This is a genomic window from Streptomyces stoeckheimensis (assembly GCF_045822005.1).
Classification (GTDB): Bacteria; Actinomycetota; Actinomycetes; order Streptomycetales; family Streptomycetaceae; genus Streptomyces; species Streptomyces stoeckheimensis.
On the sequence record NZ_CP169550.1, the window covers coordinates 8,991,931 to 9,101,542 of the forward strand.

The 109,612-nt window shown below is 69.0% G+C and carries 123 protein-coding genes and 5 pseudogenes (1 of these 128 cut by a window edge); 70 read left to right on the forward strand and 58 right to left on the reverse strand.

Annotated features, from left to right (window positions below; genetic code table 11):
- From ACE1OC_RS40785 to ACE1OC_RS40800, 4 genes and pseudogenes are all read left to right on the forward strand, one after another.
- Positions 1-826 carry the 3' portion of an NAD(P)/FAD-dependent oxidoreductase gene (locus ACE1OC_RS40785; RefSeq protein WP_407841320.1) on the forward strand. 170 nt of this gene lie to the left of the window's left edge, so only the last 826 of its 996 coding nucleotides appear in the window; its start codon lies beyond the left edge, outside the window; the stop codon is at positions 824-826.
- Between the two features lie 478 nt (positions 827-1,304).
- Positions 1,305-1,615: pseudogene (locus ACE1OC_RS40790) on the forward strand (cobalt ABC transporter ATP-binding protein); the annotation flags it as partial.
- Between the two features lie 144 nt (positions 1,616-1,759).
- Positions 1,760-2,260 (forward strand): allene oxide cyclase barrel-like domain-containing protein, encoded by a 501-nt coding sequence (locus ACE1OC_RS40795; RefSeq protein WP_407841321.1) that lies wholly within the window; start codon positions 1,760-1,762, stop codon positions 2,258-2,260.
- A 308-nt stretch (positions 2,261-2,568) separates the two neighbouring features.
- The gene (locus ACE1OC_RS40800) at positions 2,569-2,766 is read left to right on the forward strand and encodes a hypothetical protein (protein WP_407841322.1); all 198 of its coding nucleotides are present in this window, start codon (positions 2,569-2,571) and stop codon (positions 2,764-2,766) included.
- A 427-nt stretch (positions 2,767-3,193) separates the two neighbouring features.
- On the opposite strand, the gene ACE1OC_RS40805 is transcribed toward ACE1OC_RS40800, so the two are convergent.
- Positions 3,194-3,412 carry a hypothetical protein gene (locus ACE1OC_RS40805; RefSeq protein WP_407841323.1) on the reverse strand — a complete coding sequence of 73 codons (219 nt, stop codon included), beginning with the start codon at positions 3,410-3,412 and terminating at the stop codon, positions 3,194-3,196.
- 689 nt (positions 3,413-4,101) lie between these two features.
- On the opposite strand from ACE1OC_RS40805, the gene ACE1OC_RS40810 reads away from it, so the two are divergent.
- Positions 4,102-4,968 (forward strand): GNAT family N-acetyltransferase, encoded by an 867-nt coding sequence (locus ACE1OC_RS40810; protein WP_407841324.1) that lies wholly within the window; start codon positions 4,102-4,104, stop codon positions 4,966-4,968.
- Between the two features lie 131 nt (positions 4,969-5,099).
- Here ACE1OC_RS40810 and ACE1OC_RS40815 read toward each other — a convergent pair.
- The 3 genes and pseudogenes from ACE1OC_RS40815 to ACE1OC_RS40825 form a co-directional block, all read right to left on the reverse strand.
- A pseudogene (locus tag ACE1OC_RS40815) lies at positions 5,100-5,792 on the reverse strand (IS701 family transposase); the annotation flags it as partial.
- A gap of 293 nt (positions 5,793-6,085) precedes the next feature.
- Positions 6,086-6,388: an isoamylase early set domain-containing protein gene (locus tag ACE1OC_RS40820; protein WP_407841325.1), complete on the reverse strand. Its 303-nt coding sequence runs from the start codon at positions 6,386-6,388 to the stop codon at positions 6,086-6,088.
- A gap of 166 nt (positions 6,389-6,554) precedes the next feature.
- A complete protein-coding gene (locus tag ACE1OC_RS40825) occupies positions 6,555-6,911 on the reverse strand; it encodes an STAS domain-containing protein (RefSeq protein ID WP_407841326.1) in 357 nt (118 codons plus the stop codon).
- A 921-nt stretch (positions 6,912-7,832) separates the two neighbouring features.
- Between ACE1OC_RS40825 and ACE1OC_RS40830 the strand changes: the two genes are divergently transcribed.
- The 5 genes from ACE1OC_RS40830 to ACE1OC_RS40850 all read left to right on the forward strand — a co-directional run bounded on the left by ACE1OC_RS40830 (position 7,833) and on the right by ACE1OC_RS40850 (position 10,433).
- Complete coding sequence (locus ACE1OC_RS40830; protein WP_351369895.1) at positions 7,833-8,171, forward strand: MerR family transcriptional regulator; 339 nt, start codon at positions 7,833-7,835, stop codon at positions 8,169-8,171.
- A gap of 491 nt (positions 8,172-8,662) precedes the next feature.
- A complete protein-coding gene (locus ACE1OC_RS40835; RefSeq protein ID WP_407841327.1) occupies positions 8,663-9,046 on the forward strand; it encodes a hypothetical protein in 384 nt (127 codons plus the stop codon).
- A 34-nt stretch (positions 9,047-9,080) separates the two neighbouring features.
- A complete protein-coding gene (locus tag ACE1OC_RS40840; RefSeq protein WP_407841843.1) occupies positions 9,081-9,266 on the forward strand; it encodes a hydrophobic protein in 186 nt (61 codons plus the stop codon).
- Between the two features lie 373 nt (positions 9,267-9,639).
- Positions 9,640-9,993, forward strand: coding sequence for a PRC-barrel domain-containing protein (locus ACE1OC_RS40845; protein WP_407841328.1), 354 nt, complete (start codon positions 9,640-9,642; stop codon positions 9,991-9,993).
- A 308-nt stretch (positions 9,994-10,301) separates the two neighbouring features.
- Positions 10,302-10,433, forward strand: coding sequence for a hypothetical protein (locus tag ACE1OC_RS40850; RefSeq protein ID WP_407841329.1), 132 nt, complete (start codon positions 10,302-10,304; stop codon positions 10,431-10,433).
- A 129-nt stretch (positions 10,434-10,562) separates the two neighbouring features.
- Here the strand turns inward: ACE1OC_RS40850 and ACE1OC_RS40855 are convergent, their stop codons facing one another.
- A complete protein-coding gene (locus ACE1OC_RS40855) occupies positions 10,563-10,760 on the reverse strand; it encodes a hypothetical protein (RefSeq protein ID WP_407841330.1) in 198 nt (65 codons plus the stop codon).
- A 199-nt stretch (positions 10,761-10,959) separates the two neighbouring features.
- Here ACE1OC_RS40855 and ACE1OC_RS40860 point away from each other — a divergent pair, with 199 nt between their 5' ends.
- Positions 10,960-11,235 (forward strand): isoamylase early set domain-containing protein, encoded by a 276-nt coding sequence (locus ACE1OC_RS40860; protein ID WP_407841331.1) that lies wholly within the window; start codon positions 10,960-10,962, stop codon positions 11,233-11,235.
- A 674-nt stretch (positions 11,236-11,909) separates the two neighbouring features.
- On the opposite strand, the gene ACE1OC_RS40865 is transcribed toward ACE1OC_RS40860, so the two are convergent.
- From ACE1OC_RS40865 to ACE1OC_RS40875, 3 genes are all read right to left on the reverse strand, one after another.
- Positions 11,910-12,947 carry a hypothetical protein gene (locus tag ACE1OC_RS40865; protein WP_407841332.1) on the reverse strand — a complete coding sequence of 346 codons (1,038 nt, stop codon included), beginning with the start codon at positions 12,945-12,947 and terminating at the stop codon, positions 11,910-11,912.
- Between the two features lie 206 nt (positions 12,948-13,153).
- On the reverse strand, positions 13,154-13,324 hold the full coding sequence (locus tag ACE1OC_RS40870) for a hypothetical protein (protein WP_407841333.1): 171 nt from the start codon (positions 13,322-13,324) through the stop codon (positions 13,154-13,156).
- A gap of 728 nt (positions 13,325-14,052) precedes the next feature.
- Positions 14,053-14,574: a hypothetical protein gene (locus ACE1OC_RS40875; RefSeq protein WP_407841334.1), complete on the reverse strand. Its 522-nt coding sequence runs from the start codon at positions 14,572-14,574 to the stop codon at positions 14,053-14,055.
- A gap of 722 nt (positions 14,575-15,296) precedes the next feature.
- Here ACE1OC_RS40875 and ACE1OC_RS40880 point away from each other — a divergent pair.
- From ACE1OC_RS40880 to ACE1OC_RS40890, 3 genes are all read left to right on the forward strand, one after another.
- Positions 15,297-16,037 carry a nucleotidyltransferase domain-containing protein gene (locus ACE1OC_RS40880; protein WP_407841335.1) on the forward strand — a complete coding sequence of 247 codons (741 nt, stop codon included), beginning with the start codon at positions 15,297-15,299 and terminating at the stop codon, positions 16,035-16,037.
- A 694-nt stretch (positions 16,038-16,731) separates the two neighbouring features.
- The gene (locus tag ACE1OC_RS40885) at positions 16,732-17,631 is read left to right on the forward strand and encodes a GNAT family N-acetyltransferase (protein WP_407841336.1); all 900 of its coding nucleotides are present in this window, start codon (positions 16,732-16,734) and stop codon (positions 17,629-17,631) included.
- Positions 17,632-17,900: 269 nt separating this feature from the next.
- Positions 17,901-18,843 (forward strand): IS5 family transposase gene (locus ACE1OC_RS40890; protein WP_407841337.1). Its coding sequence is split into 2 segments (ribosomal slippage): positions 17,901-18,296 and positions 18,298-18,843, totalling 942 coding nucleotides; the frame shifts between segments, so codons are not numbered across the junction.
- 15 nt (positions 18,844-18,858) lie between these two features.
- Here ACE1OC_RS40890 and ACE1OC_RS40895 read toward each other — a convergent pair.
- Complete coding sequence (locus tag ACE1OC_RS40895; RefSeq protein ID WP_407841338.1) at positions 18,859-19,275, reverse strand: hypothetical protein; 417 nt, start codon at positions 19,273-19,275, stop codon at positions 18,859-18,861.
- A gap of 112 nt (positions 19,276-19,387) precedes the next feature.
- The gene (locus ACE1OC_RS40900; protein WP_407841339.1) at positions 19,388-20,146 is read right to left on the reverse strand and encodes a MerR family transcriptional regulator; all 759 of its coding nucleotides are present in this window, start codon (positions 20,144-20,146) and stop codon (positions 19,388-19,390) included.
- A 320-nt stretch (positions 20,147-20,466) separates the two neighbouring features.
- Between ACE1OC_RS40900 and ACE1OC_RS40905 the strand changes: the two genes are divergently transcribed.
- The gene (locus tag ACE1OC_RS40905; protein ID WP_407841340.1) at positions 20,467-20,769 is read left to right on the forward strand and encodes a hypothetical protein; all 303 of its coding nucleotides are present in this window, start codon (positions 20,467-20,469) and stop codon (positions 20,767-20,769) included.
- Between the two features lie 31 nt (positions 20,770-20,800).
- On the opposite strand, the gene ACE1OC_RS40910 is transcribed toward ACE1OC_RS40905, so the two are convergent.
- Together ACE1OC_RS40910 and ACE1OC_RS40915 are read right to left on the reverse strand one after the other, a co-directional pair.
- Positions 20,801-21,559 carry a nuclear transport factor 2 family protein gene (locus ACE1OC_RS40910; RefSeq protein WP_407841341.1) on the reverse strand — a complete coding sequence of 253 codons (759 nt, stop codon included), beginning with the start codon at positions 21,557-21,559 and terminating at the stop codon, positions 20,801-20,803.
- A gap of 214 nt (positions 21,560-21,773) precedes the next feature.
- A pseudogene (locus tag ACE1OC_RS40915) lies at positions 21,774-22,519 on the reverse strand (SAM-dependent methyltransferase).
- A 417-nt stretch (positions 22,520-22,936) separates the two neighbouring features.
- On the opposite strand from ACE1OC_RS40915, the gene ACE1OC_RS40920 reads away from it, so the two are divergent.
- Positions 22,937-23,287 (forward strand): hypothetical protein, encoded by a 351-nt coding sequence (locus ACE1OC_RS40920; protein ID WP_407841342.1) that lies wholly within the window; start codon positions 22,937-22,939, stop codon positions 23,285-23,287.
- A 306-nt stretch (positions 23,288-23,593) separates the two neighbouring features.
- On the opposite strand, the gene ACE1OC_RS40925 is transcribed toward ACE1OC_RS40920, so the two are convergent.
- The 4 genes from ACE1OC_RS40925 to ACE1OC_RS40940 all read right to left on the reverse strand — a co-directional run bounded on the left by ACE1OC_RS40925 (position 23,594) and on the right by ACE1OC_RS40940 (position 27,254).
- Positions 23,594-24,247, reverse strand: coding sequence for a hypothetical protein (locus tag ACE1OC_RS40925; RefSeq protein WP_407841343.1), 654 nt, complete (start codon positions 24,245-24,247; stop codon positions 23,594-23,596).
- A gap of 91 nt (positions 24,248-24,338) precedes the next feature.
- On the reverse strand, positions 24,339-24,725 hold the full coding sequence (locus tag ACE1OC_RS40930; protein ID WP_250753252.1) for an SH3 domain-containing protein: 387 nt from the start codon (positions 24,723-24,725) through the stop codon (positions 24,339-24,341).
- Between the two features lie 980 nt (positions 24,726-25,705).
- Entirely contained in the window at positions 25,706-26,440 is a 735-nt protein-coding gene (locus ACE1OC_RS40935; protein ID WP_407841344.1) for a formylglycine-generating enzyme family protein, read from the reverse strand.
- 394 nt (positions 26,441-26,834) lie between these two features.
- Positions 26,835-27,254, reverse strand: coding sequence for an ester cyclase (locus ACE1OC_RS40940; RefSeq protein ID WP_407841345.1), 420 nt, complete (start codon positions 27,252-27,254; stop codon positions 26,835-26,837).
- Between the two features lie 99 nt (positions 27,255-27,353).
- Between ACE1OC_RS40940 and ACE1OC_RS40945 the strand changes: the two genes are divergently transcribed.
- Together ACE1OC_RS40945 and ACE1OC_RS40950 are read left to right on the forward strand one after the other, a co-directional pair.
- Positions 27,354-27,932: a PadR family transcriptional regulator gene (locus ACE1OC_RS40945; protein ID WP_407841346.1), complete on the forward strand. Its 579-nt coding sequence runs from the start codon at positions 27,354-27,356 to the stop codon at positions 27,930-27,932.
- A 20-nt stretch (positions 27,933-27,952) separates the two neighbouring features.
- Complete coding sequence (locus ACE1OC_RS40950) at positions 27,953-28,933, forward strand: NADPH:quinone reductase (RefSeq protein WP_407841347.1); 981 nt, start codon at positions 27,953-27,955, stop codon at positions 28,931-28,933.
- A 159-nt stretch (positions 28,934-29,092) separates the two neighbouring features.
- Here the strand turns inward: ACE1OC_RS40950 and ACE1OC_RS40955 are convergent, their stop codons facing one another.
- Positions 29,093-29,443, reverse strand: a complete 351-nt coding sequence (locus ACE1OC_RS40955) for a transcriptional regulator (protein ID WP_407841348.1) — start codon at positions 29,441-29,443, stop codon at positions 29,093-29,095.
- A gap of 124 nt (positions 29,444-29,567) precedes the next feature.
- Positions 29,568-30,146: a TetR family transcriptional regulator gene (locus tag ACE1OC_RS40960; RefSeq protein ID WP_407841349.1), complete on the reverse strand. Its 579-nt coding sequence runs from the start codon at positions 30,144-30,146 to the stop codon at positions 29,568-29,570.
- Between the two features lie 111 nt (positions 30,147-30,257).
- On the opposite strand from ACE1OC_RS40960, the gene ACE1OC_RS40965 reads away from it, so the two are divergent.
- Complete coding sequence (locus ACE1OC_RS40965; protein WP_407841350.1) at positions 30,258-31,241, forward strand: aldo/keto reductase; 984 nt, start codon at positions 30,258-30,260, stop codon at positions 31,239-31,241.
- 438 nt (positions 31,242-31,679) lie between these two features.
- Here ACE1OC_RS40965 and ACE1OC_RS40970 read toward each other — a convergent pair whose 3' ends face one another.
- The 4 genes from ACE1OC_RS40970 to ACE1OC_RS40985 form a co-directional block, all read right to left on the reverse strand.
- The gene (locus ACE1OC_RS40970) at positions 31,680-32,414 is read right to left on the reverse strand and encodes a hypothetical protein (protein ID WP_407841351.1); all 735 of its coding nucleotides are present in this window, start codon (positions 32,412-32,414) and stop codon (positions 31,680-31,682) included.
- A gap of 217 nt (positions 32,415-32,631) precedes the next feature.
- Positions 32,632-33,624, reverse strand: a complete 993-nt coding sequence (locus ACE1OC_RS40975) for a hypothetical protein (protein WP_407841352.1) — start codon at positions 33,622-33,624, stop codon at positions 32,632-32,634.
- Positions 33,625-33,846: 222 nt separating this feature from the next.
- Positions 33,847-34,092 carry a hypothetical protein gene (locus ACE1OC_RS40980; protein WP_407841353.1) on the reverse strand — a complete coding sequence of 82 codons (246 nt, stop codon included), beginning with the start codon at positions 34,090-34,092 and terminating at the stop codon, positions 33,847-33,849.
- Between the two features lie 51 nt (positions 34,093-34,143).
- Entirely contained in the window at positions 34,144-34,692 is a 549-nt protein-coding gene (locus tag ACE1OC_RS40985) for a hypothetical protein (RefSeq protein WP_407841354.1), read from the reverse strand.
- Between the two features lie 553 nt (positions 34,693-35,245).
- On the opposite strand from ACE1OC_RS40985, the gene ACE1OC_RS40990 reads away from it, so the two are divergent.
- Entirely contained in the window at positions 35,246-35,443 is a 198-nt protein-coding gene (locus ACE1OC_RS40990) for a hypothetical protein (protein ID WP_407841355.1), read from the forward strand.
- A 64-nt stretch (positions 35,444-35,507) separates the two neighbouring features.
- On the opposite strand, the gene ACE1OC_RS40995 is transcribed toward ACE1OC_RS40990, so the two are convergent.
- From ACE1OC_RS40995 to ACE1OC_RS41010, 4 genes and pseudogenes are all read right to left on the reverse strand, one after another.
- On the reverse strand, positions 35,508-35,684 hold the full coding sequence (locus tag ACE1OC_RS40995) for a hypothetical protein (protein ID WP_407841356.1): 177 nt from the start codon (positions 35,682-35,684) through the stop codon (positions 35,508-35,510).
- Complete coding sequence (locus ACE1OC_RS41000; RefSeq protein WP_407841357.1) at positions 35,681-35,926, reverse strand: sigma factor-like helix-turn-helix DNA-binding protein; 246 nt, start codon at positions 35,924-35,926, stop codon at positions 35,681-35,683. The genes ACE1OC_RS40995 and ACE1OC_RS41000 overlap by 4 nt, the downstream gene beginning before the upstream one ends.
- A gap of 213 nt (positions 35,927-36,139) precedes the next feature.
- Complete coding sequence (locus tag ACE1OC_RS41005) at positions 36,140-36,541, reverse strand: WD40 repeat domain-containing protein (protein ID WP_407841358.1); 402 nt, start codon at positions 36,539-36,541, stop codon at positions 36,140-36,142.
- Positions 36,542-36,575: 34 nt separating this feature from the next.
- A pseudogene (locus tag ACE1OC_RS41010) lies at positions 36,576-37,697 on the reverse strand (WD40 repeat domain-containing serine/threonine protein kinase); the annotation flags it as partial.
- On the opposite strand from ACE1OC_RS41010, the gene ACE1OC_RS41015 reads away from it, so the two are divergent.
- From ACE1OC_RS41015 to ACE1OC_RS41025, 3 genes are all read left to right on the forward strand, one after another.
- Entirely contained in the window at positions 37,596-38,588 is a 993-nt protein-coding gene (locus tag ACE1OC_RS41015; protein WP_407841844.1) for an integrase, read from the forward strand. The pseudogene ACE1OC_RS41010 and the gene ACE1OC_RS41015 sit on opposite strands and share 102 nt — an antisense overlap.
- A 103-nt stretch (positions 38,589-38,691) precedes the next feature.
- On the forward strand, positions 38,692-38,847 hold the full coding sequence (locus ACE1OC_RS41020; RefSeq protein ID WP_407841359.1) for a hypothetical protein: 156 nt from the start codon (positions 38,692-38,694) through the stop codon (positions 38,845-38,847).
- Between the two features lie 157 nt (positions 38,848-39,004).
- A complete protein-coding gene (locus ACE1OC_RS41025) occupies positions 39,005-39,205 on the forward strand; it encodes a hypothetical protein (protein WP_407841360.1) in 201 nt (66 codons plus the stop codon).
- Positions 39,206-39,365: 160 nt separating this feature from the next.
- On the opposite strand, the gene ACE1OC_RS41030 is transcribed toward ACE1OC_RS41025, so the two are convergent.
- The 7 genes from ACE1OC_RS41030 to ACE1OC_RS41060 form a co-directional block, all read right to left on the reverse strand.
- On the reverse strand, positions 39,366-39,644 hold the full coding sequence (locus ACE1OC_RS41030; protein ID WP_407841361.1) for a hypothetical protein: 279 nt from the start codon (positions 39,642-39,644) through the stop codon (positions 39,366-39,368).
- Between the two features lie 25 nt (positions 39,645-39,669).
- On the reverse strand, positions 39,670-40,236 hold the full coding sequence (locus ACE1OC_RS41035; RefSeq protein WP_407841362.1) for a hypothetical protein: 567 nt from the start codon (positions 40,234-40,236) through the stop codon (positions 39,670-39,672).
- Positions 40,237-40,398: 162 nt separating this feature from the next.
- Positions 40,399-40,641, reverse strand: coding sequence for a hypothetical protein (locus ACE1OC_RS41040; protein ID WP_407841363.1), 243 nt, complete (start codon positions 40,639-40,641; stop codon positions 40,399-40,401).
- The gene (locus tag ACE1OC_RS41045) at positions 40,638-40,808 is read right to left on the reverse strand and encodes a hypothetical protein (RefSeq protein ID WP_407841364.1); all 171 of its coding nucleotides are present in this window, start codon (positions 40,806-40,808) and stop codon (positions 40,638-40,640) included. The genes ACE1OC_RS41040 and ACE1OC_RS41045 overlap by 4 nt, the downstream gene beginning before the upstream one ends.
- A gap of 100 nt (positions 40,809-40,908) precedes the next feature.
- Complete coding sequence (locus ACE1OC_RS41050; RefSeq protein ID WP_407841365.1) at positions 40,909-41,757, reverse strand: Scr1 family TA system antitoxin-like transcriptional regulator; 849 nt, start codon at positions 41,755-41,757, stop codon at positions 40,909-40,911.
- Between the two features lie 14 nt (positions 41,758-41,771).
- Entirely contained in the window at positions 41,772-42,302 is a 531-nt protein-coding gene (locus tag ACE1OC_RS41055; protein ID WP_407841366.1) for a DUF6879 family protein, read from the reverse strand.
- Entirely contained in the window at positions 42,271-42,516 is a 246-nt protein-coding gene (locus tag ACE1OC_RS41060; protein WP_250752891.1) for a hypothetical protein, read from the reverse strand. Before ACE1OC_RS41060 ends, ACE1OC_RS41055 begins: the two co-directional genes overlap by 32 nt.
- Positions 42,517-42,875: 359 nt before the next feature.
- Here ACE1OC_RS41060 and ACE1OC_RS41065 point away from each other — a divergent pair, with 359 nt between their 5' ends.
- Positions 42,876-43,244 (forward strand): hypothetical protein, encoded by a 369-nt coding sequence (locus ACE1OC_RS41065; protein WP_407841367.1) that lies wholly within the window; start codon positions 42,876-42,878, stop codon positions 43,242-43,244.
- A gap of 67 nt (positions 43,245-43,311) precedes the next feature.
- Positions 43,312-43,620 carry a DUF6087 family protein gene (locus ACE1OC_RS41070; protein ID WP_407841368.1) on the forward strand — a complete coding sequence of 103 codons (309 nt, stop codon included), beginning with the start codon at positions 43,312-43,314 and terminating at the stop codon, positions 43,618-43,620.
- Between the two features lie 105 nt (positions 43,621-43,725).
- On the opposite strand, the gene ACE1OC_RS41075 is transcribed toward ACE1OC_RS41070, so the two are convergent.
- Positions 43,726-44,481, reverse strand: coding sequence for a helix-turn-helix domain-containing protein (locus ACE1OC_RS41075; protein ID WP_407841369.1), 756 nt, complete (start codon positions 44,479-44,481; stop codon positions 43,726-43,728).
- Positions 44,482-44,491: 10 nt separating this feature from the next.
- A complete protein-coding gene (locus ACE1OC_RS41080) occupies positions 44,492-44,782 on the reverse strand; it encodes a hypothetical protein (protein WP_407841370.1) in 291 nt (96 codons plus the stop codon).
- Between the two features lie 1,053 nt (positions 44,783-45,835).
- Between ACE1OC_RS41080 and ACE1OC_RS41085 the strand changes: the two genes are divergently transcribed.
- The 4 genes from ACE1OC_RS41085 to ACE1OC_RS41100 all read left to right on the forward strand — a co-directional run bounded on the left by ACE1OC_RS41085 (position 45,836) and on the right by ACE1OC_RS41100 (position 49,543).
- A complete protein-coding gene (locus ACE1OC_RS41085) occupies positions 45,836-47,029 on the forward strand; it encodes a barstar family protein (protein ID WP_407841371.1) in 1,194 nt (397 codons plus the stop codon).
- A 529-nt stretch (positions 47,030-47,558) separates the two neighbouring features.
- Positions 47,559-47,807, forward strand: a complete 249-nt coding sequence (locus tag ACE1OC_RS41090; protein ID WP_407841372.1) for a hypothetical protein — start codon at positions 47,559-47,561, stop codon at positions 47,805-47,807.
- Positions 47,808-48,147: 340 nt separating this feature from the next.
- The gene (locus ACE1OC_RS41095; protein ID WP_407841373.1) at positions 48,148-48,534 is read left to right on the forward strand and encodes a hypothetical protein; all 387 of its coding nucleotides are present in this window, start codon (positions 48,148-48,150) and stop codon (positions 48,532-48,534) included.
- 211 nt (positions 48,535-48,745) lie between these two features.
- Positions 48,746-49,543 (forward strand): SAM-dependent methyltransferase, encoded by a 798-nt coding sequence (locus ACE1OC_RS41100; RefSeq protein WP_407841374.1) that lies wholly within the window; start codon positions 48,746-48,748, stop codon positions 49,541-49,543.
- A gap of 90 nt (positions 49,544-49,633) precedes the next feature.
- Here the strand turns inward: ACE1OC_RS41100 and ACE1OC_RS41105 are convergent.
- Both ACE1OC_RS41105 and ACE1OC_RS41110 read right to left on the reverse strand, forming a co-directional pair.
- A pseudogene (locus tag ACE1OC_RS41105) lies at positions 49,634-50,443 on the reverse strand (DUF5753 domain-containing protein); the annotation flags it as partial.
- Positions 50,444-50,665: 222 nt separating this feature from the next.
- The gene (locus ACE1OC_RS41110; protein ID WP_407841375.1) at positions 50,666-50,869 is read right to left on the reverse strand and encodes a DUF397 domain-containing protein; all 204 of its coding nucleotides are present in this window, start codon (positions 50,867-50,869) and stop codon (positions 50,666-50,668) included.
- 409 nt (positions 50,870-51,278) lie between these two features.
- Between ACE1OC_RS41110 and ACE1OC_RS41115 the strand changes: the two genes are divergently transcribed.
- Genes ACE1OC_RS41115 through ACE1OC_RS41125 form a run of 3 tightly spaced genes read left to right on the forward strand, consistent with a single transcriptional unit; the run spans position 51,279 to position 52,078 of the window.
- On the forward strand, positions 51,279-51,455 hold the full coding sequence (locus ACE1OC_RS41115) for a hypothetical protein (protein ID WP_407841376.1): 177 nt from the start codon (positions 51,279-51,281) through the stop codon (positions 51,453-51,455).
- Between the two features lie 40 nt (positions 51,456-51,495).
- Positions 51,496-51,684 carry a hypothetical protein gene (locus ACE1OC_RS41120; RefSeq protein WP_407841845.1) on the forward strand — a complete coding sequence of 63 codons (189 nt, stop codon included), beginning with the start codon at positions 51,496-51,498 and terminating at the stop codon, positions 51,682-51,684.
- Positions 51,685-51,694: 10 nt separating this feature from the next.
- On the forward strand, positions 51,695-52,078 hold the full coding sequence (locus ACE1OC_RS41125; RefSeq protein WP_407841377.1) for a barstar family protein: 384 nt from the start codon (positions 51,695-51,697) through the stop codon (positions 52,076-52,078).
- A 13-nt stretch (positions 52,079-52,091) separates the two neighbouring features.
- Here the strand turns inward: ACE1OC_RS41125 and ACE1OC_RS41130 are convergent, their stop codons facing one another.
- From ACE1OC_RS41130 to ACE1OC_RS41140, 3 genes are all read right to left on the reverse strand, one after another.
- Positions 52,092-53,063: a tyrosine-type recombinase/integrase gene (locus ACE1OC_RS41130; protein ID WP_407841378.1), complete on the reverse strand. Its 972-nt coding sequence runs from the start codon at positions 53,061-53,063 to the stop codon at positions 52,092-52,094.
- A gap of 663 nt (positions 53,064-53,726) precedes the next feature.
- Complete coding sequence (locus ACE1OC_RS41135; RefSeq protein WP_112437628.1) at positions 53,727-54,041, reverse strand: helix-turn-helix domain-containing protein; 315 nt, start codon at positions 54,039-54,041, stop codon at positions 53,727-53,729.
- Entirely contained in the window at positions 54,038-55,102 is a 1,065-nt protein-coding gene (locus ACE1OC_RS41140; protein ID WP_407841379.1) for a tyrosine-type recombinase/integrase, read from the reverse strand. Before ACE1OC_RS41140 ends, ACE1OC_RS41135 begins: the two co-directional genes overlap by 4 nt.
- A 130-nt stretch (positions 55,103-55,232) precedes the next feature.
- On the opposite strand from ACE1OC_RS41140, the gene ACE1OC_RS41145 reads away from it, so the two are divergent.
- Positions 55,233-55,406, forward strand: a complete 174-nt coding sequence (locus ACE1OC_RS41145; protein WP_407841380.1) for a hypothetical protein — start codon at positions 55,233-55,235, stop codon at positions 55,404-55,406.
- Here the strand turns inward: ACE1OC_RS41145 and ACE1OC_RS41150 are convergent.
- The 3 genes from ACE1OC_RS41150 to ACE1OC_RS41160 all read right to left on the reverse strand — a co-directional run bounded on the left by ACE1OC_RS41150 (position 55,403) and on the right by ACE1OC_RS41160 (position 57,271).
- Positions 55,403-55,924 carry a hypothetical protein gene (locus ACE1OC_RS41150; protein ID WP_407841381.1) on the reverse strand — a complete coding sequence of 174 codons (522 nt, stop codon included), beginning with the start codon at positions 55,922-55,924 and terminating at the stop codon, positions 55,403-55,405. The genes ACE1OC_RS41145 and ACE1OC_RS41150 overlap by 4 nt on opposite strands.
- Before the next feature lie 271 nt (positions 55,925-56,195).
- Positions 56,196-56,411 carry a DUF397 domain-containing protein gene (locus tag ACE1OC_RS41155; RefSeq protein WP_407841382.1) on the reverse strand — a complete coding sequence of 72 codons (216 nt, stop codon included), beginning with the start codon at positions 56,409-56,411 and terminating at the stop codon, positions 56,196-56,198.
- Entirely contained in the window at positions 56,408-57,271 is an 864-nt protein-coding gene (locus ACE1OC_RS41160; RefSeq protein WP_407841383.1) for a helix-turn-helix domain-containing protein, read from the reverse strand. The genes ACE1OC_RS41155 and ACE1OC_RS41160 overlap by 4 nt, the downstream gene beginning before the upstream one ends.
- 435 nt (positions 57,272-57,706) lie before the next feature.
- On the opposite strand from ACE1OC_RS41160, the gene ACE1OC_RS41165 reads away from it, so the two are divergent.
- The 3 genes from ACE1OC_RS41165 (at position 57,707) to ACE1OC_RS41175 (ending at position 59,866) form a co-directional block, all read left to right on the forward strand.
- Positions 57,707-58,168, forward strand: a complete 462-nt coding sequence (locus tag ACE1OC_RS41165) for a hypothetical protein (protein ID WP_407841384.1) — start codon at positions 57,707-57,709, stop codon at positions 58,166-58,168.
- Positions 58,165-58,659: a hypothetical protein gene (locus ACE1OC_RS41170; RefSeq protein ID WP_407841385.1), complete on the forward strand. Its 495-nt coding sequence runs from the start codon at positions 58,165-58,167 to the stop codon at positions 58,657-58,659. The genes ACE1OC_RS41165 and ACE1OC_RS41170 overlap by 4 nt, the downstream gene beginning before the upstream one ends.
- A gap of 307 nt (positions 58,660-58,966) precedes the next feature.
- A complete protein-coding gene (locus ACE1OC_RS41175) occupies positions 58,967-59,866 on the forward strand; it encodes a TauD/TfdA family dioxygenase (RefSeq protein ID WP_407841386.1) in 900 nt (299 codons plus the stop codon).
- Positions 59,867-60,002: 136 nt separating this feature from the next.
- On the opposite strand, the gene ACE1OC_RS41180 is transcribed toward ACE1OC_RS41175, so the two are convergent.
- Positions 60,003-60,776, reverse strand: a complete 774-nt coding sequence (locus ACE1OC_RS41180; RefSeq protein ID WP_407841387.1) for a glycosyltransferase family 2 protein — start codon at positions 60,774-60,776, stop codon at positions 60,003-60,005.
- Between the two features lie 67 nt (positions 60,777-60,843).
- On the opposite strand from ACE1OC_RS41180, the gene ACE1OC_RS41185 reads away from it, so the two are divergent.
- From ACE1OC_RS41185 to ACE1OC_RS41205, 5 genes are all read left to right on the forward strand, one after another.
- Complete coding sequence (locus ACE1OC_RS41185; RefSeq protein WP_407841388.1) at positions 60,844-62,100, forward strand: nucleotide sugar dehydrogenase; 1,257 nt, start codon at positions 60,844-60,846, stop codon at positions 62,098-62,100.
- A 192-nt stretch (positions 62,101-62,292) separates the two neighbouring features.
- Positions 62,293-63,534, forward strand: coding sequence for a hypothetical protein (locus ACE1OC_RS41190; RefSeq protein WP_407841389.1), 1,242 nt, complete (start codon positions 62,293-62,295; stop codon positions 63,532-63,534).
- Positions 63,531-64,658 (forward strand): glycosyltransferase family 4 protein, encoded by a 1,128-nt coding sequence (locus tag ACE1OC_RS41195; protein WP_407841390.1) that lies wholly within the window; start codon positions 63,531-63,533, stop codon positions 64,656-64,658. Before ACE1OC_RS41190 ends, ACE1OC_RS41195 begins: the two co-directional genes overlap by 4 nt.
- A gap of 91 nt (positions 64,659-64,749) precedes the next feature.
- Positions 64,750-65,007: a hypothetical protein gene (locus ACE1OC_RS41200; protein WP_407841391.1), complete on the forward strand. Its 258-nt coding sequence runs from the start codon at positions 64,750-64,752 to the stop codon at positions 65,005-65,007.
- 86 nt (positions 65,008-65,093) lie between these two features.
- On the forward strand, positions 65,094-66,683 hold the full coding sequence (locus tag ACE1OC_RS41205) for an ISL3 family transposase (RefSeq protein ID WP_407841846.1): 1,590 nt from the start codon (positions 65,094-65,096) through the stop codon (positions 66,681-66,683).
- Here the strand turns inward: ACE1OC_RS41205 and ACE1OC_RS41210 are convergent.
- From ACE1OC_RS41210 to ACE1OC_RS41230, 5 genes are all read right to left on the reverse strand, one after another.
- Positions 66,650-67,141, reverse strand: coding sequence for a hypothetical protein (locus tag ACE1OC_RS41210; RefSeq protein WP_407841392.1), 492 nt, complete (start codon positions 67,139-67,141; stop codon positions 66,650-66,652). The two genes, ACE1OC_RS41205 and ACE1OC_RS41210, sit on opposite strands and share 34 nt — an antisense overlap.
- 44 nt (positions 67,142-67,185) lie before the next feature.
- Complete coding sequence (locus ACE1OC_RS41215; protein ID WP_407841393.1) at positions 67,186-69,012, reverse strand: site-specific integrase; 1,827 nt, start codon at positions 69,010-69,012, stop codon at positions 67,186-67,188.
- On the reverse strand, positions 69,009-70,091 hold the full coding sequence (locus ACE1OC_RS41220; RefSeq protein ID WP_407841394.1) for a tyrosine-type recombinase/integrase: 1,083 nt from the start codon (positions 70,089-70,091) through the stop codon (positions 69,009-69,011). The genes ACE1OC_RS41215 and ACE1OC_RS41220 overlap by 4 nt, the downstream gene beginning before the upstream one ends.
- A 278-nt stretch (positions 70,092-70,369) precedes the next feature.
- Entirely contained in the window at positions 70,370-70,927 is a 558-nt protein-coding gene (locus ACE1OC_RS41225) for a hypothetical protein (RefSeq protein ID WP_407841395.1), read from the reverse strand.
- Positions 70,928-71,617: 690 nt separating this feature from the next.
- The gene (locus ACE1OC_RS41230) at positions 71,618-71,944 is read right to left on the reverse strand and encodes a hypothetical protein (RefSeq protein ID WP_407841396.1); all 327 of its coding nucleotides are present in this window, start codon (positions 71,942-71,944) and stop codon (positions 71,618-71,620) included.
- A 120-nt stretch (positions 71,945-72,064) separates the two neighbouring features.
- Between ACE1OC_RS41230 and ACE1OC_RS41235 the strand changes: the two genes are divergently transcribed.
- The 12 genes from ACE1OC_RS41235 (at position 72,065) to ACE1OC_RS41290 (ending at position 86,293) form a co-directional block, all read left to right on the forward strand.
- Positions 72,065-73,000 (forward strand): hypothetical protein, encoded by a 936-nt coding sequence (locus tag ACE1OC_RS41235; RefSeq protein ID WP_407841397.1) that lies wholly within the window; start codon positions 72,065-72,067, stop codon positions 72,998-73,000.
- An 882-nt stretch (positions 73,001-73,882) separates the two neighbouring features.
- Complete coding sequence (locus tag ACE1OC_RS41240) at positions 73,883-75,943, forward strand: hypothetical protein (RefSeq protein ID WP_407841398.1); 2,061 nt, start codon at positions 73,883-73,885, stop codon at positions 75,941-75,943.
- Positions 75,944-76,250: 307 nt separating this feature from the next.
- Entirely contained in the window at positions 76,251-77,051 is an 801-nt protein-coding gene (locus ACE1OC_RS41245) for a hypothetical protein (RefSeq protein ID WP_407841399.1), read from the forward strand.
- A 16-nt stretch (positions 77,052-77,067) separates the two neighbouring features.
- Positions 77,068-77,313, forward strand: coding sequence for a hypothetical protein (locus ACE1OC_RS41250; RefSeq protein WP_407841400.1), 246 nt, complete (start codon positions 77,068-77,070; stop codon positions 77,311-77,313).
- Complete coding sequence (locus ACE1OC_RS41255; RefSeq protein ID WP_407841401.1) at positions 77,313-77,879, forward strand: hypothetical protein; 567 nt, start codon at positions 77,313-77,315, stop codon at positions 77,877-77,879. The genes ACE1OC_RS41250 and ACE1OC_RS41255 overlap by 1 nt, the downstream gene beginning before the upstream one ends.
- On the forward strand, positions 77,876-80,401 hold the full coding sequence (locus tag ACE1OC_RS41260; RefSeq protein ID WP_407841402.1) for an ATP-binding protein: 2,526 nt from the start codon (positions 77,876-77,878) through the stop codon (positions 80,399-80,401). Before ACE1OC_RS41255 ends, ACE1OC_RS41260 begins: the two co-directional genes overlap by 4 nt.
- Complete coding sequence (locus ACE1OC_RS41265; protein WP_407841403.1) at positions 80,398-80,919, forward strand: hypothetical protein; 522 nt, start codon at positions 80,398-80,400, stop codon at positions 80,917-80,919. Before ACE1OC_RS41260 ends, ACE1OC_RS41265 begins: the two co-directional genes overlap by 4 nt.
- 41 nt (positions 80,920-80,960) lie before the next feature.
- A complete protein-coding gene (locus tag ACE1OC_RS41270) occupies positions 80,961-82,889 on the forward strand; it encodes a hypothetical protein (protein ID WP_407841404.1) in 1,929 nt (642 codons plus the stop codon).
- 16 nt (positions 82,890-82,905) lie between these two features.
- A complete protein-coding gene (locus ACE1OC_RS41275; RefSeq protein ID WP_407841405.1) occupies positions 82,906-83,643 on the forward strand; it encodes a hypothetical protein in 738 nt (245 codons plus the stop codon).
- A complete protein-coding gene (locus tag ACE1OC_RS41280) occupies positions 83,644-84,819 on the forward strand; it encodes a peptidase M23 (protein WP_407841406.1) in 1,176 nt (391 codons plus the stop codon).
- Positions 84,820-84,861: 42 nt separating this feature from the next.
- Positions 84,862-85,659 carry a hypothetical protein gene (locus tag ACE1OC_RS41285; RefSeq protein ID WP_407841407.1) on the forward strand — a complete coding sequence of 266 codons (798 nt, stop codon included), beginning with the start codon at positions 84,862-84,864 and terminating at the stop codon, positions 85,657-85,659.
- A gap of 100 nt (positions 85,660-85,759) precedes the next feature.
- Positions 85,760-86,293, forward strand: coding sequence for a hypothetical protein (locus tag ACE1OC_RS41290; RefSeq protein WP_407841408.1), 534 nt, complete (start codon positions 85,760-85,762; stop codon positions 86,291-86,293).
- A 49-nt stretch (positions 86,294-86,342) separates the two neighbouring features.
- Here ACE1OC_RS41290 and ACE1OC_RS41295 read toward each other — a convergent pair whose 3' ends face one another.
- Positions 86,343-86,777: a DUF6233 domain-containing protein gene (locus ACE1OC_RS41295; protein ID WP_407841409.1), complete on the reverse strand. Its 435-nt coding sequence runs from the start codon at positions 86,775-86,777 to the stop codon at positions 86,343-86,345.
- 374 nt (positions 86,778-87,151) lie between these two features.
- Here ACE1OC_RS41295 and ACE1OC_RS41300 point away from each other — a divergent pair, with 374 nt between their 5' ends.
- Together ACE1OC_RS41300 and ACE1OC_RS41305 are read left to right on the forward strand one after the other, a co-directional pair.
- Positions 87,152-87,601: a hypothetical protein gene (locus ACE1OC_RS41300; protein WP_407841410.1), complete on the forward strand. Its 450-nt coding sequence runs from the start codon at positions 87,152-87,154 to the stop codon at positions 87,599-87,601.
- Positions 87,598-88,089, forward strand: a complete 492-nt coding sequence (locus ACE1OC_RS41305) for a hypothetical protein (RefSeq protein WP_407841411.1) — start codon at positions 87,598-87,600, stop codon at positions 88,087-88,089. The genes ACE1OC_RS41300 and ACE1OC_RS41305 overlap by 4 nt, the downstream gene beginning before the upstream one ends.
- A gap of 344 nt (positions 88,090-88,433) precedes the next feature.
- On the opposite strand, the gene ACE1OC_RS41310 is transcribed toward ACE1OC_RS41305, so the two are convergent.
- From ACE1OC_RS41310 to ACE1OC_RS41330, 5 genes are all read right to left on the reverse strand, one after another.
- On the reverse strand, positions 88,434-89,165 hold the full coding sequence (locus ACE1OC_RS41310) for a hypothetical protein (RefSeq protein WP_407841412.1): 732 nt from the start codon (positions 89,163-89,165) through the stop codon (positions 88,434-88,436).
- 98 nt (positions 89,166-89,263) lie between these two features.
- Positions 89,264-90,052, reverse strand: a complete 789-nt coding sequence (locus ACE1OC_RS41315; RefSeq protein ID WP_407841413.1) for a hypothetical protein — start codon at positions 90,050-90,052, stop codon at positions 89,264-89,266.
- Positions 90,053-90,460: 408 nt separating this feature from the next.
- Positions 90,461-90,811, reverse strand: a complete 351-nt coding sequence (locus ACE1OC_RS41320) for a hypothetical protein (protein WP_407841414.1) — start codon at positions 90,809-90,811, stop codon at positions 90,461-90,463.
- Between the two features lie 744 nt (positions 90,812-91,555).
- Positions 91,556-91,828: a DUF6881 domain-containing protein gene (locus ACE1OC_RS41325; RefSeq protein WP_407841415.1), complete on the reverse strand. Its 273-nt coding sequence runs from the start codon at positions 91,826-91,828 to the stop codon at positions 91,556-91,558.
- 2 nt (positions 91,829-91,830) lie between these two features.
- Positions 91,831-92,742: an HYD1 signature containing ADP-ribosyltransferase family protein gene (locus ACE1OC_RS41330; RefSeq protein WP_407841416.1), complete on the reverse strand. Its 912-nt coding sequence runs from the start codon at positions 92,740-92,742 to the stop codon at positions 91,831-91,833.
- A 12-nt stretch (positions 92,743-92,754) separates the two neighbouring features.
- Here ACE1OC_RS41330 and ACE1OC_RS41335 point away from each other — a divergent pair, with 12 nt between their 5' ends.
- Together ACE1OC_RS41335 and ACE1OC_RS41340 are read left to right on the forward strand one after the other, a co-directional pair.
- On the forward strand, positions 92,755-94,035 hold the full coding sequence (locus tag ACE1OC_RS41335) for an IS256 family transposase (RefSeq protein WP_371589911.1): 1,281 nt from the start codon (positions 92,755-92,757) through the stop codon (positions 94,033-94,035).
- Between the two features lie 721 nt (positions 94,036-94,756).
- Entirely contained in the window at positions 94,757-95,575 is an 819-nt protein-coding gene (locus tag ACE1OC_RS41340; protein ID WP_407841417.1) for an alpha/beta hydrolase, read from the forward strand.
- On the opposite strand, the gene ACE1OC_RS41345 is transcribed toward ACE1OC_RS41340, so the two are convergent.
- On the reverse strand, positions 95,572-96,870 hold the full coding sequence (locus ACE1OC_RS41345; protein ID WP_407841418.1) for an XRE family transcriptional regulator: 1,299 nt from the start codon (positions 96,868-96,870) through the stop codon (positions 95,572-95,574). The two genes, ACE1OC_RS41340 and ACE1OC_RS41345, sit on opposite strands and share 4 nt — an antisense overlap.
- Before the next feature lie 191 nt (positions 96,871-97,061).
- On the opposite strand from ACE1OC_RS41345, the gene ACE1OC_RS41350 reads away from it, so the two are divergent.
- The 6 genes from ACE1OC_RS41350 (at position 97,062) to ACE1OC_RS41375 (ending at position 101,954) form a co-directional block, all read left to right on the forward strand.
- The gene (locus ACE1OC_RS41350; protein WP_407841419.1) at positions 97,062-97,457 is read left to right on the forward strand and encodes a DUF6415 family natural product biosynthesis protein; all 396 of its coding nucleotides are present in this window, start codon (positions 97,062-97,064) and stop codon (positions 97,455-97,457) included.
- Between the two features lie 177 nt (positions 97,458-97,634).
- A complete protein-coding gene (locus ACE1OC_RS41355; RefSeq protein ID WP_407841420.1) occupies positions 97,635-97,898 on the forward strand; it encodes a hypothetical protein in 264 nt (87 codons plus the stop codon).
- A gap of 475 nt (positions 97,899-98,373) precedes the next feature.
- On the forward strand, positions 98,374-98,601 hold the full coding sequence (locus ACE1OC_RS41360; protein ID WP_266960640.1) for a hypothetical protein: 228 nt from the start codon (positions 98,374-98,376) through the stop codon (positions 98,599-98,601).
- Complete coding sequence (locus ACE1OC_RS41365) at positions 98,586-99,173, forward strand: sigma-70 family RNA polymerase sigma factor (RefSeq protein ID WP_407841421.1); 588 nt, start codon at positions 98,586-98,588, stop codon at positions 99,171-99,173. The genes ACE1OC_RS41360 and ACE1OC_RS41365 overlap by 16 nt, the downstream gene beginning before the upstream one ends.
- Before the next feature lie 845 nt (positions 99,174-100,018).
- On the forward strand, positions 100,019-100,837 hold the full coding sequence (locus ACE1OC_RS41370; protein ID WP_407841847.1) for an IclR family transcriptional regulator: 819 nt from the start codon (positions 100,019-100,021) through the stop codon (positions 100,835-100,837).
- Between the two features lie 838 nt (positions 100,838-101,675).
- Positions 101,676-101,954 (forward strand): hypothetical protein, encoded by a 279-nt coding sequence (locus ACE1OC_RS41375; RefSeq protein ID WP_407841422.1) that lies wholly within the window; start codon positions 101,676-101,678, stop codon positions 101,952-101,954.
- 402 nt (positions 101,955-102,356) lie between these two features.
- Here ACE1OC_RS41375 and ACE1OC_RS41380 read toward each other — a convergent pair whose 3' ends face one another.
- Entirely contained in the window at positions 102,357-102,740 is a 384-nt protein-coding gene (locus ACE1OC_RS41380; protein ID WP_407841423.1) for a hypothetical protein, read from the reverse strand.
- A gap of 22 nt (positions 102,741-102,762) precedes the next feature.
- On the opposite strand from ACE1OC_RS41380, the gene ACE1OC_RS41385 reads away from it, so the two are divergent.
- The 4 genes from ACE1OC_RS41385 (at position 102,763) to ACE1OC_RS41400 (ending at position 105,190) form a co-directional block, all read left to right on the forward strand.
- Complete coding sequence (locus ACE1OC_RS41385) at positions 102,763-103,206, forward strand: hypothetical protein (RefSeq protein ID WP_407841424.1); 444 nt, start codon at positions 102,763-102,765, stop codon at positions 103,204-103,206.
- Positions 103,207-103,474: 268 nt separating this feature from the next.
- Complete coding sequence (locus tag ACE1OC_RS41390; RefSeq protein WP_407841425.1) at positions 103,475-104,173, forward strand: HNH endonuclease family protein; 699 nt, start codon at positions 103,475-103,477, stop codon at positions 104,171-104,173.
- A 101-nt stretch (positions 104,174-104,274) separates the two neighbouring features.
- Positions 104,275-104,502: a hypothetical protein gene (locus ACE1OC_RS41395; RefSeq protein WP_407841848.1), complete on the forward strand. Its 228-nt coding sequence runs from the start codon at positions 104,275-104,277 to the stop codon at positions 104,500-104,502.
- A gap of 94 nt (positions 104,503-104,596) precedes the next feature.
- Entirely contained in the window at positions 104,597-105,190 is a 594-nt protein-coding gene (locus tag ACE1OC_RS41400) for a hypothetical protein (protein WP_407841426.1), read from the forward strand.
- 169 nt (positions 105,191-105,359) lie between these two features.
- On the opposite strand, the gene ACE1OC_RS41405 is transcribed toward ACE1OC_RS41400, so the two are convergent.
- The gene (locus tag ACE1OC_RS41405) at positions 105,360-106,100 is read right to left on the reverse strand and encodes an HNH endonuclease family protein (protein ID WP_407841427.1); all 741 of its coding nucleotides are present in this window, start codon (positions 106,098-106,100) and stop codon (positions 105,360-105,362) included.
- Between the two features lie 480 nt (positions 106,101-106,580).
- Between ACE1OC_RS41405 and ACE1OC_RS41410 the strand changes: the two genes are divergently transcribed.
- The 3 genes from ACE1OC_RS41410 to ACE1OC_RS41420 all read left to right on the forward strand — a co-directional run bounded on the left by ACE1OC_RS41410 (position 106,581) and on the right by ACE1OC_RS41420 (position 109,518).
- On the forward strand, positions 106,581-107,750 hold the full coding sequence (locus tag ACE1OC_RS41410; protein ID WP_407841428.1) for a hypothetical protein: 1,170 nt from the start codon (positions 106,581-106,583) through the stop codon (positions 107,748-107,750).
- Between the two features lie 116 nt (positions 107,751-107,866).
- On the forward strand, positions 107,867-108,970 hold the full coding sequence (locus ACE1OC_RS41415) for a NucA/NucB deoxyribonuclease domain-containing protein (RefSeq protein ID WP_407841429.1): 1,104 nt from the start codon (positions 107,867-107,869) through the stop codon (positions 108,968-108,970).
- Between the two features lie 17 nt (positions 108,971-108,987).
- Complete coding sequence (locus ACE1OC_RS41420) at positions 108,988-109,518, forward strand: hypothetical protein (protein ID WP_407841430.1); 531 nt, start codon at positions 108,988-108,990, stop codon at positions 109,516-109,518.
- The last annotated feature ends 94 nt before the right edge of the window (positions 109,519-109,612 follow it).

Consider the following 109,612-nt stretch of genomic DNA (forward strand, 5'->3'; position numbering starts at 1 on the left):
ACGCAAGTCCTACTTCGACCTGAACGTCGCGGGCATGGCGGCATACCGCGAGCTTGCCGGGACCATCGGGCCAGATTCGTGGTGGTATCCCAGCGGCCACCTGCGCTGGGCAGACGAGCCCGCGGCGGAAGCGAAGCTTCTGAAAACAGCCGAACTGCTGGCCGGCTGGGACTACCGGGTCGAAGTGTCCACGGGGGCCGAGGTGCGCCGCAGCCTCGAACCTGCTCTCACAATGCCCGACGAGGTTCCAGTCGTGTTCTACCCCGACGAAGCCTGGGTGCACGGACGTCATCTCGTCGGCCGCCTGGTCGGCCACGCCGTTGCATCCGGCGCCGAGCTCCGGACTGGCACCGCGGTCTGTGACATCGGCACCGGTGCCGATGGAAGCATCCGGACAGTTGCTCTTTCCGACGGAAGTCGTCTCGACGTCGACATGATCGTGAACGCGGCAGGCCCCAGAGCCTCCCACGTCGCCGAGTTCGTCGCGCGGCACTTGCCGGTGCGCCAGGAACCGGGCGTCATCACCCGGATCGGCTGTACCCAGGTCCCGGTTCACCGAGCCGTGCACGCGCCTCACATCGAAATCCGTCCTGACGGAGACGCTTCGGTGGTCCTCCACAGCCGCGAGATCGACGCGCTTATCGACTTCGGCGAGGATCCGGCGCAACTCGCATGGCTGCCCACCGCTCCATCCCCGCCGGCGGGTTCCCCTCGGTGGGGGCAGTGCCCTCCGTGCCGGGCTACTACGAGGCCGTCTCCCACAGCGGCACCACGCTCGGGCCGGCAATTGGCCGACTGCTTGCTTCGGAGATCCTCAGCGGGATGAGAGAGGAGATGCTTGCGGACTTCCGCCCGGAGCGGTTCCCCCGGTGACAGCCCCAAGCGTCCTTGTGGCGGATAGCAAGCTCACGCAGTGCGATGGCGGCAGCCCCGTCACTGGCTGCACAGACTGAGCATTGAGTGGGGCCTCGGGGGTGCGGACCCACGCGGAAGGGACGTCGCCCGGGGAAGAAAGGCTCCAGATCAGGTCGCGACTCTCGCAAGTACCCGTACCTGTGGCGTTCATGGCATGTGTGATGTACCGAGGTTTCGCCTGGGTTAGCAGCCGTGGTCGTACCGAGAGGTTCGTTTGGTGGTCGAACGAGGGCTCCCGGTCGGGTGGTCTTCCGGTGGCGCGGGCATGAAGACATGGCCTCCTGCGCAGCTTCGCCGGCACCGACTCCGGCGGGTGGTCGGCTTCCGGCTCCGGCCCGGACAGGGCCTCGGTCAGGTCCAAGTGGGCGGATGGCCCGTCGCTCCAGTAGCGCCGCCGGGTCACCGTCGCCACGGTCCTCGCCGTGGAGTCGGAGATCCTTGTCCTCGACGAGCCATCCTCCAACCTGGACCCGGCCTCGTGCCGCGAGCTCGTCAACATCCTGCGCTCCCTGGTGTCACCATCCTGATGGTCACCTACGGCCAGCCGTACGCCCTGGGGCTCTGCCCGCGCCCGGTCATCCTCAGTGAGGGCGTCATCGCCGCCGACGGGCCGACGGGCGGGATCGTCGCCGACGAGGAGCTCATGGCCCGGCATCGTCTGGAGCTGCCGTTCGGCTTCGTGCCGAGCTCCGCGGCCTGACTTTGGTCCGACCGGCTGGATGTGCCGGTGGGTCGTGCCGGGGTGCTCCGTGCGGCGGGGGAGTCGAGGCTATGAAGGGAATCGAACTGAATCGGATGAAAGTTCGCCATCCGGTCATTCCAGAACATCAACCTCAGGAGTCGCATGATGCGCCCCATTCGAGCGGCCTGCCTCGGCACGGCCACGCTGGTCACCCTCCTCGCCTGCACCCCCGTCGCAGCCGCCGCGACGGACACCGGTTCTGCCCAGGCCAGGGACAAGGGCCGGATCATCACGGTCCTGGCCGAGGTGCAGCAGCTGACCCGCTTCCCCGTCACCCCCGGCAGCGTCTCGCAGGGCGATGTGGTCGTCGTCCGCTCGGACCTCTTCGACGAGGCGCACAACAAGGTCGGCGAGACCCACGGCACCTGCACCACCACCCGGGGCGGCGCCGATGAAGCGGAGCAGTGCATCGTGACCTACACCCTCCCGGGCGGCCAGCTCACCGTGCAGGGGATGTACTTCAACTACCTCGACCAGGGTCCCTTCGACAACGCGATCACCGGCGGCACCGGGAAGTACGAGAAGGCTCGCGGCTCGGTCCACTCCGACACGATCGCCACGGACCCCAAGGTCGTGAGGCGCTTCACGATCCACCTCGTCTGACGGACACCGACGTCCACCTGACCCCGGAATCCCGCCTTCTCCCCTCGCGTTGCACGATGGGAGGCGGTCGTACGCTAGGAAATGTGGGTCAAGAGGACGTCCAGGGCGGCTCACCTTTCAGATCGTCAACGCACGGACGACATGAGTGGGTTCGTGGTGCTTCCATGCAGGTGGGTAGTGGAGAGGACGCTGAGCTGGCTGATGCGCGCGGCGCCTCCTCCGTCGGCGCAGTGGGACCCCCTGCTTGCCTGACCGCGCGCAGGACCCGCCGACGGTGACCGCCGGGCTGGGCAGACGTTGTTCCGGGTATGGACGACTACTTGCTGGACGTACTCCTCAACGGAGTCACCGAGCCGCGTCTGAAGCTGACCGGCGGGGACTCACCGAGCAGCCCCGCGATGGTCCTCCCCGGGCTGCTCGCTGACGCCGAGCAGCCCGAGGAGATCCGTCAGGCCGCCGTGGAACTCCGCTTCCACATCGGGTCCCGGCTGGCCGTCCCTCTGTAGGAATGGTCCTCTTCGTGGTGGTCAAGAGGACGGTCTCGTAGGCGACGGCGACTCCCGGCAGCCCCGACAAGCAAGCCGCTCCCATGCAGCACAGCCTGTGCTGGCGTCGCGTGCTTCCCCCACGAGGCTTGGACTCTGTTCTCCCCGTACGGAGTCGCCATCGCGGCGCCCCTGGCCTCGTCCTGGTCCGGCCGGACGTGGTGGCCGAAGTCAGCGCTGATCGGGCTGTAGACCGGGGCGGGGTCTTCCGGCATCCGCTGAGGTTCGGCCGGCTGCGCCTGGATATCGAGGTGGAGGACGTGTCCCGGTTCGAGGTGGGGCAGGCCGCGGCTGTGGGGGCGAGGCGCGGGCCCATGCATCTGGGGGTGGATCACCACGCAGGTGCCGCCCACCCCTTGCCTTCGGCCCAGGGTCGGCCTTCGTGCGGTCAGCGTCGGCGGAGGCAGCCTATGAGGCTGGCGGCGCTGATGGCGACGGCGAGGGGGTCGGCGAAGTGCTCCCTGTAGAAGGCGAGACCCACGGCTGCGGTGACCGTGATGGTCAGGGCGGCGCGGGCCGAGCGTCGCAGGCAGGCGCGCATGGGGATTGAGGCCCGGTCCGGTGTTGCTTCCGGCGTGGAAGGGGCGGGGGTCGCAGCAGTCGGCATGGCGGGCGGTTCCTTTCGTGGGCGGCACGCTGTCCTTACCGGGTTGGCTCCTGTCGCGCGTCATTGCGTGATGTGGGGATGACGAACGCCCGCCACGGGATCGGCACATGGGTTAGCCCCGTGAGTCCGGCACCTGCCCGCCACGGGATCGGCAGTCAATGGCTGCGACCAGCATGTTTACCGGCACGGGGTCCCGCGCGGCCCCCGCAATGCGGTGTGTGGGGGCTGCGCTGACCCCGGTTGCTATCGCGCTGATCACGCCCGGTTGCCTATCGCCCTGATCTCCAGTGGGACGGCTGCTCCGTGCGGCCGCGCACAGCCCACGCAGGGACGAACTCCTTCCTCGCGTACGCGTTGGCGGCTTGGGCGGTGTGCCCCCAACTCGCCCTGAAATTTGAGCTATTAGCAATAGACAGGGTTCTTCGGAATCCTTCCGGCATGGCTCGGCGGCCGGGCCGAGCGATGGGCGATGGGAGTGCGCTTCATGGTGCGTTCGGCGGGTGAGTTGTAAGACGAGTACGCGGCCGGTGCAGCCTTGGAGGTCAACCGCCCGGACGGGCGCCGGCCAGAGGCTCCTCCCCTGCCACGGGCCGGCCCCCCGATCGGCGGCCTAGCGCCTGTCCTGTCGATATGCCTGGCTGTGTAAAACCGGGTGCGGCCGGTCGCCGCGATGCTGTGAGATGCGGGACATGACGATCGTTCTGAACGAGCCCGGCGTCGATGGGCTGACCGAGGTCGTGGACGCCCTCCGCATATGGCAAGACGACCGCATGCCGCTGCAACTCCATCCGGGAGACCTCGGCTGGGCCTGGGCGCTGGGCGCGGAGAGGCTGGCCGCGGCCGTCCGTACCTGGAGCGTGGCGGGACGGATCGTTGCCGTCGGATACCTGGACGACCCTGATGTGCTGCGCCTGGCGACCGCGCCGGATCTGCGACAGGACGGCGCTCTGGCGCGCCGACTGCTGGCGGACCTCGACGATCCGGAGCGCGGGGTCCTGCCGCCCGGTAAGGTCGGCCTCGAAATCCCCAACGGCGCCCTGCTCCGCGAGGTCCTCTTGGAGGCGGGCTGGGTTCTGGACGAGCCGTGGACGCCGCTGCGCCGCGACCTCGCCGAGCCGGTGAAGGACTCCGGTCTACGGATCGAGGTAGCCGGTCCGGAGACGGCGGGGGTGCGGACCGCAGTGCATCGCTCGGCTTTCAGCAGCCCGGCGTTCACCGAGGAGATTTGGCACGTCCTCGCGGCCGGGCCGGTGTATGCCGACGCCCGCTGCCTGATCGGCTACGACGAGCAGGACAACGCGGTGGCCGCGGCGACGGTCTGGTCGGCCGGGCCCGGCAAGCCCGGCCTGCTGGAGCCGGTGGGCGTGCACGCCGACCATCGCGGTCGCGGCCACGGGACGGCGATCAGCGTCGCCGCTGCGGCGGTGCTGCGTGAACTGGGTGCATCAAGCGCACTCGTCAGCACCCCGACCTCGAACGCTGCCGCCGTCGCCGCCTACAGGGCAGCTGGATACGAGCCGTCGTCCGAACGGCTGGACGTCAGTCGAGCTGCCTGAAAATGATCAGACGGCGGTATCGGACAGGCTGAGTCGCGTCGCCGACCCTGGCTGGCCCGAACGCCCTTTGAGGACATCAGGCAGGTCGGCGTTCGATGATGGTCGGATGAATCGTCATGGTGAATTGACCGATGCGGATGGGCACTCACGTCCGCTCGGACGTCCAGGACGTAATTGATTCCGCGGTCGGTGAGCGCGGCCCGGAAGTGTGCGTTGGTGCCGTAGGCGGCGTCCGCCACCACGACCGGAGGCCCCATGTCCCACTCGGCCAGCGTGTCGAGCATGTCCAGGGCCAACCGCCACTTCTCACGATGGGTGACCTCGGACGTGACGCGGGTGGACGTCCAGCGATCGTCGTCCGCTTCCCATGATCGCGGCAGGAACAGCCTCCACTGCAGTGGGCAGGACGCGGTGTCCGTCGCGGCATGAACGCTGACCGCGACCTGGCAATTGGCGCGGTTGCCCAGGGCTCCGCAGTACTGCGGAGCCACCCCGACCGACATCCTTCCGTCCTTGGGCAGCGACACATCGTCGATGACCCACGCCGTCGGAGTGATGAGCTGCAGCATGCGTTCGCAGATCCGGCGCTGCACCGGCACCGGATCCCAGGAGGACTGGTTCACAAACTGCTGCAGGTTTTGCTCGTTGCCGTCCGGCAGCCGAGCGGCCATGGCCTGGATCGACTTTCGGCGGTCGTCCAGCATCAGCCCCCGCAGGTAACAGTCGCTCTTGGCCCGCTGGTCCTTGCGCCTCAGAGGGGCGAACACGTCAGCCACATGCGACGCCAACTCAGCCCGCACACGGTCCACTTCGCGCGAATCCACGCATCCGACATGCCCACCCACGAACAGCCCCAACCGGAGGACCTAACGGAGTCCTACTAGGGTCTGCCGTCAAAGTGATCTCACGTTGTGGATCATGGTTCGGGGGGCGTCGCCATGAACTGTCGGACGCTGAGTGGGAGCTCGTGCAGCCGTTGCTGGCCCGGCCCGGCTGGACAACCGGACGATCTGAACGGGATCGTGTGGACGTTCCGGACCGGGGGCGCGTGGCGGGACGTGCCCGACCGGCACGGGGCGTGGGTCCATGTGGCCTTGCCTCGAACGGGTCGCCTGGTTCAGGTTTGGATGCTGCTGTTGGTGCCGTCGTGGCTGTCCGCAGTGTCGTCGTTGAACCAGTAGTCGCCGGCGGCAAGGTAGCGGAAGGAGTGTGCGCTGTGGCGGGGGAGTATGACGGTCGCGGCACGCGTCCCGTCGCTGCGGGGTTCGAGTGGGTGGGCGGCGGGGTTCCAGTGGTTGAAGTCGCCGACCACGCTGACCGGCCCGTCGGGGGTGTGCTGGGGGAGGATGAAGGTGACCTGGGCACGGTTCTTCAGCTCGGCTGTGCATCCTCGCGGGTCCCGGGCCGGGGGCCGCGGCACGCGGCCGGGCCCAGCCTTGCAGGTCACCCAGCCGGACGGGAGCCGGCCACCGGTCACCTCCCCGGCCACGGGGCAGTGCGGTGGGGCCGGTCCCCGCTCGGCGACCGAGGGGTAGTCGTGCCGGGTCGCCCTGGTGGGACCTCCCCGGCGATCCGGGGGGCCGGGGCTATTCGGGCTGGCTGTGGCCGGGGCGGGTGATGGGGAAGAGCTGGTGGGTGCCGGTGAGTTCGAGGAGCTTGGTGACTTGCCGGTTGGGGGCGTGGAGGCGGATGCGCCGGCCGTGTTCCTCGGCGGTGAGGCGGGCTTGGAGGAGGGCATTGAGGCCGGACGAGTCGCAGAAGGTGAGATCGGTCAGGTCGATGACGACCTCGGTGGGACAGTCGGGCTGTGTGATCAGGGTGCGCAGCGCTTCTTGGAGGAACGGGACCCGGTCGATGTCCATCTCGCCGCCGACATGCACGATCACCTGCTGCTCCTTCTTCTCGACCTCTACCGGCGGAATGCCGTCCTGTGCGTCTCCCATCCGCTCAGGGTAGAAGGCTGACAGGGCGCTGACCAGGTTAAGAGTCCCGCCAGAATCGATTTCCTCCTCGTGGGGCCTTCAGATTCCTCCTCGAGGCGGTCACGGAAATCTATGCTGGCCGGAGTAGACATTGGGCTGTGGGCTGGCTATGGTTTCTCTCGTAGCCAGAAGGAACGAAGGGCCCGGCAGGGACGAACTGCCGGGCAGCAGTACACGAAGTACGGGTACTAGCAGTTCAGCAGGGCGGTGCGGTCGTGGAGTGTCGAAGCCACAGCTTGTGCAGGACGGCGACGGGACTGACGACCGGACCGGGTGGCCCGCAGTCATCAGGGGCCGCCATGAAGCAGTACCGCAGTTGACGCAGGTGGCAGTACCCGCAAGTGCAGTACGCAGTACCAGTAGTGCAGGCAGTACCCAGCAGTGAAGTTCAGTTGGAGTGGTACCTCGGTGAAGGCGTCGGCTGCGGGCGCGCGTACCGGGAAGTTCGGCAGTGGGGTTCCAAGCCAGAGCAGACGCACGATGGGCAACGGGGCTGGCTGCCGGAGCGCGGCGCTAGAACAGGCCGCTGAGCAGTTCGCATCACCAGCAGTACCCGTGTCACCAGCAGTACCAGTAGGTGTAGTACCGCAGTGAGAGCAGTACCCGGCAGTGAAGTGATCCCAGAGGGAAGAACGGAGGAGCCGAGCACCATCAGGATCGCCCGGACGGACAGTGGAGTCCGGGTACCGCAGGACATCGATAGTGAGGTGGTCTCCGGTCAAGCAATCGCGATCCCCGCAGCCCCGACAGCATTCCGGTCGGGCAGGCGGACACAGAAGGCCGGCGCACGATCAGGGCCGGCAGATGGTGTAGTAGTTCCTTCGGGGCCCTGGCGCTTATAGGCGCCAGGGCCCCTCCACGCGTTTCCACAGAGAGGCACACATGACAGCAGAGAATCCGACCGGCCCCCTCGGCGGCCACCTGGACGACGACGACTTCCCTGCCTACACCATGGGCCGGGCCGCCGAGATGCTCGGCACCACCCAGGGCTTCCTCCGCGCCATCGGCGAAGCCCGCCTCATCACCCCGCTCCGCTCCGCAGGCGGCCACCGCCGCTACTCCCGCTACCAACTGCGTGTCGCCGCCCGCGCGCGGGAGCTCGTGGACCAGGGCACCCCGATCGAATCCGCGTGCCGGATCGTGATCCTGGAAGACCAGCTCGAGGAAGCCCAGCGCATCAACGCCGAATACAGGCGTGCCGCAGAAGCGACCGACCGCTGACCGCCTCCACAGGCTGCTGACTCCTGTGCTTGCCCGCTGGCGTCGGCGGGCAGGCGACGGGCAAAGGTCACGGCAGGTCGGATCTGCTTGAGAAGAGAACGCCGAGCCGCCTCCGCCCCGCCAGCCGCACCGCCCCACTGCGCCCGAACGCGAGGCGTTCCCGGGCGCCCGTTGACCCCAGGGCCTGGCCGTGCCCCGCGGGGCCTGGACTCCGGTGACCGGAGCGCACCGTGGCGTAGCCCAAGGGCTGCTGCCCGAGCGCAGGCCCAGGACGGGATGCGTCGGTGAGGGTGCGCGCACCATGACGGTGGCATCACACAACCAGCGGGCGTGGCATCGAGGGCCGCTCGACGATGACCAAACAGCGGCTCAAGAACGCCCGCGGCCACTGACCGCGGACGGGCCGGCCCGTAGTTGCGCGTGACTCGCACGCGCAGCGACGGTGGGTTGTAGGGCCTTCGGAGTCCGTCCCACTCGATGAGGACTGGCCCGTGGTCGGCTCCCGGCTCTGCTACACCGTGCGGCTCGGGCCCTGGTCGGCCCAGGGGGTGACGGCCGTGCGCCATCTGAAGCCCGGTACGGCGGAGCTGGATCTGGAGGCGTCATTCAAGCCGGGCGGAACGGCGCGCATCTTCCTTCAGCTGCGGCCGTGGGGTGAGGAAACCCTGGTCGTCCGCGACGAGTACCCCCTGCGCGGACTGGGCGGAACCCTGCACCACCCGCTGAGCGAAGCCGCCCTCCGGATCCGCCACCGGGAATGCTCGCCCGTCTGGCCGCAGTCGTGGAGGAAACACCAAAACTCGCCACACCGATACGACACTGAACCGAAAACCGGGCTGCGCATCTTCCCGCCTGCGCCAATAAGAAACAGGTAAGTATTGTGCGCATGTTCGGGGGGTGGTCGGGCAGATGGCTGCTCGGAGGTTGATAACTATGGTTCCCCTGCTTCTCGTTCTTCTGCTGGTTCTGATTCTCGCCGGTGCGGGTTTCGCGATCAAAATACTTTGGTGGGTCGCGATCGCGGTCCTCGTGCTGTGGCTGATTGGATTCGTCGCCCGGCCCAAGGGTGGCAGCGGCCGGTGGTATCGCTGGTAGCTTCCTCACGTAATCCCAGTTCAGAGACAGTGTGGCGGTGGCCTGTCCTCCCCCGAGTGGGGGAGGACAGGCCACCGCCATGTGGTCACGTCCGGGCTCCAGCTCTCCGATACCGGGTGAAAACGGATATCGGGGGTAATGGGCAGAGTGCCGGGATGGTCGCCGTGGCGCAGCAGGGGACCTGCTCACCTCCAGCGATCGACGGCCGCCCCGGTCCCGGATGTAAATCTAGGTGTGTACGGGCAAAAATGCGGGGCAGGCGGAAGGTTCGGACGGAATGAGAGTTCCGTCGTGAACGCGGTAAGGGAAAGGGGGAGTTGCCGGGGGATTAATTCCCCTCAGTCTCCCGTTGACCGGAGGAGTTGTTTTCCGCATGACTGAAAATTTTTGGGGTTACCGGGAGACCGCTGGCCGTCTGGGCGGGTCGGATCTGACGGGGTACAAGGTCGAGGCGAGCGACGGTTCCATCGGCAAGGTCGACAAGCACTCGGATGAAGTCGGCTCCTCGTACATCGTGGTCGACACCGGCCCGTGGATCTTCGGCAAGGAAGTCCTGCTGCCCGCGGGCACGATCAGCCGGATCGACGCCAACGACGAGAAGATCTACGTCGACCGGACGAAGGAGCAGATCAAGAACGCTCCCGAGTTCGACAAGGACAAGCACCTCGATGACGCGGACTATCACCGCCAGGTCGGCGGCTACTACGACGGACCGCACCGCCTGTAACACGCCCGGCCTCACTGATCACCACGTTGGCCTGCTGTGTTGTCCTCTTTGGTCCGTTCCGGTGCCGGATCACCCGGGCCGGGCCCGCCTTGGTGCCGGGCGGCACCTGGGATGTCCGGACCGCCGGCGAGGAACGACGGACGCCTGTGGGTGCGCTATCCGGCGCTGCGGGTGCCGGGCGGGTCCTGGGGTTCCACGCGGGTGGAGGCGGAGGTCCTGCTCGGACGACCGGGCGTCCGGAGCTGCTGGGCCATTGCCCAGAGCAAGGCGGAGGGCGATGTCCGAGCCTCCTGCTGACCGCCGCGATCGTGCTGATCATCATCGGCGCGACCGTCGACGGCATGCTGCACCTGATCTCCGTCGGCGTACTGCTCCTCATCGCCGACGTCCTCTACCTCGCCGTGAGATCGGTACTGCGCAGCCGACGCCCGGCCCACTGACCCGCCACCCGCCACCCGCCACCCGCGTCCCCCGGCCCCGGCGTTGCGCAGCGCCTGGGCCGGCGCGTGACAGAGCCCGGCCGTCTGATGGTGGGCCCGGCCGGGCTCTGCGTGTGTGGGGTGGGCTGCTCAGACGTCGTCCTCGCGGGGGCCGCGCTCGTCGCGGAGCAGGTCTTCCTCTCGGCGGCGTTCCATCTCGTCGGGGTTCTTGCCGCGGGAGGGGGTGCCGGGCTCCGGGTGGACGGGGTCCTGGCCGGGGCGCCGCATGCGCTTCTGCTCTTCGCGGCCCTTGCCCGGTTCCTGGCGCTTGTCCTTCATACCGCCCATGACGGTGACTCCTTGATGCGTGGGGTGAGGGGTTCCCCCTTCCCCACATTCACACAGAGCGTCACAACGTGCAATATTTTGATTACCCTGAGTGGTTGAGGTGGTGCGTGGCTCGGTGTGGATGCGTCGGAATGCGGGGCGGGGCCTGAGTGCCGAGGATGGGCGGATCCCCGTCCGCCACCGTCAGGAGCTGATTCCCATGCTGGAGCGCTTGCTGCGCAAGGACCGTACCGAGGTCACCTTCGTCCTTCCCGCCGATGCCCCGCCGGGGCCGGTCAGTGTGGTCGGCGACTTCAACGACTGGCGGCCCGGCGTCCACACCCTGCGCCCTCGCGAGGACGGCAAGCGGGCCGTCACGGTCGAGCTGCCAGCGATGAACACGCACTCCTTCCGGTATTTGGCGGCCGGTGACTACTGGTTCAACGATGAGAGCGCCGTAGGCCAGGACGGCCCCAACAGCCGCCTGCACACCTGATCGGCCCAACCTGCGTACAGCTCAGGCAGGCCATGGTCTGGCGACCGGCCGAGACGCTGGTTGAGGTGTCCGCGACGGTGATGGTGGCCGGGAGGCTCGCCTCCGCGTCGGGTGAGGTCCTCTCCAGGGGCGGACGTTCCCCTACGGCCACCGTGCCCGCAGCCGCGGCCCCCGACAGCCGGCCCGATCCAAAGTCGCCTTGCCCGCGCACTGGCAACAGACCGTACCGGCCAGAGGACCTGGACGCGCCTGGGACCCCTAGGGGTCCGTGACTCCCACCGGTCAAGATCGTTGGCGGGGCAGTAGGCGTCCCCGGGGAGGCGGACCGAACTTCCCTGCGGCGGCCACTTCCTCGCCCTCGAGCAACCTGACCTCCTCGTGGCCGACCTCCGCGAAGCCCTGCACCCCTACCGCTAGAAACCGCGGGGACACCCCACCCTGAACCGCATCGAGGACAGCAGTGGAAGCGTGCAGGCCGCCACCTCTCCGGGGTGCACCTGTGGCTGTGACACCGCGGGGTTCGGTGGTCGCTGTGCTTGCTCGCCGAGTGCCGTCCAGTCCAGACGATGTTCCGGGCCGATCCAGCCGCACGAGCAGACCGCGCGCCTTCTCGGTGGTCACCCGTGGATCCCGCAAGACGTGACCACCACCTGGCCGGCCCGATGCTGCGGCCTCTATTTCGTCAGGGTGCCGGCCTGTACTGACCGCAGCCGCTCAAGCGCCATGCGGGCCTTGTTGACCACTTCGGTCTCGTCCTTCTCCTTCGACGCCGTGGCCGAGTCGTAGATGTCGTAGGCGAAACGTACGAGAGCGTTCCCCGACCTGATCACATAGACCAGAGTCCCCGACGTGGAGGTGCCGTAGATGCGAGCGGCGCTCTCGTCTCCGGCTTTCGGGAGGTCAAGAGCGGCGCTGCTCTCCGGACTCTCCTCCTGACCGAAGCCTGCGACGATCTTGGGCAGGGCAGCTGAAGCCGCTGCCTTGGACGGGCAGGCGTACACACCGAAGTACGCGAGCCTGAGGACGTGGTCAGGCTCGTCATGGCCGCTCACCTCGTACTCGGCTTGGTCTGCGCGGCAGCCGTCTTGCAGGTCCACGACACCGTGGTGGGCAAAATAGGACCAGATCTGGTCCCGAGGCAGGGTGTCCGGAGGCGGCAACGCCAGCGTGGTTTCCGTAGCGGTGAGCTGATGCTCACTGGGCTTGCCACGGCCCGGGACGGGAACCGTCTGGCCGCCAGCAGACCCACCTTGGGGAGAGTCTTTCTGGATCAGCAGCTGGCGGGTGCCGTAGAGGGCCAGGACCACGACCGCGACGACCAAGAGCACGACGACTGCGGCCAGTACGCGGCCGCCGGCCGTGTTGTTGACGGTCAGGGGGCCCAACGAAAAGTTGCCACGGGCACGGCTGTTGGTGATGACCATGCTGCCTTGGTGGGATTCTAAGCGCATAGTGAGCTGGCGGCGCAGCTCCGGATCGGCGGCGATCTCCTCGGTGAGGACGGCCTGCGCCTCGGCTTGCGCGGCGGCATCATCAGCGTCTGCCTCCAGGGCCGTCAGCGCTGCCTGTCCCCGCGGGCTCACGGCCATTCGTGTGCGGACCAGCGTGGAGAGAGCGGCGTTCCCACCGTCCACTGCAGCAGTTGCCGTGCCAGTTGCCAAGGTTGCCAGAAAACTTCTGACGACCATAGCTGCAAGCTCCGAACTCTCCATCTATTCCCCCCTGTTGTGTGCTTCGAGGGACATCATGGAGAGTTCGGCGGCGTTTCTGAACCCTGAATTCAGTCGCACTCCCAGCGTGAGGACGGCAGACTCACTCGGCGAGCCGAGGGCCTCATTCTCAGGTGGGGCTAAGTTGGCACGCCCAGGAACCTGCGGGCCTGCCGTACCCGAACGTACAGCCCGGCCAGGGTGGGGGCTCAGCAGTGCGGGCTCCACCGTCCGAAGCGGGCCAGCAGCTTGCGTGCCGCGTGCTCGTCGAGCCCGAGGTGGCTGGCGGCCTGCGCGGTGTCGAGGTCACTGGCCGTGTTGCGGGCCGCCCAGTACCCGACCCGCTCGGCGACCACCTCGAGGCGGCGGGCCGCCCGCACGCCCGCGTGATCGATCCTTCCCCTATACGGGAAGCGCGCCGGTAGGAAAGGACAGCGGGGCGGTGAGCCTCAGGCGCCTCCGAGCCGGGTACAGCGCGCTCGCCGCCAGGGCACCGACTCCTGAAGGGGCTACGCACTGCGGCCTTCGTGCGCGTGAGCACCGCGACGACGAAGGTGTCCTCGTCGGGTACGAGGTCGCGCTGCCCGGGCCCGCGCTGCCGAGGCGAGCATCCGGTCTGGCTCTCCGGCAGCACCTTCTCCTCCGATTTGTTGCTGCCGTGCCTCCGCAAGCACTTCGACATGCCGCTCGGCGAGGACGGCTGGGCGCGCGCGGAGGTCCGGATCAAGAAGGCGGCTGCCTTGTTGGGCCGTGGCGGGCAGGCGGAAGGAGCCAGGTGCGTGGCCGCGCTCGGCGACCCCCTGATCGCCGCCCCACGCTCCCGCCCTTTTACGCGAGCGGCTCCAGGCGCCGGCGGAGGAGGAGGCGGCGGAGGAGGAGGAGGCCTTCGAACAGGTTGGCCGCGCACCGGGCGACCGCTCGCCGACCGCGCTGCGGGTGAGGGTCTCTCCGGCGGCGGCCCGTGCCCGGTAGCTCCGGTGCCGCCGGGCCTTAGCATGCGGGCCCGGTCCGGGCTTGTAGCGGGCACAGCGCACGCGACACGAAGACGAGGGGACCGACGGGCTCAGGTCACGTAGGAACGGGCTCAGGCCACGCCCATTCCCCGTGCTCAGACCGTCTGGTAGTAGCCGGTCAGGTCGACGATCAGGTCGATGCCCGACCAGCCCTGGTTCCAGAAGTCGACGATGCCGCCCTTGCCGCCGGGCGTCTGCACCAAGTTCGGGACGGTGCCGCCGGACGTCCAGTTCAGGGCCGAGGACACGGGCCGCTTCGGTGCGACGGCCGTGCCGTTCTCGTAGTCGGACCAGAAGTTCGGGTCCGGGGCCACCGACAGGAAGCCGTCGCCGGTCGTGTTCGTGACCGTGGTGTTCACGGCCCAGGCGTCGACCTCGGGGGTGTGCGTGTCGCCTTCGAACTGCATCACCTCGGGCTTTCGGGCCGGCACCTGCCCGGCCGGGCGCAGGCCCCAGCTGTAGTTCACGCGCGTGTCCAGGGTCCGCAAGGGCACCCAGGCGGACACGAAGGCGGAGCGGCTCGCCGGGGTGTAGTACCCGACGACGTCCAGGACCACGTCGGCCGGGTTCCAGCCGCCGTTGCGGATGTTGATCTTCCCGTCGGCGCCGATCGGCACGATGACCGCATTGGCGACGGTCTGGCCGGCGGTGAAGTTCAGGTTGGAGGTGGCCGGGGCCGCCTTCCCGGCCGGGTAGGCGGTCAGGTGCCCGGCCGAGCGCGGGTTGGTGACGGTCAGGTTGAGCGCGACCGCGGTCGCGTCTTACGGATTCGAATACGTGGGCGCTGAGCACACGGAAGCGCGAAGGCTCCGCCCGGTCTGACGATCGGGCGGGACCTTTGGTTGTACGGATACGGCTGCCGCTACTTGGACTCGTAGTACCCGAAGCGGTCGACGAGGAGTTCGACAGCCTGATGGAGTCTGCGGCGCAGGTGCGGGTCATGCCGCTGTGGGAGGGGCCCCGCGCCCGGCCGGGGCGGGGACCGGCCCCGTCGCCAGGGAGTACGTACGGATGGAGGCACACAAGGCACGCGGCATCGCCGCCATCCACGGGGCCGGTGCCACGCCGGCCAAGGGCATCGACACGATTGAGACGGCTCTGCACCGGGCGTAGACCTGCGGGGTGAACCTGCACTGCATGTGCGGCTAGCCGACGAGCGCGACGTGAGGTGAGTCCTCACGTCCACCTCAGGGCGTGAGCGGTACGGAGATCGGCGTCGGTCGGCAGGGTGCCGCTATGCGCTGGTTGGACAGTCCGTCGCTTCGGCATCGAGTCGCTCGGACCACCACCGTGCGGAATCGATTCGCCTCGTATCAAGGATCCTGGCACTCTGCCCCTCATGCATGCAGACCCCATCGACCAGGCGCGACGTCTCGTCCGCAGTCGCTTTCCCGATGCGCTCTCCGTGGTCCTCGCAGGCTCCACCGCTAGCGGACGCGCCACTGCCAGCAGTGACCTGGACATTGCGGTGCTCATCGAGGACGGCGGCGTGACCTGCCGGGAAACGATTCGGTTCGAGGATCGTGTCGTTGAGCTCTTCGTCCACACGCGTACCGGTCTCTTGGAGCTCTTCGCTGCAGACGTCGCCGCACGGCGGGCGGTCCTTCAGAGCATGTATGCCTCCGGTCTCGTTCTGGTCGATGCTCATGGCGAGGCCGGGCGCGCTCGCGACCTGGCCGAAGCGGACCTTCGTCAAGGTCCGCCGGCACTGGAACAGGAGACCGTCGATACAAAACGCTACGGTCTGACGGACGCCCTGGACGACCTCACTGACGCGAGTGATCCCATCGAGCGTCTGGCCGTGGCCGGGTACGTGGTCAATGCTGCCGCCGATCTGCTCTGCGATCACCATCACGCGTGGATCGGCGGCGGGAAGTGGTTGCCCCGCCGCCTGTTGGAAGCCGACCCACAGCGCGGAGCCGCCCTTCTCGAAGCACACCACCGCTTGTGCGGGTCAGGCGACCCCGCAGCACTGATCAGCGCAGCGACGAAGGTACTCGCCCTCGTCGGCGGCCCTCTCCGCGAGGGATACCGCAGGACCTGGCACGGCACCATCGACTCGGTTGCTGCGGCGCGATGATCAGAGCGCCAGCGCCGTAACCGACAACGGACAGCTGACAACCCCGTCCATAATTTCTGTTCCGCCGTGAGGCCGCTCGCCAGGACGCCGGAGGGCCTGGGCGAGGTCGTTCACGACCGTGCAGGCGGCGTCGAACTGGACGAGCAGCGCGAACACCTGTTGGCCCAAGACCCTCTCTAAGAGAGTCGGATGGTGGGCCCATTCGGATCAGAAGATCTCCCGGAGCCGTTCGGTCTCGGCCTCGATTCCACGCTGGCGGCCAGCACGCCGGAGGGCTGCGGCGATCTGGGAACGGGGCAGGCGGGCAGCGTCGCTGGGGCAACGACCTCGGTTCCGACGTGACCCTTGTCGGGGTGACTTCACGAGGATCAACGGCGGCCGCATCTGCTCCCGTACCGGCCCCACCAGCAAGATCGCGATCCACGCAGCGGGAGCACTACAGTCCGCTCACGGCCCCGCGGGCCTTTGAGGGCGCTCGGCGTCGTCCCGCGAACCCCTCCGTCAAGGGGCGTGGAAATCCGTGGACGGACCCGCGGAAGATCACGTACGGTGTGGCTTCACGCCCTGAGATGGATGGAAGGAGGCGAGTGCCCTGCAGTGCACAACTTTCCCGCGCTCCCTTTTCCGCTCTCCCGGCGTAGTTCGTCAGTTCTGACTGGGAGCGCTCCAAGCAGCATGTATCCCGGAGGAATCCATGACCGATCTGGTCATCCGCGCGCTCTCCGCGAGCGACGCTCATCTCTTCGACGCACTCCCTGACCCCCTCGGCGCCCGTGAAGCCCATCGGCGTACCCAGTTCCGCCCCGACTGGAAGCGCGTCGCCCTGCGCGACGGCGAGGTCGTCGCGCGCGGCGCGTGGTGGGGCGGCCCCGACGACTCGGAGCCCGTCAACATCAACTGGTTCGACGTGGCCGAGGGCGAGGAGGAGGCAGGGGCCGAACTTCTGCGCTCCGCTCCCTGGCAGGTCGAACTCGAGATCAACCTGCCCGGCGCCTGGCGGGAAACGACCGACCTGCGCGCCAGCGCCGAGGCGCGCTTCGCCGCCGCACGAGCCGCAGGGTACGCCCTCCTGGTGGAGCGTTTCCAGTACCGCTGGACCCCGGAGCGAGGTCTGCCCGAGCGGCCCGGACGCCTGCGCTTCAGCGCCGAGCCCGACGACGCCGTGTTCTTCGACGCGTTGCGCCGCATCCACTCCGCCACCCTGGACGCCCACACGCTCAAGGCCATCGAGGAGGGCGGCCTCGACCAGGCCGCCCAGGAGGAACTCGACTTCTTCCACTGGTGCCCCTCCCCACGGGAGTGGTGGCAGGTCGCGTACACGCCGGAGGGCAACCTGGCCGGCATCCACATTCCGGCCCACAACCCGTCCGGCCCGACCATCGGCTTCATCGGGGTCGTCCCGGAACAGCGCGGTCGCGGCTACGCCTACGACCTCCTCGCAGAGTGCACCCACCTCCTCGTCGAGCAGGGCGCGGAGTTCGTCAGCGGAGCGACGGACCAGGCCAACTTCCCCATGGCCGCGAACTTCGCCAAGGCTGGCTTCCCCGTCATCCGTGAACGCATCAACTTCCACCCGGCGGGTCAAGCAGCCTAGCGAGGAGTAGCACGCGGTGAGCGGTCCGGTCCGAGGGCGGGTCCGGACCGCCTGCGGTGCCCGGCGGCATGCCGGCCGGCAGTGAACGTGCAGGATCTACGCTGTGGAGTGGCCCCCGTCTCGTCGTCAGTCGACACCGACGATGATCAACGGCGGCCCCGCCCGTTCCCTTGCAGGCCCCACCAGCAAGATCACGATTTACAGCTGGAGTACTAGGAGCTGTCCGGCCGATCATGTGACTGGCTCGCTCCTGACTCGTTGGTCGGGGTATGGGGCGGGATCAGCGTGGTGACTTGTCGGATGCCGAGTGGGAACGGCTCTGGCCGTTCCTGTCGGTGAGCAATGGCCGTTGTGGCCGATGGCGAGACCATCGGCAGGTAATCGACGGGATCCTGCACCGAGTGCGGACCGGTGTGCAGTGGCGCGACCTTCCCGAGCGGTTCGGGCCCTGGAAGACGGTCTACGAGCGCCACCGGCTGTGGTCCGCAGACGGCACCTGGGAACATCTGCTGCAGCAGATCCAAGCCGCAGCCGACGCCGCGGGTGACGTGGACTGGGACGTCTCGGTCGACTCGACGAGCGTGCGCGCTCATCAGCATGCCGCTGGCGCCCGCAACGACCCGCCACCTACCACGGCCGCACAAAGGGGGGCGACGCGGCGGAACACCTGGCCGAGCCTCCGTGGCAGAGCCTGGTCGGCCGACTGGCGGAGGGGGTGCAGCAGGTGAGGGACTGGGTCGCTCGCGAGGCGGCTTCACCAGCAAGATCCACCTGAGCGCCGACGGTCGCTGCCGCCCGCTGTCCCTGCTCATCACTGCTGGCCAGCGGAGTGACAGCCCGCAGTTCCGACCGGTGCTGGAAATAATCCGCGTTCCCCGTCTCGGGCCGGGCAGGCCCCGCAACACGCCGGACAGCATCGCCGCTGACAAGGCCTACAGCAACCGGCCGTGTCGGGAGTACCTGCGACGCCGGGGCATCCCGCACACGATCCCGGAGAAGGCCGACAGCCGGGCCGCCCGCCTGCGAAGAGGCGCACACGGCGGCCGGCCACCGGGATTCGACGAGGACCGCTACAAGAAGCGCAACACCGTCGAACGGGCCATCAACAGACTCAAGAACCACCGAGCAGTGGCCACCCGCTACGACAAGCGTGGCTACGTCTTCCTCGGCACCATCACGGCGGCGAGCCTCGTCATCTGGCTCCGCACATGACCGACCGGAGAGTTCCTAGGAACTCGCCTCAACCGGTGCGTTGTTGTGATCGACCATCAGCTGAGCCATCCGGTGCAACCGATGCCAGACGTGCACGCTGTCATGTTCAGCCAGCTCGGGAAGGACCCTCTCAATCTCGTCAGAGATGAACCTCACGGTCGCCATCCCCCGCTCGTGGAGGGAGCCGCCATTGGTGATCCACGTGTACGTGCAGCCCTCCATCCTGGTGTAAATCGACACTAGATCGACGCCCGCCACCTCAAGGCTGTTCCACCTGCCGTCCCACGGCTCATCCAGCAGGCATGCAACCACGGCTACAGGGTCTTCAGCAGCATCCATACCCACATTGTCGCGGGCCGCGCCGTCGGCGAGAAGCTGCGGCCGATCGCCGCTGCCTGAATCCGCACCCGGCGCAGACAGGAACCCGAGCACGAGGCAGTGCAATGATCGACCGGACAGCTCCTAGGCGCCTGCGGCGGCGATGAACAACCTCCACGGCGCAACCGCCATCGCGGTCCTCCCTCGATGGCGGTTGCGTCGTGCCTCAGTTCAGCCGGGTGGTGGCGTAGGCCTCGATGGCGTCGCGCTGGTATGCGGCCAGACCCGGGGCGATGGCCTCGTATGCGGCGCGCCACGTCTCGTTGTCGACGATGGAGCGTCCGATGGCCCTGTAGTCCTCTGCGGAGACAGTGCGCAGTTCGGTCAGTGCCCGGTACTGGGCGTCGATTTCGGCCTGGACCGGGTCGGCGTCGGCGGGGTGGCCTGCGGCCATGAGTTCGGCCAGCCGGATCATCTGCGCGGTGCGATCACGGTGCGCGGCGTCGGCGTCCGCCTGGCTCATCGCGACGGCGCGTCGTGCGACCGCTTCGGCGAGTTCGGGGAAGTCGTGCATGTTTCCCTCGTACTGGGAGGGGGTCACGCCCTCGAAGAGGTTCTCCGGTCGGTTGATGGTCATGGGGTTGCCGTCCTTCCTGGACTGCTCCAGTTCGGCGATCGTGCGGGAGACGGTGCCGGCCAGGGCGTCGAGCCGGTCCCGTTCTACGAGGAGCCTCTGGTGGTGGCCGCGCAGGGCATCCACCTCGTCGACCTGTTCAGACAGGATCCGGCCGATCTCAGGCAGCCCGACGCCCAGCGCCCGCAACACGAGGATCTGCTGCAGCCGCAGGAGCTGGCGCTCCTCGTAGTAGCGGTAACCGTTGACGCCGATCCGGGCCGGCGGCAGCAGGCCCGTCTCGGCGTAGTGGCGCAGTGTCCGGGCGGTAACGCCCGACATCCGGGCCACCTCCGCAATCGGCCAGTCCATCACGACTCCTGCACGTGTGTGTCGCCGGGCCGGTGTCTCCGGCCCTCGTCACGAAGGTAGGAGCTGCCGCAACGGCAACTTCAACCCCAAGACCCAAGATCCTCCCAATCGAACAGGCGCGGTCTGCACCCCAGGCGGAACGGCCTCCGCCCCCTGCCGAAACGCGAAGGACCAGCTCGAGGAAGCCCAGCGAATCAACGCCGAATACCTGCGTACCGCAGAAGCGACCGACCGCTGACCGCATCCCTCAGCGACCGACTCCTGCAACGGGGTGCGCGACGAGATGGCAGGCCTCGCGCTGTTGATCGACACTGGGCGCGGTGACGGCCGCAGATGCCGCCGCTTCCGCGTCATCGCGCCGGCCTACGACTCGACCGGCAGGCCATCGGCGCCGCTGCTCGACATCCATCTCCTTCCGCGCGGCGACCCGCGCGTTCTTCAGTCAGATCCCCACCTGCGTGCCCTGGAAGGCAGCGTTCATGTTCATGGCGTGGGTGACGGTCATGCCGGACTTCTTCGTCCATCCGACCAGGCAACACCTCGGAGACGATCTCTACGGCGTGCAGGTGTCGTGGGAGACGACGCCGTTGTCCACGGTGAAGCGGAACTTCTTCCCGGCGTAGGCGAGCGTGGTCATGGGGGCCTCCCTGCCATTCAGAAGACTCCGTTGGAGTGCGGCAGCTCGGCCGGGACCGGCGCGATGACGTCCCAGTGTTCGACGATCTTGCCGTTGGCGACGCGGAACAGGTCCCAATACGTCACGGGCACGCCGAACTCGCCCTCGGACTGCAGCAGCACCAGATCGCCCTCGGCGACGACCTTGTGCACCGTCTTGTAGACCAGGTTCTTGCCCTGCTGGCTCCAGGTCGCGGCGGCGGCGCCGAAGCCGTCCAGACCGTCGGCGGCCTGCGGGTTGTGCTGGAGGTAGGTTTCGGTGGAGATGAAGTCGGCCAGCACCGAGTAGTCGGCTCCCTTGAGGACCTTCTCCGCGAACTCTGTGACCAGGGCACGGTTGGCCTCGGTCGCGTCCAGGTCACGCGGCTCGCCCTGCCCGTCGGTCTGCGAGCGGCCGGAAGCGGTCTTGGCCACGACCGGAGTGAGGGCGTCCCAGTGCTCGGCCAGCTTGCCGTCGGCGTCGACGCGGAACAGATCGAAGGCCACCAGCGGGTCCGGCCCGAAGCCGTAGTAGGTGCCGTGCAGGGCCACCAGGTCACCGTCGGCGATCACGCGGGCGCCCTCGTAGCGGAAGCCCTCGGGCAAGGCGGCGATCAGGTCACGCAGGGCCTGCGGCCCGTCCGCGGCCAGGCTGCTGTGCTGCGTGTAATCGGAGGCGACCCAGCGGTCCACAGCCGACGGGTCCTTGTCCCCGAACAGTTCCCCCGCGGCCTTCAGGACGCTTTCCTTGCTGCTCACGGCATTGCTCCGCTCTCGGTGTTCCGGTGCCGCTCCTGCGGACCGGCCTGACATCCACTCTCGGTGAGTAGTGCACCTGCCGCGACTTCGTCGACCACTCCTGCCGTCCGGGCACGCTGCTGTATGTGCGTCCCGGACAGGTGCCGCGCTTCCCCGGCCTGGGGGAAGAGAGAGCCCCGGCAAGGTGGTGCCGGGGCTCACACGGAGTGGTTTGTCAGCGGTCCATCAGGACGAACACGCCCCATCCGAGGTATTCGCGCTGGTACCTGGCGTGCTGGACCGGTGCCGTGGTGAGTTCCGCGCGCATCTCGGCGGCGAGTTCGTCGTGGGTGTTGGCGTCGAGCCAGCGTCGGATGTTGAGCCACTGCGCAGTGACGTACCGGTCCCAGCTGTCCTGGTCGGCGAGGACCATCTCAACGCCGTCACAGCCCAGGTCCCCGAACCGCTGGAGCAGTTCCGGCAGGGTAAGCAGGTCGGCTTTGCGGGCCATGTGGCAGCCCTCGACGACCGTCTGGTACTCGGGCTCGCGGCGCCAGTACGGCTCCCCGACCGGCATCAGGCCGCCGGGAGCGAGACTGCGCCGAAGGAGTTCGACAGTCCCGGCCACGCCTGAGCCCATCCAGGTCGCGCAGACACAGGCGGCTATTCCGACGGGATCGTCGGCGACTTGGCCTGAGGCGTCCGCATGCACGAAGTCGACCCGGTCACCAACGCCCAGTTCCGCAGCTCGCTCACGGGCGGCGTCGGTGAAGACGGAGCTGATGTCGACCCCGGTGCCCGTGACACCGTGGTCCCGGGCCCAAATGCACAGCATCTCGCCCTTGCTGGAGGCGAGATCGAGCATGCGCGTGCCCGGCACCGGGCTGATGGTCCGGCCCAGGAGGGTCAGTTTCCGCTGGTGAACGGGTTGCAGATGCGATGGCTGCTCTCGCGGATGGTGAAGCTACGCGGCAGATCCATGACAGGGGACGGCGGGCGCCTCATGCGATGCGGTCACCGACTGGTGCGCGATCACGTCCTACAGGAGCGAGCGTCGGCACCTCCGGTCAGCAGATCGGCCCCACGGTTCGGAACGGCTCCTGGCACTGGACATGTACGCGTGGCCAGAGGAGCAGCTCACCGCGCTGGGCCCGCAGGCATGCGCGTGCGACATCGATGCTCTGGGGGCGGCCCGATCCTGGGGAGAGCGGCCTGCGAAGTTGAACGCGCGATCCAGCGCGAAGACCGGATCACTGTCTGCCAATACCGTGGCCTGCCCACAGCTCCGCCGGTCACCGCCGTGGTCAACATCAACCACTATGAATCGTGACCGGCTACCCCTGCGGCGGGTTGCTTCCCCGGAGCCCACCTCTGCCGGCTCAGGGACACGGGAGAACCATGGACCTGCACAACCGCCTCCTGCTCGAAGACAACATCCTGATCATCACCATCCACGACCCCGTAGCCACCGAAGAGCGTGCCGCTCTGACCGAGGCCATCGACCTGCTCATCGATGAACACCGCCCCGCCGCCCTGGTCATCACCCTCGAACCCGCGGCCGACACACCCGCCGGCGTTTCCGTCGTTCTGCGCACGCACCGCCACTGCACCGAAAACGGCATCCCCATGGCCGCGGCAGCCGCGCACCCCGCGAACCGCTACCTCATCAAGTCCAACCAGCCCACCCTGCCCGTCCACACGCACACCGACCACGCACTCCTCACCGCCCGAACGCTCCTGCGCCGGTAGCCCGACATTCAGCGCCCTGTCCGCTCCCCGGATTGGTCGAGGAGAGCTTGCGGGCAGGAGCGCGTCCCCGGTGGTGACGTTTGTGGCGGCCGCGGCGAAGAAGGCGACGGATGCTTTCTTGGCCGCATGCCGCCGGGCGTCCAGCTCGGTCCGATCGGCGACCTTGCGTAGCGCGTGAGTGCGCCCCAACCATCGCTGATTGAGGGTGACCCGACGCTGACGTCCTGGCCGTCCGGTTGTGGTGGTCCCATAGGCCCGGCAACTCGTGCGCTCCCGTGGCGGGCGTTGTCGGCTGACCGAAGGGGGTCAGCCGCCACCCGAGTTGGCCGAGGCCGAACCTCCGGAGAACCAGGTCGAGTGGGACCGCGGCTCATCGCGCGTGCTGCGCTCGGTGCGCAGCTCCACCACGACCGCAGCCGGACCGAGTAGGGCCTCCAGTGCGTCGGCGAGCCGCTGCGGGTCGCCGACGAACGGGAGCGGGGCGAGCCGCTCCCGGCCGCCCCGCAGGCCGAGTTCCAGTGCGAGCGTGGAGACGGCCGGCTTGCGATCCCCCTGGTACGGCTCCACCACCTTGTGCGTCAGCCGCACCTCGCGCAGGGTGTCGACGGGCAGCCAGTCGTCCGGCCCGGCACCCCGGACCAACCGCAGAGACGCGGGCACCCCGGCCGGCGCGAACTCCACCCGCAGGATGTCCCGGGCCCGAGAAGAGGCCAGCGCCAGCCAGCCGAGCAGGTACTCCAGGCCGGCGATCACCCCCACCACCACGAACACGGTCGACGCCCGCGCCCCGGCCAGCGCCATCCAGAAGGCGACGAGCAGGGTCGGCGCGCCCAGGACGAGCGGAGTCAACAGCGCCTGCCCCGCCGAGGTCAGCGCGTTCCACACCGGCCCGGCCGGGCCGGCGCTCAGGAGCAGATCCGTCGAGTCGGGGCCTTGTCTCAGCAAGGGATCGGTGGCCATGCCTCCAGCGTAGGACCGGTCCGCCGGCCGCCGGAGGGATTTTCGGCGGCCGTTGAAGGGCTGGGAACGGTGTCCTCGGCGCGGGTCCCTGTCAGGACTCGCAGGGAAGGTTGACGATGCGGACGGTGTACGCCGAGGAGACCCAGCGGTTGGTGCCCACCTTGCGGAAGCCGTTGGTGGTGGACGACGACGCGAGGATCGTGGAGCCGTTGGCGTAGGACCCGACGACCGAGTAGCTGGTGCCGGGTCCGCTGCGGATCAGCAGACCGCCGCTGGCGTTGACCTTGTAGTAGCACTGGGTGGCGAGCGCCCCGGCCGGCGCGAGCTCCACGGCCGCGCCCGTCGTGCGGGCGGGTGCGGCGGCCTGGGCCGTGAGACCGCCGCCGAGGAGCGCGGCGGCGGCCAGGGCCGCCACGGCCGCCGTGCGGGCGGCGGAGCGACGCGGTGACATGGTGCGGCGTGCTGCTGTGACGGTCATGGAATCGGTTCCCCTTGCGTCGTCGGTTCTGGGTGCGGAACACGTACGTAGGAGCAGGCCCGGCAGGCCGAGCGGTGTCACCGCTCAAAGACACCGGAGCCGCGCACGACGTTAGCGGCATCGGGGCGATCAGCCTCCTGTCACACGAGAACTCCCCAACCGGAACGGGGGAAGTGACCCGTTCCGGTTGGGAACAGCAACGGTTCCAGGAGGGCCGGGAGGTTCCCGCTCCGCCAGGATCCGGCGGGCAGGCGACAGGCCGGCATCGATCACGCGATCGAGATCTGTTCCATCGCGGCTGGCCGGGCCTCTGCTCGGTTGGCCTGCGGCGATCCCGTGGCCAGTGCGGCCCACCGCACTGCGCACGGGCCGCACGGCAGGGGTCGTTCTAAGGGCGGTGGACGGGGCGGGGGCGCGTTGGGGTCGAGGGGGATGGGTTTGCCGCCCGGGCCGAACTTGTATTTCCGCCCCTTCGTCTGTGGGCTGCCGCTGTGGCTGGCCCGCGCGGACAGACTGTGCCCGGCCCGTGCAGCGCGCACGCCGGGCTCACCCGAACGCGGGATCGCGGTGCCGTCGTACACGGCAGCGGGGCCGCACTGCATCGGGGGGTGCGCCGCGGCCCCGCTGCCCGGTTCCCCCGGGGCAGTACCACCGGGCTGGTCCTGCGCCGCGCCATTCGCTGAGGCCTTCGCCGTAGGGTGCGGCGTCGTCGAGGTCGGCCGGCACGGTCGAGAAGCTCGAGGACGTCGTCCTGGCCGAAGGCGCGGCCGAGGATCTCTCCGTCGCAGCGCACCCGGCGCCCGGGGCAGGCCCGCCAGATCGCCGCGTACGTGACCGGTTTTGTTCACGAGAGTTCTCGTGAACAAGGCCAACGTGATCGCCCTCGTGTCGGCGTACACCGGAATCAGGTCGGTACAGCTGTAAATGCACAGCCTTGAGGGGATGTCACCCGTCATGAGATGTCGGCACGGTGCCCGGATCTACGCGGCCGGTGCCGCCAGGCGGAAGCCCACACCGATCGCTTCAAGGTCCGATTCATAGGCACCGTGGCGGCGGGCGCACCGGGCCAGGTCCCGGTCGTGGCGGAAGGCGCCGCCACGGGTGATGTGCCGGTCGAAGGCCCAATCCTCGGTGCTCGGCACCTCTGCGGGCGCGCCAGGGTAGGGAGCGTAGAGCGTGGAGGTCCACTCGTCGGCGTTACCCACCATGTCCAGCACGCCGAAGGGGCTGGCTCCGTCGGGAAACGAGCCGACCGGCGTCGTGGTGCCGATGCCGAGGTCCACCAGATTGGCCAGGCCGGTGCGGTACTCCTCACCCCACGGGAACTCCCGGCCGTCGTCGCCCCGCGCGGCGCGCTCCCACTCGTCCTCCGTGGGCAGCCGCACATCGAGGCCGAGCCGTTCCCCAATCCACCGGCAGTAGGCCGTTGCCGCCTCCCAGGCGACCCCGATGACCGGGTGGTCCGCCGACGTCTGCGAGACCGGTCGACCGGTGGCCGCCGCGAAGAGTGCCCACTGGCCGACCGTGACCGGGGTGCGGGCGATCCTGAACGCCGGGATGTGGATCTCCGCGCGCGGGGCTTCTTTCGCGTACCACTCCACCGGCACCCTGGTGTCCGCGTAGCGGCGGGCCACTGCCGCCACCTCGTCGACCGGCGTACCTCGACACAGCAACCCGGCGGGAATCTCTACCCAGTTCACTTGCTCTACTCGCATGGCTCCTCCTCGGCTCGAGCGGACAATCCTCATGATCACCTTGGTGGTCGGGGCGGGCATCGGCCGATGGGCCCATCTCGACAGCGACCTTAGAACCAGGACTTCGGGACACGGACCAGCTGTGCTCCGGCATAAGGAGGGGTGCACGACCCGGGGCACCCGTGGTTGATATGTCAGCGGTTCTTCGGGGGATTGCCGCTTCTTCAACCCTGGGGCCCCGGAGGCGTATGGATTTTCTCTGTCAATGCGGTCGCGGGACGCTGCCTTCGGCCCGAACCCTGTGGTTTGCGGCCGCCCGCGCCCTGGTGTGTGCCTTCGCCCTTCGCCACGGCGACGTACGGGGCCCTGGGAGCGGTAGCTCCGCGCCAAAGAAGGGCACCCAGCACGACTGGTTTCACGGCGCCGGTAGGGCGCCGATCTGCTGCATCACCCCGAGGAGGTCGGGCTGGCCTCGTTCGCCGACGATCCGGCCGGCGGCCAGGTAGTAGAAGTTCATGGCTTGCACCGAGATCTTGTTGCCGCTCGCCGGGATCCCGAAGAATTCACCGTCGTGGGTTCCCCGCATGGTGAACCGCGCGGCCACGGTGTCGCCTTCGGTGACCGTCTCCTCCAGCGTCCACTGGACGTCGGGGAAGGCGCTGCGCATCATCCCGATGACTTCCATGTACCCATCGGGCCCCCGCAGTGGTTCCGGGTGGCTTGGCGCGTGGAACACCGCGTCCGGAGAAATGACCTCGCGAGCGAGACCCTCGTCGCCCGTGTTGATGAATTCGACGAAACGGTTCATCACTGACTCGGTGGACTGCGATGGCATCTTGCTGTGCCTCTCCAGAGACGTTTGGGCGGATGCCTGCGAGCGTAACATCGAATCGATGTGCACATCGTTTCGATGTCCGCGTGCGAAGATGGAGGCATGCTGGAACTCGCGATACTCGGCTTCCTCGCCGAGGGACCCCTGGCTGGACACGAGCTGCGCCGCCGCGTCTCACAGCTGACCGGCTATACGCGGCCGGTCAGTGACGGCAGCCTGTATCCGGCGATCAATCGCCTGACCAGGGCAGGCTTGATCGAGCGGCGCGCCGACCCGGCCTCAGGGGCGGCCCGGTACGTGCTCAGCCTGACCGCGGCCGGACGGGCCGACATGCTGCAGCGTCTGCGCCAGCCCGCCGACCACGAGATCACCGACTTCACACGGTTCTACATCGTGCTGGCATTCCTCTCCCACCTGCCCGACGTAGCCGAGCAGCACGCGGTGCTGCGCAGACGGCTGGAGTTCCTGGAAGAATCGGCGAGCTTCTTCTACGACCACGAGCGGCCCCTGCGTGCCGAGGAAGTCGCCGACCCCTACCGGCGGGGCATGCTGCTCACCGCCCGCGCCACCAGTCGCGCGGAGCGGACCTGGCTGCGCGAAGCCCTCGGGGAGGAACCGCCCGTATTCGACACCGCATGCACTGACAGCGATCCGTATGCGCCCGCCGCTCCCGCGAGCTGACTGTCCACGGAGGTACCCCCATGCTTGCTTCCTGGTACGACGACCAGGGACCCGCCACCGATGTCCTGCACGTCGGTGAACTCCCTGATCCCGTCCCCGGCCCCGGCGAGGTCCGCGTCCGTGTCACCGTCTCGGGAGTCAACCCCGGCGACACCAAGAAGCGGCGCGGCTGGCTCGGCTCGTCCATGCCCTTCCCGCGGGTGATCCCGCACAGCGACGCCGCCGGAGTCATCGACGCCGTCGGCACCGGAGGCGACGCCCGCCGCGTCGGACAGCGGGTCTGGGTATACGGCGGCCAGTCCTACCGCCCCTTCGGCACGGCCGCTCAGTACACCGTCGTACCCGAGAACCAAGCCGTACCTCTGCCCGACCACCTCGGCGACGAGCTGGGGGCGAGCCTCGGCATCCCCGGCATCACCGCCCACCGCACCGTCTTCGCCGACGGCCCGGTCGACGGCCGAATGGTCCTGGTCCACGGAGTCCTCGGCGGCGTCGGCTCCCTGGCCGCCCAGCTCGCCCACTGGGCCGGCGCCACCGTAATCGCCACCGTCCGCCGCACCGCGGACCTCGACCACGTCGACCCGGCCGTCGTCGCCCACGCCGTCGCTCTGGATACCGGCGACCCTGCAGCGGCCATCCGCTCGTACGCGCCGCGGGGCGTCGACCGGATCATCGAGGTCGCGCTGTCCGACAACGCCGATCTCGACAACGCCGTCGCCGCCAACAACGCAGTCATCGCCGCCTACGCCACCCGCACGGACCGCACCGAGATCCCCTTCTGGCCGCTGCTGTTCAACAACGTCACCCTGCGGCTGCTCGGCAGCGACGACTTCCCCGGCGAGGCCAAGGGCCAGGCCGCCCGCGACCTCACCTCCGCAGCCGCCGTCGGTGCCCTCAGGGTCGATGTCCGCGAGCGCTACGCGCTCGAGGACATCGCCAAGGCCCACGACCACGTCGACGCCGGCAGTGGCCACGGCCGCATCCTGGTCACCATCCCGTAGAAACGACCGGGTTCGCTGTCAACGCGGTTCCGCACTCGGCGTGCGTTGTCGCCGGACAGCGGAGTGCGGTCTATGGGGTGTCGCCGGTCAGGACCAGAGGGTAGGGGGAGCCGAGCGTGGGCACGTCGGCGAGGAGCCGTGCGTGCAGTTCGGGCATCTTCACACGGCGGTCTTCTCCTGGAGCTGGGGGAAGGCTTCCTCCCACACCTCCCGCACGCTCGGCCCGGCCAGGGTCCGCAGCACCGGCCACAGGCTGGCGAGCAGCTCAGCGTTCAGGAAGCGGCACAGGTCCTCTCGGGTGCCCTCGGCCAGGACGGTGCGGTAGAGGCCCATGCGCTGGCGGGGCTGATCAAGGTCGAAAGCGCGCAGCCCGGACCAGGCCACGTGCAGGGGAAGCTCGATGACTCCGTGGACGGGACCGGTCAGCGCGGACAGGCTCGCGGGCAGCCGCCGGGCGAATTTCAGCCTGTACAGCACGGCGTCGTCGAGACCGTGGTCGGAGGCAGTCATGCCGAGAGCATCCACCGGCCCGGCCCCGTACGGGTCGGCACTCGCGGGCCGGGGTCTCTTCGATGTCGAGCAGACCGCAGTCGCTGGTGTTCATGAGAACGGCAGGGCGGAGCGCTCGACCTGGCTACTGTGGCGGCTGGATCAGGCGGCGGACGGACTCGATCACCGTGTCGCGGTGGCGGGCCAGCCGCTCGGGGGGCCAGGCGGCGCCCGGTCCGCCCGCCGTCGTTCCGCCGGCCGCGCCCGTCCATGCCTGCGCCAGGCCCATCGCGAGCGCGAGCAGATCCGCTGGATCGAGTCCGGGGTCGATGAGCCCCGCCCGCTGCGCCTGTTCCACCGCCGTGATCTTGGCCCGGTAGGACTCCGCCTCGGCGTCGGTGCTGCCGGGACGCTCCAGCTGCTTCCACTGCACCAGTCGCATCAGGTCGGGTCGCGCGACGAGATGGTCGAAGACGGCCCCCACGTAACCGGGCAGGTCCTGGGCGTCGAAGGGCACCGATTCCGAGCCCGTCTCCAGCGCACGCTGGAGCACGGCGTCGAAGAGCTGCTCTTTGTTGCCGTAGTAGACGTAGATGAGCCGCTTGTTCGCCTGGGCGGCCTCCGCGATGCGGTCGACGCGCGCCCCGGCGATGCCGTGGGCGGCGAACTCGGAGAAGGCCGCGTCGAGCAGCCGTGCCTTCGTTGCGCTGGAATCCCGTGCCATGTCGGGCAGCCTAGCAAGTAACTATCTAGTTATTGACATCCGCCGCACGCCCGATGCAGACTCGAACTATCCAGTTAGTTACTTGTTTGCCGCGACCCGATGGAGGACACCATGGAGATGCGCGCACTGGGCGGCCAGGGATTGAAGGTCGGAGCCGAGGGCCTCGGTCTGATGGGCATGAGCGCCCACTACGGAGCCACCGACGAGACCGAGTCCCTCGCCACCATCGACCGCGCACTCGAGCTGGGAGTGACCCTGCTCGACACTGCGGAGGGCTACGGCCCGTTCCGCAACGAGCAGCTCCTCGGCAAGGCCCTCGCCGGCCGCCGCGACGCCGCCGTCATCGCCACCAAAACCGGCGTCGAGTTCACCGACGAGGGGGCCTTCCGGGGCCACAACGGCAGCCCCGAGTACATCCGGCGCTCGGCCGACCGCTCCCTGCGCCACCTCGGGACCGACCACATCGACCTCTACTACCTCCACCGCGTCGACCCGAACGTGCCGATCGAGGAGAGCGTCGGAGCCATGGCCGAGCTGGTCGCCGCCGGCAAAGTCGGCCACATAGGGATCTGCGAGGCCGCCGCGTCCACCATCGTGCGCGCCCACGCCGTTCACCCGCTGGCCGCCGTGCAGACCGAGTACAGCCTCTTCGAGCGCGGCATCGAGCACGACGGCGTCCTGGACACCCTGCGCGAGCTCAAGATCGGCCTCGTCGCCTACTCCCCGCTGGGCCGCGGCTTCCTGTCGGGGGCCGTGACCAGCCCGGACGACTTCGCCGCCGACGACTTCCGCCGCACGGACCCCCGCTTCCAGGGCGAGAACTTCGACCGGAACCTGGCCGTCGTCGACCGGGTCCGCGCCCTCGCCGCCGAGAAGGGCGTCACCCCCTCGCAGCTCGCGCTCGCCTGGACCCTGCGCATGGGTGCCGTGCCCATCCCCGGGACCAAGCGCCGCCGCTACCTGGAGGAGAACGTCGCCGCGACCGCGGTCGCGCTCACCGATGCCGACCTGGCCTCCATCGACGCCGTCGCACCGCACGGAGTGGTCGCGGGGGACCGGTACGCGCCCGAGCTCACGGGCTCGCTGAACGGCTGACCCGAAGCCCTGCCGCAGCCGCGGCCAGCACGGGGACCCCCGTACGAGGTCGTCTTCAACGGGCTGGCCCTGCGGTGACTAGGCCGTTTCTTGCCGATATCTGATCGGGTGCATGCCCGTGCACGCCGGGATGCACCCCCTATCCCCGTTCTCCAGGCATGCCTCGGCGTACCCCTTCGTGAAGCGGAGGGACTCGTGGAAGAGCGCGTCTACGACGGGTGTCCCTGCCGCCAGCGCCCCCAAGAAGCTGTGTCAGAACCCCAGTTGGGCAGCCTTCCCGCAGGGTTGCGGCGTAGGCGGCGCGCTGCTGGAACAGGGTCGTGGCGGTGTTGGTGTCCTTGCCCGTTTTGACCGTGACCGTCTTTCCGGCGTTCAGGGTGAACGTGGCGAAGGTGTAGACGTGGCTGGAGGCGTCACGTCATCTGTCATGACGCAAGGCTAGGACGATCTAGGGCCGGGGGACCTCGGGTTCGGAGCATTGCCCGGTGGCTGAAGCAGGACCATGACCTGGGCGGCCTCAACATCGAAGCCGAGCACCGGATGGGTCGAGGTGACGACCGTCCCGTTTCCGGAGGCGGTCACCACGCTGTTGGAGCGGTTGGAGGAGGAGATCGGGCGGCTGGCGAAGACGTCCCCGCTGGCGGCGGTGCGGGCGGCCCGCCAGCTCGAGGTAGTCGCCGAGCGGGTCGGGTACTGGGCGGCCCGCGGCACCGCAAGCGACCTCGACACCGCACAGGCCGCCGCCCACCTCGGGTCAGGGGTCTTGTGGGCGGTGCAGACGTCGCAAGCGCTGGCGATGGGGTCGTTCGTGATCATCCACCGGGCCTCCCCGGTCGTGAGGGTGCCGCCCCTGCTGCCGGTGGTCGCCTCGCATCCGGGCTGGTGGATCCGCAGCGTGAGGCCGCTCCCCGGTCTGGAGCGGGTCTGTATCCGTTCCCCGATCCATAGGCCGACCTCGGCGGGCACCGGCGGTGGGGGTGTGGGTGGTCGGCGGTGCAGCTTGGGGACGTCGTTGTACGAGGTCCCAGGTACAGGGCGGACGCGGTCGGCGGGGACGCCGAGTTCGACCAGGTCCGCGGTGATGTCCTGCCCGGTGCTGGCGGTACGGCTGGACCCGGCGCGCAGGGCGACCGTGTAGACCCACTGGCCGGCGTCGGTCTGCCACCGCCGCACGAGCCGGCCCGCTACCTCACCGTCGGGCAGCTCCGGTCATGGGCGGGAGCAGGGAAGGCTGCTGACGCCGGGCAGCCCCGGTCATGGGCGGGTGCGGGCGAGGCGCTCGTCACGCTCGCCCTGACAGCCCCGGCAGAGGGGGTTCCCACCGTGTCCGTAGCGGCAGGTTTGAGCGTGACTTCTCTGCACTTCACGCGCAGACAAGATCTGCTGCGTGTCAGGTGGTTGCCGCAGGTCCTGTCCAAAGATGCTCACCTGGAGCATGGTTGGCTGCCCGGTTAGCCGCGAGGTGCGCGTCTCGCCGCTGGAGCACGCCTTCGGCGTGAACCGCTCGCAGGGCGGACTCGATTACGAACAGCCGCCCAAACTGGTAGTCATCGGCGTTGAGTGACTTGTCGCCTTCAGTCAGGAAGAACTTGATGCTCCCGTCCGCGAACTGCTCGACGTGGGGTGTCAGCACCTTGAAGCGAGCGTAGCGGGCGTAGTCGATGCCGAGGGCAAGTACCTGCATAGCCTCGCGGAGCTGTTGGGTCACCTCGGTGAGTTTCGCGACCTGCTGGGCTTGCTTGTCGTGGTAGGCCGCCCTGGTCAGCCGGAACCTCGCCAGATTCGGGCCGAAGCGAAAGGGCCGTCGGCCAGGGTATTTCACCTTGGGTAGCTCCGCGTGAAATTGGATCAGGTCCGTGAGTGCCAGCGCCAGTCCAGCCATCGCCGTAGGGTAGTCGGCCAGCACAGCATGGGTGTCGGCATCCTCCAGCAGTTTGACGGTTTCCACCCGACTCACCAGGTCGATCATGTCGATGTCCTCGAAGCGTGCGCCGAAGATCATTGGGCAGGCATCCGTGAAGAAGGACGAGACGTCGCCCCGCGCTTGGTCGATGGCCCGCGCAGAGGGGAAGGCGCCGTAGTGCTTGAGCGCCACCCTCAGCTTGTTGGCCCGGTCCATCGCCAACTTGCCGGGAAGCTGACTGCCGGCTGGGAGTCCCGGCTGGAGCTTTGTCCAATACTCAACGAAACTGATCTGAGTGGGCACGTTGACCTGCAGATGTTCCACTGCGAGGAGCAGGAAATGCTCCACTGCGTCCTGAAACGACAGGATCGCCGTTGATGACATCGGCTCGGGCAGCGCGGACTGGGTTACCCCCTGCTCGTGAAGGTAGCGAATGAATGCAAGTCGCTGAACGGTCTGTGGGGTCGGTGGGCTGGACAACTAGGGCTCCTGCTTCGCTGGATGGGCTTACGCCCGGTCGCGGCGTGCTACCGCCGCACCAGCAGATCCTTCTCTAGTTGACTGAACCGTGCCAGCGATTTGGGCTGCGCGGGTAGGGAACGCTAGTGCAGTTAATACGCCACCGGGCGCGGGGTCCGGTCTGGCTGGGAGCCCAAGTGACCAGCACGGGGCGCGGGTGGGGGGTAGTGGGGGGCTGCTCGCTCATGCAGCGCTCCGTGCCGTGGGGGTATGGGTGCGGGCGGTGCGGCGCAGCTCGGCGGCGCCGGTTCGCCACTGGGCGGGGGAGGCCCAGTAGGGGTGGGTGGCGAGGCGGAGGTCGAGGAGGACCAGGGCGCGGCGCAGCGCGGCCGTGCCGGTCCCGGCGGGGGCGTGCGCGAGGGCGGTGTAGGTCCGCTCCCGTTCCTGCTGGAGGGCGAGGAGGTCGGCGGGGAAGCAGTGCGGTGTCACCCCCCAACTAAAACACGTGTTCGAATTCCACCGCGAGTCTCCGACGGCGGGTCACCGGCCGTAGGTGTCCTGGCAGAGCGCGGTGATGGCCGGGCTGTTCACGCCGTGTGCGGAGCGGCACAGCGCGGCCATGTCCCCGGCCCGCACCCCGGGCGCGGGGCGCCCGGTGCGGCGTGGTGCGGGCGTGCGGCCGCCGGCCTTCGCGGAGCCCGTGGACTCGCGCTTGCTCCGCGCGGTGGGGTGCGCGCCGGTCTTGGGTGTGGTGGCCCTGTGTGGCCGTGGGGGCTGCTGGCGGGCCGGGCGGGGAGTGCTCGGGCTGCGCCGGTCCGCTGCGGCTGCGGGAGCTTCGTGGGCGGGGCCGGGCACACGCTGCGCGGGGTCGGCGCGGAGGCCGGAGGAGTGGGTGCCGGGCAGGGGCGAGAGGGGCAGTGCCGCAGGGGCGGCGGCGCGCTGCTCGGGTAGGCCGGGGCCCGGGTGTTTTTGGTCGGCCACCACCGTGGGAGAGGCCTTCGAGGCCGAGCCAGGGGCGGGGTGGACGGTGACCCATCCGGGGCCCGCGAGCAGCGTGACGAGGAGCAGGGGCAGAGACCAGCGACGCATGCCGCCACCGTGCCGCATGCAGGTCCCAGAGCGGCCCAGGCGGCCCCGCTGCGCCCCTCGGATGGATGACGCGGCGGGCCGCCGCCGGACCGTGTCGCGCCGGGCGGGGCGACCCTGGAAGAGGGACTGCGAGGGAGGCCCAGGAGATGGTGCTCAGACCGCCGGTTGAGCCGATGCTGGCGCAGGCCGCGGAGTCGTTGCCCGGCCCGGCCGCGCTGCGGGCAGGGGTGGCCTACGAGCAGAAGCTGGACGGGCACCGGGCGCTCGTCTTCACCGCGGCCGACCCGGGCGGCGCGGTGATGGTACAGACCCGCCGCGGGTCGCTGGTCCAGGACCGGTTTCCCGACCTGGTGGCGAGGCCGAGTCGGTATGGGAAGCGGCGTTCAGGGATGGCCGCATTACCCGGGAGCAGTTCCAGAACAGGAGGCGAGGTGGAAGCCCTTCCTGATCGGGTACGGCCTGGCGGCGTAGATGGGGCCCGCCGGAACCCGCCGCGCGGCCGGCCCGAAAATCCGGGTGCAGGCGGGGCCCGCTGTAGATGAAAATGGTTGCCATGAGCGATATGCGAGTGACTACCTTCCGCAGCGCCACCGGCATCAGCCTCACGGTGGACATCCCCCGGTCCGTGGCCGCCAAGCTGGCCGACCCGAAGGGGCCGGGCATCTACAAGGACTCCGTCGCAGAGGAGGACACCGGCCCGGACGACATCGACCAGATCACCATCAACGTCATCCCGGACGACAACGAGTAGTACCTGCACGCGCGCACGGCGGCCCCCGGATTCTCCGGTCGGGCCGCCGCGTGCTGTCTGGCCGTCAGGGGGCGGGAGGCCCGCCGCTTCCGCCCGTGCCTATCAGGACGTAAGCCAGCGTCACCACGCCGGCCCCGACCAGGACCGCGACGCCGGCCTGCGGGTGCATGTACGCGATGTATACCGCCACGACGCCGACCAGCAGCAGGACGAGGGCGCGCAGATCCAGCGGACCGTTCACCGGGACACCGCCGAGCTGACCGAAGGGACCACGATGGTGCCCGCCGCGGCGAGCTTCCGGGCGCGGCGCCGGACCCGGTACAGCCGCCGCTCGACCGACTTCCGCGTGGTCCCGAGCTTCTGGGCGATCTCCTCCTGCGTGGCGCCGGTCTCCAGGATCGCCGTGCAGATTGCGCGTTCCTCCATCGAGGCGCCTGCCAGGATGGTGGCCAGCGTCTCCTGCAGCACGGTCTGGTGCTCCAAGCTGGTGCGGCCCTCTGCCGAGGGCCGCTGTCCCGTCTCACGTGACGTTGCCGGCGTCTCAGTGAGGTGCAGTTCCGCAGAGCCCGGGAACTCGTGCCTCAGGCCGAGTTCATCCGTGCTGACGCTACGGCCGTGGACTCGCGCCAGCCTCCTTTGACGGAGTCGTCTCCTTTTACGCACTGATCCACATCCCGCTCGGCGAACAGTCCAAGGTCAGTTGGGCGGGGGCCCGCCGAGCTGCTGTTGTTTGTAAAGCCAGACTGCGCCGTGGCTGCTGCCGCTGGCGAGGAGCGTGCCGTCGGGGGAGAACGCCACCGTCATGACTCCGTCTCGATGTCCGGTGAGGGGGGCACCGACAGGTCGGCTGGTGGCCGGGTCCCACAACCGCAGCGTCCCGCGGTAGCTGCCGCTGGCGAGGAGCGTGCCATCGGGGGAGAACGCCAGCGCGTGGCACGAATAGCTGTCCGTGAAGGGGCGACCGACAGGCTGTCCAGTCGCCGGGTCCCACAGCTGAATCCCGTCGTTGCGACCCCCGTCGGCTAGGAGGGTGCCGTCGGGTGAGAACACGACTGAGTAGAGGGGGGCACCGACAGCCTGTCCGGTGAGGGGGGGCACCGACAGGCTGTCCGGTGGCCGGGTCCCACAACCGCAGCGTCCCGTCGTTGCTGCCGCTGGCGAGGAGCGTGCCGTCGGGGGAGAACGCCACCGTCATGACTCCGCCTCGATGTCCGGTGAGGGGGGCACCGACAGGCTGTCCGGTGGCCGGGTCCCACAACCGCAGCGTCCCGTCGTTGCTGCCGCTGGCGAGGAGCGTGCCGTCGGGGGAGAACGCCACCGTCATGACTCCGCCTCGATGTCCGGTGAGGGGGGCACCGACAGGCTGTCCGGTGGCCGGGTCCCACAACCGCAGCGTCCCGTCGTTGCTGCCGCTGGCGAGGAGCGTGCCATCGGGGGAGAACGCCACAGCCAAAACCATCCCACCGTGCACAAGATGGCTGGGCTCCGCCCGTAGGGCCGGCGGTGGTCCGGGAGGCGGGGACGCGGGTGGGTGGCTGAGGCGGTCACGGACATCGGCTGCGCTGGCGGGCCGGTGGCCTGGGTCCTTGGCGAGGAGTTCGGCGAGCAGTGCGTCGAGGTGGGGCGGCAGGCCGGGGCGGTGGCTGGAGGGTGGTGCGGGCGGGGTGTGTACATGGGCGTACCCCAGAGCTGCTGGGGTGTCGAGATAATCAAAGGGGGTGCGGCCAGTCAGCAGCTCGTACAGCACGCAGCCGAGCGAGTACAGGTCCCCGCGGGCGTCGCCGACCTTGCCCTGAAGCCGCTCGGGCGGCATGTAGGCGACCGTGCCGATGACGCGGCTGGCAACGGTCAGGGTGGAGATGTAGCGGGCGATTCCGAAGTCGAGGATCTTCACGCTGCCCGCCGGGGTGAGCATCAGGTTGGCAGGCTTGAGGTCACGATGCAGTATTCGGGCGGTGTGTGCAGCGTGCAGCGCGTCGGCGACCTGCGCGGTCCACGCCAGGACGTCCGCGACCGGCGGCAGGCCGTCTCGCAGCACAACGCCCAGGTTCCGGCCGGGAACCTCCTCCATCACCAGGTAGAGCGTGCCGTCGCCGTCCCGTCCGAGATTGTGGACGGTGACGATCCCCGGATGACTCAACGCCCCCGCCGTGTGGGCCTCCCGGAAGAACAGCTCCTCCCAGAAGAGCGGGTCCTCATCCTCGGCCGTCCTGAGATGCGGTTGGAGCAGTTTGACCGCGACGGAACGCTTCATCACGCGGTCGCGGGCCGCCCTCTCAGGTTCTGCGCCGAGGCCGACCTCCCGCCGGCCGCCGTCCGCACCGGAACCCTGGTTGCGTTCGTGGAGTGGTGCTGGCATCAGCCCGCCCGGCCGCCGAAGCCCGGCTCCCCGCCCGGGAAGCTCACGGCACCCACCACCATCGACCGCCGTCTGTCCGGCATCGTCGTCACCGCCCGCCGCCGGCTCAAGCTCCAGCTGCAGGAGGATATCGCCGAGGAGGCCCGTGCGCTGCTCAAAGCGAAGAAGAAGGCCATGGCCAAGACCAAGGAGACCCGCGGCCGCGGCCCGGCCCCCGCCCTGCTCGTCCGGCACATGGAGAAGATCGCCGCCGCCCTCCCGGAGAATCGGTCCGGGATCCGCGACCTGTCGATGATGACGATGCACTTCGCGATCGCCGGCCGCGAGCATGAACTCGCCTGGCTCCGAGTCCGCGACATCGTCGAAGACCCCGAAGGCCGTGGCCTGATCGTGGACGTGCGGGTCTCGAAGGTTTCCTCGCGCGTGGTCGAGGTCCTGTACGGATCCCGCGCGCACATCTGCCCGGTCCGCGCCTGGCGCCGCTGGAAGGAGGCGGCCGCCCTCGACGACGCCCCAGACGGATTCGCGTTCCGCCGCCTGCACAACCGGTGGGGAACCGTGCTGCAGGGCGGCCTCGACCCCGAGACCGTTGGCGACGTCCTCACCCGCATCGGCGCCCGCGCCGAACTCGACATCCGGCCCACCGGCCACGAGTCCGCCCGCGCCGGCAACGCCGACGCCGTCATTGAACGCCAGGGCGGATGGGCCCGCGGCTCGAAGGTCATGCGCGGCTACCGCGAGGCCGACGACGGGTTCAAGGAGAACGCCCTGCACGGGGTCCTGTGAATCCGGCAGGGGAGGTCCGGCCCTTCGTTGCGCCGTCCGTGTAGCACGCCCGATCTTGGGCAGGTCTTCGGACTGTCGGACCGGCCGACACAGGGAGGGGATCATGAACACCTACCGCGAGGACACCGCCGAGGACCACGCCCGGAACGCGACGATCGCGAACACGACTACCCAAGCCGTTGGCCTGGGCCTGGCCGCCGTCGCGTTCGCACTGTTGGAGGTCGCGCAGGCAATCCGCGAGGCCAGCAACAAGGACTGACCCGGCTGAGCCCTGATCCGGTGCGGGTGGACCACCTCCTCGACCGCCCCCGGTCGAGGAGGTTCTCGGCACCCCAGGCCGACACAGCGGAAGCTACGCTTCCGAACCAACTTGCTCCCGCCGAGACCGCGATCAGAGCGAGTGCGAGACTGAGAGCGTGAGCACTCCTCGCCGCCGCCCACTGGGCACCGGTCCCGGCCCCGCCGTCGAGGAGCAGCACCGTACGGACGGGCGCCGCACCATCGTTGAGCGCGCCACCACCGCCCCGGACTCCGGCCTCACCCGGACGACCCCGGCCCCGGCGCCGTCCGGCCGACGCTTGCTCGGCAACGGCCCGAGCGCCGCCGAAGACTTCTAATTTCCGGCCCTCATCTGAGGGCCGATTTCTGAAATGGCCCGGCCGAGGTGCCAGCAGGACGCGTTGGGGAGTGCCGCTGGCCGGCGCTTTGATCCTCGTGGGGACATCGAAACGAGGCCCCACCCTTCCCGGGTGGGGCCTCGTTGGCGTGCGTCTTGGATCAGCGTCCCGTCCGCCACCACCGCTGTCGCCGGGCCGGCGCCGGGGCCGAATCGAGCGGCTGCGGGGGCGGGGCGATGCGGTCCGGTGTCAGGCCGACTTTGTCGGGGTGGACGCAGGCGGGGGTGCCATCGGCGGTGTACCGGTGTCCGTCGGCCGGGTTGAACGGGCATTCCCGGCTCGGTCGGTCGTAGACCACGAACCCTTCGCGGGGGAGTCTCGTCGCCGGACAGATCCCGCACGCCGGATGGTCGGGGCCGGTCACGAACGGCGTCGTCATGGCGGGACGGTAGCGTAGCGGGCCGCTAGGCGGCGGCGAAGGAGATGGCGTGCTCGCGGCCGGCCCGGTTCATGCCGATGGACGCGTACCGTGCCGTCAGGATCTCCACCCTGCGGTCCACTTCGTCCTTGACGAGCCAGTACCGGGCGGGCGGCTCGCCCCAGGCCAGTCGGTAGGCGCGGTGGGTGAAGTCGCCGGTGTAGTCGGTGTGCTCCTGGTCGGTCTGGTGGATGAGCTGGAACCCGGCACGTGCCGCGATCCGCGCGACCAGCTGCGACTGGGCGATCATCGCGTGGGTCATCTCGTCCACCGGCACCGCCACCGCGACCTCGGCCAGGCGCTCGTCGCCGGTCAGGTCGAACACCGCCGCCTTGAGAGCCGGCGCCCGCAGGCCCTCAGTGAACAGCGGCCCCCTGTCCGCGTCCAGGCTCCACTGCTCGATCACGGGGAAGCCGGTGAAGCACTGCCAGTCGCTGCTGTACTCCAGCGTCGCGGTCTCGAACGCGCTGAACTCCTCGTCGGCGACGATCGCCGCCAGGACCTCCTGCGCCCGCTCGGCGACGTCTGCGGGGGTGGGCATGCTCGTGCTCATCTTCGGGCCTCCTTCGAAACGATGAAGGTGCCCCGCACGGCCCGGGTCGGGCGAGTGCGGTTCGTGCCCGTACGCCCGGGGGTACGGGCTTCCGCCCCGGACGTACGGGAATTCTGGTCCGCCACGGCAGGTGACGAGAGGGACCTGCGTCGGCGGGAGGGTTCATCTCACGTGCTCGACGTCCCGTATCAGTGCCTTGATCTCCAGGCCGGACTCCAGCCGCACCCACAGATAGGCGATGGCCGCGTCCATGCCGTCCCAGCCGGCGCCGACCTGGGCGATGGTTCCGGTGAACTCGACCGGCCGCTCCCGCCTCCGGTCTTCGGGCTCCACGTACGTGGTGCCGGTGACTGTGTCCCCGACCTTGTAGGGCGTGCGGGCCTGCCGTGTGCGCAGCGGGCTCATGCCGTGGCCGGGGCGTCGGGGAGGGAGACGTCGAACTCGGGGCACTTGGCGAGGAACCGCTCCAGGCCCGCGTCGGCGCGCTCCAGCAGAGAGGGGGAGGGGACGCCGTGGGCGGGCTGCTCGGACGTCCAGGGCGCGGCGGCGGGTGGGGGTGGGGGTGCGCTCATCAGGGTCTCCCAAGGGCTGCGGAGTCGGTCATCCCGGCCCCAACGACGCTAGGGAGGTCCGGCCAGTGCCCTCAACGGTTTTGCGGCTTTTTGCGGACGGCTACCCGCACGCCCCACGGACGCGTTCGATCCGGGCGCGGGCGGCCGGGCCGTAGACGGCGACGGCGGACAGCTGCGCGAAGGCCCGCTCGTACACGGCGATCTCGCCCGGTGCGGTGATGCTCACGCGGGCCGACAGCAGCTCGATGCCAACCTGGGCGGTGTCGTAGACGGTGAAGGACTCCATGGACCACAGCGGACGGGCGGCCCCGGCCGGGACGATGCCCAGCGACACCTGCGGCAGCGCGAACACCTCCAGCAGGCGGTCGAGCTGGGCGACGGTGGTCTCCTTGTCCGCGACTCCCGGCAGCAGCACGGACTCCTCCAGGAGGAACGCGAAGGTGCGACCGCGCTTGTTCAGGATGCGGGAGCGGGCCAGGCGGGCGCGGGCGGCGGAGTCGGCGTCGGTGTCCGGGGCGGCGTGGAAGGCGCCGTAGGCGGCGATGACGGCCGCGGCGTATCCGTGGGTCTGGAGCAGGCCGGGCACGACGTGCGAGCAGTACACGCGGAAGGACCGCGTGCGGTCCATCAGCGGCACGATCTCGTTCTGCAGACGGGTCAGCCCGGCCCGGTTGAGCCGCTTCCACTCCACGTACATCGAGTTCGCGCTCCGGGCGGCCGCGATGAGGTCCGCCTCCTGGTCCTCAGCGCCGCACGCCGTACACCAGGCCCGGATGTCGGCGTCTGACGGGGCGGCCTTGGCGTGCTCGATCCGGGAGGTCTTCGCGCCGTTCCACCCGCACCGGTCGGAGAGGACGCCGCCGGCCAGGCCCGCGTCCAGGCGCAGGTGCCGCAGCCGCAGGGCGAGCGCGGCACGGGCTTCCTGGGCACTGGACAGGGGCGAGGACATCGGTGGGCCGTGGGTCAGGGCTTGTAGTCGGCCAGCGGCACGGCGCGCTCCCACACGGCCGTGAACGCGGACGCGCACAGGGCGGCCGTGGTCGGGTCGTCGGACATTTCGCCGCCGGTCGGGGTGCCGTTGCCGGAGAAGTGGTTCCAGCGGATGAGGCGGCCGTCGATGAGCCAGAAGTCGTTCCCCGGCAGCGCGATGTCGGACGCGAGGCGGCGTGCCAGGTAGCGGATCTCCTCGCCTGCCAAGGCGTTCACGGACGCGCCGGCCAGCCCGTAGCGGGCATAGTCCGACAATGGCTCGGAGACGATCCGAGCCCGCCGGACGATCACGCCCCGGGCGACGGTACGGCGCACCAGCTCGACCCAGAACCGCCAGTACTCCGACGCCGGGTCCATGTCCCGCTCTCCGGTCTCCAGCCACCCGGCGAACCCCGGGGACTCCGCGGGCACCCCGTAGCCGTCCCGCATTTCGAGGTGGAGTGCGGAGACGCGGGCGCCGTCGAGGAGTTCGTCAAAGCCCGGAACGACGTCGGTCTGCGTCATCACACGCCTTCCTCAGGATCTCGGTCATCGCGGCCGGGAGACGAACGACCGCCTCGGAGTCGGGAATGTCCCCGCTCTCCCGGCACTCGGCCGTCTCCGCGTCGGTCGCCTTCCAGCCCTGCACGACGACGTCGCCAGTGTCCTGGTCGACCCACACCGACGGGCACTGCCCGGTGTCGCTGTTGGGGTCCTTGCCCCAGAACCGTAAGGCCATGACTGCCCCCTGCATCACGCTGTTTGCGGGAAATTGCACGCCACCTCCAGCGAAGCAGCACCCGTCACGGGGGTCCAGGCGTCTACCGGACTAATCTCCGTCGACCAAGCCGCCGTGGCAGGTGGCGGGGAGCACCTGCGCAGGCCCCCGCACCGCCTTCGGTATCACGACGGGCCGGGCCGGTACCGGGTAGCGGTTGGCATGCCAACCTGCCCAGGCGGCATGGAGCTACCGCTCCCTACGGCACCCATTACAGCAACCGGGACGCCCTGCTCCGCCTCACCGCGTACGGCGACGGCACCGCCTCCGGCCGCTTCACAGCCGGGCTGGAGTTCATGCGGGCCCGGTCGCATCGGACCGTGTGGCCGACCTACGAGGACCACGTCACCACATGGCCCGGCTCGGCCGGCACGGTCGTCCAGCCGGATCAGCTCGCCGACGCCGACGCCGACACCGACACCGACATCGAAATCGTCATCGGCCTTGCCGTTCCCCACATCACCCACATCACCTTCCGCGAGGAGGACGGCACCGGGGCCGCCTGGTTCTACTCCCGCAACGACCGCTCATGGGCGGGCGTGCGCTGGCCGGAGGAGGGCGGGCCGGGCACCGTCTACCAGTACGGGCCCCAACGCCTGTGGGACGCCGTGGAAGCCGCCTGCTCGTGGTGGGAGGAACAAGGCCGCCCCGGACTCGACTGCTTCGGCCTTACGGTCACCCAGCGGTGAGACACCATGGTTGGACGAACCAGGCAACCTGCTGCCGGGGGCGCAGTGGCGATAAAGGAGGACGGCCGTGGGCGAGCGTGAGGAACCGCTGGAGCAGTGGGCGGACCTCCGCGACCAGCGGCGTGCATCTGACCGGCAGATCACCGGACGCCGCCGCGCCGAACCACTCGACCCCGCCGCCCGAGGCCGCGCCGCGCACCTCGCCCCCGACGCCCCCCCCGCGTCCTTCTGGAGCTCGACGTCGAGTCGGGGGAATGGGTGCCCGTCGGAGTCGCCGACAACGCCGCCGAGGCTGCGCTCTTCCTCACCGGCTGACGCTGCGGTAGCTCTGGACGACACCCGTCCCCAACGGTCCTGGCCGCAGGACGGAGTCTGACCCCTGGCATGCACAGGAGGTGCCCCGCACGCCAGGCGTGCGGGGCACCTCCGCAAACCGTCCTCGGAATGCCGCAGCATTCCGAGGACGAGTTCACCTCGTCGGCTACGCCGGGGGGGCGTACGTCGGGCGGTCCGACACTGGCCCCGGCCGCCCGTCGATGACGATCGAGAGGGACTGAGGGCTGAGGTTCCGCTCCAGGCGCCTAAGTTGGCGTCTCCGCTGCTCCTCGCGGAAAACCGCATGCTGGGAGCCCGGCCGCCAGTAGACCGACTCAAGCTCGGCGAGGGGGGCGGGTGTGGTGGACATGGTCCTGGCCCAGGCGTTCAGCCAGTCCTTCTGAGCCCTTGACGAGCGGATGCCGCAGCCACGGAGGAAGGCCGCCATCTGCTCGCGGGTCCGGGGCAGGGCCTGACGGTTGATGATGCGGTGAGCACTGCTTATGGCGAGCCACTCGGCACCGGCACGTTCCTGCATCAGGCGCAGGGGCGGAGCTCCCGCGCGCTCGTAGAGGTCGACAATCGCCCGACTCAGTTCGCCGCGTGACGCGATCAGACCGGGTGTGGGCACACGGTGATCGGAGAAACCGCGCTCTTCGAGCCTCGCCCGAGCCCAGCCGATGCGGCTGGCCAGGACGTCGGACTTGCTTACGTCGCAGCCGCCGACGAACTTCATGACGACGGTCTCGCTCGGAGTCCTCTTGCCTGCGGCGGCGCGCTTGAGCGTCGCGGAGGACAGGCCCGTACGCGCCGCCAGCTGTTCGTAGGTGAGGCCGGCCGCCTGCCGGTGCTTGCGCAGCAGGGCCGCAAGCTCGCCCCGGGCGCTCACGGTGAAGTCGACCGGGTTCTCGGGTCGTCCCATCCCCGCACCCCTACTGGCTCGCGCGCAGCAGGAGCTGAGCCAGGCCGACGACGATCTTGCGCCCACCGCTGGCCGCGATGACCACCGCCACCCCGATCGCACCGCAGTAGGCGAGGAGGGGGTAGATCTCCGCGGTGGGCATGTCGGTGATGGAGAGGGCCGAGCCGAGCGAGGGGAAGGCGATGACCGCCGTGACGACGGGGAGCGTGAGGCGGTTCTGTTCGGCCGCCTGTGCTGGGAGGATCGGAATCTGTGGGCGTGCGGTGGCGTCGGAGCCCGGCTGGACGTGCTTCTTCGGCATGGAAGTCCCCTGAGTGTGAAGGCGGGGCGAGGCGTCGACGTGGCGCCTCGCCCTGGGCTACTGGCTGCAAAAGGCATGCACCCAGGGGGAATTGGCGTTCCCTCCGCGTGTGTTCGTGCCGTCGTCATCATCTCAGGCCTTGTGGACCCCCTGGAGCTCGTGTCTCACCCCAAGCCCGATTTTGGCTCACGCCTGTTCCAACCTCCCAACGCATCTCTGTCGGGACGACGTGCCGGCGGGAGAGCCCATCTGAGTGTTGACCTGACCTGCGTAAACACCGGTGCGATCACGTCAAGCGAGGGTCCTTCCTGGTGGCGGTTGCCACCTTCGGTTCGAAGCGCTGGTCCCATCGGACGGGACATAGGCTCACCGTCGTACAAACCTGGGTTGCCGTGCCCGATGACTTAAGTCAACAATCCGAAGCATCGGGTAGGCGGAAGCCACCTGGATGGTCCCCCTGACGGCTACTGGCTGCAAACCACGCTGAACGGGACTCCGCCTGGCTTCACGTTGGCGCGTGAATCAGGCACTGAGGCTGTCATCTCCCAGAGGTGGCAGCCTTGTTGTTTTCCCAGGTCGGCGTCGAGCGCCGGTTCGGCCGCGCGTGCGCCTGAGACTGGACACCGGCCCCCGTAGGCCGCGCGTACGGGGGTTTTCTCCTGCCGTCTCATCTCGCTCATCCGGGTGCCCGTACCCGGGAGGTGTGGGGATGTACGGGGAGCTGTGGGCGTGGGCGCAGGCGGAGCCGGGGAAAGCCGCGCTTGCGGCCGTGGTGATCGGGGTCCCGGCGGCCGGGAGCGCTCGCGCAGCCGCGGCAGAAGGAGAGGGCGGCGCGGCCCGCGTCGGCTCCGCCGCCGACGCAGGCGGCAGAGACCGCGATCAGCGTGTCCGGGCCGTTCTGGTCGTTCGCGTACGCCTCCCGCCGCGCCGCCGACCACGGCGCCCGTTCGACTGGCGGGGAGCGTCATTCAAACCACGCGATATTCGGAGGGCTTCGGCGTCAGCGGGCCGTAGGGTTGGCGCGCCAAGACAGCCTGGTAGTAATGGAGAAGCGTGCGGTCTGAGGAACATGTGGGGTGGGAGCGGGACTTCCCGGTCCGGTATCTCCTGGTGCGGGACGACATCAGCGGTGAGGAAGAGGGCGTGCTGTGGGGGCGGTGCGCCGAGGCCGAGGGCCTGTTCATGGACGTGCCTCCGCTGCCGCGAGAGGTCCTGACGCTGCGCGGCTGCCTGCGCGAGAGCCTGCTGGTCCAGGCGGTGGCGGACAGTGCCGAACCGGTGCGGCTGCTGGGGGACGGAATGCTCTCGATCGAGCCTGTGGATACCTCGAACGACGGGCCGGCCCGCTTCTGGGACCTGGAGGACACGGCTGTCCTGGCCCACTGGCCCACGCCGGGCGATCCTGGGCGCGTGGACATCGTCCTGGGCACCGGTGTCAGGGAGGATGACTACTGGGGCTGCAAGCGGCTGCCTTCGAGCCCGCGGTTCGACCTGTGGTTCCCCTCGTTCCAGGGTGACAGCCCATCGGGCGATTGCCGTTCCATTGACGGCCTGTTCACCCCGCGCCCGCAGCGACCCACACAGCCAGTGCACCTGATCGGCTGCGAACCCGCCACACCGCTTCTGACCCTGCTGAGTCGTCCCCTTCCCCAGAAGGGCGACCCGATCACGCTCTGGCCCCTCGACCGCCACGGCCGGACGATGACCAGGTACCGCCTCGACCTGGACACCGTCGAGGCACGCCCGTCCACCCTCGGTGGAGCCCTGATCGACGTCACAATCACGGACCCCGGTGACGACCGTCCAACTCTGGCCGCCCGCGCAGTCTGGGAGATCTGGTCCGACGGTGTTCCCACGCGGCCCAACCAGTGGGCACAGTTCGACGCCAAAGGCCGGTCCGAGTGGCTGGCCCTCACCCGCATCGGCCCGTACTGGCCGGAGGGCCTCTCCGGCGGGACGTACCACCTGGACGGACAGCACGTCACCGACAGGAACGGCTTGCTCCTGGCACTCGGCGAAGCCCTGCTCGGCCCTGGCGCCAACTACGGCAGAGACCTGGACTCAGTGGCGGATTACCTGTGTGGCGGGCCCTCCGTCGTCCCCCCGTTCACCCTCGTCTGGCACCACGCCGACATCGCCCGCCACGCCCTCGCCGGACACGTCCTGTACCACCTCGGCGGCCTGTCCTACTTCGAGGTGACCGTGAACCTCCTGCGCGAGAAAGGCGTCACCGTCGTGCTCCAGTGAGGGATGCGACGGACAATCCGCCCAGCGAGCTGCGGGAAGATCGCGGTGACGTCATACGGTTGAGGAGGCATGGTCGGAGCGCTGTTCATAGCGTTGATCTTGCCAACGGGCACTGACAACAAGGCCGGTAGCCGGCTTGGTGGCCGTGGATGCGGAAAGCCGGTATCCGCGTTCCGGAACGTGTGTGGCGGTCGGGAAATATGTAACCCATACGGGTGAGGGGTGTTCGAGCGGGTCGCCCGTCTTCCACTCGTCGGCGGGCCAGTTTCCGTCCGCAGATGACCGGTCCAGGTGCGGGTGTGACGAATTGCGTCCGAGACTGCCCGAATAGGTGTCATCCGGGGGTGGTTGTGCTGTCCCGGGGGTGCCTGAGGTGGTCATGTTTCCGGTTCGGGAAGGGTTTGGGCGGCCGGACCGGGCGGTGTTTCGCTGAGGCCGGTGACTCCCGAGTGTGAGCGGGGCTCCGGGGCGTGCATGCCCCGAAGCCCCGCGGGGGTTCGACCATTCCGCAACCTGCTGAAGGAACGACATGATCGAACGTGCAGATCGGCCTGACCGGCCGGTGGCCCCAGAAATTAGCATTCCGGCCCCGCACCTGCTCGAAACACGGCTGTACGCAGTCCTTTCGGGTATGGCGCGCTGGTCTTCGGTGTTGACGACGGTCCTCGTCGTCGCGGTCACCGCCGGGTGGGTCGACGAGGCCGGCGTCCTGGCAGCCACACCGCTGGTTTACGGGGACCGGACGGTCCTCTTGTTCAGGGTGCTGCTGCGCCGCTGACCCCCGCCCCGACTTCGCTCGCCCGTGCCTGCGGGCGACGCGGGGCTACAGAGCGGGGCCGGGGCTGCGGATGGCAGCCCCGGCCTCTCCACTGCCGTCCACGGTCCGCCACGCGCAGAGGGCGCAGCGTCCGGACCGACCGGCCACCCGCACGGCCCGCTCTGTTTCGGCCAACTTTGCGCTGATGGCCGAAGTCGCACTTATCCCCGAGCGAGGACTTTCCATGATCACGGAATTTTTCCGGACCGCTCCCGAACCCGGACCGAGGGCTGCCGGGGCAGGGGCGGAGATTCGAACGGCGCCCCGCGGTAAACGCGTTGTCGAGCGGGTGGCCTGTGCGGTGTTCCGGGCGCGGTTCGGGGACACCTACCGGCAGTACGCGGCCGTGCGCCTGGGCGACCCGTGCGCCGGCGAGGTTGTCGCGGTGGCCGTGTGGGAGTCCATCGAGCGGGCCTGGGACGGCCTGCTGCGCGATCCTTCACCGGTACCCGGGGCGTGGGCGCTGCTCACCGGTGCGGTCAGGGCCTGCCCGACGCGCCCCTCCTCGGCCCTGGACCGCCTTCCCTGCCAGGCCGCCGACACCTTCCTGCTGCGGCACTGCGTCGGGCTTGACGCGGACCAAGCGGCCCAGACGATGGGCATCGAGAGCGCCGCGTTCGAATCCCTCTACCGCACCGTCGTACCCCACCCGGGCACCGGAAATCCCACCGGCATATCCATCCGCTAAGTGCACGCCCGGCACATTCGACTGCGCCCCGACCAGCACCAATACCCACCCGCAGCGATCGCGCCTGATTTTCACCAGAACACTTCTCCCCTGTATTCGGACGGGTACTTTCCTAGAGGAACAGCCCCTAGGATTGCTGCTTTTCCACCCGTGAACCCGCCGCCCGCGCGCCACACTCCGCGCCGGCGGCCGCCGTGCTCAGGGGGAGCGCTTGCCGATCGACGTGACCAAGCCCAGCCTGGCCCGCATGTACGACCACCTGATCGGGGGCGCGAGCGGATACACCTCCGACCGGCGCGCCTGTGCGGACCTGCTGGACCTGGCACCGCGGCTGCGTGAGCTCGCCGCCTCCAACAAGGCGTTCATCGGACGGGCGGTGGCATGTCTGGCCGGGCAGTACGAGGTCCGGCGCTTCTTGGACCTCGGTTCAGGCATCCCCCGACGCCCCCACATCCACGAGATCGCCCGTCAAGCCCGCCCCGACACCCACGTCGTCTACGTCGACAAGGACCCCGTCGCCCTCGGGCAGAGCCGTCTCATCCTGGCCGAGGACTCCGCGGCCGCGACCGTGATGTGCGCCGACATCCGCGATACCGACCGCATCCTGCACCATCCCCGGGTCAGACGCCTCCTGCAGGCCGGCCTGCCCGTGGCGGTCCTCTTCGGCTGGGTCCTGGAATGCATCCCAGACGAGGAGGACCCCTGGGCGCTCGTGCGGGGCCTGGTCGCCCACCTGCCGCCCGGCAGCTACCTCGTCGTCTCCCACCTCACCCACGAGGACCCCGAAGTCCGTGCGGAAGTCGGAGGCTTCTTAGGGCAGACGCTGGGAGGGGACTGGGGCAACATTCGCCGGCGCGGCGATGTCGACCGCTTCTTCGCCGGGCTTGCCATGGTCGGCCAGGACACTCCCGGCGACGTGGCCGGCTGGAACCGGGGACATCCGCAGCCCGCGCCCCAATGTCCCCCCAGCGGCTGGGTCCAGTACGGGGGAGTGGCCCGCGTACCGTGACGGCTCCACCTCCGGTTCCGAGGCCGTCCGCCGAGCCCGCAGGCCACCCCGGAGCCGTGCCTCGGACCTGCTGATCTGCTCCTGCAGGAAGGCCAGGCTGTCCTCCGGCCCGAGGGCGAGGTTGGACAGGTCGTTGAGGTTCGCGTCGTACTCCTCGACCACCGCTGGATCCGCGTGGAGCCGGCTGACCTCCGGACTGCTGCCCTCCAGGTAGAGGACCGGAGGAGGTGCCTGGCCCCCCTGCTGGCTCTCTGGCTCCGGGAACCGGAAGAGGGCCATCGTCATCGCCTTCGGATGCTCGAACTGCCACCCCTCACGCAGTAGCACCCGAAGGGCGATCCAGTCCCTGCACCTGGCGAGCTGGTGCAGTTCGAGGAGCTGCTCCAGCATCGCCTTCTCCCCGGGGACCGGCGTGGCCAGGACATGCTCGTCGATGATCATCGAGTAGTGAAGCGAAGTCCCCCACTCCAGACGATCCTGACGCTGCCGACGCTGCAGCAGACGGTCGGGAACCAGCGCCAGCAGCTCAGGACGCGCGCCACAGGCCCGTTCCATCACCACCTTGCTGTACTGCCGGGTCTGGACCAGCCCCGGCACGTACACCCCTGCGAAGTGGATGATCTGCGATGCCGTCTGCTCCAGCCGCCGGACGTGCTCGAAAGCCTCCGAGATGGCGAAGTCGCCGTCCAGCGTGAAGGGCTTCTCGCGGTCGCCGGTCTTCTCGGCCATGATCTTCGTGGCCTGCTCCCGCCACGACACCAACGTCGTCTCATCCACCTGGTACGCCCTCGCCAGCTGGTCCGCAACATCGTGGGCGACTCTCGCCTTGATCTTGCCGCCTTCCAAGCGGCTGAGAGTGGGGACGGAACTTGCTGCGCCCTGCGCGACCGCCTCGGCCATGGTCCACCCCTTGAGGAGGCGGGTCTCCAGCAGTTCACCGCCCCACAGACGGCGCGGCAGGGTCACGTCGGCCCCGGCATCCTGCCCCTCTCCGAGGGCCGGCGGGGTGTGCGGACGGGACGGCCGATCGGCCACGCGAAGCTCCCTTGCAGACGGTGGTGAACCCTCACCACCGTCGCAGTCTGGTTTCCCCGCGTGACCTTCCGCAACCGAATCCTCGTATCAGCTGGTCATCCAGTCGAACTCGCCCCTGTCGACACCCTCCAGGAACACGGCGAGCTCGGCACTGGTGAACTCCACCATCGGCCCGTCAGGTAAAAGCGAATTCCGGAACCCCACGTTCCCGTTCTCCAGGCGGCGCACCTCCACGCAGGCCTCGTACCCGTTGCACGCGGCCGACTTCTGCCACGACATCCCTTCAGACATCTCTACACCATCTCCCTCGTACCGGTCCGAACCCTGGAACTCCCGTTCCCTGAACCCCTCCGACTTCCCGAGTTGAACCGAATCGGAAAACCGTGGAAACCGCGGAAAGCTCCTTGTGGGTGGGGCGTGACAACGAGCGTAGCGACGAATCCGCGGCGCGACCCGTCCCCCTGAGGGAGTAACTTTCCAATCCGATCATCAGGTTAGTGAAAAGTGGAAAGGTGTATTCCAGACACCTGGAAAATGCAATGTGAATACCACCCCGGCAAGGAGATCCCGGTTCCTCGGGACGCCTGGCCAACCGTGCGGATCCCTGCCCGGTGGACACGGACCTTCGCCGCGGCGCAACACGACCGAGTCGTCCGGATCCCCGCACCGCTTCACGCCCGCAGAACCGGAGCGCCTCAGTGTGGCGGCAGTCGCAGAGCCCCTATCGCGCGGGGAGGGGGGACGGCGCGAAGGCTTCGCCCAGGCCCTCGGTCACCTCGCCGTCCGCCAGGGCGCCCACGTCCGGTTCGCCAAGACCAGCCGGATCCTCGCGGACCTCGCCGGCGGCCACGCGGACGTGGGACAAGCGGATCCGTGAACTGGTACGGCCCGACATGCTCATCCTCGACGACTTCGCCATGCGACAGCTCGGAGCGTCCCAGGCCGATGACCTCTATGAACTGGTCAGCGAGCGGCAGGGCCGGTCCCTGATCATCACCAGCAACCGGGCGCCCAGCAAAGCGCACATGTTCCGGCGAACCCGTGCGAGGTGCTGCCTGAACAGCACGGGTTCAAAACGGATAGGCAGGCCGCCAGGTCGGACGTAGTCTGCGGGCTGTGACGGTGAGATATGTGTTGGACGGGAGCCAGGTCAGGACGCTGGAGGATTTCTGGCGGGTCGCCGGCGAGAGCATCGGCTGCGGCGGATACTTCGGCCGGAACCTCGATGCCTTCGCTGACTGCCTCCGCGGAGGCTTCGGGACACCGGACGACGGCGACTTCGTGATCGAGTGGCGTGATCACGAAGCCTCTCGCCAGAACCTGGGATACCACGAGACTGCTCGTCAGCTCGAGATGTGGCAGGCCCGCTGTCATCCGACGAACAAGGACCGCATGGCTGCCAGGCTTGCAGAAGCCCGCGCTGAACGTGGCCCGACCGCCTTCGACTGGCTGGTCGAAATCATTGAAGAGGAACTTCCTGGGGGCCTGCGCCTTCGTTAGCCAGGCGGACCGGTCACGGAGCTGGCAGCCGGCCCGCGTCGACGTGATCAGCGAGATAGATCAGAGTGGCCTGCGAGTCCATGCCGAAGGCGGCGGCGACGAGCTTGGGGTCCATGGTGTTCACGAGGTCGACCAGACGGGTGCTGCGGATCATCCGGGGCGGGGAGCCGCAGTCGTCAAGAATGTGGGAGAGATAGGCAGTTGAGGCCGGGCTTCGCCCGGCCTTTGTTCCTTTGGTGACCATTACATGCGGGTTTTCGGTCGGCCAGGCATCGCGGTGCTCCAGGCATCGCTGCAGCACCGTCCAGGAGGCGGGGTCCAGGGGGACGGGGTGGGGTCGTTTGCCGAGCCGGATGCTCTGGGCGAGTTGATCCACTTCGGTGATCTGGAGTAGCCGGACCTCCGAGCTGGAGGCGCCGTGCAGCAGAGCGAGCATGCCCACCAGCGCCTCGTGGGGGTGGACGTGTTCTTCGGTCGTCCAGCGTCGGAACAGCTCGCGCTGCTGGGCAAGGGTGAGGGTCTGGCCTCGGAAGCCGTTCGCCTCCTTCGCGATGAGGCCGCGGGTCGGGTCGACCAGCACCAGCTTCTGGGCCCGCGCGAAGCGGAAGAACTGCCGCAGCACGGTCAGTCGCCGTTTGCGGGCCCGGGGCAGGATGGCCAGGAAGGCCTCGATGTCGTGCACGTCGACGAGGGACCAGTCGGTCTTTTGTCGCTCGTCGATCAGGAAGATGGCCAGGTCCCGCATGGTGGCCAGGGCAGCTTCCAGAGTGTGGTTGCTGCGGGGGCGGGTGCCGGCTCGGCGGGCCCGGTCCTGGGCTCGCATCCGGAAGACGTCGAATGCCGCCACGGCCGGTCGCAGGGGTTCGGGCACGGCCTCGACCCGGCGGTGACGTCGGCCTGCCGCGAGTCGCTCGGCCTGGTCGGTGGGCAGGGCCAGGCCACGGAGGGTGAAGAAGTCCTCGAGGGCGCGGGCGAATGAGCCCATTGACCGTCCGGGCCTGCGGGACCGTTCGAGCAGGGCCCGTGGCGAGTTGGAGTGCTCGTCTTCCAGGAGCCGCCCCAGGTCGGTGATGAAGCCGCAGGCCCTGGCGACGCAGTGGCCGGCAGCGACCTGGGCGACGAAGTCGGCGAGCCATCCGGGTGGGTCGGAGAGTCGTTCCCGAAGGTGTTCACCGCGGATGAAGGGACGGCCGGGGTGCTTTTGCCAGCAGGCCGAGCACAGCCCCAGTCCGGAATGGCGCCGCAGTTGCCCGCATTCGCGGCAGGTCCTCGGCGGGTGCTTCTCCGGTCGGGGCCGTGAACAGTGACCACACCAGCCGGTCTTCTCGCGCAGATGGCCCAGCTTTCCGCAGCGGGGGCATGTCCGCTGGCCAGCCAGCTGGCCGGCCTTGCGCCGGCATTCCCGGCACAGCTGGTTCTTCGGTGACCGGACCGGGTGCCCGCATTCCTTGCAGACGCGCGAACAGGTGATGCACAGGCCGGTGTCGTCCTGCAGCACGCGGTCGAGACCGCAGGATGGGCAGGGAGCCTTGGCGGCTTCCTCCTTCATACGTCGCCAGCACAGGCAGCAGTGCTGGCGGTCGAGATATCCGACGGGTCCGCCGCAGGTGACGCAGTCTCGTTGCTTCTTGCCCGTCCCGACCGGCCGTCACAGGGGCGGCATCGACCGGCCCCGGGCCGAGGCGGCCTGCGGGAGGTCGGCGACTGGGCGAGGGGGTGCGATCGGTCGCTCGACGGGGGTGGTGTCGACCTCGATCAGGTCGTTGGGGGTGCACTCCAGCGCGGTGCACAACGCAGCCAGCGTCGTCATCTTGACCTGCGAGGGTTCCTTGGTGAACAGGGCGGAGACCGATGCCGAGGAAAGCTCCAGGCCGGCTTTCTCGGCCAGCAGTCGCCGCAGTTCGGTGCCGGTCCACACCTCGCGCTGGGCAGCGGCCATCCGCAGTCGCCATTGGATCTTCACGCTGTGGTGTCCTTCCCGCTCAGCTCGGCCAAAGTGCTGGCGACGGCACGCTGATAGGCGTCCTCGATGAAGGTTGCCGACGGCCGGACATATCGCATGGTTGAGCTGACGGTCCAGTGACCGAGCATTTGCTGGATCGCCACCAGGTCGACACCGCGTTCGTAGTTGTGCGTCGCGCACGCTCGTCTCAGGGCATGCGGGCTGAACCGCTCGGATGCTGGGCGTCCTTCGAGTTCCATCAGATAGCGCAGGCGGTTGCGGATGGTTCCGCGATGGAGGCTGCCGCCGGACTCGTCGGCGAAGAGCACCGGCGAGGCGGGGAATTTGGGCCGTACGTCCTCCAGGAACCATCGCAGGACCAGATCGAGGCCATCCAGCATGGGCACCCACCGTGGTCGCGGCCCGGAGGTATGGGCTCCCTTGCCGAAGCGGACATGGAGCTTGCCGAACGGACCGCGGGTGAAGTGCAGGTCCGGCTTCTCCAGCAGCGATGCCTCCTCGGAGCGGAGTCCGGCGTGATACAGCGTCCGGAACATCGCATAGTCCCGGGCGGCGGGTCCGTACTTCCGTGCGGTCGCGATCCGTCGCTTCATGAAGTCGAAGAACTCGCTCACCCGCTCCGGCGTCGGCGGCGGCAGCAGGGCCGGGGAATCGTCGCCGACGTGACGCGAGGCGTTGAACTCGTCGATCGGGCAGACCAGGCGGACGCCGAACGCGGCCTCGATCTCGGCCGCCTTGCGGGCCTGAAGGAACCGGTGGAAGCCCTTGAAGATCTGCACATACTCGCGCCGGGTGGACGTCTTGCGGCCCTGGACCGCCAGGTCGCCGACCACGCGGTCGATGTCCTCGGGTGTCACCTCCCACGCGGGCCGGCCCAGGGCTTTGAGGGTCCGCTCCAGTAGGCCGATGTCGTTGTCGATGGTCACCGGACTGAACCCGCGGGCCCGCCACGAGGCGACGAACGCGTCGACGCACATGGTCTGGAACTGCCACGGGTCCGTGGTCAGCGGCTCCTGCGGGACGGCCCCGCCCGCGATGACCTGCAGTCTCGCCTCGGCCACCGGCACACCTTCCTCGCACCTGAACGGTCAAGGTGGCCCCTTCAAAACTGCGGTGCCACCACGAGAATCAACGAGGACCCCAGGAGGGGGATACGGCCAGGTGGCAGCGGCAACTCTTGTGAGGGAACAAGTGCCAGCCCCAGATGACTGGTATCCCCTCTTCCCGAACCCGGTCGTCGCCGAGTCGCTCCTGGACCGGTTGATCAACACCAGCCATCAGGTCATCATGAACGGCCCGAGCTACCGGCCGAACAAGCGCCCCAAAAACCCCATCGACAAGCCCGACAAGCCCCCGGTCCGCTAACGCCCAGCCCAGTCCACGTTCCATTCCCGCGGCAGGTCCTCGTCACAGAAGACGCAGACGAAGTCCTCCTCCCGAACGATGTTCAGCTGGCTGCAGGCGAGACAACGCCGGAACACCACCTCGTGGGTGAAGCCGGGAGGGTGCTCGATCCCGGCTGCGTCCAGAGCCTTCGCGACGGCTGGCCACGAGCTGATGTCCGGGCAGTATCCGGTCGACTGGTTACTCACCTCGCCGACCACCCACTGCCCGGACTCTTCGTGGAAGCTCATCTCTCCGGCACCAAGCACGGGGCCACCGCCAGCGCACACAACGTGCTCGCTCCGACGCGGGGCGAGCCGCAGCACGCCCGCCGAGTCGATGACGAACGTGAAAGGTTCCGCTAGCTCCACAGCGGTCAGGCCCGACACCCAGTCGTTGAAGTCCGCCACCGAGTGGATGCTGAGGCCGTCAGCCTCCGGCCGGACAAGGGCCCGCAGATCAGGCGGTCCCACATACCGATAGCTCCCCAGCAAGTTCACGCTGGCCAACGTAACTCCCGGCCACGGCCAGGGCCTGATTACGTGAACTTACGCCTGGGGAATATCGAGAACGTTCACACCGGGGGAGTGGTGGCGAGGACCGGGAGGGCAGCGAGTGCGAGGGCGGGCAGGCCGCACGGGCTCCCGGCGACCGAGGGCAAGCGCGGCGACCCGCGCTGGCCGGCCTTCGCCCGCCGCTGCGGCTTCGACATCGAGCACCCGGTCCAGTGCGCAGTGGTGACCACTCCGCACTGGACCAACTTCAGGGTGATCAGAGGGTGCCCGAAGGCGTTCCGATCTTCAGAGCGTCGACGAAGGCTGCGAACACCGAGACAGGAACGGTGAGTCCGGGGCGGTCGGTGTCCTTGGAGTCGCGTACAGCCACCCAGTCGATGGCGTGCGCGACTTCGACGCAGGCGCCCTGGTCACTGCTGGCTGAGGCCTTGCGCCAGGTGAGCCGGGCGGGGTCGAGGGCGGGGTGGTTCATGGGTTCTCCTCTGCGGCGGGTAGCAGGCTGTCGAAGAGCGCCGCGGTCTCTTCGGGGTCGAGCGCGCCCGCCCGCAGGCGGTCCATCGTGTAGACGAGCGAGCGGATTTGCCGGTCCTTCTCCAGGAAGGTGTTTCCGGAGGGGCTGTCGACGTAGCCGATCCGGGGGTCTGAGGGGCCGAACTCCAGCAGGCTGAAGGCGCCGCGAAGGCCGGGGTGCACGTCCTTGCGCGCGGGATACACCTGCAGGGTGATGTTGGGCTGGCGCGCGGCCGCAGCGAGGGCGCGGATCTGGTCGCGCATGACCTCGGGGCCGCCGACCTGGCGGGTGAGCACGGACTCGTCGATGACGGCCCAGAGTTCCAGTGGGTTGGGGCCCGTGAGCCGGCGCTGTCGCTGCATGCGCACATCTACGAGACGGTCCACGCTCTCGGGAGGCAGAGCCGCGTGCACGGCTCGCGCGTACGTGGGGATCTGCAGGAGCCCGGGGATGAGGGCGAGCTCCCACACCTGTGCGGCGCGGGCGTCGGATTCGAGTCCGACGTACACGCCGTGGCCGGAGGCCAGAACTTCCTCGTACTCGGCTTGCTCCCACCAGCCCTTCTCGCTGGCGGAGCGACGGATATCAAGGATCTTGGCGCGCTCGGCCTCGTCGGTGACGCCGTAGTGGTCGAGCAGGCGCGTGACTTCAAGGGCTTTGGGTGCGATGCCCTGCCCAGTCTCCATGCGGCTGATCTTGGAGGTGGAGCACTCCAGGTGTGCGGCGGCCGCGGCCTGGTCGAGCTTGGCGCGCTCCCGGAGCCGGCGCAGCTCGCTGCCCAGCCGACGCTTTCGTACGGTTGGGCCGCCAGGCTCACTCATCCGCTTTCCTCCCCGCCTGCCATGTCCTGGGTTTGCTGGCTGCAAGTCTGCCCTATCGCCGACACCGGCTGTAGCCATGTCCCTTCGCCCCTTCCGTAGCCCCCGGTACGAGTGAAATTCCGTCAGGGGCTTGCTCCATGGGATTGCATGGAGGATTCTAAGGGCAAGTGCACTACGGGATGTAACTGCCCGGTGGCGCATAGTTGATCATCGGGCTTCGGAATCTCGGAGGCACCGCATGCAGCCCCACACCCAGGCCGACATCCGCGCGGCCGTTCTCGACCCGCTGTTGATATCGCCTGAGCAGACCGCCCGCTTGCGCGGGCAGCTGTGCGCCCGGTGCGGGGTGGCAGGGAGCCTGCGTTCCGGCGGCTACGCCTACACCGCATCCGAGGATGGGGGCCGTCTCGGCTGGGCCGTAAAGGTGTGCGGCACATGCCCGAGCTGGGGTGCCCGATGAGGGAGATCGAACCGGCGAACGCCGGGGCCCACTGGGCCGCCCAGGCCCACGAGCGGCCTCCTCAGGTGTGGGAGGAGTGGGCCAGCGACCTCGCCGTTGCCCTGCTGCCTGCCGGCCGTAGGTGGGACGCGGTGGCGATGTCTTCCCTGAGGATGCAGGCCGTCGCCGAAGTCCTCGGCCAAGACCTGGCTCAGGTCCCTGTCCTGACCGACCTGACGGTCGACCGCGCCTACGTCTTCGTCCCGGCAGGCACAGCTGAGACCTGGAGTGAGCCGGATACGACCCCTATCGGTGCCGACTACTGGCTGGTCGCCTCCAAGCCGGGCGGGCGCCAGGTCCCCGCCGGTACCTGGTTGCAGGCACCCGACCTGATCACGCGACTCGCAGACCCGGCCGTGCTGCGTGCGGCCCTGAAACGGACGACGGAGAACTTATGAGGCGCCAACCGGCCGTCCGGGCCGTGCTGATGGGTGGACACCGGCTCTTCCACGTACCTCCGCAGGGGCTCTCCCTTGCCGACCGGGCAGCTGTCCGCCGCGAGGATGCCGGGCAGCGCGTCTCGTGGCCCTTCTCCGCGTACGACGACAAGACCCCCGAGAGAGCCGGGTTCAACGCCGGGATCGCCTACGGGGTGTGGAATGTCGAGCCTCCGTACGCCGACGCTCTCGCTGCTCTGACCTGGCACCTGACCAGCCATGCCATGAACGTGCTGCTCACGCACCGGTACATCGTGACCGCCGTTCTTCGCCGCGGATCAGCCACCGTCAGCGTCCTCGCCATCCAGGGCCGTCCGCGCACGATCACCGACCCGGGCGCCCATCCCGACGTCCGGCGCATCGCGGACGCCTGGGGGAGCGTCTCCCTCGCCGCAGGCCCCTGCCTCTACGCCTCCGCCCAGATCCCTGAAGCCGCCCCGGAGCACCACTGACGAATCCGTGCTCTCCGGGTGGTGGCCGGTCCGGCCGGCGGCCCGCCCGGGGCGTACGGCTCCGTGAGGAGGCGACCGGCATGGATCAGCACAGAGGCCGGCGAGGGCGGCCACCGGACTGCGGCATCCGCGTCGTCAGCCAGCGGGCGCCCGCACCTCGACCGCGTACGGATCGTCGTCAACACCAAGCGCACCGCTCCGGATCCTGCCATCTCCGCCCCGCCGCCGAAGCTGGCCGAGGGCTCCAGCTCATCGACCAGCAGCACCCGAGCGACACCTGAAATCACCAAGAGACAGGAAGCTCCGCATGTTCATCGACATCCCGACGGCACTCGAAGACGCTCTGATCGGCCTTCCCCTCCCGACGTGGAAGCTGGACGGCTCGTTCCTGGCGCAGTCCACCATGGAGCGTTACCGGAGCGAGCTTGCGGCCACACCACAGCTTGAGGAGACCGCCACGACGCTGCGCCACGCACTGACCGAGGAGGGCGGCGGCTACGCCGTGTTGCGCCTGGGGAACCTCGCAAAGGCATTGAGCGCCGACGACGACCGGTTCCTGCGGCTGGCGACGGCGTTCGCGGCCGAGGTGGCCATCCCCTTCTCGCCCTTCCCACGGTGGCCCCTGTGGAAGGACATCGGGGTCAAGGTCGACAAGGACCCCGGCAAGTCCAGCGGCATCGGGTACAACGCCTTCCACATGGACCTGGTGAACGGGAGCCTCCCCCCGGACTACACCACGCTCCTGTGCGTCCGCCCCGACCCGCTCGGCGGCGGCCCCAGCATCCTCTCCGACCCCCACGCGGCGGTGGCGCGGCTTTCGGAGAACAGCCGCGCTCTCCTGGCCGAGCCGGCCTACCACTACGGAACCTTCTTCGACCTGAACGGCGTCGGCGAGGAGTGCAAGCCGTTCCCCGTATTGGACGGCTCCGACCCGGGCGGGTTCGTCCGGTTCACCGCGAAGATGCTGAAGCGGTCCGAGCTCAGCCGCGCGCACGCCGAGGCCGCCCGAGAGCTCGCAGAGGAGCTCGTCCGCGGGCAGGTCTCCTTCATGCTCCAGCCCGGTGACTACCTCATCGTGAACCAGCGCCGCCTCCTGCACGGCCGGGAGGCGCTCCACAGCGGTCAGCAGGCCGTCCCGGTCGCCGACCGGCGGCTGCTCCTCCAACTGTTCCTGCGCGCGGGGGCCAGCTCCGGCCCGGCCGCGTAGCGGGCCGAGCGCACCGGTGACCTACCGCCCACCGTCGAGAGCAGTACCCGAGCACGCGGCACGCTCACGCGGTGGGGCCCGGTCGGTACCACCCGGAAGCGAACGCGCGCCGGGGTCTCCGGGCCTGTGCGCGGATCTAGACGCGCGAGTTGCGCAGCGACTGCCAGACCGCGCCGGCCAGCGCCCGCGTCGACCGCGGGACCGACAGATGCTCGTGCTGGCGGTACAGCTCCCAGTTGTACGGCACCAGGGAGAGCTTGTTGGAGGACAGGGACCCTGCTTGATGGGCTCTGTACACCGCGAGCGGCTCAGCCAGGCCCCGGGCGTCCGTGCCGTCCCGCATGATCGACAGCCACAGGGCGTAGTCCTGGCGCTTGCGCATCGTCGGCATCAGCCGCGTGCCCAGCACCGTCCGGGAGTACATGGCGGTGAGGGCCCCGATGTGGTCCTGGACCAGCATCGCGCGGTAGTCCACATGCGACCGTGCACGGACTACCCGCCCGTTGGGGATCCAGTCGGTGCTCTCGCCGTCGTAGTCGGCGTCCATCTTGAAGTACGAGGTGAACGTCAGCGGCACATCGCCCTCGGCGGCGAAGGCGAGCTGCTTCTCGGTCTTCTCCGGAAGCCACATGTCGTCGCTGTCGAGGAAGGCGATGTACTCCCCGCGGGCCCGCTGGATCGCGAGGTTGCGGGCACGGCCCGCACCACCCCGCTCGGGTGCCACCTGTGGCAGGACGCGCTCGTCCTGCACGGCGAGCTCACGGAGCAGGTCCATGGAGCCATCGGAGGACTGGTCGTCGGTGACCAGCAGCTCCAGGTCGCTGTGGGTCTGCGTGAGGACCGAGCGGACGGCTGCGCCGAGGGTGGATGCCGAGTTGTACACGGGCATCACGACGGACACCAAAGGCACAGCGGTTCTCCTTGCCAGACCAGGAACGAAAGTCCCATTCAAGCACCGCAACCGAGCAGGAGCTGCCATGCAGATTGTCGTCGCTGGTCAGGGCTACGTGGGGCTTCCCTTGGCCGTACGTGCCGCCGAGGTGGGTCACCGTGTCGTCGGCTACGACGTGGACCCGCACCGCGTGAAGCAGCTCGCCGCTGGCCACTCCTACGTTGAGGACGTCCCCGGCTCACGCCTCCGCGCGGTCCTCGACAGCGGCGCCTACGCCGCGACCGCCGACACCAGCGCGCTGGCCGGCTTCGACGTCGCAGTGATCACCGTGCCGACCCCGCTGCGCGAGGGCGTGCCCGACCTGACCTACATCGAGTCCTGCGCCCGGACGCTGGGCGAGCACCTCCGCCCCGGCGCGACCGTGGTCCTGGAGTCAACGACGTATCCCGGCACCACCGAAGAGCTGTTGGTGCCGGTCCTGGAGCAGGCCTCGGGCCTCAAGCGCGGCGTGGACTTCTTGGTGGGCTTCAGTCCCGAGCGCATCGCTCCGGGGAACACACGGTGGTCGTTCGAGGGGACCCCGAAGCTGGTGTCCGGCATCGACGCCAAATCACTCGAAGTGATCACGGCCTTCTACGACGGCATCTTCCAGACCACGGTTCCGGTGTCCGGGACCCGGGTCGCCGAGATGGCCAAGCTGATCGAGAACACCTTCCGGTTCGTCAACATCTCCCTGGTCAACGAGCTTGCGATGCTGGCCAAGCCGCTCGGCGTGAACATCTGGGAGGCCATCGACGCCGCGGCAACCAAGCCCTTCGGCTTCACGCGGTTCACCCCGGGGCCGGGAGTCGGCGGACACTGCCTGCCCGTCGACCCGCTCTTCCTCTCCTGGAAGGTCCATCAGGAGCTCGGCGTTCCTTCCCGGTTCGTGGAACTTGCCGCCGACGTGAACCGCAGGATGCCCAGCTACGTCGTCCAGCGACTCGTCGAAGGACTCGAAGAGCGTGGCATGCCCATCCACGGCTCCCGGGTCCTGCTGCTCGGCATGACCTACAAGATCGACGCCGCCGACCTCCGTGAGTCGCCCTCAGCCCGTGTCGCCGAACTCCTGATCAACCTCGGCGCCGACGTCCGCGGCGCCGAACCCAACCTCCCGAACGGCGACGACACCAACCTGAACGTGCCCCTGGTGGACGCGACCGCCCAGGAGATCGCTGCTTCCGACGCCGTGGTGCTCCTCATGGACCACGCACGATTCGACCTCGCGATGATCCAGCAGAACGCGCCCTACGTCCTCGACTGTCGTAACCGCCTGTCCGGGCCCAACGTCGAACTCCTCTAGCTGCTCGCCATCCGCCGATCCGCTGTCAACTCTCCGGGAGCTCTCTTGCGCGACGAATGGGAACAGGCTCACACGGACTACACCAGGCCCCCGCAGCGTCGAGTTCCTGCCTCGCTCGCCGAGAGCGAGAGTGACTGGCGCCGGTACCTGGAATACGCGACCCCCAACGGCTCACTGCTGCGACGAAACGCTATGACCGAAGCGCTCGTCAGCGGAAAGCCGCTGTATCTGCTGCACGTCACCAGGGACATCGACGCCATCCGCATCAGCCAGCAGTTGCACGTCTCCACCGGATGCCTGGTCGGGGCCCTGTACTGCTCGCCCCTCACCAGCCACCGCGAGGGACTGCGCCCCCACAACCTCGGCGCCTACCTGATGCGGACGAAGCCCTCCACCAAGGCCATGGTCTTCGAGGTCACCCCGGACGCCCCGATCCAGCCCAAGGGCATCGACTACCTACATCTCGGCGCCATCCACCTGCGCACCTACCAGCGGTACCAGAGCTTCCTCACCCCCGCAGAGAACGACCAGCTCAACCGCGCCGTACTGGCCGGACTGCGCGCCGGCACCCCGTTCCTGGACCTCGCCCTGCGCAACGCTGCCGGTCAGCACAGCCCAGCACCCGAGTTCATCGACCAGCTGTCCGACGCCGTGGACCACGTGCCGTTCCTCGGCTACTTGTACTTCGAGGTCCTGTCCGAGTACCTGATGCTCCACTCCGCCACTCCGGAGACCAAGGCGTTCGCCCAGGCAGGAGAACTGAACAACTCGCTCTACAAGAGGCTGGCCTTCGCCGCTGTGGACGGCATGGACCGGTTGTTCGACCTGGCCCGCTTCAATCCGCGCCACCACCGGCTCATCCGGCTCATCGGAGGCATCGAGCCGGCTCTCAGCGCGGGAGCCGCCGAGTACGTCCGTCGACGGCTCTCCCACCTCTTCGCCCAGATCGCATTACACCCGTCCCAGGACACCGCAGGGGTCACCTTCCAGGGCGCCGATCTCAGCACCCTCCAGAAGGCCGCGCCCGGACTGATCGGCCAGATGATCTTCCGCGAGATCCGGTACATGCCCCGCTACCAGCACCTGTACCAACTGTTCGAGAAGGCCAAAGCGCTGGAGGCGTGGGACTACTGGAACCGCGAAGGAATCCCCACCCCCTTCAACGGAGTCATCCCCAAGGGAGAGATCGGGATCAATCCCGCGTACCCCCGATCGGCAGTCCGAGTATGGACAGCACGACCAGACACCGAGGGCTACCTGCACCCGGACGAGGAGATCACGGCGGTCCTCACCCCTCACCTCGCGTCGTGGTGGGCACCACCCCGCCAGCGCGAGACGCACGACGCCGCCGACCGATCGCGCGTCGAGCCGGCCCCGGTAGCTCGATCACCGATCACCACCCGACGGTCGCCCATGAACGGGGTACCCGCATGACCACCAAGCCGCTGAACATCCTGACCGGCATCAACCGCACCTCCGGACCCTCGTCCGGGAGCGCGATCCTCGTCCACGACCTCTACGGCGCGATGTCGGACAGCCACACGACCTTCCTGGGCCGGGCCCCGGTCGATCAGGCGTGGAAGGCCGCGTTCGATCAGATGATCACCCTCTCCACGACCAAACGACCCCAAGGCCCGTTCTTCGGCCCCTACGTTGACGAGCTGACCCGTGAGGTCGGCGCGCTCATCGAGAAGACCCGGCCGGACGCCATCCACGCCCAGTACCTTGGGTTCGCTCTCAGCCTGGCCTTCACCCGGACCGCCGGCACCATCCCGATCATCACCATCGCGCACGGCCCAGAATTGATGGCTGCCGAGCGCAGCGCACCGGAACGCGAGGTCATGAATGAAGTCGCTGCCGCAAGCGCCGCGATCGTCGCCCCGACCTCCGCCCTCGCCGACCGAATCGACCGTCTCACTGGAGGCCGATTCACCGATCGACTAACCGTCATCCCGTGGGGCATCCCTCTGCGCGATGCTCGGGTACGCGATCAACCGCCGACCGGCCCTGGCCCCCTGTCTCTGGTGCACGCCGGTCGTCTGGACGACAACAAGTCCACGATCACCGCCGTCGAAGCCCTCGCTCTCACCGCTCAACCGCACCAGTTGACCGTGATCGGCGAAGGAAGCCTGCGCGAGCATCTGGAACGGCGAGCTATCGAACTCGGGCTCCGGGACCGGGTTCGCTTCGCCCCGTTCCTGCCCCGCACCGAACTGTGGCGCCGACTGCCGACCTTCGACGCCTTCGTCTTCACGACCAAAGGGCTCGAGGCTTTCGGGCTCGTCCTCATCGAGGCCCAAGCCCACGGACTCCCGGTTGCCTACTCCGATCTGCCCGGGATGAGGGAACTCCTCGGGAGCGCTGGTGCTGCCTACCCTCCTGGTGACCCGCGCTCGCTGGCCCTGGTCCTAGACGGACTGGGCCGAGACGTCCCCCGGCGCAAGGCACTGGCTCAGGCGGCCACCGACAACGCGCACCGATACGACATCACCACCACCAGCCGCCGGCTCCGCGAACTGACGCTTCGCATTGCCTCCCGGCCCCGACCCGAAACTTGATCATGGAGTGCAGTCACTGTCAGACCTGAGTCATAGCGTCGAAGTGAAGGCCTGGAGTTGGCCAGGCCCCTGAAGCTGCGAGGAGCAGGGCATGGGCGAGATCAGCGTCGAGCGGCAGCACCTTGACCGGCTGCTTGCCGACAGCGCGAACACGTACGGAGCCCCGTACCAGCGGGCCTTCTCCGAGCTCGCCGAAACGCGCCGCGGGCGGCCCGTCGCAGAGATCCTCCCGCTGCTCCGGCGGGCCGCCGACCAGGCGCTGCTCGGCTTCACGGACCTGGACCTACGGGAACAGGCTCAGGCGATCAGTTTGGGCAAGCCGTATGTCCTGCGCGTGACGGTGGCTTGACTGGCTGCGTAGGTGAGAGCGGGGTTCTGGCACAGATCTTGGGCTCTGTCGCTGATTTGGGCGTGGTTGGGCAGCTATCCAATGTGATGGGTGGGGTTCAGGTCGGGGATCTTCTTCTGCCGGGTGTCGCAGTGGAGGTCGACCAGGTGGTGCTGACGGATGCGGAGGTCCGGGTCGCCGTGCGGTCAGGGGCCGTGTCGGCGGCTTGTCCTGGATGCGGGCGGAGATCTTCGAGAGTGCACTGCTATTACGAGCGGACTCTGGCGGATCGTCCGGTCGCTGGCCGACGTGTGCGGATCGAGCTACGGGCGCGTCGACTCGTTTGCGGGAATGGGCAGTGTGACCGTCGAACGTTCGCCGAACAGATACCGGGCCTGACGTGTCGCCACGCACGCCGCACGGACGCACTCACCGCCCAGCTCACCGACGTGGCCCTGTTCCTGGGCGGCCGGCCTGGCGCTCGACTGTTCCAACGTATGGCCATCGAGACCTGCAAGGACACACTGCTCCGGCTGATCCGTAAGCTGCCGCTCCCTTCGTCGGGATCGGTGCCACATCTCGGCGTCGATGACTTCGCCGTTCGCAGGGGACGGACCTACGCCACGATCCTCATCGACATGGCAACCCATCGCCCGATCGACGTCTTGGCTGACCGGGCAGCAGAGACCTTCGCGTCCTGGCTGCGGGACCATCCTGAGGTGCGGATCGTCTGCCGTGACCGCGCGGGCTCCTACCGGGACGGGGCCCAAGTCGGTGCCCCGCAGGCCAGGCAGATAGCCGATGCCTGGCATCTTCTGAACAACCTGGCGCAAGCTGTCGAACGCGTCATTGGACGGCATCGCGCCGACCTGCGACAGCCCCTCACCTCCCACGATGACCGGACCGACGACGGTCTGGCCTCTGAGGGCCGCGACCGCGAAGAGCTATACATCCACGGACGGCCTCGGCCTCTGGTCGCTCGCACCCGCGATCGCCACCAGCAGATCCATGAGCGCATCGAATGCGGTGACAGCCTTCGCGCCATCGCACGCGACCTCCAGCTCAGCCGCGGCACGGTCAACCGCTTCGCGCACGCCGCAGAAGTCGACGAACTTCTCCTCGCAGCCGTTCACCGACCCTCCCTGATCGACGACTACCGCGTTTACCTGCACCATCGCTGGATGGAGGGCTGCACCAACGCTTCCGCGCTCACCCGGGAAATCCAGCGGCTGGGCTACTGCGGCGACGTCAACACCGTCCGCCGGCACCTGAAGCCCTACCGCAACGGTGCGATCTCGGTCACCGCTCCCTTGACGCACCTGACCCTCCGCAGGGTCACCGACTGGATCATGCGCCGGCCCGAGCGCCTCACCGATGTTGAGCGAAAGGGTCTCGACGAACTATGCGAGCGGAACCCCGCGCTGGCCACGACCGCAGAGTACGGGCGCCGTCTGGCACTCATGATCCGAGACCGCCGCAGTGAACATCTTGCTCTCGACGTCTGGATGGCCGACGTCCGCTTCGATGGACAACCTGAACTCCGCACCCTGGCCAATGGCATGCGACGCGACCGCTCAGCCGTCCAGGTCGCCCTCACCACGGCCTACACGTCCGGAGCAGTCGAGGGCAACGTCACCAGGATCATTCTGTGGAATCAGCGATGTCAAGCCGTGTACTTGTGCATGACGTCAAGATAGTGACGGTCTCGGTGAGGCACGTGGTTGTCCCGGCCCTGGAGGCTGAAGACCGCGTAGACATCAGCGGGCCGGGTGAGGATGCTGGACTGCTGGCCGAAGGTGAGGGTGTTGTTGACGTGATGCTCACAGCCTGCGGTGTCCAGGGCCGTGATCAGTTCCTCGCGGAGGACAGTGGCCTCGAACGACTCTGATTCGGGCAGGACGAGAGCGGGGAGCTTCGCCGTCGAACCGGGCCAGAGGTGGATCCAGATGCCGCTGACCGCCCGCTGGGTGACGTCCAGCTTGAGTCCGCCCCAGGAGTACGGGTAGCCGTCGATGTCGGGCCCCTTCATGACGTGGGCGGGGTGCGGCCGCCCCGGGCCGAGGAGGTTCTCAGCCTCGGCCAGGGGCATTCCGCAGTGAAGCGGGCCGATCCGGCCGGTTCGGGCGAAGTCGACGAGCACGTTCATCAAGGTCACGGCAGTGACTGTGTCATTCTCCTGGGCCTGTGTGCACTCCGATATCAGCGCGGTGCGGAGCCCGTTCCGCCCTGTCGGACGTCGACGACCGGCAGCAGGCGGGCCGTCACGGGCACGTCCAGATCGCGTGGTGTCGGGCCGGCCGGAGTGGGTGTGTCAGCGAGGCGGTCGAGTAGCCGGTCCAGGGCTGCCTGGCCGTCCTCGACGGCTGCCAGCTCGTCGTCGGTCAGCGGGATGGACACGGTCATCTTCTGCAAGTTGCTTTTCGCTTCCAGGAGTTGGGATCTCGTGGATTGCTTTGGGGTGTAGAAGTCGCAGCGTGCGCAGGCCATGCGGTGCTGGCACTGCTCGAAGAAGGTGTAGCTGCAGTAGCCGTGTCCGAGGTCGTAGTGCTGCCAGGGCTCACCGCCTGCGGCGGCGCCGGAGGCGACTGCGTCGCGGTCGACCAATACCTCGATCGTGCGCACGTTCCGCTCGAAGTAGCAGGCCTCGGAGTAGGCCTTCGACAGGGTGCTCGGTGTGATCTTCGCGTAGTACTGGGTGGATTGTGGGGAGCGGTGTCCGAGCCAGGCCTGCAGCTCGAAGAGGGTCATCGGCTCCTTGGCGTTGTAGAGCTGGCTGGCGATGGTGGACCGGGCGTGGTGGCTGGTGATATTGCCGCGGACGTCGGCGGCCGGGACTCCGGCCTTGCGGCAGAGCATCGGGATGATGGTGTTGTTGATGTAGCTGGTGGAGACGCGGCGAGCCCGGACGGCGAACAGCGGGTCGACCAGCTCGCCGGTGCGGCGATCGGTGAAGTTCGGCTTGCCGAGACGGTCGCCCAGCCCGATCGTGCGCTGGACGTAGTCGCCGACCTTCATTCGGTCCAGCGCAGCGATCCACGAAGCGCAGGTCTGCCGGGTCCAGTCGGCCGGATCGGCGGCGTCGGGCTGTTCGGCGGCGATCCACCGGCCGACCTTGAGCAGGTTCGAGCGGACGCTGCCGCGAACGCGCGGGGTCAGCGTCGAGGTGGTGTGCCAGCGGTCCGGCCACTGTTCCCAGATCGGCGCGCCGCCGCTGGCCCGGGCCGAGTGGTGGCCCGTGCCGGGACGCGGAGGATCACAGAATCCGAGCTCGGCGACCGCCCGCTGCATCGCGTGCAGGGTGTTCAGCCGACTGCCCTCCAACAGCCCGTCACGGCGGACCCGATCGAACAGTGCGGTGTCCAGATCCTCAAGATGCGGGCTGCGGTTGAGCAGGAACAGCTGGCAGGCCGAAATCGGCAGCAGGGTGTCCTCGTCCCGGCCGAGCCGGTAGCCCCAGGCGCTCAGGATCGCGCGAAGTCGTGCGACCTCGCCGTTGACGCGGTCGCGTCCGAAGATCCGCCAGGCCAGGGTGAGCCGCTGGAAGCTGCCGAGCCGGTGGAACTCGTTGAAGCCACCGAGCAGATAGGCGTGCGCCGCGAGATAGGGGCGGACCTCGTCGCCCGCCCAGGCGGGCGCGTGCTGGCGGAACTCGGCCTGAGTGCGGCCGAGCAGGTGGAACCATTCCTCTTCGGTCCAGCCCCAGAAGGTCCTGCCGGTCTCCGCGCACCGCGTCAGCAGCACCGCGACCACGTCGAGCATGGCCCGTCGGGGATGCGGGGTGGGCGGGGAGTCCAGTGCGGCGTTGACCGCCTCCAGCGGGCCCAGCAGTCTCACGATCACGCGCCAGCCCGGCGCGGACGGGTCGTGGTGCTGCAGTCGCCGCAGATTTCGCACGCCCAGGTCGGCCACGGCCCTGGCCTCGGCGGGCCGCACCGCCACCGCGGTGCTGTCGCGGGGCGGGGAGATCGGCCAGGACCAGCGTCCGGCCCCGTCCTCGGCGGCGATGGCCGGCAGTGGTGCGGTCACCGCGACACCTCCGCCGTCGTGCCGTCCGCGGAGGTGAGCATCTGTATTCGCCAGGCATGGATGTGCTCCATGCCGCGGGCCAGCTTGTCGGCCAGGTCCCGGCCGGACAGGTGGATGTACTGGAGCGTGGAATCGGTGTTGCGGTGGCCGGCGAAGGTCGCGATCGCGTGCAACTCCCAGCCCATCCGGGCCAGATCGGTCAGACACAGATGCCGGGTGGTGTGGGTCGAGAATCGCGGGACACCGGCCTCCAAGGCGATCCGGCGGACAACCTTCGACCAGGTCCACAGGGTCAGCGGCTGTCCGTGGTTGTGCCGGGACTCCGACAGGAACAGCGGCCCCCTGGCCCGGCTGATCGTGGCTCGGTGGGCGAGGTAGGCCGACATCAGCATGCCGGTCGACGCCGAGTACGGCACCACCCGCTCCAGCCGGTTCTTCGTCGTCTCCGCCCGTACCCTCAGCGTCCGGTGGGCCGGATCGAGGTCGTCGGTCCGCAGCGAGCACAGCTCCTCTCGCCGCAGCGCGGAATCGTAGGCCAGAGCCAGCATCACCCGGTTGCGGACCGGCTCCACCCGCGCGACCTGCAGGATCCCCAGCCGCTGCTGTTCGCTGGGAATCCACGGCAGCTTCGTGAGCCGCGGCACCAGTCCGCGCTGCTGCCCGCCCCGCTGGCGGCCAGGGGTGTAGCGGCCCCGGCCCACCGGGTTCGACTCGCGCAGACCCTCCTCCATGAGGAAGTCGTAGAACAGGCGGACCGGCACCAGGCGCTGCTGGATTGTGGCGTTCGCCAGTCCCGACCCCGAGTCGATCGCCACCACGTTCGCACCACGACGGTGCGGTCGTGACGTCAACTCCCGTACGTAGAAGGCAATGTGGGCGCGGTTCGCGATGACCGGATCGACGTCCTCCCGCTCGCACATCACAAGGTACTCGGCCAGTCCGCGGGCGTAGGCGTCGATCGTCCTCGGCGCCCGACCGAGATCAGTCCAGATCTGCAGCCACACCGCCGCCTGCTCGTGCCGGCCCAGCACCGGCCACTTCTCCATCAGCACCGTCGTGCCGCTCTCGCCATCTCCCAAGTCCGTGGTTGCACCGGGGAGACATGATCACCCCGGCCAGATTCCACGTAGCTTTTAAGCTCCTGAAGAGACAGATGTATGGCCGCGCGAACTTTGATCTGCTACGGCGCCGCATCCTGCTCTCACCATGATCAAGAGGCCACGACCCCCAAATCAGCGACAGAGCCGCCCCAACGCACCCACCGGCAGCGCCGCTCGGGAAGCTGAGCCCCACGGGGCGCCCGTCGAGCCTTTGCCGCACGGACGGAGCCCCGGGGCGCGGCCTACGAGGCTCGGCGTCAGGTTCGGGTGACGCTGTAGCCGGTGTCGTTGAGGGCGGCCGTCCAGACGGCGGGGTTGAACCACTTGGTGATGTCGGGCTCCATCGCGGTGATGGTGTCCATCCGGGCCTGCCAATCGGTGCCCGTGGGCCGCTTGTCCTGGCAGCCGGTGCAGCCGTCCTCGCCGTGGATGTGGCTGGCCATCCAGGCATTGACGGCGACGTTGACGATGACGCTGTACAAGTCGCCGCCGCTCTCCTCCAGCGCGTCGGGCACGCCCCCGAGAATGAGTGCCAGCTCAGGGTTGTCGAGCGGCGGCATGGGCGCTCGCCCGACTTCCTCGGATGCGCTGCTGCTCTCGGACTCTTGTCGCTGCTGCACGATGCTGGGTGCGAGGTTCGCCGGGTCGAAGTACCGCCACGCGGAGCGCTCCTGGATCCCGAGCCGCTCGGCGACGGCGCGGATGTTCCGCTCGATGGTGTCGGCGACGGTACCCGGGCGAACGGTCACACCCTGGCGGGCCAGTTCGGCCAGCGTGTCGGCGACGGCTTCCTTGAACGCTTTGGTGTTCCTCATGGACGCCATCCTTCAGGAAACCCTCCCGACCCCGCCTCCCGATCCGTCCTCCTTCATGCCTGGGGAGGGCGAGTTGGCCCGCCCTCGGCATCCGAGAGCCAGCCGCCGCGCGGCCGGCCGACCGCCACTCCCCAGTGAACTCCCTGAGCCGGTCGCGCTGGCGCTGCTCCTCCGCGCTGACGCCGTTGAACACGGCCTGATCGACGTGGGGGGCGACGGCGCCGAGGACCAGGCGCTGCAGTTCGGCGGGGTCGAGGGCCGCCCGGCGACACCCGGTCCGTCGGCCATCCCCCGTGCGCACCCCGGCGGTCGCCCACTCGGCGCGGGGAGCGGAACGTCGGCCAGGAGTCGGGATTGGCGTGTTCGGAGTGGTCTTCGCAACACACCCCGACGTGGCCAAGAGGGCTGCGAGGAGCAGGATGGGGAGGGTCCAGCGGTTCATATGAACACTTGCGTACGCCGGGCGCGGTCGTCCTGCAGATCTGTGTCGATGACAGACGCGAACAGCGGCACGTTGCGGTCGAGACCGCGACCCGACCTAATGCTGCTGGCACTCGGCACGGGTGTCTGCCACACGGCAGAAGGGAAGTCAGACCGTCTTCCAGAGGGAAGCAACAGATTGCGACCAGGCGGGCCTGGTATGGGGCGGTCGGTGGTTTGGTATCGGTGGGGAGGGGAGGTTGTGCTCCGCTACTTTCGGGTGCCAGCGGTCTCGAGATTGTCCAGGCGGTGGCGGACTTCTTCGGGCTGGATGTGGGTGAGCCATGTGCCGAGGCCTGAGGCCATGATGAGGGGGTCGACGCCGAGTAGTTGGCCGATGTAGTACATCTCGCGCAGGGTGTACTTGATCAGTCCGTCCTGACGTTTGCTGATCTGGCTCTTGGACATGCCGATGTAGCTACCGAGCTGCTCGTAGGTGAGCCCGGCGCGGAGCCTTCCGTGTTCGACGGCCTCGATGAATCTCAGCTCGAGCTCGGTCACCGCCTCGTGGGCCTGCTGCTTAGTCGCGTTGTCCATGGCCCACATCCTATCGACTTCGATTGCCTCAAGTGGAGTCGGGGTCGCTGTACTGGCGCTTCAGTTTCTTCCAGCGGATCAAAGTTGCCCACAGGGAAACCTTAGGGTAGTCTGGACAGCATGATCGACGGATATGGCGATGACACGCCCGGAGAGATCAAGCGCGGTTGGGCGCCCGCCCATTCATGGCGCTGGTTCCTGATCCGCTCTGCTAAGCACGTCCCCAAAGCGGCCAAGGGTCAGCCCCAGTGGAAAACGCTGGGTGCATCGTTCTTTGCGATCCTTCAGGCCGTGGGTCAGGCAGCTGACTCAGACGGAGCCAACGCCTTCCTGGGCACCGACACCCTCATGGCGATCGGCCGGTGCAGCAAGGACACCGTTCAGAAAGTACTCCTAGCCGCTGAAGCCATGAACCTGATCAGAAAGACGGCCAACGCGCGCGGCGGACGGCACCCCAAACCGGCAACGTATGCGTGTACATTCCCGCTCGGCGCCGACGCCGAGACTGGCACCGGCCTTGAGTGGGACCGCGCCCTGGCTGTGCTGTCCAGCTCGGAGCACGACCGCCGGCTCCGCCACAAGCGGGCCCAGGCCATCGGGAGTCACGTGACTCCACACGGCGAGATCCCTGGCCGCGTGCAGATGGCGTCACGTGACGACGCCTGCAAGTCGGCGACCGAAATCCAGACGGCGTCACATGACGGACTCACAGGGCGTCATGTGACGGCTCAGGAGGCATCACATGACGCCCCTACCAGGTCCCACCAAGCTCTTCACCAGGAGATGGTTGATGTTGTTGACTTACCTCAGGTGGATACTCCCGCCTTGTCAGAAGAGGATCAGCCGCCGGGGGCTGTCGGGCCGCTCGTACAGCTGGCGGCGGCATGGCAACGCGACGGTCAGGCCCTCGAAACGGCCGTGAAGAACTACGAACGCCACGCGGCTACTTGCGACCGGTGCCCTCGTGAGATGTGGTGCCCCCAGGGCTCACGGCTACGGAAGTACCTCGCAACTGAGCAGAACCACAAACGAGCCCGCTATCTCGGCCGCACATAGGCGATATGGATGCAATGCCTCGAGAATCGGCTGCGTCCGAGTTTCGTGACGGGCGGTGGCCGGTCACGAGCATCCGAAGCACCGGCGGGCGCCGAAGGGCTAGTCCGTCGATACAGCCGGGTCGCCGACTCATGGACTGCTCGAAGAGTGGCCGGACACCGCGTCGACTGCGATCGCCAAGTAGCACGGCTGGCGCGGGGTCTAGCCGTGCTCATGAGCAGCATCCGGGAACCTCGACGGGCCTGCTTCCTGCGCCATCCGAGGCGCGGGCGGCTCGTTGCCGGGTGTGTGGGGAGAGTGTTGATTCAGCGGAGAGCCTACATGCCCCACCGCCGCGTATGGCCGGGATGCCCTGACACCTGACACGTCAGAACCCGTGCTGACCTTGGACGGAATCAGGTCCTGACGGTGGGCGCCGGTGTCAGTGTCAGGTGTCAGGTGGCGCCTTGCTGCGGAGATTGGCGATGGACTGGGGCCGCGCTTTCCGCACTCTTGGCGCGGCTGGCAGAGGCGCACGAAGAATCGGAGATTGCCGACGTGCCTGGTCTCCCCAGAGGCACGATCTCCCATGCTGATCATTTCGGACAGTAGGGCTGATTGGAGGCGCTTCGCTGCTGCGGACGGTGCCCAGCACGGGTCGATCCTGTCGCTCAAACGGCTACTCCGTCGTAGGCCTGGTGACCGGAACGTCCAACCCCTCTGTCGCTTCGCCGCGCGGGGGTTTCTGCTGCGGTCTGGCGTCGTTGGTCTGCATGGGGCACTCAGCCCTCTGGCTGGAAGGGCAGGCGGCGGGTGCACGGGATGTGGGCGTGGGCGGCAGAGGAGCCAGCGAAGGCCGCGTTGGCGGCGGTGATGATCGGGGTCCCGGCGGCCGGGGCCCTCGTGCAACAGCGGCAGAAGGAGAAGGCGGGGCGGCCCGGCACGGCGGCGCCGCCGACGCGGGCTGCCGACGTATTACTGGTGCGCTTCCTGTCCGGGCGGGAACTCAAGCCCGGTGATCCGTCCTCGTCGGCCACCTGGTGGTGCGCGGGGACGCAGGTGCGGCGCGATCGGACCGCCGCCGACCTCGCCGCCGACCCGGGCCCCTTCGAGAAGGAGTCCGGCGGGGCGCTGCGCACGGTCGTGGCCGGGGCCCGGAGGTGGTCCTGCTGGCCGCGTGCGGCCCGTACGGCGGTCCGTCTGGCGGTGCCCGCGGTGGCCGTGTCGGCCTGGTGCGGCTGGTGGCCGGCCGTGCTCGCCGTGGCCGGGGTCCTGGCCCTCGTCGGCATCGTGGCGGTGGTGACGGGCCCGGCGGCCCTCGGCTGGTGGAGGCCGCGCCCGGCGAGCGCCGACCTGGTGCATGGCCCCGGCATGTGGGCGGCGCTGCGCCCCGTCCTGGGGGTGGAGGAGAGGGAGCTGCGGGGTCGGTGGCTGCACTTGCCCGAGGACGTCACCGTGCCCGGGGCTCGGGTCGTGCTCCGCCTGCCCGCCGGGTGGCCCGGTGGCGAGGCCGGGATGCGGGCGGTCGACGCGTTGGTGACCAGCAGACTCCCGGGGGAGTGGTCCGCACGTTGGCGCCGCACGGTCGCTGCGCCCTTCGTGGAGTGGGTGCGCGATGCGGCCCCGGAGACGCCGAGGGTGCTCCCGGAATGGGTGGAGTGGATTCCGACCGGTGACCCGCTGAAAATCCATTTCGGGGAGACCCCGAACGGGCCTGCCTACGTGCACACGGGCACAGCCACACCTCATATCGGCGTCTCCGGTGAAACCGGCTCCGGTAAATCGAGCATCCTCTACATTCCGCTCGTGGCGGCCCGGATGGCGGGATGGCTCGTCACCGTCATCGACCCGAAGCAGAACTCTCTCGTGGAGGCACACGGAAAATCCGGTGTGCGGATCCACACGGAAACTTATGAATGCTGCATGGCAGTTGCCGAGTTTTTCGTATCGATGATGGCGGCCGAGAAATACAATAGCCGCCGCTTTCGCGGATACTCGGGGCCTGACGCTCCGGTCGGTCGAGTTCTCGTAATCGACGAGCTGCCAAGTTTCCGGGAGTTCGTGGCGGCCTGGTGGAAATATATTATCAAGCAGCGGGGATTCCCTCCGGTCCTGATCTGGATCCAGCTCATCCTGATGCAGGGGCGTAGCTCCAATCACCGTGTGGTCCTCGGTACCCACCAATTCAGCCTGGATGTTTTCGGGTCGACCATGGCCCGTGATCAGGTCGGAACGAAATTGGTGGTAGGAGAAGTGAGTGCCCCGTCGTGGGCGGTGGCTTACGGTGCTGGTGCTCCCCTGGTGGACTATGACGAGACAATCCAAGGCCGGGGTGTTATCTCCCTTAAAGGGCGGCGCCGGAAAAAGACGCTCGCGGATGGGCGGGTGGAGCGGGCCGAGGAAATCCAGTACGCCTACATCACGCCCCAGGTCGCCGGGCTGCTGGATGCCTGTCCGTCGGCCCCGTACTGGTGGGAGGACGGCGCCCCGGCCCCGTGGATCACGGCCCAGGACATCGCGCGGGCGGACTCCGCGGCGGCCGTGGCCGAGTTCCTTCCGGGGGGCCGGTACGCGGGCGGACGGGAGGACCTGACGCCTGACACTGACACCGACGTTCTTCTGACACGTGGGTCTATGCCCAGGTCAAAGCCAGTGTCTGACGTGTCAGGTACGGGGGCGGCGTCAGGGGGCGGAGCGGGGACGGCCGTGACGGCGGACTTGGCGGAGCTCGCGGACCAGGTGGCGGCCGAAGGGGTGGAGGAGCAGCGCTACACCATCGCTCAGGCCTGCGCGGTTGGGATCATCCGCAAGGCGCCGGGGGCGGCGCGCCAGTTCAAGAGTGCATGGATCAAGGCAGGAAAACCTTTCCCTGAAGGGGAGATGGTGCGGGGTAATTCCTGCTATACCCGCGCCGAGCTGGAGAGTGTATTCGGGGCACAGGAAGAGAGCTCGAATGCAGCATGACTCTAAAGCCGCCGGGTCTATTCGCGTCTGGTTATCGAACTCTCCGGTCACTGGTTCTCGAACGGGTGGAGTTGCTTCCGGGGTGGTGTCCGGGTGTCGTCAAAATCGTTTGGCGAACATGTGGAACAGGAAGAAAAAGGACCCGCCGGGAGAGCCTCCCGTAAACCCGTGGGTCGCCGCAGCCGCTGACCCCCCGGCTGAGCAGGCCGCGCGGCCACCCGTCCGGGCCAGCGCGGGCGCCCCGTGGACGGTGGTCCAGGAGAGGCCAAAAGGCCTGGCCAGGGCGGGACAGCTCACATTCTGGGGCGTGGCGGCCCTTGTGACGGCGACCTGCCTGCACACCCTCCTCGCCCCGGACTCCGCCCCGGCGCCGCACGCCGTTCCTGCACCCGGCCCGACCACCGCGGCTTATCCCGAGGACGCGGCCCGCGCCATTGCCGTGCGGGCCGCCCGCGCCTATCTGACCTGGGACGAGAACAAGCGGGCGGACCGGGCGGGTGAGCTGTCGGCCGTCCTGGCGGCCGGGATCGATCCGCAGCTCGGCTGGGACGGCCGCGGTGTGCAGTCGGCCGGCCTGGTCATCCCCGGCCCGGTCGCGGCAGGCAAGGCCGGCCGGGCCCGTGTCCGCGTCGACGCCGAGGTCACCTCGGGGACGGGGCCGGCCCGGTGGCTGGCCCTGGAGGTGCCCGTTGTGGTGAGCGGCGGCGGCCGCCTGGCCGTGAGCGGCCCGCCTGCCCTCCTCGGCATCCCCGAAGAGGGCGCCACCGCCCCCGACCCGGCGACGAGGGCCACGGACCTGGAGTTCTCGGCCGACACCCGCACGCCGGTCGGCGACTTCTTCAGGGCCTGGTCGGTGGGCGGGGCCGCTCAGGCGGCGGCCCCTGGCGCGGTCGTCCCGGCCCTGCCGGCCGGGGTGGAGCTGCGCACGGTGCAGTCGTGGGATGCGGCCCAGGGGAAGGGTGCGGACCGGTGGGGAGTGGCCCGGGTGGTGTGGGGGGTCGGTGGGGGCGAGATCACGCAGGCGTATCGCGTGACCCTCACCCGTGTGGAGAGCGCCCGTGCTGGGCGCTGGCAAGTGGCCGGAATCTCCGGCGACGACCTGTCCTGACCAGGAGGAGAGAAGAATGTCTCATGGCTTCATTCTTGCGGCGGCTATTACCGGCTCAGGGCTTAAAGGATTCATCCTGCCTCTCTGTGCGGCCGTCATGATGTGCGGATGCGCCGTCAGGGCCACTGGGCTCTCGTGGTCGGAAGACTTCAACAAGAAACTCGGATTTGCCGGGTCGGCCATTTTCTCGGGAATTTTTGTTTTTATTCCGGAAACTGCGGTTACGCTCGTGACCGAAATCGCCAAGGCGGTTACGGCCTGATGCGTCAGGGGATTACGTATACGGCATGCTTCAGCGGGCTGGAGCCACGGCAGCATGAACTCCTCGGTATTGACCTGGGTAAAGGTGTGGTGCGGCGCACGCTCCTCCTCGGTGCGCTCGCATTTGTGGTGTGGGATCTGTCTGTGTTTTTGACGGTCGGGTTTCCGTCGATTCGCTGGCTGACCCTCTACCTTCTCCCGCCGTCCCTTTTCACCGTGATGGGCGCGAAGCCGTCGAAGGCCTGCGACCGGCGCACCGTGCTGGCCGGGTGGGTGATCGGCGTGCACTACCAGGTGTGGGGGCACCGGCCGGTGATCTGCGGCGGCCGGGTCCTCGCGCACCGGTCGGAGTGGATCCCGCGCTCCGCCCGCTGGTCGCGGTTGGCCCCCGCGCTGGCCCGGAATCTGGGCGAGGCCGCCACCGCCCGGCTGCTCGGCGGAGCCGGGGCCGAATCGGTCCCGGCCGCCGGCCCTGCGGTCGAGCTTGAACACACGGTCCGGCTGTACGGGCCGGACCACATGGTGAGGGTGGCCGGCCGTGGCCGCCGGAAGGGGCGGAGCGCGTGAGCGTGCTGGAGAAGGTTTCGACGCTGCTGGGGGTGGGCGGCGCCCGCTCCGCGCCGCCGCCCCGGTACGCGGGGATTGCTGACGGCCTGGTCCTGACCGAGGGCGAGGCGTGGGCGTGGTGGACCTGCGAGACCTCCAACTCGGACTTGATGTCGGAGGCGGAGCGGGACGCGGAGCAGGCCCGCGCCGAGACGACCCTGACGCAGGTCCTGGCGGGCATGGACGTGCACCTGCGGGTGCTGTGGTCGCCCTACTCGGCCGACGACTACCGCGACGAGGCCGCGCAGATGTACGTCGCGGGCCGGTGGCAGGAGTGGGCGGAGCACCGCGCGGACCGCCTCGACCAGATTGCCCTGCCGATCCGTCACGTGCTGCTCGGCGTACGCCTCGGCGCCCGCAAGACCCCGGCCGCCCGCCGGGTGACAGACGCGGCCGGCGCGTCCGCGCAGGGTGTGCCAGCACGGGAGCTAGCCACCTGGCACACCGCCGCCCGCCGCCTCGGACGCCGCCTGGAGGCCTCGCCCTGGCGGTGCTCGATGACCACCGTCGAGACGCTGGCCTGGATGATCACCAGGGAGCAGCACCGGGGCATCCCGGCACCCGTCGCGGGCCGCTCCCTGGTGACCGGCGCAACGCTGGCCGCGCTCACCCAGGGCCGGGCCCTGCCCTACCCCGACCACCTGCGGATGGCCGACGCCACCGGGGAAATCGTTGCGTGGGTGGCGGTGCTGACGATGCCGACCTGGGCGGAGCGGATGGCCACCCCGGGGCCGGGGGAGTGGCTGCGCACCCTGGCCGAAGTCCTCTACCTCCCGCCCGACGAGGAGGACCAGGACCGCGATCCCGAGGCCGCAGGTCTGCTCGTCCCGGTGAGCCCCGAGGCCTCCGTCAGGCTGCGGGTCCTGCCCAAGCGCGTTGCCATCGCCCGCACCGACGCGACCGCCAAGCTTGTCCGGGAGCAGAAGCACAGCGCCGCCAACCACGCGATCGGGGACCCGGGGCAGGTCATCACCGACGCCGGGCAGACCATGGCGGATCTGCGTGCCGACTTGGAGCGCGAAGAGCTGTCCCTGGTGGAGGACCACCCCCGTCTGGTGGTCACCAGCACCACCAGCCTGGAAGACCTGCGGGCCCGGGTGGACGCGGTCACCGCCCACTACGGCGACTACGGGATCACGGTCCAGATCGGCACCGACGAGCAGCGCGCCCTGTGGCTGGAGACGTGGGCCGGGGACCGGGTCCGTGTGCCCGGCCTCGGCCACGTACGCGACACGTCCGCGATGGCGGGGGCCTGGTGGTGGGGCGGCGCCCGTGTCGGCTCCGACACAGGACCCGTGATCGGCTACCTGACCGGATCCACCCCCGGCGTGGTGCGCCTGTCGCCCGTGGCGGACGGCCGCGACGCGACCACGGTCGCCCTCATCGGCCGCTCCGGGCGCGGCAAGACGACCGCGGCCATGATGATGGCCCTCGAGGCCGCCTTCTACGGCGCGTGGGTCCTGGCGCTGGACTTCAAGGGCGACCTCGGGGGCCTGACGGTGGCGGCGGACCGGTACGCGCTCCCGTCCCGCCTGGTGCAGATGACCCGCGCGCACGCCGGGGCCGCCGACCTGATCCCGCTGCTGGCCGAGGCCGGCCGGGACGCCGCGCGCGCGGAAGTCCCCGCGCAGCTCTCCCTGGTGACCCCGCCGCACCTGCGGGCGGCGGGCGCGGAGGTCGCTCTGCAGGCCGCCGCCAACGCCGTGATCAGCGGCTCACCGTCCCCGGCGACGTGGCAGGTTCTCCAGCACCTGCGGGACGCGTCGGACCCGGTGGCCCGCGCGACCGGCGATGCGCTCTTCGAGCTGTCGCAGACCCCGCACGGGTCGCTCTTCATGGGGCGCCCCGAACGCGGAGCGGCCCCCGCGCTCACAACGCAGTCGGGAGTGTGGGCGGTGCAGCTACCGGGCCTGGCCCTGCCGGGGGCGGGTGATGCTCGGGAGAGCTGGACGTCAGTACAGTCCCTGTCCGTCGCGGTGATGCACTCGATCCTGGCCTACGGGGTCACCACCGCAGGCCGCCCCGACCTGCGCACCCTGCCCAAAACCATCATGGTTCCCGAAGTGCACGTGCTCACGGGCACCGGGCAAGGCCGCCACTTCCTCGACTACATCGCCAGGGTCGGGCGTGCCCTCGGCGTGCGGTTCATCCTCGACACGCAGGACGCGACCGGGCTCCTGCTGCTCCCCGGCGTCATCGAGCAACTCGCCATGGTGATCGGTTTCCAACTCACCAGCGCGCCGCAGCAGGACGCCCTTGCGGAACTGCTCGGCCTGCCGGTCGGACCGGCCACCCGGGAGCGGATCCGGAAACTCGCCATCGGCGACGGCGACGGCATCCGGCACGGGCACTCGATCATCAGGGACCCGAAATTCGGCGCGGCGGCCACCCAGTGGGACGTGCCCACCGCCGAGCTCCTCGACGACCTCGACACCTCACCCCGCACGGCCGCCGAGGCCGCCCCGGACGGAGTGCCCGCATGACTGCCCACCCCTCCCGCCCCGCCGCCGTGACCCTGGCCCTGCTTGCCGCCCTCGCGGCCGGGTGCTCCACCACGACCACCGGCAAGAACGGCGGCACCACCTCGGTGGACCCCTCGGCGGCCGCCGCCGACCGGGCCCGCTCCTACATGCGGGCCGTCGTCGCCGACGACTGGAGCACCGCCTGCTCCCTCATGTCGGCCGAGCAGCGCACCGCCTGTCACGAGCGGCACCCCGTCGCCGAGACCCCGGACCCGGACGGTCCGGCCCTCGGGCCCGTGCTCCTGGACCGGCCGCCGATCCGCGTTCCGGGCACGTCCGTGCATCCGGACGGGTGGGGCGTGATCGTCTCCTACACCGTCGCCTGGCCGGGGAAGAGGACCCTGACGGAGCGCATCGCGCTGCGCATGACGGACGCGGCCGGCGAATGGTGGGTGGACCAGCGCGAGGACGTCGCGGATTCCGACCTGACCGCCCCCGAAGATCCGGCCCTGGCCGCCCTGGCCCGGGTGGTCAGGTGAAACGCCGCAGGCTCCATGGCCGAACCCTGGCCATCCCCGTCATGGCACTGCTCACCACGATGGCCGCAGCAGCCGGGGCTGCGCACGCGGACACCGTCGACCCCAAGGGAGTCGGCGGGCTGCTCCCCGCGCCGAGTGCTCCCCGGGGCGGGGGGACGATGTACGAGACCTATCCGGATCTGCTGACGTGGACCCTGGACAAGGACTTCGGCGACTATGACTTCTTGGACCCGGCGCTGCACATGGTCGCGGATGTCCTGATGGTCATCCTGGTGACCATCGGCTCCGCCGTGAGCACGCTGGCCGGCTGGACGTTCGGAATGGCCGACCTGCCCGAGGTGCAGGGGCCGCTCACGCAGGCGATCAGCGGATCGGCCAGCGCCGTCATGGTCGGACTGTTCCCCTCCGCGCTCGCGGTCGGCGGCCTCGTCGGGTTTCTCCGCAGCCAGCGCGGCGACGGCAACGGGATCTCCGAGCTGGCGTGGGTGCTGGTCTCCGCGGTGGCCGCCGCCACTCTGCTGACGTCCCCGCAGACCTGGGTGGACGGCGTGGATGAGGGCCGCATGTTCGGGACCGAGATCGCGATGTCCGCGACGGACGCGGGCATCGGCGCGGGCGGCGGCATCGAGAAGATGCCCCTGGCCCTCGCGCACCCCACCTCCTACCCGGGAGACGCCGCCGACCGGGTCTCACGCCGCGCCAGTGACACCGTGTGGCGCGTCTACACCGCGCTGCCCTGGTGCCTGGCGGAGTTCGGATCCGTCGAGCTGTGCCAGAAGCACGGCCGGGCCATCCTCGACTTCGGCCCCGACAAGGAGAAGCGCAAGCAGTACCTGCAAGAGCACGTCGACAAGAACGTCGGGGCGGAGTCGAAGAGCTGGCGGGAGGGACACCGGCCCCTGGAGCGGGCCGGCGTCCTGGTCGTGGCCGTCCCTGTCGCGCTGCTCTTCGGCGTGCTGATGATCGTCCTGCTGTTCGGCTCCATCGCCGCGATGATGGCCGCGCTGTTCCTGCTGGTGGTCGGGCCGCTCTTCGCCTGCCTCTGGGTGATCCCCGGCCGCCCCCGCCAATGGGGCGTGCGCTGGGTCGATGCCCTCGTCGGCACCGTCATGCAGGCCGCCATCACCACTCTGGCGGCGGGCGCCGTCATGATCATTCAGCTCGTCACCGCGCTGGCCATGCCCACCTACGGGTGGCTCGGCTGCTCCGCCCTCTCCATCGCCGGAGCCGTCTCTGCCTTCCGGTACCGCGCCATCCTCACCGGCATCATCGGCGGCGGACCGGCTACGGGCAGGGGCGGAGCGGGAGCACTGCTCGGCGCGCTGGCCACCCGCAGCGTCAGCAGGCAGGCCGGCCGCCTGCTCGGAACCCCCCGCCGCATCTCCCGCCGCATCGGGGACGCGGTCGAGCGCCGCCACCAGCCGCAGCAGCGCCCACGGCCGGCCGCCCCACCCCCGCCACCCCGGCCCCCCGGGGGCGGACGGCCCGCCCGCCCCGGACCGGGTAACGGCCCCGGGCGCGGCCCCGGACCCGCAGGCACGGGACCCGGTGGCACCGGACCGGGCCCCACCCTCGCAGCGGCCAACCGCCGCACCAACCGGACCCCCCGATCTACACCGACCGGTACGCAGCCGACCGGACCCGGCCAGGGAGGAGGTGCCACCCCGGCAAGGAGGCTCTCCACCCCGTCCGGCAATGCCTCGCCGCCCTCCCCAACCTCGGGGACGATTCCCGCGCAGACAGGCCAGGCACAGCCGGCCTCGGCTGCCTCGGCGGCCTCGACAACAGCCAGAACGGTCCGCCCCCGCCCCCAGGGAGCGGCCCGCAGGCCGACGCAGCCTCCCGCACCGTCGGCCGCGCCGCGACGCACCCCCCGGCCACAGCCGCCGGTCATCCGGGCGCCCCGGCTGGCACCGCCCCCGACGGGATGGACGCAGCCGCCCCTTCCCGACCCGCCGCCCGCCCCCTGACGGAGTGACCCCGCACATGGCACAGCGCCCCACCCCCGACCCCGGCCCGGACGGACCGGCCCCGGACTGGCGCGCGCTGCTCGCCGCCCTGGACGTGGACGACGAACCGCCGCCGGGCACGTCCCGGCGGCGGTGGCGCCGCACCCGCCGCCGCGCGGCCCGCCGCGAACGCGCGGACGCCGTCGCCGCCGTACGCAACCGCCCGATGCATCCCGCCGCGGTGCTCCTGGTCCTGGTCCTCGTCCTGATCCTGGGCACCGTCGCCCGCTGCGGCGGAAAGACGACCGGCGGGGACGACCGGCCGCCGGCCGCCGCTCCGTCCTCACCGGCCGTCGCCCCCGCCCCACCGGCGCCGCTCCTCTCCGTCCCGGCGGACACCGGCCCCAACGACGTAGCCGAGGCATGGGTGCGCGCCTACCTCTCCCGCGACCCCCTCACGGACGGAACGCACCAGGCCAGCGCCCGCCGAGCAGCCCCCTGGGCGACGGACGACCTGACCCGCAACCTGACCGAGGAGCAGCCGCCAGGGTGGGGGCGGCAGGTCAGCCGGGGCGAGGCCACGAAGGCCGGCGCGGTCACCGCCCGCCCCGCCGGCCCCGACCTGCCCCCCGACAACGCAGCACAGGTCTGGCGGGCCGTCGCGGCCACGCTGACCGTCACCGGGTACGAGACCACGCAGCGCACCGACACCCTGAACGTGGAGATCACCCGAACCACCTCCGGGTGGCGCGTCTCTCGGGTGCTGGGGGTCTGAGTGGAGGCCCGCGACGTCGCCGAGGCCGCAGCAGCCCGCGCGAGCGCGCCATTCCTCGCCAAAGCCGGATGCATCAGCGCTGCCCTCGCCGTGATCGCAATGCTCGGCCTCGGCACAACCTCCCTGATTGCAGGAGCAGCAAAGAAAGCATCCGAGGCAAAAAACGGCGGACAAGGGTGCGAAATCCCCGGACTGCCCGACCCGCCGAGCATCGACCACGTGCCGGGCGAGATCCTCGCCGAGCAGATCTACCATGCAAAAATCATCGACGGAGTAGCGCAGGAAAGAGGCCTGCCCGGCCGAGCCTCACTCATCGCATTCATGACCGCATTGCAGGAAAGCGGACTCCAGAACCTAAACCATGGCGACCGGGATTCCCTCGGCCTTTTCCAGCAGCGCCCTTCGCAAGGATGGGGAACGCCCGCCGAGATCAAGAATCCCCCCACAAGTACCGGGCTCTTCTTCGGAGGGAATCCGGGCCGCCCGCCCGGCCTGGTCGATATCCCGGTCTGGCAGATGCTGGAACCCGGCCGAGCAGCGCAACGCGTCCAGCGCTCGGCACACCCCGAGCTGTACGCCACCCGCCGGGGCCAGGCCGAAGCCGTCGCCCGCAAAGCAGGAGTCAACCTAGTTCGCCTCGGCACGGGAACGGGGGAGCGTCCAGATTGGGCGCAGCCGACCGCCCCATCCGAGACGCCGCCAGGACGGTGCCCATCAGCAGGTGACGACACCGCGGCGGGAGCTCCGTTCCACGATGCCGCAGCCGGCTGGCCGGCCGAGGTGAAGAACCGGCGCACCACCGCGGAGGCGATCGGGTGGGCAAAGGGGCAGCCCGCCCTGAACGAGAAGAGATGGTGGCAGCGCTGCCTTGAATTCTCGGCAAGAGTCCACGGATGGAATGCGGCAGGGGTTGGATCGGCAATTATCCACTACCGCGTAATGCCCGAACATATGAAGCATCCTGGCTCCAGGGATGTTCCTCCGGGTGCCCTCATGTACTGGGAAACCGGCAATATCCACGGCCACGTATCCGTATACCTGGGTGACGGCATGATCATTAGTAATGATGTGTACCGGCCTGGATATGTCGATGTGATGCCTGCATCGGATGTTGAATCGAAATGGGGCGCCCGATATGTCGGGTGGGCCCCGCCATACTTCCCGAAGGGATCGTAAATGCCCGAGAAATCGGCCATCCCCGCAACACCGCTTTACTCCATGATGATCCGCACGGACCCGGACGGCGGCCTCGCCCTGGACATCGACGGACAGACCCTCGCCGCCGCCCCCGACATCGCCACCCTGAGGGCGAAGGGCCTCGCGGAGCTGCGGATCCGGGCTGCGCTCGCAGGCAGGCCCATCCGCGCCCGCGCAGTCGAACCGGCAGCCCCCACGCCCTGGCTCATGATCGTTTCCCCGGACGGGACCGTGACCGACGTGGCCGAACACCCCGCCCCGCCACCGCAACACCCCACCGACGACCACGGACCGCGCACGGCCCCTCCCGCCGAACCGGCCGCGCCTGGGCCTGCCGACCACGTGCCAGCCCTGCCCGCAGCGCCGCCGGTCGCTCCCGTTCCTGAGCAGCACCGGGAGGCGTGGGCTCGGCTGTGGGCTGCCTACGAGGCCGGGGACCTGCCCACCGCCGTCGTCCTCGCCCTCAAGCTGGAGACCGCCCTGGAAGCCGAGTACGGCCCGCTCGACCCCTACACCCTGAATCTCTTGACCGTCCGGGCATCGCTCACGCTCTTTCAGCGCACCGACCTGCACGGCACGGTGGAACTCCTGATCACCACCGTCCTGCGGCGCCAGGCCGCCAAGGTCCGGCCGAAGGCCGACACCGCGCGCGCGGCCCGCAACGCAGTCGCCGTGTGGGTGCAGCTCCTGGACGAGGACCCGCAGGCCGCCCTCGCCCTGTCCTCGTCGCTGGCGGACATGCTGGCGATCCGGGGATGGGACAACCACCGCAACGACGTCCTCGCACGGACCAAGGCCGTGTCCGCACTCGCCGGTTAGGGCGGCGCCGGCCCGGACACCCGTCGCAGAGGAGTACCTCCTTGGGGGCGGCTTTGGCACCGGGCCGTGTCACCCCGGCGCCCAGTGGCCTTGACCGGGCATGAAGCTCTTCACGTACCCAAGTCTGGTAGCGGCGGCGCTGGCCGGAGCCGTTGGCGCCGCTCCCGCCACCGCGTCCCCGACGGCCGCCGGGCTGCACTTCAAGTGCTCCAGCAGCACCAAGTCGATCGACGACGCCGCCTACTCCGGTCCGTGGCCGGATACCTGGGAGGTGACGGTGCAGGTGTGCGCGGCGCGCTCTGGGGCGACGGTGTCCGCGTACGCGACCGTCAGTTGGGACGGCCCCGGCTTCTACTCCACCACCAACGCGACGATCTTCGACGGCGCCAAGATCCGGGTGCAGATCAAGCAGGCACGGGAGGGCGACCCCGTGGTGGTGGAGAAGGACTTCTCCCTGAAGGGGAGGCTGGAGGCGGCGACGTCGAGCGGGGACCGCAACGGGCACTACCGCACCCCGAAGATCAGCCACCGAGCTGGCCCCGGAGCCCTGGGCGACGGAGTTCTGTTCGTGGACTGGCACAAGGACGGCCACGGCTATCGGGGCTACGACTACACCGGATCCCCCAGCGTCTGACTGCCTGTTGCGACACGGGCCGGGGGCCGGAGCACCTCCGCCGTGCGGTCTACGGCTTCGAGCCGACCAGGGTTCGGTGGGCGGTGCAGACGTCGCAGGCGCTGGCGATGGGGTCGTGCGTGATCATCCACCGGGCCTCCTCGGTCGTGAGAGTGCCACCCCTGCCCCCTGCGCTCGCCTCACAGCCGGGCTCGTGAATCCGCAGCGTGAGGCCGCTCCCCGGCCTGGACCGGGTCTGTATCCGCTCCCCGATCCACAGGCCGACCTCGGCGGGCACCGGCGATGGGGGTGTGAGTGGTCGGCGGTGCAGCTTGGGGACGTCGTTGTACGAGGTCCCGGGTACGGGGCGGACGCGGTCGGCGGGGACGTCGAGTTCGACCAGGTCCGCGGTGATGTCCTGCCCGGTGCTGGCGGTACGGCTGGACCAGGCGCGCAGGGCGACCGTGTAGACCCACTGGCCGGCGGCGGTCTGCCATCGGCGCACGAGCCGTCCGGCTACCTCGCCGTCGGGCAGCAAGACGCGGACGGGCGGGGGCAGGGAAGGCTGCTGAGGCCGGGCAGCCCCGGTCATGGGCGGGTGCGGGCGAGGCGCTCGTCCCGCTCGTGTTGGCAGGCCTTGCAGAGCGGGTTCTCTGGGGGAAGAGCTGTGGTGCACGGCGGGTGTGTACGAGCCCATGCAGCTCAGCGCCAGTGCGGGCCACCATAGCGAGTGCAACATGTGTGGCGCCATCGCTGGATCGAGCGACACCGGGGATCCGGCCCGTGTGTAGCCCAGCAGGCTGCGAGTTGTGGTGGGACCGAGGTGGGCTCGGATTTACGAGCCGAGTAGGGTGCGGTCAAAGGCGGGGGTGGAAGATCTTGAATTTTGATGTGCCTGGCCCGGAAGCCGGCTGGCTGGATGCACCGGTCTCGGCGTGTGCGAATCCGAACCCTGCTTGGCAGACCAGCATGTGGTGGTACATCTCGGGGCTATTCCGTGTGGTGGCAGGCCTTGCGCCGTCGCTGGACTCCGTGGCGGTCCGGTTTAAGCTGACGACCGAGCGGGGCTGGGAGGAACTGAGCCCCGTCGATGTCGCGATGATCCAGATTCGTGGCGTGCATTTTGCGCTCCACCGCATGGAGTTCAGCCCGATGACGGACACCATCGTGTCCGTCATCAACGAGACGGACGACGACGAAGCAGCCATTGACATCCTGCTCGATGCCCTGGGCATCGGGCGTGAGGCGCTGACATTCAGGGGAGATTTCCGACGCGGCGACGACGAAGTCGAATGGCTGCCGGCAGCACGCCCCCTGGATCGACCTTGACCAGCTCCTTGCACTTCAGCTGGGAACTGAGCGGCTCCGGCTGGGCAACGTGCAGGATCTGGGACGGCTCGACGAAGCATAGGGACAGCGTCAGCTACTGCACAAACGCCCTTGCTGACCTGTTGAAAGGCATGACGGGCCTCTACGGCCCCCATGGCATCCAGCGGTTCTCGTTCGACCTCGAACCGGCAGAGGCACGGTGGATTCTTCATCGCCGAAACAGCGACGTGCGCATCACGATCCGCCACTTTCCGGACATGTCGACGAGCTTCGAAGCACCGGACGGGAAGGGCACCCTCGTGTGGACGTCCACACGCCCTCGCACCTCCCTGGCACATGCGGTTCTGATGGCTGCCGAGAAGGTGTGGCGAACCCACGGCGAGGACGGCTACCTCCAGAAGTGGGGCATGCACGCCTTCCCCACCAGCGAACTGGAAACCCTGCGTCACCTGCACCTGGCAGCGGACGGCTGTGCCCTCCAGCACTGAGCCAAAGACGCCTCACAGAAGTCGAACTCCTCGTACGGGCACACCAGCACCCTCTGGGCCGCGGACACCGGCCGCCTCCAGGGACCGCGCGCCGAGCTGCCGTGTGCGGTGTGTGCGTGCGGCTGGACTGGTGAGGAATACCGGCTGGAGTGGGAGCGGATCGGTGAAAAGCCCCTCCACGAGGACGAGCGGGCCTGGACGACTCGGAGGACTGTCACGACGACTGGGACCGGCACATCGAGTCCGTCGAGGCCCCGACCATCCCGCTGCCCGCTGAGGTAGAGGACCTGCTGACCCGGGCGAGTCAGGGTGGCCGCGGCTTGGCAGGAGCCACCCAGGCCGACTCAGCTGTGTTGGTTCAGGGCTCGTGTCAGGTCCCGGTTCGCTGACCGCGCGGCGTCGAGTTCTCCCTGGCATTCCTCCAGCATCCGCTTCAATTCGGTATAGGCCTGTTCTAGCCGGGTGACCGTGGCCTGAAGATCGGCTGCATCCGGGGAAGGGCCAAGTCCTGAGGCCTGCCAGGCTTGTTCTCCCAGGTGGCGGGAGAGACGGCTCTCCAACTGCTGGACGCTCGCTGCCAGGCGGGAGGCGCGTGCGTTGGCGTTGGCCACCGGGACCGCAGCCGGGCGGGAGCGCTGAGGAACCGCAGGCATCGGCGTCCGCACCTTGCGCGGCTTCGCCGTCACTTTGGCCCTCACCTCGGCATTCGAGGCCGGGCGCTGCGGGCTGGACTGCTTCGCCTTCACCGGCCGCCGCTCCGGCCGTACCGTCCGCACCCCCGAGTCCGATCCGTCGGCCTCCGTCGTGCGGGGCTGCTCCCGGCGGGTGCGTGGCGCCGACGGGGTGTCCTCGGGCGCGATCAACACGGAGGGAGCGGGCGGCCGGCTGGCGGGCAGCGGCGTCAGCGGCAGCGCCTCACCCGCCTCTCGCGCAGGGGCTGGCGGGGCCGAGAACTTCGTGCGGTCCTGCGGGGGTTTGTTGTCGACGGGGGTGACGGAGACGCACCCCGACGTGGCCAGGAGGACGGCGAGGAGCAGGGGGAGAGTCCGGCGGTTCACATGATCACTGTTGCGCACACCGCACGTGGTACCACCGAAGGCACGCCCGGCTCTGCCGCCCACGACGGACGCCAACAGCGGCACACCATCACCATGCCCGCGAACCGCCTGCCCGTTCAGGCGGTGGCCCGGGTGGGGAGGGCAATGACGGCGGCGGCGGACGCCCGGTCGAGGGCGGTGGAGAAGGTCTTCGCGACGATGGCCGCCTCCTTGGCCATGGCCTCGATCTCCGCGACGGCCAGAGCGTCGGCCGCGGTCCGGGCCAGGAGGTCGAGCGCTTCGTCGTTGCCTTCGACCAGGCGCTGGATCTGCTGGAGTTCCTGGTAGGGCAGGTCGGCCTCGCAGACCTGGGCGGTGTACTCCTCCAGAGCCACGATGCGCTGCTCGACGCCGTCCCGGCTGACGCGCAGGGCCTGGCGGCGGGCTGCCTGCAGGGCGACGACTTCCGCGCTGGAGCTGTCCGCCGCCGTGCTGTCGGACAGCCGGCTGTAGTCGCGCAGGGCGCTCGCGATCTCCCACACCTGCACCGGGAGGACGACCTCGTTGCGCTGGCGGTCAATCAGGTCGAGCCGGTGGACCTGCGAGGCGAGGACCATGCTCTGGGCCTTCTGCGCGCGGGCGAGGAGCACCCGGGTGCCTTCGGTGAGGTCCCGGTCCTGCACGTAGTGCTCGGCTGCCGCGTCCAGCGCGCGGCGCTTGCGGCTGTACATGACGGAGCGGAAAACCTGTACGCCGACAAGCAGGAGGGTGGCGGCCCCGGCGTACGGCCACAGGCCTGCGAGCCAGTGCAGGTTCGCGGCAGCGCGCGCCGTCCCGGCGAAGACGGTGCTGGGGATGGGCTCCACGTCAGATGGTGAGGTCACCACCCATAGAGGCACCATCGCGGAGAGCGTGAGCCCTCCCATGAGGACAATTCGACCCGCCGCCGACACGGACGGAGCTACCAGACCAGCGGGGAAGCTCGCGTTGCGGTTACTCAGCAGAGTCCGGACGGGGCCGCGCGCATCCGGATTGATCACGGGGGCGATCGGAGTGGGGGCGTCGGGCACGGTATTCCTCATCTCCGCTGAAGGACACGGCCCACCCTGGAGCGAGGCCCGCCTGCACCGTAGCGACCCAGCCACCGCCTACGGGCAGTAGTCACCCGCGCGAGTGACCGCCGCGCAGACAAACGCAGAGGGCAGACCTCCCGTCCCGGGAAGCCGGCCCTCGGTCTTCGCGTCCCCCTGGAAGAGTGGTCTATCGGGTGGAGCGGTGGGTGTGGTGGGTGGCTCCGTTGTGTTCGCCGGTGCCGGGGTCGGGGGCGGTCACTGTCAGGGGGTGACCTTGTACTCGGCAGTGTCCTCGCAGGGGCCGTCGGTGCGGGCCCAGGCGAGGGAGTGGATCTCCAGGCCAGGCGCCCGGCGGGCGACAGCGGCGGCGGCCTCCAGGGCATCGGCCGGGGTGTCCCCGGTGCAGACGATGGCGGCGAACGCGGAGACCTCGACGTCGCTTGCGGCGTCCGCGTTCTCGCCGAGCGCGAGGGTGCCGACCGCGGTGGTGGCCGCGTGGAGGGTACGGACGAGGTCCTGGCCGAACGACGGCCCAGCGGGCGTCTGCGGCTGCAGCGCCGCCACGGTGGCGGGGACGGTGAGAGCGGGGAGGGTGCGCGCGGTGTCGGTCATGACCGGACCGTACGGTCGCGGCACGCGGGGGTGGGCACGCAGTGTGGGTGCCTCGTTGTCACAGCAAGAGGCCCCCGCACGCTGCTGGTGAGGCAGCGGCCGGGGGCCTGGAGACGGTAGGGGAGGGCGGAGCCCGTCACTCGGCGAAGGCGTGCTCGATCGTCTCCGCCTCGGCGAGGTGTCGGGTGTCGGCGGCCAGGAGTGCGGCCTTCAGCCGGGCGGGGTTCGGATCAGGTCGCCGAGCGGGGCCTCCCCCGGAGCGGGGCCAGTCCAGGCCCTCTCATTGCTCAGGACGGTCAGCGCCAGCTTCTCCCGCGCTCTCCGCGCCCGCGCGGAGAACACTCCTTCGCGTTGGATCAGGTGCGTGAGCACGGTCCCCTTCTTGATTAGAGGCCTACCTCGCCCACATCGGCGTCACCGCTGGTGTCCACGCTCACGAAATGCTCCGTCTCCAGCGTCAATGCATCAACTCCAGCAACGACCCGATCGGCTCCGGCAACGACGACCCTGACAACCCATCCGCCGCTGACGTCGTCTGCTGACACTCACTTCAGCAGGCAGGAAGCCCGCTGAAGTGAGTGTCAGCGGGCTTCCTGTTTAAACTTGAAATTCATCAAATCGCGACACTTTGATTTATTTCTGCACGTTGGCGAGTGTGGACATTATTTCGTCAACCTGAGGCGTGACGGCGGTGGGGTCCGGGTCGCGCCGTGAGCTTCTCGCTTTCATCGGTGCTCTATGGGGCTATTGTGCGGCATTCCATGCTTGCTCGAATTCATCTGCATTAATCAATTTGGCCGAGAATTCTGACTGCTTGGAAATCTCTTCCGGTTCCAGAAATGGGATCTCCGAGAGGCCTGTGGTAGAGGTTTCGTGATCTTGGTCGGCCCATTCGGAGTGACCGTCGCGAAAGAATTGCACCCTGCGAGTCTCGTAGTCATCCTCTCCGAGTTCGCTGAGGTATAGAACCGGCTCGTCGACAAAATTGTGCGTCCAGGTTACTTTAATGTATCGCACTACTAGTTCCTTCCGGAGCTCACGATTCTTCCGGTGAGGTCAAGTGGTTTATCGTTGAGGATCACGAAGACATTCGGCCTCCCATTGACGACGTCGTACCCTCTGGTGTCGATTTCTATATAGTGCGTGAACTTCTGGCCAGCCCAAGGGACTCTAACGAATGCGTGAGAGAGCTGTCCAAGCGTTCTCGTTCCGGGCTTGATGTCCGTCACGTATTGACCGTCTCCGTATCGTGCGTCCTTTGGGTTGTTTGCCTTCAGGGACGGGAGCATAGACTTGCTCTCAAGGATTCCGTCATGCCCTGCTTCGTTAGTGTAGTGATAGTACGTCTCTGGGCAGTCGTTGTGGACGAGGATCGGAGTGTCGCCTGCAAGTGCATAGTATGTGTGGAGGTCTTCGACAGTGAAGTTGTAGGTCTTTACTGTCTCGGTAAACGGGCGATTTTCCGCTACCTTAGCGATCTTTCCTTCGTTTGTGAGAAGTTCCGTTCCGGGCTTCAGCTCTCCGGCGTTGATCCAGTTTTTGTGAGAGTGGGACCAGAAGGGGTGCTCTCGAGTTGCCGTGATCTTTTGTACTCCGGTGGGCGTCTCAATGGAAATCTCATTGAGATGCTTTTCGCCTTCCGATCTGATTAGCTCGGTTACCGGTCGGGGTTTTGTATCACCGGTCTGTGGGTCGGTAGCGGAAACTTCATCGCCGACTGCAATGTCTTCTATCTTCTTGGTTGTGCCGTCGGCCATGAGGACGAGCGTTCCGGCGAGGAAGCAGTTGCCGCCAGGCTTTCGCAGGCCCGGTCCTTGAATTCCCCCCGACTTACCGTGCCCGTAGAGTTCGGCGGCGAACCCCGCGAATTGATATATGTCCGAGTTGGGGTCTGTACGGTCAACGGTGGATCTTCGAGCAGGAAGTGACACCTGATGACAGACGTGACCGTGTCGGCGGAGTCCGTGGCGGAGGTGCAGCCGTCCGGGTTGGCGCCGGATGTTCTGGATGACCAGCTGATCAGTCAGTTGGTGGACCGGGCCAAGGCCGACGGGATCAAGCTGACGGGCCAGGGTGGTCTGCTGCAGCAGCTGACGAAGAGGATTCTCGAGTCGGCTTTGGAAGGCGAGATCACCGATCATCTCGGGCATGAGAAGCATGAGAAGGCCGGCTCGGGCAACACCCGGAACGGGACCCGGTCCAAGACGGTGGTGACCGAGGTCGGCCCGGTCGTACTGGAGGTCCCGCGGGACCGGGAGGGCTCGTTCGAACCGCAGATCGTCAAGAAGCGGCAGCGCCGGCTGACGGGCGTCGACGAGATGGTCCTGTCTCTTTCGGCCCGCGGCCTGACCCACGGCGAGATCTCCGCTCACCTCGCGGAGGTCTATGGCGCCGAGGTCTCCAAGACGACCATCTCCACGATCACGGACAAGGTGATCGACGGCATGAACGAATGGCAGAACAGGCCCCTCGACTCGGTCTATCCGGTTCTGTTCATTGACTGTGTCCACGTGAAACTGCGGGACGGGAAGGTCGCGAACAGGCCTCTCTACGTCGTCCTGGCCGTCACCGTCGACGGCACCCGCGACATCCTGGGCCTGTGGGCCGGGGACGGAGGCGAGGGCGCCAAGTACTGGCTCCAGGTCCTCACCGAGATCAAGAACCGCGGCACGGAAGACGTCTGCATGGTCGTCTGCGACGGGTTGAAGGGGCTGCCCGACGCGATCGGAGCAGTCTGGCCCCAGGCGGTCACACAGACCTGTGTCGTTCACCTCCTGCGGGCGTCGTTCCGTTACGCGGCCCGGCAGGACTGGGACAAGATCTCGAAGGCGCTCAAGCCCGTCTACACCGCCCCGACCGAGGACGCCGCAACCGAACGCTTCCTGGAATTCCAGGAAGAATGGGGCCAGAAGTACCCGGCGATCGTGCGGCTCTGGGAGAACGCCTGGGCCGAGTTCGTGCCGTTCCTCCAGTTCGACACCGAGATACGGCGGATCGTCTGCACGACGAACGCGATCGAGTCCGTGAACGCGCGGATCCGCAAGGCTGTCCGAGCCCGCGGACACTTCCCGAACGAGCAGGCCGCCATCAAGTGCGTCTACATGGCCATCATGAGCCTCGACCCCACCGGCCAGGGACGTAAACGCTGGACCCAACGCTGGAAGGCCGCTCTGAACGCCTTCGACATCACCTTCGACGGCCGGCTCTCAGCCGCCCGCCGCTGAACCCAACAACCCCAAAACCACCGTTAACTTTACGGACCCCGTTGGGGCAAGCGGCTGGTCCACCAGCATCAGCGGCATCTTCTGATCCACACAGCACAACCACCTCCTGTGGCCCCCGGTAAGAAGGCTGGGGGCCACAGGCCTGCCTGAACCGTTCACTCGCGTCACCTGCGCTTCCGGCCTCACGGCCCCGGCCCCAGCTTTTCCCGAGCTGGGGGGGGAAGCGGGGTCCCGCCGTCAGCCGGAGGTGACCGATCTACCGTTGGTTCGTCGCTGTCGTTGATGACGTCTTGGCGCCGTCCGAGCTATCGGTCCTGGACGGTTTGAATCAAGGTCCTGGGTCCCGGTATGGCACGTCGAGAATCCGGCTGGACGGTGGCGCCAGACCAGGGCGGACTCTGGCGGCGTGGACCCGGCCAGAGGCCGCGATCACGGAGGCGGTCTTTTGCTGCTTGGCGGTGAGTTCCGAGAGGAGGTTCCACTGGCGGCGGGGTGAGGGTATGTGACCGGTCGACCTCGTCGCCGACTGCGGCGATCCCACCTTACCTGCGCCCGCTCTGCCTCCCGGGCCGTCGCCGCGTGCCTGCGGCTGGGCCCGGTTCAGTCTCGGCCGGCGCCTGCTCTGGTGGTGGATTCCGAGGATGTGAGCGGACACCAGCAAGACCCTCGGGGCGAGCGGATTCGCCGTCGAGGTCGTGGGCTGGTGCCTACGATCGACGGCATGGCTTCAGAGCGGGAAGTTCGGTTCCGGTCCCTGGACGGGACGGCGCTTGTGGGAACGGTGAGGGTGCCGCGGGGTACGCCAACGGCCGGGTTGGTGGTGCTGGTTCACGGCGCGGGTGTGACCCGTGAGGAAGGCGGCTTCTTCACCCGGCTCGCCGAGGGGTTGGCGGCGGCCGGTCTGGTGTCCCTGCGGTTCGATCTGCGGGCGCACGGCGCGAGCGGCGGCAGGCCGGTGGAGATCACGATGGCGGGCGTGGCCAACGACATCAGGGCGGCCGCTGACCATCTGCGCGAGCAGACGGGCCTCGACGGCCCGCTGCACGTGATCGCGGCGTCGTTTTCCGGGGGTGCCGCGGCCCTGTATGCGGGATCGCGGCCGCGGGACGTCGATCGGCTTGTGCTGCTGAATCCGCGTCTGGACTACCGGGACCGATACGTAGACAGCCGTCCGTACTTCGACGGCGACTACATCTCCACCACCGCAGGCCGGGACCTGGACGAGCGCGGCTTCACGGAGAAGTCGCCGTTCGAACTGGGACGCGCCCTGCACAACGAGGTGTTCTTCCTGGACCCCGAGGTCTACCTCCGCGCCGTGCATGCTCCGGTGCTCTTGGTGCACGGCACGAGGGACACCTTCGTGCCGGTTGAGTCCTCCCGCCGCTACCTGCCGCTCTTCGCCGGTCCGGCGGAGCTGCTCGAGCTGGACGGCGCGCAGCACGGCTTCGCTGTCCATGAGGATCCCGGCTATGCCGATCCGCAGACGCAGCTCTGGCAGGCGCAGGTCATTGACCGGGTGGCGGGGTTCTTGACCGTTTAGGCGGTCAGCGTGGTGAGTGCCTGGCGCAGTTCGCGTACGGCGGGGCGCCGGGCGTGGGGGCGGAGCTGGGCGGCGGTGCGGCGCAGTTCGCCGAGCGCCTGGCCGAAGCCGGGGGTGGCGGCGAGACGGAGGGCGGTCAGGCCGGTGGAGGCGGCCTGGTCGGGCTCGCCTGCGGCGGCCAGCGCCCCGGCCAGGTGCGCGGTGAAGAACGCGCGGTCCCTGGGGGCGAACACGCCGCGGGCGAGATGCTGCTGGAGGAGGTCGACGGCGCGGGCGGGCTGGCCGGCTTCGCGGTGGCTGATGGCGCTCTGGGCCATCAGCCGGTCGAGGGTGTATCCGGCGCACAGCGGTCCGGTGCAGGACGCGGGTTCGGGGCTACCGGCCTGGTCGAGGGCGTGGTGGGCGTCGTCCAGGGTGCGGTTGACAGCATCGGCGGGAGCGCCGGTCAGCGCGAGGGCGCGGGCTTCCTGCTGAAGGGCTTCGGCCCGCGCTCGGGGCGGCAGGGTCCAGGGCCCGCGGGCCGCGGCCTGGGCGAGGTCGAGCATCCGCGCCGGATCATGCCGGTCGGTGGCCTGGGCTTTGCGCAGCAGGACGTAGGCATGCATCGAGCCGTCGCCCGTCAGGATGGCCCACTCAGCGGCCCGGTCGTGGAAGAAGACCGTGACGTGCGCGGGGGAGCCGGCGTCGCGGTGGAGCCACGCGGTGAACTCAGCGGCCCGCGCACCGACCCCGAGGAGTTCGCGGCGCACAGGTGTGGGCGCGTCGCGGGCGAGGGTGTCGATGACGGCCAGGAGTTCCATCGCGGCGGGAAGTACGTGGCGGGGGCCGGTGCTGCTGTCGGCGCGCGCGATGCCGTCGAGAGCCGTGCGCAGATGATCGACGAGGCCTGGGTCGCCGAAGCGGCGGGCGTTGGCGACGGCGGCCGCCAGCCGGTCCGGGCCGCCTCCGAGCGTGAGCGCGGGCGCCGCGCCGAGCACCCCCCGTAAGAGCAGTCGCCGGTGCACCCTGTCCTCCTCCGGGCTGGTCGTGGCTTCATCTCGGCGGCTCTGCGGCGGGGTGAAGCCGAGTTCCTCGAGGGCCAGGGAGAACATGGACTGCAGAATCCGTCGGGCCTGCCGGTTGGGCCACCCCGGCTTCGAGGATTCCCACCGGCGCACCTGCCGTACGTCGACGCCGGCGTCCTCGCCGAGCAGCGCGGCGTGAGCGGTGTACGCGGTGGCGACGTCGCTCTGACTGTGCCAGCCCCGCTCCAGACGTGCGGCACGGAAGGCGGGATTCCCCGGGCTCTGGGACATCGCAACCTCCTCATGACGGCTTGCGGACGGACAGCGCCCGCCTGAGCGGAAGCAGTGACCCACGACGGTACTCCCGCGAGATGTCCTGTGATGTGTCCTCGTTGCATCCCGCACCTGCCTCTACGGTCCGAAGCAAGGGTTCTGACTGGAGATCAGCCGGGCCGGCCAGGCTAGAGACCTAGGGAGGGAACGTGACCGTACTCGTGCAGGCCCATCCGTTTCAGGTGGTGAGCGAAGTCGACGTGGATCCTGGACTGCCGATCGACACCGTGGTGATCAGCGAGAGCGTCTCGGTCATCCTCGAACCGCGCGAGCTGCCGCCTTCCGTTGCCCTGCGCGCTCTGTGGATGAGCTGGCTCAGCGGCCACTTCGCCCTTCTCCTGCCCTCCCTCTCCGCGCCGCCCCGCCATCCTCCCGAGGCTCGGGACGGCCAGCTGATCGCGGACACCGTCGACTTCGTACGCGGAGCGCTGGAGCGGGGGCTGCCCGAGGAATCCGAAGCCGCCTACGTACAGCTCCAGGAACTCGCCCGCACCTGCCGCTTCCTCCTCGGCCTCGCCAGCGACCTCTACCAGGACAACCAGTGACCCGGCCGCCTGCTAGGAGCCCGCTGCCGCCCAGAGCCAGGTGGGGTGCCCCCGACAACGAACCCGGCGCCAGCGCGGCACGGGCGGTACGCATCGACTCCCCGATGCGGGAGCGCGATGCCGCCGTCTGCCTGGCCCTGCCCCACCCCGATACCGACATCAGCAGGGGGCACGGACATGATCAGGAACGAAGCGAACACGTTGATCCGGGAAGAGACCGATCACCGCCTGCTGGGACGGGAGGTCGTCCACCCCGCCACGGGCCGCACCGGCACCGTCGCGACCGTGCTCGTGCGCACCGCGAAGGCAACGGGCCGCACCATCGGCCGGACAGCGCACATGCGGCCGTTGGACGGGTCGGGCCGGGAGTGGACGGCAGACCCTCGTGAGCTGAAGCTCTTGCGCCGTCTCGCGCCGGACATGCCCGCAGGTCTCCGGTGAACGTCCACCTCGGTGGGGCTCGGCGCCGAGCCCGAGGGGGAGCTCCGCCAGCTCACCGAGATCCACATGGTTCCGGCTGCTGGAGCGTTCCCTCGGCTGTGCCGTACTTCTCGGCATCGGTCGGGCGGGCGAGGACGACGCCGAGGAGCCCACCGGTCGGCTGAGCGCGGGCGAGGCGGACCGGCAGGGCTGATTTCTTTCGGGCGCTCGGCGAGGGGCGGAGTGCGCTCTCGATGCGGCGGACACCGGTCGTGAGCTGGGGTGTCTGAAGGGGGGTGCGCGGGCGCGCAGAGGCGCGCAAACAAGCGGATGCGCCCGCTCCAGAAACTTTCCGGGATCGGGCTGAACGTTCGGGGCGTGTTTTCGATTGGCTGTGAGTAGGAGCCGCCCCTGCGGGGGTTGGTTCCGCTGGCGGCCGCACCTGGGGGAGGGCACGCCTTGACCGACTGATCCGCTTGGAAGGATTTCCTTCGACGTGAACAGCACCGAGCCCCTCGTCCTGGCGCTGATAGGCGCGACCGCTCTGCGGGTGTTCGCGCCCGACGTGGTGAGAGGTCTGCGGCGCCTTCTGGGCGCTGGTGTCCGGGTCGGCGCGGCCGAACTGTCCGCCCACCGTCCCCCGCACGGACACACCGTCGTGCAGCGTGAGGTGGCGGTCACCGGTTCCGATGGTCCCGCGGAAGTCCCGTGGGGGAGTTCGTGACCGACGCCGAGTACGACCCCTTCGGGGAGCAGGCCGTCTCCAGCGAACTCGCCGGCGTCATGCCGGTGGAGTTCGTCGCCTTCCACTCCCAAAATCATGTGGCCTACCTCGAGTACGCCCACCTCGAACTCGGAGGCGAGGCCGCCGAGGTCGTGGTGGAGGACGTCTTCACCTTCCTCCTGGAGGTCTGGCCCGACGCCCTGAAGGAAGCCAACCTCCAGGCCTTCGCCTGGGCCCAGCTACGCGAGCACGTCGAGCGCTACCGCGCCCGCCAGCTCGTACCCGTGGCACTCGTCGACACCGCCAAGTACGCGGCGATCCGGCGGGGCTCCCGCAGGAGACTCGAGCTCATCGAGTCCCGCTCCGGGGTGTACGAGGCGATCGCAGAGCTACCCGACCGCCACTACGACGTCGTCCTGCTGACCTACCTCCTCGGCCTCGACACCGGGCAGGTGGCGCAGCGGATGGGTATCGCAGTGGGGACGGTCCGCTCCCACCTGCACACCGCAAGGCGGACGCTCGCAAAGAAGATCGGAATCGACTTGACTCCCGGAGAGGAGAAGGACCTGTGAACGACATGACCCGCGATGACGCGGACGCCGGATACGCACTGGACGAGGCTCTCGGGGACGCCGAGGTCTTCACCGACGAGTACGCCTCCTACGACGAGGACGCGGCCCGACGCCGCATCGCCCGCCGGATCGCGTCCGCCCGCCACAGCCGGGCCCTGACCCAACCGCGTGCCTCCGACGCCCGGCTGACCCTGTCCCCGGCCGGCCGGCCCTCCAGCCCGGCCGAGCGCAAGCTCGTCCTGGACGCCGCCGCCAACGTGAGGGCTGCCCGGAGCCTGGACACCCTGACCCGCGCCCTCGTCGACAGCCCGACCTTCACCCGCCTCGCGCTCGAGGCCGAGGCCTGGCCCCACAGCCAGCCCTCAGCCCTCCTCTTCGCCAGCCTCCTGCACCTGTCGGGACGCACGGAGGCCGCCCAGTTCTGGTTCCAGTACGCCGCCGGCGCCGGATCCGACACAGCCGCCCAAGCCCTCTACCTCCTGCACCTGTCCCGAGCCGAGATCACCACCGCCCACCACTGGTACGACCAGCCCACCAACTCCGGGCCGAGCGAAGACGTCCCACCCCTGCCCTCGGCCGACGACGTCGAGGACACCCTGCACGCCTCGATCATCTGGACCTCCCCGCCCATCTCCACCACCAAGATCACCCCCACCCCCTGGCCCGACCCCAACCTCCGCACCCTGCCCGCACCCGTCCGCCACGCCCTCGACACCACCACCCCCCACGAACACGAGGACCTCGGCGACATCTACACCCCCACCGCCCGCCTCGCCTCCGCACTGGCCCGCTGCGCACGACTGGACCCCGCCGGTCTCGCCGCGGACGCCAAGCCCGGCGCCCGGATGGGCAAGCGGCCCAAGCGCCTGCAGCCGGTCAACACCCGCCTGGAGGCGGCCCAGCGGGCCCTGCGCGTCCTGGAAGTGATCCACCGCCACACCGGCGGCGTCTCCCGCACACAGATCGCCCGGGAGACCGGCCTGCCCCAGCTGTATCTCGCCCACGCCATCGAGCACCTGGTCCGCACCCAGCTCGCCACCCCCCTCGCGCCCGGCGTCTACACGGTCGGCTCCTCCCTCAAACTCGCCCAGGACGGCCGCAGCAGCGGAGTCCTGCTCCGCGAGACCCTCGCCTTCCTACGGGACGAGGTCGGCGCCGCCGTCTACGTCGCCTCCTACACCGACGGCGAAATCTCCATCACCCAGTACGCCGACAGCCCCACCGCCCCCGCCGTCCACGAATGGGTCGACTTCCGCGAAGCCGCCCACGCCTCCGCCGTCGGCAAAGCCCTCCTGGCACAGCTCGACGACGACGAGCGCCGCGACCACCTGCACCGGCACCGGATGGAGGCCTTCACCCCCCACACCATCACCAGCCCCGACATCCTCTTCAACGAACTCGACACCCGACACCCCGGCGAACCCCTCCTGGACCTCCAGGAATACGCACTGGGCACCGTCTGCGCCGCCGTCCCCATCCGCACCGGCACCGAACCCGAATGCGTGGCCCTCTCGCTGCCCTCGCCCGATCCACACAAGCTGCAGCAGGCGGCCCGCGTCCTGCGCAACGAAGCGATCGCCGTCCTCCTGGCCCTCCTCGTCGGCGGAGCCCATCCGACCCCGCCCAGCCAGGCCGCGATTCCCTGCGTGGTGATCCACCGGTAGCCGGCATCCGCAAGACAAAGCCGCCTACCCGGCCGGAACCGTGCGAGCCCCCGTCCATGAGAGCTGGCTGGCTGTCAGCCGGGCCGCCCCAGCGGAGGAGGTGGGGCGTACGCGGGGCGCCCCCGCAGACGGCGCCATCGAGTGAACCCCAGACGGACCACCCAGCCCCCGCCCCCGACGCGCGGAGGCCTGCGAAGTGTTGGCCGGGCCGGGGACCTGGGCGGGAGACTGCCGGGCATGGACGTGCAGAGGCTGGAGCTGGAGTTGTACGGGCTGAAGCCGTCGGAGTTCACCGCGGCCCGGGACGCGTACGTGGCCCAGGCCCGCAAGGCCGGCGACAAGCAACTCGCCACGGCGATCGCCGCACTGCGCAAACCGACACTCGCGGCGTGGACCGCCGGACTGCTGGCCCGCCACCGACCGGAGGAGGCGCAGGGCCTGGTGCAACTCGGCGGAGCGCTTCGCGCCGCGCACCGGGCGCTGGACGCCGGGCAGCTGAGGAAGCTGTCGCATGATCAGCATGTGGTGATCGGCGGGCTCGCGCGCACAGCGCGCTCCCTGGCCGCAGAGTCCGGGCAGCAGGTGAGCGAGCCGGTGCTGCACGAGGTCGAGCAGATCCTCCACACGGTGTTGGCCGATTCGGAGGTCGCTGAGCGCTGGCAGGCGGGCCGACTGGCCAAGGCCCCGGAAGCGACGTCGGGGTTCACCGGCCTTGAACCGCTGCCGGGCGCGGCCCCACCACAACGGGAACAGCCGGCCGCCGCCGGGGCCCGATCGCGACCCGTGCCGTCCCCGAAGCCGGGACAGGCCCCTGACGCTGCTGCAGCACGGGCCCATCGTGAGCGTTTGGCCAAGGCCCGTACCGAGTTGCACGGAGGCGGAGCGCCTGGAGGCGGGACACGCCGCCGCGCAGGAGCGGGCGGACCAAGCGCAGGCCGCGGTGACAGAGGCCGAGGACGACGTACAGGCGGCGAAGGACCGGCTGGCAACGGCACGCACGACGAGCTCGGAGACACTCGCCGGTCTGAGGGCGGCCGGCCGGTCAGCGGCGAAGGCCCGGGCACGGGCGACGACCGCGTCCCGGAAGCTGGACACACTCACCGACACCGAGGGGTGAACCGCACCGAGCCCCGCTACCACTTCGCTACCGCGTCGTCTACGCCGTCGAGGCAGGTGGCGCTGCCGAAGTCCCCCGTCCCTAACCACTGCACCCTTCTCGCCCCTGCAGCCGGCCGACGCGAGCATCTGGGTTTCCGCCGGGTGCGGTCTGCCTGTACCCGCGCCCTCGCACGTCCGGCAGGGAGCACTCGAGGTTGACGATGCAGGGCCGTCGCCCCTGCGGTATTGCTCCGATTTGCCGAGAATCGGCGTGCTGAGGCCGGGTGTGGTGCTGGATCAGCGTCACCACGGTGCCGCTGTACTCCACCGGGTCCGTCGACGTAGCACAGGGTCACACCGGTGCTGACCTGTGCATTCTCGACAACCGTCTCCACACTCGGCGTGTTGACACCCAGCGTGCTCAGTGCGCGCCCTGGGCCTCTACGCAGGCGTTCTCGAAGGCAGGCAAGGAGATTGTGCTCTTCCCGGTCGGTCCGTCCCGGTACTCGGCGACGATCCTCCAGCCTCGCTGGTCCAGGAGCACCTTGGAGGTCCACACCTCGCCCTTCTTGTCTTTCACCTGCTCCGGCTTCCCGACCTGTTTCCATCCGCGCCTGCCCAGCTCGCGCAGCGTCGCCTCGAACCTTTCGTGATCCAGCGGTGCGGCATCGGTCTCGAATCCCTTGAAGGCGACGACGCACAAGGACGGCGAGCCGGGCTCGGCGTCCTCGGGCATGGCGGCCCATTCTGCGTCGGTCGCCGGCGCCTTCGCGGCCGCCGCTGAGGTGTCGAGGTCCGTGCGCACGACCTCCCGCGTAAGGGGCCCAGTGCCTTCCGGCCGGGGGGACACCGCGACGGACGCGGCTCCCGTCCCCGTGTCACCGCAGCCCGCCGCGCCGAGCGCGATCGCCGCCGCCATCACAGCAGCCCACTTCGTCCTACTCATAGCCCCACCCCAGGTCAGGGGGTCGTTCGCCCCCGTGTTCGAGGGAGGAGTCTGTCACGGGGATCCGCCGGAGCGGCTCCCGGGCCTTCCGGTGGGAGCACGGGTCAGCGAGATCGGTACGGTGGCCCGCTCGAACCGGCAGAAGTCCGACCAGGATCCTGCCACCTGGATGCCGGCTCCGGCGGTGCACTGCCGGTGCATCGGTGAGTGGGTGGCGACCAAGCACCGGCGGGCGCTGTCCGTGGACCAGGCCGAGCGCGAGGCGCTGCTGCGGTACGCGGCCGCCTGCCCGAACGCGGTGCTGGCCTTCGACCGGGCCGCGTGATCTTCGGTTGAAACCGGCCCTCGGCGCGGGTCGCTGCCCCCTGGCGGCGACTCGTGCTGTCGTGTGTCCGGAGGTAGCTGACCTGCGGGTGGCTGGAGGCGAGGTCCTTCTGGGGGCCGGTGTCCGGAGCGGGTGCTGGCGGCGTCAAGGTGGTGGGCGTAAGGGACTTCGTTCGGTGTGTGCCGGGGTGGTCTTGGCGGGGTAAGCGCGCTGGGTAAGGTCGCAGAGGTACTTTTCAAGCAGGTTTGGGGTGTTTATGCATCGTCAGATGCTTGCGGGTGTCCGGGTGGTGACGGCGGCTCTGTTCGTTGGCGTGCTCGCGGGCTGCAATCCGGGAGTCACGGCCGGCGGCGACGCGAAGCCGTCCCTCCCCGTCCAGGACAAGGGAGCAGGGCAGGGCGCGCCGGGGGCGCCGGCGCTTCCGGGCTTGTCAACGGCGGCGGTCGCTCGCACCCAGCTCGCCGGGTTGAAGGTCGCGGGCCAGCAGGCGATGACCGGGTACAGCCGGGCGAAGTTCACGCACTGGACAGGGCAGGGCGACGCCTGCGACACCCGCGAGGTGGTCCTGGAGCGCTCCGGGAAGGACGTGAAGCGTGACAGCGAGTGCAAGGCCGTGTCCGGGACTTGGGTGTCGGTCTACGACGGGGTCACCGTCACCGACGCCGCCAAGCTCGACATCGACCACATGGTCCCCCTAGCTAACGCTTGGCGTTCGGGGGCCGGGGCGTGGACGGCGGAGCGGCGTAAGGAGTTCGCGAACGACCTGACCCGCCCCCAGCTCTTGGCGGTGTCGGCGGCGACGAACCGGTCCAAGGGCGACCAGGGCCCCGACGAGTGGCAGCCTCCGGCGAGGGCGTATTGGTGTACGTACGCGACGGCGTGGACGAACGTGAAGGCCACCTATCAGCTGACGGTGACCGAGGCGGAGAAGGCGAAGCTGACCGAGATGCTGGAGACGTGCTCGTGATCGGCCACCAGCAGGGCGACGCCCCGCACCCCAGCCACAGCGGCAGCCAGGATGGAGCCGTCGCGTTGACCGCGCACGTGAAGGCGGGACCAGGTGGGGCGATGACCGACGAGGTCGGCGTCATCACGGGCGACGTCACCCTCACGACCGAGCCTGCCTCCGACGGCACCGTGCAGGTGCGGATCCAGTACACGGGAGCCGAGGAGTGGTACACCCTCACCGGCAGCCCGGCCCCACTTCCGGCAGGCGGCCTCGTCGTGTTCCACGAACGCGTCGTCGAGGCGGTGAAGGCCGGCGGCGCGGCCGAAGTCCCCGCCACCATTTCGTGAATACCCGCCTTCCCGGCGGCCCGACTGCGGGATCGTCGTGTGCAGGCGACTGCGCATCGTGGGCCGCCTTATGGCTGGTGCGGGGAGGGGCGTTGTGAGCAGGCGCGAGACCTGGACGACGGAGGAGTTCGGCACATCCCACACAGGGGCGGTCGCGGTCGTCCTCGCCGACGGCACCGTCCCGGCCCCGGTGTACTTCGACAGCGCCTCCGGCGGAGGAGGCGAGGCCGTCTCGCAGTGGCACCTCTACGACGGCCGCCGCCCCCGCGTACCGCGCGCGGCTGCGCTGCGCGCGGTGTGCTCGTGCGGGTGGTCAGGCCCCGACCACCTGCTCGATTGGGAGGCGATTGGTGAGCAGGACTTCGTGGACGGCGGGGATGAGCAGGCGGATGCGTGCGAGCGGGATTGGGACGGGCACACCGTCCAGGTTGAGGAGACGACCGTCCCGCTTCCGGAGACGGTCACCACGCTGCTGGAGCGGTTGGAGGAGGAGATCGGGCGGCTGACGAAGACGTCCCCGGTCGCGGCGGTGCGTGCGGCCCGCCGGCTCGAGCGGGTCGGCTACTGGGTGGCCCGCGGCACCGCCAGCGACCTCGACACGGCACAGGCCGCCGTGCACCTCGGGCTCAATGAGGACGCGGCCCGCAAGCTGATGGCCCGCTTCGGAGGTTGGAGCCCGTACCGCTGACCCGGACGGCCCCGGACGGGGTGGGGCGGCGGCCCGCCCGAGGCGACGTGTGAAGGAGGACCCGGGCGGGCTCGACCCTCCGCCCTGCCAGGACTGCCGGTTCGGACACGGCGGACGAGCGGGTCTTGCGCGTGCGTCGGCTGCGCCCCGCCTACTTGAACTCGGTGGTTTACGGGGCGGTCTCGTAGACGACGGTCGTGTTCGGGCAGTCCTCGGCGAGTCCGAGCAGGGCCTGGACTTCGGCGTCGTCGGCGGCTAGGTCCCAGCGGAGCTTGGTTCCGACCCAGGTGGCTGCGTAGGTGCAGTGGTAGGAGCCGTCCGAGGGCAGCCACTCGGCCGGGTCCTTGTCGCTCTTGGACCGGTTGGAGGCGGCGGAGACGGCGATCAGGGTGTCGGGGCTGTTCTGGTCGTTCGCGTAACCCTCTCGCCGAGCCGCCGACCACGGCGCCTGCTCAGAGTCGTAGACCTCAGCCAACGGGACAAAATGGTCGACGTCGAGGCGGCCGGCGTCGGTGACGACGAGGTTGTCGTACGGGCTGCGCCAGGATCCGCCCGTCAGCTTGCAGCCGGCCGCGACCTGAGGCGCTGTCACGGCTTCGGCCAGGATGACTTCCCGGCGGGTGTCGCAGCCGTCGCCGCTGTTGAGGCCCTTGTTCCAGTGCTTGTACAGGTCCCGCTTGTAGCCCTCGCGGTGCTCGACGGCGACGGGCAGCCGGTCGATCGCCTCGAACAACGGCAGCGGCGCTCGAACCCCGGCCGCGCCCGGCGCTGCGGCGGTGCTGTGCTCGGCTACGGAGCTCGCCGTCGTGGGCGGCGTGTTCGCGGCGGCGGGCGGCGCGGTGGTGGTGAGCAGGGGGAGTGCGGCTAGGGCGAGCGCGGGCAGGCCGCGGCGCAGCATTCTGTTGATCATGATCGGTTTGTAGCTGGGCTCGTGGCCTGCGGGGAAGGGGGTATCGGGCAGCTCACTCGGCCGGGTGGCCGGTTTCACCGAAGAATCGATCATCTTCCTTCCGTCCGGACTCCGGTGGGGGAAGCCGTATACGGAGTTGTGGCGCTGGCGCAGGAGGTCCTGCCGGTGCCTCGCCGAAGGGGTCCTCAGGGTCTGGCGTGAGACCGCGTGGCTGGGGAGGGATTGGTCCAGCCAGGCTTCAGCCGGTTTCGGTCAAGTCCCCCGTCGAACTGCTGCTGTGCGTGGCGGCTCGGTAGGTTCGCCAGGTCATACGCATGATCACGTTGAGGGGGAATCTTGCGTCTACGGGGAAAACTGCTCGCGGCCCTGTCTGCGGCGGCGGCTCTGGTGCTGCCACTGGCGGCGGCGTCGCCTGCCGCCGCCAGTGCGCCGACCCAGAACTGCAATGAGACTCATCAGGCCCGCATCTTCTTCTGGGCGGTGGCCTGTACTCAGGCCGGCCAGCCGGTGATCGGCGCGTTCGCGACCTGGCGGAACGTGCCCATTACCTTCACGAGCGGTGGTGACGCCGGGACCTCGGAGGCATCGAACTACCTTCGGATGGTGCCGAACACCGAGGGCGGCGCCTTTGCCAACTCCATCGACGTCGGCCTCTACGCCGAGAAGACCGGCGCGACGACCCGCTCGTACGGCCCGCGCTGGACCGAGCTGGGCAACAGCGGCGGGAAGACCAAGGCCATCACCGCCGGGGTCAACCCGACCGCCACAGACAACAGGAACCACACCTACATGACGGTCCGCCAGGCCAGCGGCAACCAGTGGGATGTCCTGTACGACTTCAACTGGGTTGGCAGCACCAAGGACCAGCTCAAGGTCCCGCGCGGGAACTCCAACCGGATCGACATCGGGATCGAGGTGCGGGGTCCGCAGTACGTTTCGGTCCCGCTGATCTCGAGCCGGGTCCAGTTCATGGCGGAGAACAAGACCTGGTACCGGGCCGCGACTGCGGACACAGCCCAGGTCACCACCCTGGGGATCTGCGGCAAGCCGAGGGGGATTCCCTCCGACCCGACGGCCGTGTACACCGCGCCGTACTGCTTCAAGGCGAAGCTGACGGACGGCACGAAGTTCACGCAGTGGAGCGCGAGCAAGCCCGGCCCCACCACCCTGGCCACGGTGCTTCCCGCACCGGTCCCGTCGGCGGGAACCCTCAACGGCGTCGACCAGGAGGCCCTGTCGCAATGCCTGGCCAACGACCCTGACTCCTGCCTGACCTCGGTCCCCGGCCTGTCCGAATGCGTCCAGACGGCCAAGGTCTGCAACGCCGCAGCCCTCCAAGCCTCCCCGCAGACGGCGCCGCTCGCCGGCAGCACTCCGGTGAGCGTCGACGACATCAGCGCCCGCGCCGCTGAATCCTTCGGGGTCGCCAAGGACAAGCTGCGTGTGACGAGCGCAGGCACGCTGCCCGCCCCCGCTGGCAGCGCCGGGCAGACTCTTAAGTCGGCTGACGCCGTGGTCACCGTGGAATCCTCGGCGCCCACCCGTGGACTGGAGCAGCGTGGCCTGACCTTCAGCGGATTCCGTGCCACCTACTCGGCTGCCACCGGCCAGCTCCTGGACGCCTGCTGGGGGCAGATGTGCCGCCTGTGACCACCACCCGGATATCCGCAGCATCCTCAGACCAGGAGATCGCCGTGCCCGACGCACACCGGCCCCAGCCCAGGCGAGCCCCACGGCGCCGGACCGCGTCCGTGATCCTTTCCGCGATGCTTGTGCTCGTGGCCGGCCTCGCGACAGCGGGCCCGGCCGGTGCGACGGCACCCTCCCAGCTCCTGCCGGCGACCACGGCCGCGCTCGCCCCCGAGGAAGATGATCTGCGCACCGAGTGCGCCACCCACAAGGAGGCGAACACCCGCAAGGGCTGGATCAAGAACCGCTTCGAGTCGTGCGTGCACCAGCCCGTCTACCTCAAGCTCATCGACGACAAGAAGCGCCTGCGAGGTGAGCTCTGGTTCGACCTGTGGATCCTCGGCTTCACCTACGACGGATCCCGGCGCGTCGACTACACCAGCAGCATCGAGAACATCAACGCCAAGGCAGTCGCGGGCGAGAACCCGGCCACGTGGAAGATCGACCAGAACTTCAGCCACTCCATCAACGCCTCGGCCAGCGGCCCCAACCCCAAGATGATCAAGCCGGCCGTCACCAACCGCAGCGAGACCATCGCCCAGTGGAAAGCCAAGCCCTTCTGGCAGCTCAAGTACACCTCACCCGACACCGGCAAGCTCGATGCGGCCAACACCCAGATCGTCTCCGGGATGGTCTCCCTGGAGATGCGAGTGTCTTCGCCCACCGCAGTGCCGTGGTCGGACCCCGTCATGGCCTACTCCAGCGTCCGCTTCGACTACGCCGGACCGACCGCGGGCAAGTTCAAGGGCACCGTGTTCACCGAGGCCCGCGTTGAACTCGTGATGAGCCTTAAAGATCCGGCCGTCAACGAGAGCGCCCGGCACATCCTCGACGCCCAGACCCTTCCCGAACGCACCTTCCCGTCCTTCCCCGGCAAGAGCGTGCCCGGCGGGTCCACCCCGCTTCACCGCCTCATCGACAAGGACAAGCAGGAGAAGAACCGCGACGCAGCCATCGCCACGTGCAAGGACGTGTGGGGTGACTACAGCGGAACGAAGCTCCAGTGCGACGAGTACCCCTTCGCCTCGACGAAGGAAGGAGCTGCCGCTCCCGGCAAGCGCTTCTCCGCCCGCCTCATCGACGGGACCGACAACGAGACCGGCGGCCGACGCCTCAACGAGATGTTCACCCTGAACCGTATCCTCGACGGCGACGCGTTCTACGTAAAAATCACACCCTGATCACTGACGGAGCTCCCGTGTCCCTCATCGCCGAGTACAGCACCACAGCCCGCCCGGACCGCGGCATCGTGCAGGTCTACGACGCCGACGCCTACCTCGGTGACGACGAGACACTGGCCCGGTCGAGGACCGAGGTGGTCGCCGGAAACGGATACCACCTCTACCTCCACAGCCTCCAGTCCGACGTCGAGGTCCAGATCACCATCAAGGTCTGGGACGGCCCCCAAAAGCCCCCGGAAGACATCGAGGGCACCATCGCCCTCACCCTGGAATCCGAAACCGGCCAGCTCGTCGTCAACCAGCTCACCTACGGGCCGGCCGGCGTCATGGAACTGCCCCGTCCCGGTGTGTACGACGGGCAGGCGACCTGGAGCGGACGTGACGCCACAGCCGCCTACACCGACAGCAGCCACCGCCGCTCCGTCGAAGAGGAATGGAGCACCGACCAACTCCGCACCACGTTGGCGCAGTGCCCCGCGACGGAGCAGTACACCCTCGACCTCTGGTTCGTCAGGGAATCCGAAGACGACGACAGCGACGAGGAATAGACGGCAGCCCTCGTGAGTGTCCTGTGGCTGCCTCGCAGACCGGCGAGGTGGCCACAGGGGGAAAGCGGTAGCCGCTGTTGGCGAGTCCCGTGAA

Coding starts and splice junctions, on each gene's coding strand:
- ACE1OC_RS41225 (WP_407841395.1), bottom strand. CDS start 70,927: ATGAGGAACACCAAAGCGTTCAAGGAAGCCGTCGCCGACACGCTGGCC.
- ACE1OC_RS40985 (WP_407841354.1), bottom strand. CDS start 34,692: ATGCGTCGCTGGTCTCTGCCCCTGCTCCTCGTCACGCTGCTCGCGGGC.
- ACE1OC_RS40955 (WP_407841348.1), bottom strand. CDS start 29,443: ATGACTGCCTCCGACCACGGTCTCGACGACGCCGTGCTGTACAGGCTG.
- ACE1OC_RS40930 (WP_250753252.1), bottom strand. CDS start 24,725: ATGACCGTCACAGCAGCACGCCGCACCATGTCACCGCGTCGCTCCGCC.
- ACE1OC_RS41035 (WP_407841362.1), bottom strand. CDS start 40,236: ATGAGCACGAGCATGCCCACCCCCGCAGACGTCGCCGAGCGGGCGCAG.
- ACE1OC_RS40830 (WP_351369895.1), top strand. CDS start 7,833: ATGACAGCAGAGAATCCGACCGGCCCCCTCGGCGGCCACCTGGACGAC.
- ACE1OC_RS41315 (WP_407841413.1), bottom strand. CDS start 90,052: ATGGGAGGGCTCACGCTCTCCGCGATGGTGCCTCTATGGGTGGTGACC.
- ACE1OC_RS40885 (WP_407841336.1), top strand. CDS start 16,732: ATGACCGATCTGGTCATCCGCGCGCTCTCCGCGAGCGACGCTCATCTC.
- ACE1OC_RS41075 (WP_407841369.1), bottom strand. CDS start 44,481: ATGGGACGACCCGAGAACCCGGTCGACTTCACCGTGAGCGCCCGGGGC.
- ACE1OC_RS41200 (WP_407841391.1), top strand. CDS start 64,750: ATGGGCGAGATCAGCGTCGAGCGGCAGCACCTTGACCGGCTGCTTGCC.
- ACE1OC_RS40800 (WP_407841322.1), top strand. CDS start 2,569: ATGGACGACTACTTGCTGGACGTACTCCTCAACGGAGTCACCGAGCCG.
- ACE1OC_RS41160 (WP_407841383.1), bottom strand. CDS start 57,271: ATGAGTGAGCCTGGCGGCCCAACCGTACGAAAGCGTCGGCTGGGCAGC.
- ACE1OC_RS40925 (WP_407841343.1), bottom strand. CDS start 24,247: ATGGCCACCGATCCCTTGCTGAGACAAGGCCCCGACTCGACGGATCTG.
- ACE1OC_RS41285 (WP_407841407.1), top strand. CDS start 84,862: ATGATGATCCGCACGGACCCGGACGGCGGCCTCGCCCTGGACATCGAC.
- ACE1OC_RS40865 (WP_407841332.1), bottom strand. CDS start 12,947: ATGGAGAGTTCGGAGCTTGCAGCTATGGTCGTCAGAAGTTTTCTGGCA.
- ACE1OC_RS40940 (WP_407841345.1), bottom strand. CDS start 27,254: ATGCCATCGCAGTCCACCGAGTCAGTGATGAACCGTTTCGTCGAATTC.
- ACE1OC_RS41155 (WP_407841382.1), bottom strand. CDS start 56,411: ATGAACCACCCCGCCCTCGACCCCGCCCGGCTCACCTGGCGCAAGGCC.
- ACE1OC_RS40950 (WP_407841347.1), top strand. CDS start 27,953: ATGCTTGCTTCCTGGTACGACGACCAGGGACCCGCCACCGATGTCCTG.
- ACE1OC_RS41080 (WP_407841370.1), bottom strand. CDS start 44,782: ATGCCGAAGAAGCACGTCCAGCCGGGCTCCGACGCCACCGCACGCCCA.
- ACE1OC_RS40935 (WP_407841344.1), bottom strand. CDS start 26,440: ATGCGAGTAGAGCAAGTGAACTGGGTAGAGATTCCCGCCGGGTTGCTG.
- ACE1OC_RS41185 (WP_407841388.1), top strand. CDS start 60,844: ATGCAGATTGTCGTCGCTGGTCAGGGCTACGTGGGGCTTCCCTTGGCC.
- ACE1OC_RS41175 (WP_407841386.1), top strand. CDS start 58,967: ATGTTCATCGACATCCCGACGGCACTCGAAGACGCTCTGATCGGCCTT.
- ACE1OC_RS41120 (WP_407841845.1), top strand. CDS start 51,496: ATGCGACAGCTCGGAGCGTCCCAGGCCGATGACCTCTATGAACTGGTC.
- ACE1OC_RS41235 (WP_407841397.1), top strand. CDS start 72,065: ATGATCGACGGATATGGCGATGACACGCCCGGAGAGATCAAGCGCGGT.
- ACE1OC_RS41050 (WP_407841365.1), bottom strand. CDS start 41,757: ATGTCCTCGCCCCTGTCCAGTGCCCAGGAAGCCCGTGCCGCGCTCGCC.
- ACE1OC_RS41250 (WP_407841400.1), top strand. CDS start 77,068: ATGTCTCATGGCTTCATTCTTGCGGCGGCTATTACCGGCTCAGGGCTT.
- ACE1OC_RS41320 (WP_407841414.1), bottom strand. CDS start 90,811: ATGACCGACACCGCGCGCACCCTCCCCGCTCTCACCGTCCCCGCCACC.
- ACE1OC_RS40825 (WP_407841326.1), bottom strand. CDS start 6,911: ATGGGAGACGCACAGGACGGCATTCCGCCGGTAGAGGTCGAGAAGAAG.
- ACE1OC_RS41255 (WP_407841401.1), top strand. CDS start 77,313: ATGCGTCAGGGGATTACGTATACGGCATGCTTCAGCGGGCTGGAGCCA.
- ACE1OC_RS41030 (WP_407841361.1), bottom strand. CDS start 39,644: ATGACGACGCCGTTCGTGACCGGCCCCGACCATCCGGCGTGCGGGATC.
- ACE1OC_RS41395 (WP_407841848.1), top strand. CDS start 104,275: ATGACCGACGAGGTCGGCGTCATCACGGGCGACGTCACCCTCACGACC.
- ACE1OC_RS41345 (WP_407841418.1), bottom strand. CDS start 96,870: ATGTCCCAGAGCCCGGGGAATCCCGCCTTCCGTGCCGCACGTCTGGAG.
- ACE1OC_RS41190 (WP_407841389.1), top strand. CDS start 62,293: ATGACCGAAGCGCTCGTCAGCGGAAAGCCGCTGTATCTGCTGCACGTC.
- ACE1OC_RS40860 (WP_407841331.1), top strand. CDS start 10,960: ATGCTGGAGCGCTTGCTGCGCAAGGACCGTACCGAGGTCACCTTCGTC.
- ACE1OC_RS40920 (WP_407841342.1), top strand. CDS start 22,937: ATGGACCTGCACAACCGCCTCCTGCTCGAAGACAACATCCTGATCATC.
- ACE1OC_RS40900 (WP_407841339.1), bottom strand. CDS start 20,146: ATGGACTGGCCGATTGCGGAGGTGGCCCGGATGTCGGGCGTTACCGCC.
- ACE1OC_RS40960 (WP_407841349.1), bottom strand. CDS start 30,146: ATGGCACGGGATTCCAGCGCAACGAAGGCACGGCTGCTCGACGCGGCC.
- ACE1OC_RS41020 (WP_407841359.1), top strand. CDS start 38,692: ATGAACACCTACCGCGAGGACACCGCCGAGGACCACGCCCGGAACGCG.
- ACE1OC_RS40805 (WP_407841323.1), bottom strand. CDS start 3,412: ATGCCGACTGCTGCGACCCCCGCCCCTTCCACGCCGGAAGCAACACCG.
- ACE1OC_RS41110 (WP_407841375.1), bottom strand. CDS start 50,869: ATGTCTGAAGGGATGTCGTGGCAGAAGTCGGCCGCGTGCAACGGGTAC.
- ACE1OC_RS40990 (WP_407841355.1), top strand. CDS start 35,246: ATGAGCGATATGCGAGTGACTACCTTCCGCAGCGCCACCGGCATCAGC.
- ACE1OC_RS41170 (WP_407841385.1), top strand. CDS start 58,165: ATGAGGCGCCAACCGGCCGTCCGGGCCGTGCTGATGGGTGGACACCGG.
- ACE1OC_RS40845 (WP_407841328.1), top strand. CDS start 9,640: ATGACTGAAAATTTTTGGGGTTACCGGGAGACCGCTGGCCGTCTGGGC.
- ACE1OC_RS41060 (WP_250752891.1), bottom strand. CDS start 42,516: ATGGCCTTACGGTTCTGGGGCAAGGACCCCAACAGCGACACCGGGCAG.
- ACE1OC_RS41340 (WP_407841417.1), top strand. CDS start 94,757: ATGGCTTCAGAGCGGGAAGTTCGGTTCCGGTCCCTGGACGGGACGGCG.
- ACE1OC_RS41355 (WP_407841420.1), top strand. CDS start 97,635: ATGATCAGGAACGAAGCGAACACGTTGATCCGGGAAGAGACCGATCAC.
- ACE1OC_RS41090 (WP_407841372.1), top strand. CDS start 47,559: ATGATCGAACGTGCAGATCGGCCTGACCGGCCGGTGGCCCCAGAAATT.
- ACE1OC_RS40945 (WP_407841346.1), top strand. CDS start 27,354: ATGCTGGAACTCGCGATACTCGGCTTCCTCGCCGAGGGACCCCTGGCT.
- ACE1OC_RS41405 (WP_407841427.1), bottom strand. CDS start 106,100: ATGATCAACAGAATGCTGCGCCGCGGCCTGCCCGCGCTCGCCCTAGCC.
- ACE1OC_RS41040 (WP_407841363.1), bottom strand. CDS start 40,641: ATGAGCCCGCTGCGCACACGGCAGGCCCGCACGCCCTACAAGGTCGGG.
- ACE1OC_RS41165 (WP_407841384.1), top strand. CDS start 57,707: ATGCCCGAGCTGGGGTGCCCGATGAGGGAGATCGAACCGGCGAACGCC.
- ACE1OC_RS41055 (WP_407841366.1), bottom strand. CDS start 42,302: ATGACGCAGACCGACGTCGTTCCGGGCTTTGACGAACTCCTCGACGGC.
- ACE1OC_RS41390 (WP_407841425.1), top strand. CDS start 103,475: ATGCTTGCGGGTGTCCGGGTGGTGACGGCGGCTCTGTTCGTTGGCGTG.
- ACE1OC_RS40880 (WP_407841335.1), top strand. CDS start 15,297: ATGCATGCAGACCCCATCGACCAGGCGCGACGTCTCGTCCGCAGTCGC.
- ACE1OC_RS41275 (WP_407841405.1), top strand. CDS start 82,906: ATGGCACAGCGCCCCACCCCCGACCCCGGCCCGGACGGACCGGCCCCG.
- ACE1OC_RS41205 (WP_407841846.1), top strand. CDS start 65,094: ATGGGTGGGGTTCAGGTCGGGGATCTTCTTCTGCCGGGTGTCGCAGTG.
- ACE1OC_RS41370 (WP_407841847.1), top strand. CDS start 100,019: ATGGGCAAGCGGCCCAAGCGCCTGCAGCCGGTCAACACCCGCCTGGAG.
- ACE1OC_RS41270 (WP_407841404.1), top strand. CDS start 80,961: ATGGCACTGCTCACCACGATGGCCGCAGCAGCCGGGGCTGCGCACGCG.
- ACE1OC_RS41415 (WP_407841429.1), top strand. CDS start 107,867: ATGCTTGTGCTCGTGGCCGGCCTCGCGACAGCGGGCCCGGCCGGTGCG.
- ACE1OC_RS41130 (WP_407841378.1), bottom strand. CDS start 53,063: ATGGGCTCATTCGCCCGCGCCCTCGAGGACTTCTTCACCCTCCGTGGC.
- ACE1OC_RS40855 (WP_407841330.1), bottom strand. CDS start 10,760: ATGGGCGGTATGAAGGACAAGCGCCAGGAACCGGGCAAGGGCCGCGAA.
- ACE1OC_RS40810 (WP_407841324.1), top strand. CDS start 4,102: ATGACGATCGTTCTGAACGAGCCCGGCGTCGATGGGCTGACCGAGGTC.
- ACE1OC_RS41230 (WP_407841396.1), bottom strand. CDS start 71,944: ATGGACAACGCGACTAAGCAGCAGGCCCACGAGGCGGTGACCGAGCTC.
- ACE1OC_RS41290 (WP_407841408.1), top strand. CDS start 85,760: ATGAAGCTCTTCACGTACCCAAGTCTGGTAGCGGCGGCGCTGGCCGGA.
- ACE1OC_RS41045 (WP_407841364.1), bottom strand. CDS start 40,808: ATGAGCGCACCCCCACCCCCACCCGCCGCCGCGCCCTGGACGTCCGAG.
- ACE1OC_RS41265 (WP_407841403.1), top strand. CDS start 80,398: ATGACTGCCCACCCCTCCCGCCCCGCCGCCGTGACCCTGGCCCTGCTT.
- ACE1OC_RS40965 (WP_407841350.1), top strand. CDS start 30,258: ATGGAGATGCGCGCACTGGGCGGCCAGGGATTGAAGGTCGGAGCCGAG.
- ACE1OC_RS41195 (WP_407841390.1), top strand. CDS start 63,531: ATGACCACCAAGCCGCTGAACATCCTGACCGGCATCAACCGCACCTCC.
- ACE1OC_RS40840 (WP_407841843.1), top strand. CDS start 9,081: ATGGCTGCTCGGAGGTTGATAACTATGGTTCCCCTGCTTCTCGTTCTT.
- ACE1OC_RS40795 (WP_407841321.1), top strand. CDS start 1,760: ATGATGCGCCCCATTCGAGCGGCCTGCCTCGGCACGGCCACGCTGGTC.